General features: G+C 53.9%; 105 protein-coding genes (2 of these 105 running past the window's edge). 42 read left to right on the plus strand and 63 right to left on the minus strand.

Annotation, left to right across the window (positions count from 1 at the left end):
* The 21 genes from K0I63_RS02870 to K0I63_RS02970 all read left to right on the plus strand — a co-directional run.
* Positions 1 to 1470: the 3' portion of an NAD(P)H-hydrate dehydratase gene (locus K0I63_RS02870; RefSeq protein ID WP_220082462.1), read on the plus strand. Its footprint begins 9 nt before the window's first position; the window shows 1470 of its 1479 coding nt (coding positions 10-1479); the start codon falls outside the window, past its left edge; its stop codon occupies positions 1468 to 1470.
* Between the two features lie 100 nt (positions 1471 to 1570).
* Positions 1571 to 2044 carry a tRNA (adenosine(37)-N6)-threonylcarbamoyltransferase complex ATPase subunit type 1 TsaE gene (gene tsaE / locus K0I63_RS02875; protein WP_011864368.1) on the plus strand — a complete coding sequence of 158 codons (474 nt, stop codon included), beginning with the start codon at positions 1571 to 1573 and terminating at the stop codon, positions 2042 to 2044.
* A complete protein-coding gene (locus tag K0I63_RS02880) occupies positions 2031 to 3350 on the plus strand; it encodes an N-acetylmuramoyl-L-alanine amidase (RefSeq protein WP_220079833.1) in 1320 nt (439 codons plus the stop codon). The genes tsaE and K0I63_RS02880 overlap by 14 nt, the downstream gene beginning before the upstream one ends.
* A gap of 9 nt (positions 3351 to 3359) precedes the next feature.
* Positions 3360 to 5255 carry a DNA mismatch repair endonuclease MutL gene (gene mutL, locus K0I63_RS02885; protein WP_220082463.1) on the plus strand — a complete coding sequence of 632 codons (1896 nt, stop codon included), beginning with the start codon at positions 3360 to 3362 and terminating at the stop codon, positions 5253 to 5255.
* Entirely contained in the window at positions 5248 to 6174 is a 927-nt protein-coding gene (gene miaA / locus K0I63_RS02890) for a tRNA (adenosine(37)-N6)-dimethylallyltransferase MiaA (RefSeq protein ID WP_220082464.1), read from the plus strand. The genes mutL and miaA overlap by 8 nt, the downstream gene beginning before the upstream one ends.
* A gap of 92 nt (positions 6175 to 6266) precedes the next feature.
* A complete protein-coding gene (hfq, locus tag K0I63_RS02895) occupies positions 6267 to 6545 on the plus strand; it encodes an RNA chaperone Hfq (RefSeq protein WP_011864372.1) in 279 nt (92 codons plus the stop codon).
* A 20-nt stretch (positions 6546 to 6565) separates the two neighbouring features.
* Positions 6566 to 7864 (plus strand): ribosome rescue GTPase HflX, encoded by a 1299-nt coding sequence (hflX, locus tag K0I63_RS02900; protein ID WP_220082465.1) that lies wholly within the window; start codon positions 6566 to 6568, stop codon positions 7862 to 7864.
* Positions 7865 to 7907: 43 nt separating this feature from the next.
* Positions 7908 to 9050: an FtsH protease activity modulator HflK gene (hflK, locus tag K0I63_RS02905; RefSeq protein ID WP_220082466.1), complete on the plus strand. Its 1143-nt coding sequence runs from the start codon at positions 7908 to 7910 to the stop codon at positions 9048 to 9050.
* Positions 9051 to 9052: 2 nt separating this feature from the next.
* The gene (gene hflC, locus K0I63_RS02910; protein ID WP_011864375.1) at positions 9053 to 9931 is read left to right on the plus strand and encodes a protease modulator HflC; all 879 of its coding nucleotides are present in this window, start codon (positions 9053 to 9055) and stop codon (positions 9929 to 9931) included.
* Between the two features lie 334 nt (positions 9932 to 10265).
* Positions 10266 to 10856, plus strand: coding sequence for a ubiquinol-cytochrome c reductase iron-sulfur subunit (gene petA / locus K0I63_RS02915; RefSeq protein WP_011864376.1), 591 nt, complete (start codon positions 10266 to 10268; stop codon positions 10854 to 10856).
* Positions 10856 to 12070, plus strand: a complete 1215-nt coding sequence (locus K0I63_RS02920) for a cytochrome b (RefSeq protein WP_011864377.1) — start codon at positions 10856 to 10858, stop codon at positions 12068 to 12070. Before petA ends, K0I63_RS02920 begins: the two co-directional genes overlap by 1 nt.
* Complete coding sequence (locus K0I63_RS02925; protein ID WP_011864378.1) at positions 12070 to 12771, plus strand: cytochrome c1; 702 nt, start codon at positions 12070 to 12072, stop codon at positions 12769 to 12771. The genes K0I63_RS02920 and K0I63_RS02925 overlap by 1 nt, the downstream gene beginning before the upstream one ends.
* Positions 12772 to 12879: 108 nt before the next feature.
* Positions 12880 to 13509 (plus strand): stringent starvation protein SspA, encoded by a 630-nt coding sequence (gene sspA / locus K0I63_RS02930; protein ID WP_011864379.1) that lies wholly within the window; start codon positions 12880 to 12882, stop codon positions 13507 to 13509.
* A gap of 1 nt (position 13510) precedes the next feature.
* On the plus strand, positions 13511 to 13969 hold the full coding sequence (locus K0I63_RS02935; RefSeq protein WP_011864380.1) for a ClpXP protease specificity-enhancing factor: 459 nt from the start codon (positions 13511 to 13513) through the stop codon (positions 13967 to 13969).
* Between the two features lie 206 nt (positions 13970 to 14175).
* Positions 14176 to 14763: an anthranilate synthase component II gene (locus tag K0I63_RS02940; RefSeq protein WP_220082467.1), complete on the plus strand. Its 588-nt coding sequence runs from the start codon at positions 14176 to 14178 to the stop codon at positions 14761 to 14763.
* Positions 14764 to 14932: 169 nt separating this feature from the next.
* Positions 14933 to 17419 carry a S9 family peptidase gene (locus K0I63_RS02945; RefSeq protein ID WP_220082468.1) on the plus strand — a complete coding sequence of 829 codons (2487 nt, stop codon included), beginning with the start codon at positions 14933 to 14935 and terminating at the stop codon, positions 17417 to 17419.
* A 110-nt stretch (positions 17420 to 17529) separates the two neighbouring features.
* A complete protein-coding gene (locus K0I63_RS02950; RefSeq protein WP_220082469.1) occupies positions 17530 to 18675 on the plus strand; it encodes an HDOD domain-containing protein in 1146 nt (381 codons plus the stop codon).
* A gap of 614 nt (positions 18676 to 19289) precedes the next feature.
* Entirely contained in the window at positions 19290 to 20507 is a 1218-nt protein-coding gene (locus tag K0I63_RS02955; protein ID WP_011864384.1) for an aspartate aminotransferase family protein, read from the plus strand.
* A 136-nt stretch (positions 20508 to 20643) separates the two neighbouring features.
* The gene (gene astA / locus K0I63_RS02960; protein WP_011864385.1) at positions 20644 to 21663 is read left to right on the plus strand and encodes an arginine N-succinyltransferase; all 1020 of its coding nucleotides are present in this window, start codon (positions 20644 to 20646) and stop codon (positions 21661 to 21663) included.
* A 9-nt stretch (positions 21664 to 21672) separates the two neighbouring features.
* Complete coding sequence (gene astD / locus K0I63_RS02965; protein WP_220083361.1) at positions 21673 to 23133, plus strand: succinylglutamate-semialdehyde dehydrogenase; 1461 nt, start codon at positions 21673 to 21675, stop codon at positions 23131 to 23133.
* Positions 23134 to 23273: 140 nt separating this feature from the next.
* Positions 23274 to 24074 (plus strand): DUF1338 domain-containing protein, encoded by an 801-nt coding sequence (locus tag K0I63_RS02970; protein ID WP_220044176.1) that lies wholly within the window; start codon positions 23274 to 23276, stop codon positions 24072 to 24074.
* A gap of 153 nt (positions 24075 to 24227) precedes the next feature.
* On the opposite strand, the gene K0I63_RS02975 is transcribed toward K0I63_RS02970, so the two are convergent.
* From K0I63_RS02975 to crp, 4 genes are all read right to left on the minus strand, one after another.
* Positions 24228 to 25559 carry an ATP-binding protein gene (locus K0I63_RS02975; protein WP_220082470.1) on the minus strand — a complete coding sequence of 444 codons (1332 nt, stop codon included), beginning with the start codon at positions 25557 to 25559 and terminating at the stop codon, positions 24228 to 24230.
* Entirely contained in the window at positions 25556 to 26230 is a 675-nt protein-coding gene (locus K0I63_RS02980) for a response regulator (RefSeq protein WP_011864389.1), read from the minus strand. Before K0I63_RS02980 ends, K0I63_RS02975 begins: the two co-directional genes overlap by 4 nt.
* 110 nt (positions 26231 to 26340) lie before the next feature.
* Complete coding sequence (locus tag K0I63_RS02985; RefSeq protein ID WP_220044178.1) at positions 26341 to 26679, minus strand: PepSY domain-containing protein; 339 nt, start codon at positions 26677 to 26679, stop codon at positions 26341 to 26343.
* An 81-nt stretch (positions 26680 to 26760) separates the two neighbouring features.
* A complete protein-coding gene (crp, locus tag K0I63_RS02990) occupies positions 26761 to 27396 on the minus strand; it encodes a cAMP-activated global transcriptional regulator CRP (protein ID WP_011864391.1) in 636 nt (211 codons plus the stop codon).
* Between the two features lie 444 nt (positions 27397 to 27840).
* On the opposite strand from crp, the gene K0I63_RS02995 reads away from it, so the two are divergent.
* Positions 27841 to 28620, plus strand: a complete 780-nt coding sequence (locus K0I63_RS02995; protein ID WP_220059844.1) for a tetratricopeptide repeat protein — start codon at positions 27841 to 27843, stop codon at positions 28618 to 28620.
* Positions 28621 to 28986: 366 nt separating this feature from the next.
* Here the strand turns inward: K0I63_RS02995 and K0I63_RS03000 are convergent, their stop codons facing one another.
* From K0I63_RS03000 to K0I63_RS03010, 3 genes are all read right to left on the minus strand, one after another.
* Positions 28987 to 29874 (minus strand): phosphoribulokinase, encoded by an 888-nt coding sequence (locus K0I63_RS03000; RefSeq protein ID WP_220044180.1) that lies wholly within the window; start codon positions 29872 to 29874, stop codon positions 28987 to 28989.
* An 83-nt stretch (positions 29875 to 29957) separates the two neighbouring features.
* The gene (locus tag K0I63_RS03005) at positions 29958 to 30221 is read right to left on the minus strand and encodes a YheU family protein (RefSeq protein ID WP_220082471.1); all 264 of its coding nucleotides are present in this window, start codon (positions 30219 to 30221) and stop codon (positions 29958 to 29960) included.
* A gap of 2 nt (positions 30222 to 30223) precedes the next feature.
* Positions 30224 to 31222, minus strand: a complete 999-nt coding sequence (locus K0I63_RS03010; protein WP_220082472.1) for a hydrolase — start codon at positions 31220 to 31222, stop codon at positions 30224 to 30226.
* Positions 31223 to 31356: 134 nt separating this feature from the next.
* Here K0I63_RS03010 and K0I63_RS03015 point away from each other — a divergent pair, with 134 nt between their 5' ends.
* Both K0I63_RS03015 and K0I63_RS03020 read left to right on the plus strand, forming a co-directional pair.
* The gene (locus tag K0I63_RS03015; protein ID WP_220082473.1) at positions 31357 to 31863 is read left to right on the plus strand and encodes a twin-arginine translocation signal domain-containing protein; all 507 of its coding nucleotides are present in this window, start codon (positions 31357 to 31359) and stop codon (positions 31861 to 31863) included.
* A 135-nt stretch (positions 31864 to 31998) separates the two neighbouring features.
* Entirely contained in the window at positions 31999 to 33588 is a 1590-nt protein-coding gene (locus K0I63_RS03020; protein ID WP_220082474.1) for a GMC family oxidoreductase, read from the plus strand.
* An 18-nt stretch (positions 33589 to 33606) separates the two neighbouring features.
* On the opposite strand, the gene K0I63_RS03025 is transcribed toward K0I63_RS03020, so the two are convergent.
* Both K0I63_RS03025 and K0I63_RS03030 read right to left on the minus strand, forming a co-directional pair.
* Positions 33607 to 34062, minus strand: coding sequence for a TIGR02444 family protein (locus K0I63_RS03025; RefSeq protein WP_220082475.1), 456 nt, complete (start codon positions 34060 to 34062; stop codon positions 33607 to 33609).
* Between the two features lie 67 nt (positions 34063 to 34129).
* Positions 34130 to 36040, minus strand: coding sequence for an ABC transporter ATP-binding protein (locus K0I63_RS03030; protein WP_220082476.1), 1911 nt, complete (start codon positions 36038 to 36040; stop codon positions 34130 to 34132).
* Between the two features lie 174 nt (positions 36041 to 36214).
* Between K0I63_RS03030 and K0I63_RS03035 the strand changes: the two genes are divergently transcribed.
* Entirely contained in the window at positions 36215 to 36415 is a 201-nt protein-coding gene (locus tag K0I63_RS03035; protein ID WP_011864400.1) for a YheV family putative zinc ribbon protein, read from the plus strand.
* 35 nt (positions 36416 to 36450) lie between these two features.
* On the opposite strand, the gene K0I63_RS03040 is transcribed toward K0I63_RS03035, so the two are convergent.
* Both K0I63_RS03040 and K0I63_RS03045 read right to left on the minus strand, forming a co-directional pair.
* On the minus strand, positions 36451 to 36762 hold the full coding sequence (locus K0I63_RS03040; RefSeq protein ID WP_220082477.1) for a hypothetical protein: 312 nt from the start codon (positions 36760 to 36762) through the stop codon (positions 36451 to 36453).
* Positions 36763 to 36862: 100 nt separating this feature from the next.
* Positions 36863 to 38785 carry a methyl-accepting chemotaxis protein gene (locus tag K0I63_RS03045; RefSeq protein ID WP_220082478.1) on the minus strand — a complete coding sequence of 641 codons (1923 nt, stop codon included), beginning with the start codon at positions 38783 to 38785 and terminating at the stop codon, positions 36863 to 36865.
* A 274-nt stretch (positions 38786 to 39059) separates the two neighbouring features.
* Between K0I63_RS03045 and K0I63_RS03050 the strand changes: the two genes are divergently transcribed.
* From K0I63_RS03050 to K0I63_RS03090, 9 genes are all read left to right on the plus strand, one after another.
* On the plus strand, positions 39060 to 40469 hold the full coding sequence (locus tag K0I63_RS03050) for an MFS transporter (protein ID WP_220082479.1): 1410 nt from the start codon (positions 39060 to 39062) through the stop codon (positions 40467 to 40469).
* Between the two features lie 224 nt (positions 40470 to 40693).
* On the plus strand, positions 40694 to 42100 hold the full coding sequence (dbpA, locus tag K0I63_RS03055; protein ID WP_220082480.1) for an ATP-dependent RNA helicase DbpA: 1407 nt from the start codon (positions 40694 to 40696) through the stop codon (positions 42098 to 42100).
* A gap of 1161 nt (positions 42101 to 43261) precedes the next feature.
* Entirely contained in the window at positions 43262 to 43636 is a 375-nt protein-coding gene (locus tag K0I63_RS03060; protein ID WP_220082481.1) for a hypothetical protein, read from the plus strand.
* Between the two features lie 106 nt (positions 43637 to 43742).
* Complete coding sequence (locus tag K0I63_RS03065) at positions 43743 to 44222, plus strand: hypothetical protein (RefSeq protein ID WP_220082482.1); 480 nt, start codon at positions 43743 to 43745, stop codon at positions 44220 to 44222.
* Positions 44223 to 44299: 77 nt separating this feature from the next.
* Complete coding sequence (locus K0I63_RS03070; protein WP_220082483.1) at positions 44300 to 44677, plus strand: hypothetical protein; 378 nt, start codon at positions 44300 to 44302, stop codon at positions 44675 to 44677.
* A 103-nt stretch (positions 44678 to 44780) separates the two neighbouring features.
* Complete coding sequence (locus K0I63_RS03075; protein WP_220082484.1) at positions 44781 to 45164, plus strand: hypothetical protein; 384 nt, start codon at positions 44781 to 44783, stop codon at positions 45162 to 45164.
* A gap of 89 nt (positions 45165 to 45253) precedes the next feature.
* Positions 45254 to 45601, plus strand: a complete 348-nt coding sequence (locus tag K0I63_RS03080) for an Imm8 family immunity protein (protein ID WP_220082485.1) — start codon at positions 45254 to 45256, stop codon at positions 45599 to 45601.
* 573 nt (positions 45602 to 46174) lie between these two features.
* Entirely contained in the window at positions 46175 to 46324 is a 150-nt protein-coding gene (locus K0I63_RS03085; protein ID WP_220082486.1) for a hypothetical protein, read from the plus strand.
* A gap of 93 nt (positions 46325 to 46417) precedes the next feature.
* Complete coding sequence (locus tag K0I63_RS03090; RefSeq protein WP_220082487.1) at positions 46418 to 47071, plus strand: methyltransferase; 654 nt, start codon at positions 46418 to 46420, stop codon at positions 47069 to 47071.
* 24 nt (positions 47072 to 47095) lie between these two features.
* Here the strand turns inward: K0I63_RS03090 and K0I63_RS03095 are convergent, their stop codons facing one another.
* The 3 genes from K0I63_RS03095 to K0I63_RS03105 all read right to left on the minus strand — a co-directional run bounded on the left by K0I63_RS03095 (position 47096) and on the right by K0I63_RS03105 (position 49564).
* Positions 47096 to 47509 (minus strand): GFA family protein, encoded by a 414-nt coding sequence (locus tag K0I63_RS03095; RefSeq protein WP_220082488.1) that lies wholly within the window; start codon positions 47507 to 47509, stop codon positions 47096 to 47098.
* A 65-nt stretch (positions 47510 to 47574) separates the two neighbouring features.
* Entirely contained in the window at positions 47575 to 47973 is a 399-nt protein-coding gene (locus tag K0I63_RS03100) for a hypothetical protein (protein ID WP_220082489.1), read from the minus strand.
* Between the two features lie 121 nt (positions 47974 to 48094).
* On the minus strand, positions 48095 to 49564 hold the full coding sequence (locus K0I63_RS03105; RefSeq protein WP_220082490.1) for a DEAD/DEAH box helicase: 1470 nt from the start codon (positions 49562 to 49564) through the stop codon (positions 48095 to 48097).
* 272 nt (positions 49565 to 49836) lie between these two features.
* Between K0I63_RS03105 and K0I63_RS03110 the strand changes: the two genes are divergently transcribed.
* On the plus strand, positions 49837 to 50172 hold the full coding sequence (locus K0I63_RS03110; RefSeq protein WP_220082491.1) for a DUF3622 domain-containing protein: 336 nt from the start codon (positions 49837 to 49839) through the stop codon (positions 50170 to 50172).
* A 79-nt stretch (positions 50173 to 50251) separates the two neighbouring features.
* On the opposite strand, the gene nrfD is transcribed toward K0I63_RS03110, so the two are convergent.
* The 4 genes from nrfD to K0I63_RS03130 form a co-directional block, all read right to left on the minus strand.
* Positions 50252 to 51193, minus strand: a complete 942-nt coding sequence (nrfD, locus tag K0I63_RS03115) for an NrfD/PsrC family molybdoenzyme membrane anchor subunit (RefSeq protein WP_220082492.1) — start codon at positions 51191 to 51193, stop codon at positions 50252 to 50254.
* Complete coding sequence (locus tag K0I63_RS03120) at positions 51190 to 51762, minus strand: 4Fe-4S dicluster domain-containing protein (RefSeq protein WP_011864413.1); 573 nt, start codon at positions 51760 to 51762, stop codon at positions 51190 to 51192. The genes nrfD and K0I63_RS03120 overlap by 4 nt, the downstream gene beginning before the upstream one ends.
* 12 nt (positions 51763 to 51774) lie before the next feature.
* A complete protein-coding gene (gene phsA / locus K0I63_RS03125; protein WP_220082493.1) occupies positions 51775 to 54057 on the minus strand; it encodes a thiosulfate reductase PhsA in 2283 nt (760 codons plus the stop codon).
* A gap of 303 nt (positions 54058 to 54360) precedes the next feature.
* Positions 54361 to 54960, minus strand: coding sequence for a response regulator transcription factor (locus K0I63_RS03130; RefSeq protein WP_220082494.1), 600 nt, complete (start codon positions 54958 to 54960; stop codon positions 54361 to 54363).
* A 356-nt stretch (positions 54961 to 55316) separates the two neighbouring features.
* On the opposite strand from K0I63_RS03130, the gene K0I63_RS03135 reads away from it, so the two are divergent.
* From K0I63_RS03135 to cydC, 4 genes are all read left to right on the plus strand, one after another.
* Positions 55317 to 57086, plus strand: a complete 1770-nt coding sequence (locus K0I63_RS03135; RefSeq protein ID WP_220083362.1) for a sensor histidine kinase — start codon at positions 55317 to 55319, stop codon at positions 57084 to 57086.
* Between the two features lie 1053 nt (positions 57087 to 58139).
* On the plus strand, positions 58140 to 58943 hold the full coding sequence (locus tag K0I63_RS03140) for a hypothetical protein (RefSeq protein WP_220082495.1): 804 nt from the start codon (positions 58140 to 58142) through the stop codon (positions 58941 to 58943).
* A 548-nt stretch (positions 58944 to 59491) separates the two neighbouring features.
* Positions 59492 to 61255: a heme ABC transporter permease/ATP-binding protein CydD gene (cydD, locus tag K0I63_RS03145; protein WP_220082496.1), complete on the plus strand. Its 1764-nt coding sequence runs from the start codon at positions 59492 to 59494 to the stop codon at positions 61253 to 61255.
* On the plus strand, positions 61255 to 63030 hold the full coding sequence (gene cydC / locus K0I63_RS03150) for a heme ABC transporter ATP-binding protein/permease CydC (protein ID WP_220082497.1): 1776 nt from the start codon (positions 61255 to 61257) through the stop codon (positions 63028 to 63030). Before cydD ends, cydC begins: the two co-directional genes overlap by 1 nt.
* Before the next feature lie 147 nt (positions 63031 to 63177).
* Here the strand turns inward: cydC and putA are convergent, their stop codons facing one another.
* The 4 genes from putA to K0I63_RS03170 all read right to left on the minus strand — a co-directional run bounded on the left by putA (position 63178) and on the right by K0I63_RS03170 (position 69466).
* Positions 63178 to 66357 (minus strand): bifunctional proline dehydrogenase/L-glutamate gamma-semialdehyde dehydrogenase PutA, encoded by a 3180-nt coding sequence (putA, locus tag K0I63_RS03155; RefSeq protein WP_220082498.1) that lies wholly within the window; start codon positions 66355 to 66357, stop codon positions 63178 to 63180.
* 330 nt (positions 66358 to 66687) lie between these two features.
* Positions 66688 to 67236: a TIGR04211 family SH3 domain-containing protein gene (locus K0I63_RS03160; protein ID WP_011864422.1), complete on the minus strand. Its 549-nt coding sequence runs from the start codon at positions 67234 to 67236 to the stop codon at positions 66688 to 66690.
* Between the two features lie 256 nt (positions 67237 to 67492).
* Positions 67493 to 68761 (minus strand): inorganic phosphate transporter, encoded by a 1269-nt coding sequence (locus K0I63_RS03165; RefSeq protein ID WP_220079867.1) that lies wholly within the window; start codon positions 68759 to 68761, stop codon positions 67493 to 67495.
* Between the two features lie 24 nt (positions 68762 to 68785).
* Positions 68786 to 69466: a TIGR00153 family protein gene (locus tag K0I63_RS03170; protein ID WP_011864424.1), complete on the minus strand. Its 681-nt coding sequence runs from the start codon at positions 69464 to 69466 to the stop codon at positions 68786 to 68788.
* A 253-nt stretch (positions 69467 to 69719) separates the two neighbouring features.
* On the opposite strand from K0I63_RS03170, the gene K0I63_RS03175 reads away from it, so the two are divergent.
* Positions 69720 to 71207 carry a CYTH domain-containing protein gene (locus K0I63_RS03175; RefSeq protein WP_220082499.1) on the plus strand — a complete coding sequence of 496 codons (1488 nt, stop codon included), beginning with the start codon at positions 69720 to 69722 and terminating at the stop codon, positions 71205 to 71207.
* 118 nt (positions 71208 to 71325) lie between these two features.
* Here the strand turns inward: K0I63_RS03175 and K0I63_RS03180 are convergent, their stop codons facing one another.
* The 8 genes from K0I63_RS03180 to K0I63_RS03215 form a co-directional block, all read right to left on the minus strand.
* Positions 71326 to 72129 (minus strand): ion transporter, encoded by an 804-nt coding sequence (locus K0I63_RS03180; protein WP_220082500.1) that lies wholly within the window; start codon positions 72127 to 72129, stop codon positions 71326 to 71328.
* Positions 72130 to 72209: 80 nt separating this feature from the next.
* Positions 72210 to 72542, minus strand: coding sequence for a hypothetical protein (locus tag K0I63_RS03185; RefSeq protein ID WP_144199654.1), 333 nt, complete (start codon positions 72540 to 72542; stop codon positions 72210 to 72212).
* A gap of 60 nt (positions 72543 to 72602) precedes the next feature.
* Positions 72603 to 73247 (minus strand): DUF4178 domain-containing protein, encoded by a 645-nt coding sequence (locus tag K0I63_RS03190; protein WP_220082501.1) that lies wholly within the window; start codon positions 73245 to 73247, stop codon positions 72603 to 72605.
* Between the two features lie 211 nt (positions 73248 to 73458).
* Complete coding sequence (locus tag K0I63_RS03195) at positions 73459 to 74145, minus strand: PspA/IM30 family protein (RefSeq protein ID WP_011864429.1); 687 nt, start codon at positions 74143 to 74145, stop codon at positions 73459 to 73461.
* A 70-nt stretch (positions 74146 to 74215) separates the two neighbouring features.
* Positions 74216 to 74629, minus strand: coding sequence for a YjfI family protein (locus K0I63_RS03200; protein WP_041508415.1), 414 nt, complete (start codon positions 74627 to 74629; stop codon positions 74216 to 74218).
* 89 nt (positions 74630 to 74718) lie between these two features.
* A complete protein-coding gene (locus K0I63_RS03205; protein WP_220082502.1) occupies positions 74719 to 76446 on the minus strand; it encodes a polyamine aminopropyltransferase in 1728 nt (575 codons plus the stop codon).
* A gap of 13 nt (positions 76447 to 76459) precedes the next feature.
* On the minus strand, positions 76460 to 77359 hold the full coding sequence (locus K0I63_RS03210) for a DUF350 domain-containing protein (RefSeq protein WP_220082503.1): 900 nt from the start codon (positions 77357 to 77359) through the stop codon (positions 76460 to 76462).
* Positions 77360 to 77370: 11 nt separating this feature from the next.
* The gene (locus K0I63_RS03215; protein ID WP_220082504.1) at positions 77371 to 78327 is read right to left on the minus strand and encodes a hypothetical protein; all 957 of its coding nucleotides are present in this window, start codon (positions 78325 to 78327) and stop codon (positions 77371 to 77373) included.
* 265 nt (positions 78328 to 78592) lie between these two features.
* Here K0I63_RS03215 and glnE point away from each other — a divergent pair, with 265 nt between their 5' ends.
* Together glnE and K0I63_RS03225 are read left to right on the plus strand one after the other, a co-directional pair.
* A complete protein-coding gene (gene glnE / locus K0I63_RS03220) occupies positions 78593 to 81463 on the plus strand; it encodes a bifunctional [glutamate--ammonia ligase]-adenylyl-L-tyrosine phosphorylase/[glutamate--ammonia-ligase] adenylyltransferase (RefSeq protein WP_434086786.1) in 2871 nt (956 codons plus the stop codon).
* Between the two features lie 110 nt (positions 81464 to 81573).
* Positions 81574 to 82284, plus strand: coding sequence for a substrate-binding periplasmic protein (locus K0I63_RS03225; protein ID WP_258406928.1), 711 nt, complete (start codon positions 81574 to 81576; stop codon positions 82282 to 82284).
* 8 nt (positions 82285 to 82292) lie between these two features.
* On the opposite strand, the gene K0I63_RS03230 is transcribed toward K0I63_RS03225, so the two are convergent.
* The 33 genes from K0I63_RS03230 to K0I63_RS03390 all read right to left on the minus strand — a co-directional run.
* The gene (locus K0I63_RS03230; RefSeq protein ID WP_258406929.1) at positions 82293 to 83099 is read right to left on the minus strand and encodes an ABC transporter permease; all 807 of its coding nucleotides are present in this window, start codon (positions 83097 to 83099) and stop codon (positions 82293 to 82295) included.
* A gap of 3 nt (positions 83100 to 83102) precedes the next feature.
* On the minus strand, positions 83103 to 84269 hold the full coding sequence (gene zapE, locus K0I63_RS03235; RefSeq protein WP_220082506.1) for a cell division protein ZapE: 1167 nt from the start codon (positions 84267 to 84269) through the stop codon (positions 83103 to 83105).
* Positions 84270 to 84355: 86 nt separating this feature from the next.
* On the minus strand, positions 84356 to 85801 hold the full coding sequence (locus tag K0I63_RS03240) for an OmpA family protein (RefSeq protein ID WP_220082507.1): 1446 nt from the start codon (positions 85799 to 85801) through the stop codon (positions 84356 to 84358).
* A 67-nt stretch (positions 85802 to 85868) separates the two neighbouring features.
* Positions 85869 to 87284: a hypothetical protein gene (locus tag K0I63_RS03245; RefSeq protein WP_220082508.1), complete on the minus strand. Its 1416-nt coding sequence runs from the start codon at positions 87282 to 87284 to the stop codon at positions 85869 to 85871.
* Between the two features lie 97 nt (positions 87285 to 87381).
* Positions 87382 to 87783 (minus strand): hypothetical protein, encoded by a 402-nt coding sequence (locus K0I63_RS03250; protein ID WP_011864440.1) that lies wholly within the window; start codon positions 87781 to 87783, stop codon positions 87382 to 87384.
* A 233-nt stretch (positions 87784 to 88016) separates the two neighbouring features.
* Positions 88017 to 88712 carry a hypothetical protein gene (locus K0I63_RS03255; protein WP_220082509.1) on the minus strand — a complete coding sequence of 232 codons (696 nt, stop codon included), beginning with the start codon at positions 88710 to 88712 and terminating at the stop codon, positions 88017 to 88019.
* Positions 88713 to 89056: 344 nt separating this feature from the next.
* Positions 89057 to 90088, minus strand: a complete 1032-nt coding sequence (locus K0I63_RS03260; protein WP_220082510.1) for a hypothetical protein — start codon at positions 90086 to 90088, stop codon at positions 89057 to 89059.
* A 69-nt stretch (positions 90089 to 90157) separates the two neighbouring features.
* A complete protein-coding gene (locus K0I63_RS03265; protein WP_220082511.1) occupies positions 90158 to 90601 on the minus strand; it encodes a hypothetical protein in 444 nt (147 codons plus the stop codon).
* Positions 90602 to 90762: 161 nt separating this feature from the next.
* Positions 90763 to 91263, minus strand: coding sequence for a hypothetical protein (locus K0I63_RS03270; RefSeq protein ID WP_220082512.1), 501 nt, complete (start codon positions 91261 to 91263; stop codon positions 90763 to 90765).
* A gap of 62 nt (positions 91264 to 91325) precedes the next feature.
* Positions 91326 to 91604 (minus strand): hypothetical protein, encoded by a 279-nt coding sequence (locus K0I63_RS03275; protein ID WP_220082513.1) that lies wholly within the window; start codon positions 91602 to 91604, stop codon positions 91326 to 91328.
* Positions 91605 to 91670: 66 nt separating this feature from the next.
* The gene (locus K0I63_RS03280) at positions 91671 to 92114 is read right to left on the minus strand and encodes a hypothetical protein (RefSeq protein ID WP_220082514.1); all 444 of its coding nucleotides are present in this window, start codon (positions 92112 to 92114) and stop codon (positions 91671 to 91673) included.
* A 128-nt stretch (positions 92115 to 92242) separates the two neighbouring features.
* Positions 92243 to 92920 (minus strand): hypothetical protein, encoded by a 678-nt coding sequence (locus K0I63_RS03285; RefSeq protein WP_220082515.1) that lies wholly within the window; start codon positions 92918 to 92920, stop codon positions 92243 to 92245.
* Positions 92921 to 93041: 121 nt separating this feature from the next.
* Complete coding sequence (locus tag K0I63_RS03290; protein ID WP_220082516.1) at positions 93042 to 93500, minus strand: hypothetical protein; 459 nt, start codon at positions 93498 to 93500, stop codon at positions 93042 to 93044.
* A 551-nt stretch (positions 93501 to 94051) separates the two neighbouring features.
* The gene (locus K0I63_RS03295) at positions 94052 to 98050 is read right to left on the minus strand and encodes an IPT/TIG domain-containing protein (RefSeq protein WP_220082517.1); all 3999 of its coding nucleotides are present in this window, start codon (positions 98048 to 98050) and stop codon (positions 94052 to 94054) included.
* Between the two features lie 78 nt (positions 98051 to 98128).
* The gene (locus K0I63_RS03300) at positions 98129 to 98776 is read right to left on the minus strand and encodes a pilus assembly protein (RefSeq protein WP_011864445.1); all 648 of its coding nucleotides are present in this window, start codon (positions 98774 to 98776) and stop codon (positions 98129 to 98131) included.
* Positions 98777 to 98808: 32 nt separating this feature from the next.
* On the minus strand, positions 98809 to 99291 hold the full coding sequence (locus K0I63_RS03305; RefSeq protein ID WP_220082518.1) for a tetratricopeptide repeat protein: 483 nt from the start codon (positions 99289 to 99291) through the stop codon (positions 98809 to 98811).
* Positions 99279 to 99623 (minus strand): DUF192 domain-containing protein, encoded by a 345-nt coding sequence (locus tag K0I63_RS03310; RefSeq protein WP_220082519.1) that lies wholly within the window; start codon positions 99621 to 99623, stop codon positions 99279 to 99281. The genes K0I63_RS03305 and K0I63_RS03310 overlap by 13 nt, the downstream gene beginning before the upstream one ends.
* A 1-nt stretch (position 99624) precedes the next feature.
* A complete protein-coding gene (locus K0I63_RS03315; RefSeq protein WP_011864448.1) occupies positions 99625 to 100488 on the minus strand; it encodes a type II secretion system F family protein in 864 nt (287 codons plus the stop codon).
* A gap of 8 nt (positions 100489 to 100496) precedes the next feature.
* Complete coding sequence (locus K0I63_RS03320; RefSeq protein WP_220059882.1) at positions 100497 to 101348, minus strand: type II secretion system F family protein; 852 nt, start codon at positions 101346 to 101348, stop codon at positions 100497 to 100499.
* Complete coding sequence (locus tag K0I63_RS03325) at positions 101341 to 103050, minus strand: TadA family conjugal transfer-associated ATPase (protein WP_220082520.1); 1710 nt, start codon at positions 103048 to 103050, stop codon at positions 101341 to 101343. Before K0I63_RS03325 ends, K0I63_RS03320 begins: the two co-directional genes overlap by 8 nt.
* 9 nt (positions 103051 to 103059) lie before the next feature.
* Entirely contained in the window at positions 103060 to 104310 is a 1251-nt protein-coding gene (locus K0I63_RS03330) for a type II and III secretion system protein family protein (protein WP_258406563.1), read from the minus strand.
* A 56-nt stretch (positions 104311 to 104366) separates the two neighbouring features.
* On the minus strand, positions 104367 to 105263 hold the full coding sequence (cpaB, locus tag K0I63_RS03335) for a Flp pilus assembly protein CpaB (protein WP_220082521.1): 897 nt from the start codon (positions 105261 to 105263) through the stop codon (positions 104367 to 104369).
* A gap of 14 nt (positions 105264 to 105277) precedes the next feature.
* Positions 105278 to 105469 carry a hypothetical protein gene (locus tag K0I63_RS03340; protein ID WP_011864453.1) on the minus strand — a complete coding sequence of 64 codons (192 nt, stop codon included), beginning with the start codon at positions 105467 to 105469 and terminating at the stop codon, positions 105278 to 105280.
* 7 nt (positions 105470 to 105476) lie between these two features.
* Entirely contained in the window at positions 105477 to 106148 is a 672-nt protein-coding gene (locus tag K0I63_RS03345; RefSeq protein WP_220082522.1) for a hypothetical protein, read from the minus strand.
* Between the two features lie 4 nt (positions 106149 to 106152).
* Entirely contained in the window at positions 106153 to 107013 is an 861-nt protein-coding gene (locus K0I63_RS03350; protein ID WP_220082523.1) for a hypothetical protein, read from the minus strand.
* Positions 107013 to 108413, minus strand: coding sequence for a hypothetical protein (locus K0I63_RS03355; protein ID WP_258406756.1), 1401 nt, complete (start codon positions 108411 to 108413; stop codon positions 107013 to 107015). The genes K0I63_RS03350 and K0I63_RS03355 overlap by 1 nt, the downstream gene beginning before the upstream one ends.
* Before the next feature lie 32 nt (positions 108414 to 108445).
* Complete coding sequence (locus K0I63_RS03360) at positions 108446 to 108754, minus strand: Flp family type IVb pilin (protein ID WP_220044236.1); 309 nt, start codon at positions 108752 to 108754, stop codon at positions 108446 to 108448.
* Between the two features lie 85 nt (positions 108755 to 108839).
* On the minus strand, positions 108840 to 109115 hold the full coding sequence (locus tag K0I63_RS03365; protein ID WP_011864458.1) for a Flp family type IVb pilin: 276 nt from the start codon (positions 109113 to 109115) through the stop codon (positions 108840 to 108842).
* Positions 109116 to 109238: 123 nt separating this feature from the next.
* Positions 109239 to 109859, minus strand: a complete 621-nt coding sequence (locus K0I63_RS03370) for a helix-turn-helix transcriptional regulator (RefSeq protein WP_220082524.1) — start codon at positions 109857 to 109859, stop codon at positions 109239 to 109241.
* A gap of 361 nt (positions 109860 to 110220) precedes the next feature.
* A complete protein-coding gene (locus tag K0I63_RS03375) occupies positions 110221 to 111663 on the minus strand; it encodes a M16 family metallopeptidase (RefSeq protein ID WP_220082525.1) in 1443 nt (480 codons plus the stop codon).
* Complete coding sequence (locus K0I63_RS03380) at positions 111660 to 113090, minus strand: M16 family metallopeptidase (RefSeq protein WP_220082526.1); 1431 nt, start codon at positions 113088 to 113090, stop codon at positions 111660 to 111662. The genes K0I63_RS03375 and K0I63_RS03380 overlap by 4 nt, the downstream gene beginning before the upstream one ends.
* A 24-nt stretch (positions 113091 to 113114) precedes the next feature.
* Positions 113115 to 114650, minus strand: coding sequence for a nitric oxide reductase transcriptional regulator NorR (norR, locus tag K0I63_RS03385; protein ID WP_220082527.1), 1536 nt, complete (start codon positions 114648 to 114650; stop codon positions 113115 to 113117).
* A gap of 174 nt (positions 114651 to 114824) precedes the next feature.
* Positions 114825 to 115343 carry the 3' end of a nitric-oxide reductase large subunit gene (locus K0I63_RS03390; RefSeq protein ID WP_220082528.1) on the minus strand. 1773 nt of this gene lie beyond the right edge of the window, so only the last 519 of its 2292 coding nucleotides appear in the window; the start codon falls outside the window, past its right edge; its stop codon occupies positions 114825 to 114827.

Consider the following 115343-nt stretch of genomic DNA (forward strand, 5'->3'; position numbering starts at 1 on the left):
AGTGACGGGCAGCTACCATCGGCCTTATATACGGCGCAGATGATTCGTGATGCCGAAGCGCGCTTGATCGCGTCCGGTGAGGCTAACTTGTGCCAATTGATCGACAGCGCCGGACAGTCGGCCTTCGAGTTGCTGCAACGAGAGGGTAAGCTCAATAGTAAAATTCTGGTGTTGGCGGGTTATGGCAACAATGGCGCCGATGCCTATATCTGCGCCACCCTGCTGCTCGAATCTGGCTGTGATGTCGCCCTCTATGCGGTGGAGCGTTCTGAGGCGGGCGAGGGGATCAGCTACGCCAAGGCGGCCTTTCTCGCCGCGGGCGGGCATCAGTTATCTGACTATGAAGAGGCGCTTAAGGAGGCCGAGGTCATCGTCGATGGCCTGTTAGGCACGGGGGTCAAGGGTGAGCTACGTGCCCCCTTTGCCGAGATGATAGTGGCGATCAATCGTTATTCGCCCTGGATCTTATCCTTAGATGTGCCATCGGGTATCGATGTGGATACCGGCGCTGGTCAGCTAGCGGTTAAGGCCGATGTAACCCTGACCTTCGGCGCGCCGAAACAGGGACTGATCACGGGTAAGGCCAGGGACTGTGTTGGCAGGCTCTGGTTTGCCGATATCGGTCTGCAGGATTATCTGCCAGAGTCCAAGGTGCTTAACATTGCCCACAGGCTGACCGACCTTGGATTGCCTGCCAGGGCGCAGAACAGCCACAAGGGGGCCTGCGGTAAGGTGACCGTTATTGGTGGCGATATCGGCATGGCCGGGGCGCCGCGTCTGGCCGCCGAGAGCTGTCTGCGGGCGGGCGCCGGACTGGTGGCGGTGATTTCAAGACCCGAGCATCTGACCGTGGTGAACTCGGGGCGACCGGAAATTATGTTCTGGGGCTGCGAGCTGGTGGATATGGAAGTGTATCAACGCTTGGGCTGGGCGGATATTCTGCTGATTGGTCCAGGACTGGGTAAACACGACTGGGGCTACAACCTGCTTAAGGCGACAGGCCTGAGCGACAAGCCCTGTGTGATGGACGCCGATGCACTTAATCTGCTGGCGCTCGAGCCTTCACGCCAGAGCAATTGGGTGTTGACCCCTCACAGCGGTGAGGCCGCCAGGTTGTTGGGGATTAGCATCGCCGAGGTGGAGGCGGATCGCTTCGCCGCCGTCTATGCCTTGCAGGCTAAATATGGCGGCGTGGTGGTGCTCAAGGGCGCAGGCACACTTATCTATGACGGTAAGGTGTGTCATGTGGCGCCGGTGGGAAATCCTGGTCTCGCCAGCGGCGGCAGCGGTGATGTCCTAGGTGGCATCATAGCGGCCTTGATGGCCCAGGGAATGGCTAAGATGGAGGCGGCGAGCGCCGGAGTGGTGGTGCATGGGGCCGCAGCGGATCTGGCTGCGAAAGAGGGCGAGCGAGGAATGCTGGCCTGCGATCTGTTCGCCCACATACGCGCCCTGGTCGATAAGATTTAGCCTCAGCATTAAAATACAGTAATGTCTGTTTAGATAAACGCCGGTTTAGGTTAAAGTATCTGGCTCAAAAAAGGATTGTCCTTAATTAGCGATAGATACGATGACACCAGTAAAAGTTTATCTTGAAAATGAAGCAGAAACCGTTAGCTTAGGTCAAAGGCTAGCCAGTGCGATCAAGCCGCCATTGACCCTCTATTTGAGTGGTGAACTGGGGGCGGGAAAAACAACCTTTAGTCGTGGCCTCATTCAGAGCCTGGGACATAAGGGGGCGGTGAAGAGTCCGACCTACACGCTGGTTGAGCCCTATGAGCTAGGTGATATTGATGTGTATCATTTTGACCTATATAGACTAAGTGATCCAGAAGAGCTCGAGTTTATGGGGATTCGAGACTACTTTACCGAGTCGAGCCTGTGTATTGTCGAGTGGCCCGATAAGGGCGTCGGCCTACTGCCCGAGGCGGATCTGGCGATCCATATTCAGTATCATCAACAGGGCCGAGAGGTCATGCTAACGGCGCACTCGCGCGCCGGAGAGATTTTGTTAGATAGTTTACATAATAATGATAAGAACTGAGTCACTAATAAAACGCCTATTATTGATTGTCTTGCTATGCACTCCTTCCATTGCCTACAGCGCAAATAAATTGGAAGGTGTGCGTATCTGGGCGGCACCAGAATCGACGCGGGTGGTGTTTGACCTGCGCGAGCCGCCAAAATATTCCCACTTCACCCTCACCAGTCCCTACCGCCTGGTGGTGGATCTGACGACCACGGCTACCGGGCTGGATCTTAATAAGATCGAGAACAACAGTAAGCTGGTTAAGCGGGTGCGCATTAGCAAACCGCCCAAGAAGGGCACCCTTAGGCTAGTGATCGATCTGGTTAAGCCTGCCAAGGCTAACCTCTTTGCCCTGTCGCCCACGGCGCCCTACGGCAATCGCCTGGTGGTGGATCTCGAAGGGGGCAACCAGAGTCCTAAGACGGTAAAAGTCGAGCCTGAGCAGAAGCTTAGGGACATCATAGTAGCCATCGATGCCGGCCATGGCGGCGACGATCCCGGTTCCATCGGCCCCTCTGGCACCTATGAGAAGAAGGTGGCGCTACAGATAGCCAAGAAAGTGGAGGCCAAGATCAACGCCACGCCGGGCATGCGCGCCATCATGACACGTTCCGGTGACTACTTTGTCAATCTGAACAAACGCTCCGAGATCGCCCGTAACAGTAAGGCCGACCTGCTGGTGTCGATTCACGCCGACGCCTTTACCTCACCGCAACCTCAAGGGGCCTCTGTGTGGGTGCTGTCGATGCGCCGCGCCAACAGTGAGATCGGTCGTTGGTTAGAGCAGAAAGAGAAGCACTCTGAGCTGCTGGGCGGTGCCGGTGAGATTATCCAGAACGCAGATAACGAACAGTATCTGGCCATGACGCTACTCGACATGTCGATGGACAGATCTATGGCGATCAGCCATAACATCGCCGGAGATGTGCTGGCTAATCTGGGCAAGGTGACTCGCCTGCACAAGCACAAGCCTGAGGCGGCCAGCCTGGCAGTACTCAAGTCGCCGGATATTCCCTCTATCCTGGTGGAGACAGGCTTTATCTCGAACCACAAAGAGGAGCGCCTGCTGACCCAGAGGGATCACCAGAACAATATCGCCAACGCCGTCCACAAAGGCGTGGTGCGCTATTTCGAGAATAATCCTCCGGCCAATACCATGATGGCCAGTAAGAGCGGCATCAAACATAAGGTGACCGCAGGTGAATCATTGTCTGTCATCGCCCACCGTTACCAGGTGTCGGTCGATAGCATCAAGAAGGCCAACAAGCTCAAGTCCAACACCCTCTACATCGGTCAGAAGCTGATCATTCCCCGGGCCTAAGGAGCCAAGATGACCATACGTATTTTGCCTCCTCAACTGGCTAACCAGATTGCCGCCGGGGAGGTGGTAGAGCGTCCTGCTTCTGTGATCAAGGAGCTGGTCGAGAACAGCCTGGATGCCGGTGCGACCCGGGTCGATATCGAGATCGACAAGGGCGGCAGCAAGCTGATTAAGATCACCGACAACGGCTCTGGCATCCCCAAGGAGGAGCTGAGCCTGGCGCTGTCCCGTCATGCCACCTCTAAGCTCGCCTCGTTAGACGATCTTGATGCCATCTTAAGCTTTGGTTTTCGCGGCGAGGCACTGGCCAGTATCAGCTCGGTTTCCCGCCTGACGTTGACCTCCCGCACTCAGGAGCAGAGCGAGGCCTGGCAGGCCTATGCCGAGGGCTCCGAGATGGCGGTTCGGGTGATCCCGGCGGCGCACCCTGTCGGTTCGACGGTCGAGGCGGCGGATCTCTTCTTCAATACCCCGGCCAGACGTCGCTTCTTAAAGAGCGATAAGACAGAATTTACCCATATCGATGAGTGGCTTAAACGTATCGCTCTGGTGCGTAGCGAGATTCATTTTACCCTTAAGCACAACGGCAAGCAGGTGCGTAATTACCGCCCGGCCAAGACAGAGGCGCAGTATCTGCAGCGCCTGGTACAGGTCAGTGGCAAGGCCTTCGCCGATAATGCCCTCAGGGTCGATTGTAATCATAATGGCCTTAGCCTTAGCGGTTACATTCAGTCGCCATTTAGCGAGATGGCGGTTGGCGATACCCAATATTTCTATGTAAACGGCCGCCTGGTGCGTGACCGCCTAGTCAATCATGCGGTGCGTCAGGCCTTTGCCCAGCAGTTGCAGGGGGAGCAGGTCGCCTTCGTGCTCATGCTGAACCTGGATCCCCATCAGGTGGATGTTAACGTGCATCCCGCCAAGCATGAGGTGCGCTTCCACGAGAGCCGATATGTGCATGACTTTATCCTGCAGGCGCTGGAATCGGCGCTGCGTCAGTCGAGCGAGTTAGCCTTTGAGGCAGCACTCGACAATCAGGTCACTGACCAGAATAGATCCGCCTCCTATATTCGTCCGCTACAGACGCAGCAAAGTGACACAGGCTCCAATCAGATTGCCCATGGCGATACCGAAGAAAACGCAATAGGGATCGCGAATGAACGCCCAGCCTATGGCGAGCGCGAAGCCAGTCGCCAAGCAGGTGGTCAGAGAGTGCAAGAGGCACAGATGAGCAGCTATGGTGGCGGCCAGTCTGGTGGGCGAGGGCGCAGCTATGCAAGTACCGAGCTTCCCAGCCAGGCGGCGGTCGATAGTTATGCCCAGCTGATGACCACGCCAGGCGTGTCGAGTCAGGCAAACCAAGCAGATGGCAGCCATCTTCCGCCCATGCCTCAGGTCCTCGACGGTCAATATTGGCTCTTAGTCAGGGGAAGTGAGCTGGCACTAATGAGCCTTAGTTGTGCGGCGCGCGAAGTGGCCCGCCGCGAGATTGAAGCCAAGCTGGATGCGGGGCTGATTGGTCAGCCTCTGTTGATGCCTGTGTCGGTCAAGGTGGATGAAGATTGGCAGCAAACCTTGGTCGAAAGAGAGCTTTTGGTTAGAAAATTGGGTTTAGAGCTAACTATTCGCCTCGGCCAGTTGATAATTAAAAAAGTGCCCCCATATCTAAGGCAGAGTCAGCTGGCGAGCGTGATCCCTGAGTTTCTCCAGTGGATTCGCTTCGAAGAGCCGACAACGGAAGCCCTAGTTAACTGGTTGGTGAATCAGTCGGGTGAACAGTTTAATTCGGCGAGTCGACTCTGGGCCGACCTCATGGGGTTACCCGAGTCGCAGCAGCAAGAAATTTTATCTTTGGCCAAGGTAATGCCTTGGCAAACATGGTTAGGTGAGCAAACGAGTGAATAGCGAGAGTCAGCCGACAATTATTACCCTGATGGGGCCGACGGCGTCGGGTAAGACAGCGCTCGCGATGGCATTGGCCGAGCAGCATAACTGCGAGATCATCTCGGTCGACTCGGCGCTCATCTATCGGGACATGGATATTGGTAGCGCCAAGCCGACCCAGGAAGAGCTTAGCCGGGCGCCCCATCGCTTGATCGATATTCGCGATCCCAGTGAGAGCTATTCGGCGGCGGATTTTCGTAGCGACGCCATCGCCAATATCGAAGCGATCCTCGCTGCGGGCAAGACCCCCCTGCTGGTGGGCGGCACCATGCTCTACTTCAAGGCGCTACTCGAAGGCTTGTCGCCTTTACCATCTGCAGATGAGGCGATTCGGGCCGAGATAGCCAAAGAGGTCGAAGCCAAGGGTTGGCAGGCGCTACATGACGAGCTGCGTCAGATTGACCCTGTATCGGCAGAGCGGATCCACCCTAACGATCCCCAGCGTCTGTCGCGGGCGATCGAGGTGTACCGGATTAGCGGCAAGAGTCTGACCGAGTTGACCCAGGTGAAGGCCGACGCCTTGCCCTATAAGGTGGTGCAATTTGGCATAGCGCCGAAAGATCGCAAAGTGCTACACCTTGCTATAGCAGAAAGATTCAAATTGATGTTAAATCAAGGTTTCGTCGAAGAGGTGCAGCGGCTCAAGGCGCGAGAGGATCTGCATCTAGACCTACCTTCGATGAGATGTGTCGGATATCGCCAGGTGTGGCAATATCTCGATGGGGAATATGACTATGATACTATGGTCGAAAAATCCATAGTTGCGACTAGGCAATTGGCCAAGCGTCAATTAACATGGTTGCGAGGATGGGCTGATCTAAATTGGCTGGAGAGTGGGGATGAATCTAATCTGGCGCGACTATTAGAGCATTGTCGCTAGCTAATTCATTCACTCTATATAATACTAAAACCAAACCAGAAATTGATGCTGTATTAGGTTTTAATTAATTTTAATAAAAAGGAAATTACATAATGGCAAAGGGGCAATCTTTACAAGACCCATTTTTGAACGCATTACGACGTGAACGCGTTCCGGTATCTATCTACCTAGTTAACGGTATCAAGCTTCAGGGACAAGTTGAGTCATTCGATCAGTTTGTTATTTTATTGAAGAACACTGTCAGCCAGATGGTTTATAAGCACGCTATCTCTACCGTGGTGCCTGCGCGTCCATTTAACGTGAGCAGCCATCACAACACGCCTAACCAGGCGGCGGGTTACAATGCATCACATGACGATAGCGCTGAGTAATTTCCTGAGGAGTTCGATTTTTGTTTGAACGCTATGAGGCGGGAGAAGCTGCAGTACTTGTCCATATCGACTTTTCAGATGAAGACAGTAGGGAAGATATTACCGAACTGCGTTTATTGGTCGAATCGGCAGGCGCTGAAACCGTTGGCGTGATCACGGGAAGTCGTCGTTCTCCAGATAGAAAGTATTTTGTTGGTACAGGTAAAGCGGAAGAGTTGGCAGCCATGGTTGCCGCCACAGACGCCAATGTGGTGATTTTTAACCACGCCTTGAGTCCTGCACAAGAGCGTAATCTTGAGCTGATCTGTCAGTGTCGGGTCTTAGACCGTACGACGCTGATTTTGGATATTTTTGCTCAGCGCGCCAGGACCTATGAGGGTAAGTTGCAGGTGGAGCTAGCGCAATTGCGCCACATGTCGACGCGCCTGATTCGTGGTTGGACTCACCTTGAACGGCAAAAAGGTGGTATCGGCCTGCGGGGACCGGGTGAAACCCAGCTGGAAACCGACAGACGTCTGCTGCGTGGTCGCATTAAGACCATCAACAAGCGGCTGGAAAAGGTCGATAAACAGCGTGAACAGAGTCGCCGGGCGAGGCAGCGAAGCGAGCTCGCCACCGTGTCTTTGGTGGGTTACACCAACGCCGGTAAGTCGACCCTATTTAACGCCTTGACCGTCTCCGAGGTCTATGCCGCCGACCAGCTTTTTGCGACACTCGATCCGACCCTGCGTAAGTTAGACTTACAAGACGGTTCGGTCATTTTGGCCGATACGGTCGGTTTCATCAGACATCTTCCCCATGATCTCGTGGCGGCGTTTAAGGCCACCCTGCAGGAAACCCGCGAAGCGGATCTTCTGCTGCATGTGGTCGACAGTGCTGATGAAAACATGGGTGACAATTTTGAACAGGTACAGCTGGTACTCAAAGAGATTGGCGCCGAAGAGATTCCACAGTTGATCGTCTGTAACAAGATAGATCTCTTGGAAGATGTGGGACCTAAAATCGACTATGACGGCGATGGGGTCCCTATACGTGTTTGGGTTTCGGCCCAGCAGAGTCTAGGCTTGGATTTGCTCGAAAAAGCCATCAACCAGTTGGTTGGACGGGCCATATTGGAGCTTACCTTGCGAATTCCGGCGATGGCCGGGCATTATCTTGGTCAGTTTTATCGACTGGATGTGATACAGCAGAAAGAGTATGACGATCTGGGGAACTGTATCTTGTCTGTTCGTTTGTTGGAGGCCGACTGGCACCGATTAGCGAAGCAGAGCCAAGGGGAGTTGGAAACCTTTATTGTTGAAACCGCAGCAATAGAGTAGTTTTTAGTAATCTCGTTTATTTCATACACCTATGGAGTGCTAAATGGCTTGGAACGAGCCCGGTAACAAGGGTCAAGACCCTTGGGGAAACAAGAACGGCAATGACAAGGGGCCGCCAGATCTCGACGAAGTATTTAAGAATATTTCGAAGCGTTTTGGGGGTAAAGGAAATGGCGCTGGCGGTGGATTCAGCGCGCTAGGTTTTATCATTGTATTAGGCATCGCCGTTGTCGTATGGGGCCTGTCAGGTTTCTATACGGTGAAAGAAGCCGAAAAGGGTGTGGCGCTACGCTTTGGCAAGTATATTGGCCAAGTGGAGCCGGGCCTACAGTGGAAGGCGACCTTCATCGATGAAGTCTTCCCGGTGAACGTGAGCAACGTTCGCTCAATTCCAGCCTCGGGCAGCATGCTCACCGCCGACGAGAACGTCGTCCTGGTGGAGCTGGATGTACAGTATATTGTGGTCGATGCCTATCGTTACCTGTTTAGCGCGGTCGATGCCAATTCGAGCCTGCGTGAGGCTACCGATAGCGCGCTGCGTTATGTGGTGGGCCACAACAAGATGGACGATATCTTGACCACAGGTCGTGATCAGATCCGTCGTGACACTTGGGAAGAGGTCGAGCGCATCATCAAGCCTTATAACCTGGGCATAGAGATCCGCGACGTGAACTTCTTGCCGGCTCGTCCGCCGGAAGAGGTGAAAGACGCCTTCGATGACGCCATCGCCGCACAGGAAGATGAGCAGCGTTTCATTCGTGAAGCCGAAGCTTATTCTCGTGAAGTCGAGCCTAAGGCTCGCGGTACGGTGCAGCGCATGGAGCAGCAGGCGAACGCCTACAAAGAGCGTGAGATCCTAGAGGCTCGCGGTAAGGTGGCTCGCTTCGAGAAGCTGCTGCCTGAATATAAGGCGGCGCCAGAAGTGACACGTGATCGTCTCTACATCGATGCCATGTCTAACGTCCTCTCGGGTACCAATAAGGTGCTGGTGGATTCGAAGGCGGGCAACAACATGATGTATCTGCCACTGGATAAGTTAATGGAGCAGCGTCCACAGACCAAGACCAGCAAGCCTGTCGAGGCGGACTCGGTCAATGACTCAGTTAACAGCATAGTAAATAGTGTTGGCATGCCGTTAGATGGAAGGCCTTCTCGTAGCGACCGCACTCGCCAGGGGAGAAACTAATCATGGGTAGATTATCAGTTATTATTGCGGCCATCTTAGTCGCTATGGGTCTATCGTCCCTGATGGTGGTCAACGAGGGTGAACGCGCTATCGTGTCGCGCTTTGGTAAGATCATCAAAGATGAGGGGGTAACCCGCATCTATAAGCCGGGTCTGCATATCAAGCTGCCGGTGATCGATAAGATCAAGTATCTCGACTCTCGCATCCAGACCATGGATGGCGCGGCTGATCGCTTCGTGACCTCAGAGAAGAAAGACTTGATGGTCGACTCTTACGTGAAGTGGCGCATCAAAGATCACGAGAAGTACTATCTCGCGACCAATGGTGGTAATAAGGTTCAGGCTGAGTCTCTGCTTCAGCGTAAGATCAACAACGACCTGCGTACCGAGTTTGGTCGTCGCACCATTAAGGATATCGTCTCGGGTAGCCGCGATGAACTGCAACAGGATGCGCTTCGAAACGCCTCTGATAGCGCTCAGGATCTGGGTATCGAGGTGGTCGACGTGCGTGTTAAGCAGATCAACCTGCCAGCCAACGTGAGCTCAAGCATCTATCAGCGTATGCGCGCCGAGCGTACCGCTGTGGCGAAAGAGCACCGCGCTCAGGGTAAAGAGCAGTCTGAGATCATTCGTGCCAAGACAGACGCCAGCGTGACCATTCAGATCGCAGAAGCAGAACGTAAGGCGTTGCAGGTGCGTGGTGAGGGTGATGCCATCGCCGCTAAGATCTACGCCGATGCCTATAAGAAGGACCCTGAGTTCTTCTCTTTCCTGCGTAGCCTAGAGGCTTATCAGGCGAGTTTCGGTAACGGCTCTAACGTTATGGTGCTCGAGCCGGAAGGTGATTTCTTCAAGTATATGAAGAGCGCCGACGCGAAATAGTTCTCATTGAGGATTATTGAGATTAAAGCCCGACGAGTTCGGGCTTTTTTATCGCTTATTTCTGCAAGTTACTAATTTAGTTTTGATTGTTATTCTCGTTTACCATTTTATCAGGTAAAATCCTGACAGTTTTATCCCGCTCTTGCTGCACATTTTCTTCTAGAATGAGCAATTTCCTAACATAGTTAACTTTGTGCTTTGTTTTACTATGATCTGCTTCTAATTTTTGGCTATAATGAGCCCCGCCTCAAATTTGATTTTTGCGCTTTGGGGTAAAACCCCAATTTCAAAAATTTTTAAAACAAAAATTCCAACACTCTCTGGAGATAAGTGGATGAGCAATGCGCCAGTCGATACCGGACGTCGCAGATTCCTGACCGCAGCAACCGCCGTAGTGGGTGGTGCTGGTGCCGTCGCTGTAGCGGTTCCTTTTATAAAGTCGTGGAATCCGAGTGCCAAAGCGAAAGCTGCAGGTGCGCCGGTAGAAGTAAATATTAGTAAGTTAGAGCCGGGTCAGCTGATCCGTGTTGAATGGCGTGGAAAGCCTGTATGGGTTGTCCGCCGCACTGAAGAGATCTTAAAGGGTCTTGCTACTCACGATGATAAGTTGCGCGATCCAGCGTCTAACGAAGAGCAACAACCTGCCTACGCGCAGAACGCCGTTCGCTCAATCAAGCCTGAGTACTTTATTGCCGTTGGTCTATGTACGCACTTAGGTTGTTCTCCAACGTATCTGCCTGATACATTCGGTGAACAGGTTGAAGGCGTCGCTTCTGGTTTCTTCTGCCCATGTCATGGCTCTAAGTTTGATATGGCTGGTCGTGTATTCCAGGGTGTTCCAGCGCCGTTGAACCTAGTTGTTCCACCTCATCAATACATTGATGACGGCAACGTGATCATCGGTGTCGACCAGGGGGCTGCATAATGGTTAAGAATATTATCGATTGGATTGATGCGCGCATCCCTATGACGGCGACCTACAACCGTCACGTAGGTCAATATGCGACGCCGACCAACTTCAACTTCTGGTACTTCTTTGGCTCGCTGGCCATGCTAGTACTGGTTAACCAGCTGCTGACCGGTATCTGGTTGACCATGAACTATGTACCAACCGCAGAAGGTGCCTTCGCCTCTATCGAATACATCATGCGTGATGTTGAGTACGGCTGGTTGCTGCGTTACATGCACTCAACCGGTGCTTCGGCCTTCTTCGTGGTGGTTTATCTGCACATGTTCCGTGGTCTGATCTACGGTTCTTATCAGAAGCCTCGTGAGCTGCTGTGGCTGTTCGGTATGTTGATCTTCCTCGTACTGATGGCTGAAGCTTTCATGGGTTACCTGCTTCCTTGGGGACAGATGTCTTACTGGGGCGCACAGGTAATTATCTCTCTGTTTGGTGCTATCCCTGTTATCGGTGACGACCTGACACTATGGATTCGTGGTGACTTCGTTGTTTCTGGTGCGACACTGAACCGCTTCTTCGCGCTACACGTTATCGCGCTGCCATTGGTGCTTGTGGTTCTGGTGTTCTTACACCTGATCGCTCTGCACGAAGTGGGTTCTAACAACCCAGACGGTATCGAGATCAAGAAGAACAAAGATGAGAATGGCTGGCCGAAAGACGGTATCCCATTCCACCCTTACTACACAGTAAAAGATATCATGGGCGTCGCTGGCTTCCTGATCGTCTTCTGCTACGTATTGTTCTTCATGCCTGAAGGCGGTGGATACTTCCTCGAGAAGCCAAACTTTGAAGCGGCTAACCCGATGAAGACACCTGAGCACATTGCGCCAGTTTGGTACTTCACACCATTCTACGCCATCCTACGTGCGATTCCTGACAAGCTGTTAGGGGTTGTGGGTATGGGTCTAGCGATTGCCGTACTCTTCGTTCTACCTTGGTTAGATCGTTGTAAGGTTAAGTCAATCCGCTACCGTAGCATGATTCATAAGCTGAACATTGGTCAGTTTGCCGTATCTTTCGTTATCTTAGGCTACCTGGGTGCCGTACCTGCGACGCCAACGCTGACAATCGCTGCGCGCGTCTTCACTCTGACATACTTCGGTTTCTTCTTAGCGCTGTGGTTATACAGTAAGAATGAGAAAACTAAGCCTGTACCAGAGAGGTTGACCCACTAATGAAAAAATTACTGATTGCATTAGTTACATTAGTACCATCTCTTGCGTTTGCTGCAGGTGGTGCCCATGTTCATCTAGAAAGTGCTAACGTCGACCTGAAAGACAAAGAGTCACTGCAACGTGGTCTGGATACTTTCCAGCACTACTGTTCAGGCTGTCACAGCACTCAGTATCAGCGTTACAACCGTGTAGCCGAAGACCTGGGTATCTCAGTTGACGATATGCGTAACAAGTATATGCTCAACGGCGATGCCAAAGTCGGCGACCTGATGGAAAATGCCATTCCTGAAGTCGACGCGGCGAAATGGTTCGGTGCAGCGCCACCGGATCTGACTCTGGTTGCACGTGTACGTGGCGAAGACTGGATCTACACCTACCTGAAGAGTTTCTACAAAGATGAGACTCGTCCATTTGGTGTAAACAACACTGTCTTCCCGTCAGTGGCTATGCCGCACGTACTGCAAGAGCTGCAAGGTCTGCAGGTTAAGCAAGAAGACGGTAGCTTCGTTGCTACTGGTGGAAAGCTGACTGCCGAAGAATATGATCAAGTCGTTCGTGACATCACAGGCTTCCTGGTTTACTCAGGCGAGCCGGTAAAACTTGAGCGTGAAAGCTTAGGTTGGTGGGTAATGGGCTTCCTGTTTATTTTCTTTATTGTGGCCTACCTCTTGAAGAAAGAGTACTGGAAAGATGTACACTAACCCCCAATAGAGGTTAGAATATATTATCCGCATATTATAAACGGGGGGCTTTGCCCCTCGTTTGTTTTTGCTTTTTTAGCTTTCATATTTAAATCTTGGAGGGTATCAATGGCTGTTGCTGCCAATAAACGCTCAATCATGACCCTGTTTTCAGGCGCCGACGATCTCTATAGCCATCAAGTCCGTATCGTCTTGGCGGAAAAGGGAGTGACTGTCGATGTTCTGCAGGTGGATCCTAGCGATATGCCTGAAGATCTTATTGAGCTAAACCCATACAACACAGTGCCAACTTTGGTTGACCGTGAGTTGGTGCTTTATAACTCACGCATCATCATGGAATACCTGGATGAGCGTTTCCCGCATCCACCTCTGATGCCTGTCTACCCGGTTTCCCGTGGCCAGACGCGTCTGATGATGCACCGTATCGAAAACGACTGGTATAGCCTGGTCGATCGCATTCGTAAGGGTGACCGTGCCGATGAGGCGCGTAAAGAGCTTCAGGAGAGCCTGACCTCTATTGCCCCTATCTTTAACGAGATGCCTTACTTCATGGCCGAAGAGTTTGGTCTGGCCGACTGCTACCTGGGCCCACTGCTGTGGCGTCTGCCTGTACTGGGCATCGAGCTGGACAGCCGTACCGCCAAGGAAGTTAAAGCCTACATGACACGTCTATTTGACCGTGACTCATTCAAGGCGTCTTTGACCGAGGCTGAGCGCGAAATGCGCATGGGTATCTAAGATGAAACCTATGACCCCTAACCGTCCTTACCTGTTACAGGCCTATTACGACTGGCTCATGGATAACGAGCTGACCCCTCATGTGGTGGTCGACGCTTATGTGCCCGGTACTCAAGTACCGCAGCAGTATGTGAAAGATGGACAGATAGTGCTTAATATTACCGCCAGTGCCGTGGGTAATTTGCAGATAGGTCATGACTTCATCGAGTTTAATGCCCGCTTCGGCGGCGTACCGCAACAGGTGGTACTGCCTATGGCCTCGATTGTCGCCATCTACGCCAGAGAAAATGGCGCAGGAACCGTGTTCGATCAGGAAGAAGCCTATCAGCTCGAGGCCGATGCCCGCGATCTGGGCCTCTCTGTGGTCGATGAGCCCAAGACAGATGAGCCGGCTGTGGCCGAGGCTTCTGCCGAGAATGATAAGCCGAAACGTCGCGGTCATCTCACCCTGGTGAAATAACCGGCGCGAACGAGAAAAAACCAGTTTAGGCTGGTTTTTTTGTGCCTGAGAAAAGGCATGCATGGGTGGGGGCATAGCGGGAGGTATGCCCATGGCGTCAGTAGAATGGATGATCCCGCCTGGACTCTGTGTTAGCATCTGCGCCAGAAAAATGCGGCGTAACTCACACCCGCAACTCACACCCAATTCACACGAGCACTCTATTCATGATCCTGATGATCGACAATTATGACTCCTTTACCTTCAACCTGGTGCAGTATTTTCAGCAGCTGGGGGAGGAGATTGTCGTCAGGCGCAACGATGAGCTTAGCCTCGCCGACATCCAGGCTTTAGCGCCGAGCAGGCTGGTGATCTCACCGGGTCCCTGTTCGCCTAATGAGGCCGGTATCTCCCTTGAGGCCATTAAGGCCTTCGCCGGTAAGCTGCCCATATTGGGGGTCTGTCTCGGCCACCAGGCGATCGCCCAGGCCTTCGGGGCTCAGGTGGTGCGTGCCAAGCGGGTGATGCATGGCAAGACCAGCGCTATCGCTCATACTGGCAAAGGCCTGTTTGCTGGGCTGAATCAGCCGCTCACCGTCACCCGTTATCACTCCCTCTTGGTCGAGCAGCTGCCCAAGGACTTTACCCTGGATGCCTGGTTCGACGACCCGGTTCACGGCCGGGAGATCATGGCCATGAGTCGGCCCGAGCTAGGCTTGTATGGCGTACAGTTTCATCCCGAATCTATCCTCACCGAGCAGGGACTCGAACTGCTGGCAAATTTCGTTAAGCAGAGCATTCCTTCCAGTAACTAAAAGGGGGCTCGAGCCTAGTGCCACGAGCGAATTAGGCCAATTCTTTTTCAAACTGTTACAAGTTTTATCCCGCCCACATCCTCGTCCCACTCCCATTTTGTGATATAAAAGGCAGCAAAATAACAAGGCTGGGCCTTTATCCCGGCGACATAAATAATAAGGAAGGACGATGACGGGCGCGTTTCGTGGATTTGGTCTCAGCATTTTGACCCTCACCATCTTGGGGGGCTGTGCTGCCACCCCTTCAAGCGATACTCAACAGACTCAGGTAACGACTCAGGCAAGCACTCAGGTGGCGTTAGCCACGCCGCCAAGCGTGGATCAGCCGCTGACCCTCAAACAGATCATGGCAAATCCAGATTGGATGGGGATCCTGGCTAAGGGCGAATATTGGAGTGACGACAGCCAGTCGGTCTACTTTGCCCGTCAGGCCCATCAATCGCCGCTACTGGACTACTATCAACAGCCACTCGTCTCGGGTGAGGCCGCTAAGCTAGCCCTAGATGCCCTGCATCAGGCGGATCAGCAGTATGGCGTGATGGACGAGGCCCGCAGCCGCAAGGCCTATATTTATCAGGGCAACCTGTTCGTTAAAGATCTGCTCAGCGGCAAGGTGTCGCAGCTGACCCGTCAAAACACTAAGGTGGATGGGGTGCGTTTCCTCACCAATGGCGATATCGCCTACTGGCAGGGTGAGCAGGTGTTCCGCATTCACGGCGACAGTGGCCTGTATGAACAGATCGCCAATATCAAGATGGCCAAGCAGCCTAAAGGGGTTGAGGCGCCTAGCAGCTATATCGCCAAGCAGCAGCATAGACTGATTGAATATGTCGCCCTCAAGCAGAACCAGGCGCAAGAGAAAGAGCAGTATCAGGCGGAGTTGGCCAAGCAAGATCCTACCATGACGGCTAAGACATGGTATCTGGGCGAGGAGGAGACAGTTTCACAGATGAGCCTGTCACCGGATGGTCGCTACCTGCTGCTGTCACTGGTGGATAAGAACTACAGCTGGCGCGCCGAGCATGACATCATGCCTAACTATCTGGGCAGCCAAGGTTATGTGGATGCCGTACCTGCAAGGGCGCGTGTGGCCGAAGATAAGTATCCCGGCGAGCGTCTGGTGCTTTTGGATCTCGAGCAGCATGAGAAGCGTGACATCACCATCGAAGGCCTGACAGGCTTCGATGAAGACGTGCTGGCCTCGGTAAAGGCTGAAAATGCCAAAGCCAAGGGCGAGACCTATAAGAGCGAGAAGTCGCCGCGTAAGGTGCAGCTGATGCAGGACTGGGGCTGGACTCAGAGCGCCATGCAGTGGCAGGCCAAGGACAACAAGGTCGCCATCATGCTCGAGGCTGTGGACAACAAAGACAGATGGATTGCCACCCTCAACCTCAAGTCGGGCTCACTGAAGACAGAGCACAGGCTGCATGACGATGCCTGGGTTAACTACAACTTCAACCAGTTCGGCTGGTTGCCACAGAGCGATACCCTCTATTACCTCTCGGAAGAGACCGGCTATTCCCACCTCTACCTCAAGGCGAGCGGCGCCAAGCCAAAGGCCCTGACCCAGGGTAAGTATGTGGTCAGCGATATCACCCTAGGCCCCAAGGCCGAGTATATCTACTACAAGGCCAACAAGGACCATCCAGGTATCGACAACGTCTATCGCGTCAACATTGCCGATGGCCAGAGCGAGCAACTCACCCAGTGGGATGGTCAGCTGGATTACAGCCTGAGCCCAGATGGCAGCAAGCTGCTGCTCAAGGCCTCTCGTCGTACTCAGCCGAGCGAACTCTACGTGCAGGCGATCGGTGGTGAGCTCAAGCAGCTGACCCACTACACCTCGGATGCCTTCAAGCAATATGCTTGGCAGGCCCCGGAGGTGGTTAAGGTGCCATCTACCCATGGCGCCGGCGATGTTTATGCCAGAGTCTATCTGCCACAGGGCTTCGATAAGGCGCGGGCCGAGAAATACCCTGCGGTGATCTTCAATCATGGCGCCGGTTATCTGCAAAATGCCCACTATGGTTTCTCCGGCTACTTCCGCGAGTTCATGTTCCACAATTTGCTGACTCAGCAGGGTTATGTGGTCATGGACATGGACTATCGTGGCTCTAAAGGTTATGGCCGCGACTGGCGCACGGCGATCTATCGCAACATGGGTCATCCAGAGGTGGAAGATCTGAAGGACGGCGTTAACTGGATGGTGGCCAATACTCATGTGGATCTTAAGCGTGTCGGTACCTATGGTGGCTCTTACGGTGGCTTCCTCACCTTCATGGCACTGTTTACCGAGCCCGAGCTGTTCCAGGCCGGTGCGGCGCTACGCCCCGTGAGCGACTGGGCGCACTACAATGCGCCATACACCTCTAACATTCTCAACACGCCGGATGTGGATGCTATCGCCTATGAGCGCAGCTCGCCTATCGAGCACGCACAGGGACTGCAGAAGCCGCTGTTGGTGATGAGTGGTGTGCTGGACGATAACGTCTTCTTCCAGGACAGCGTGCGTTTGGTGCAGCGACTGATCGAGCTGGAGAAGCCTATGTTCGAGACCGCCATCTATCCGGTCGAGCCCCACGGCTTCCGTCAGCCTTCGAGCTGGTTAGATGAGTACCGCCGCATCTTCAAGTTGTTCGAGCAAGAGCTTAAATAACCGACCAGGGCCTCATTCGAGGCCCTTTTTATTGCTTGGGGATCTGCCAAGTGCGTGATTTGGTGTAATATAAGCCTAATGCGCGCAATTAGCTGAGGAGAACGGCTTAGGTGGCAAAGTCCATTGCCGGTGGTGTCCGTCCGGGCATCATCATAGATATCGAACACAGGCTTCTGAAACAGATCATCGTGGGTAAGCAGAAGGCCGCGGCCTCCATGTTTGATGACTTAGACCGTGAACTGGAAAACGATGCCAATAAGCTCGCCATCGAGCGCGACGCCGTGTTCGAACGCCTCTCCAAGCAGATCCAGGCACGGCAGGTGTACGAGGCGGTCTCTAAGCAGCTGATCACTACGGTCAACAGCACCCTGGACAATCAACTGGCCTCGCCAGAGCTGCTGATACAGCACTCGGGCATCAACGCCAGTCAGATGTTGATGCTGGAGCTGCTGCAGCAGAAGAACCTGGATCTGAGCCGGTTGCGCCTGCTTATAGCCGATCTGCCCTGGCTGGCACGGGATCTCACCAACATGGTCAACAGTCCTTCGTTTCGTCATAAGCGACAGCAGCGCTCGGATGTGAAGGTTACCGAGATAAAGCTGGTGCTCAACTTCATCGGTGTCGAAAACCTCAGGCTGCTGATCCCCTATTACTGCTTGCGCAACTGGCTGCCAACCGGGCACGCCAATCAGCTTTGGACCACACGTAAGCTGTGGCGTTACGCCATGGTTACCGGCATCGCCGCCAAGGCACTGGCGCAGCTCAATGAGCAGGACATGGCCACCGCCTACACAAGTAGCCTGCTCTATCAGCTAGGGGTCTCAGTGGTGCTCAAGAATGGTGCCAAGGTCTACGAGAGCATCTGGGGTAACTGGCTCAGGGAGGCCAGTGCCAGTCGTGACAAGGAGCTGCATGACGCCGTGCTGGCCACCGAGTTTCCCGCCGAGGATATCTACCAGCAGGTGCTGCAACATGCCCATACTCTTAACTGGCGCCTGCCTGAGCTGCTGGACTTCTCCGCCAGCGGACTGACCCAGACCCAGAGGGAGCTGGACACCTGTCTTAGCTATAGCGAGTTGTCAACTGAGGCGGCTCTGGTCGCTCGGGCCAGCTGTTATGCCAAGGTGCTGATGCTCGATGAGATGCGGCTGATCTCGCCCAAAGAGAAGCAGATGATGTTCGACTATTATCAGCTCTCGGAGCAGGAGCAGATCCGTCTCAAGGGACAGAACTACCGCAAGCTAGACCTTTATTAGAGCTTTGCTAGCGCGTCGCGTGCTGGCCTTTAGCGCTTCGCGTTAGCCCTTAGCCCGTAAAACGCGGCTTCTCCCAGGGCGCCCAAAACTCAGCTTAACAGTGGCGCCTTCTTCTTACCCTTCGCTACGCATCCCATTGATAGTGATGACATCATTCACCTTGCTGGCCACGTCTGTCAGGTCACTCGCATCCAACTAATGAAGAGTGGAAACGGCGGTGTACAACAGGGCAGTGAGAATGAACTGTTTTACTGATGCTTTTTAGTGTTATTTGCTGTGGAAATGTTTTACTATCCACGCCACGTCGAAATGTGACTATATATTCATAAAAATCACATTATTAGTTGAATTTTGGGTCGATAAACTTTTTTCTGACTATTTATGCTCAAGCCTAGGTTATAAACGCTTGTATAACCTTTAAGCTCAAATCTTTATGCATTTGTTATGCACATGCTAAGAAGGCTCGACTGGAGGAACTGGTATTTTGATCACGTTTTCGCTATTAATGTCCCCCTAGATAACAAAATAACCGTCACCGATAGGCGTCGCTTTTTGGAAAAAGACGGGTACGACAGGCGATTGAAGCCTTCGGCAACATTGAAAGGATGAGTAGAATGAGCGTGAACCATAAGCTAACCCGAGCCCAGTTTGATGAAGTAATGGTGCCTAATTATGCACCTTCGGCTGTGATCCCTGTCCGTGGTGAGGGTAGCCGTGTTTGGGACCAGGAAGGCAACGAGTTTGTCGACTTCGCCGGCGGTATCGCGGTGAACTGTCTTGGTCATTGTCATCCTGCGCTAGTGGGCGCACTGAAAGAGCAGGGCGAGAAGATCTGGCACCTGGCCAACGTGATGACCAACGAGCCTGCACTGGCACTGGCTACCAAGCTGGTTGAGGCCACTTTCGCCGAGAAGGTTTATTTCGCGAACTCAGGTGCAGAAGCCAACGAAGCGGCCCTTAAGCTGGCCCGTCGTTACGCCCTGGACAAGTTTGGCGCCGAGAAGGATCAGATCATCGCCTTCGACAAGGCTTTCCACGGTCGTACCTTCTTCACCGTGAGCGTGGGTGGCCAGGCGGCCTATTCAGACGGTTTTGGTCCTAAGCCACAGTCTATTACGCACCTACCATTTAACGACATCGCGGCGCTGGAAGCCGAAGTGTCTGACAAGACCTGTGCCATCATGCTCGAGCCACTACAGGGCGAAGGCGGTATCATAGACGCCGATCCTGAGTTCCTGCGCGCCGTGCGTGCCCTGGCCGACAAGCACAACGCCCTGGTGATCTTCGATGAAGTTCAGACTGGTGTGGGCCGTCTTGGTGAGCTTTATGCCTACATGCGCACCGAAGTGACGCCAGACATCCTCACCACAGCCAAGGCGCTGGGTGGTGGTTTCCCTATCGCGGCCATGCTGACCACTACTGAGATCGCCTCTCACCTCAAGATTGGTACCCATGGTTCAACCTACGGCGGTAACCCATTAGCCTGTGCAATCGGTAACGCGGTACTGGATGTCGTGAACACGCCAGAGGTACTCGATGGTGTTAAACGTCGCGAGCAGCTGCTACGTGATGGTCTGAACCAGATCAACGAAAAGTACCATGTGTTCACCGAGGTTCGCGGTCAAGGCCTGCTGCTGGGCGCCGTGCTCAACGAGCAGTACCAGGGTCGTTCGAAAGATTTCTTGGTTGCCGGTACCAGCGAAGGCCTGATGTGCCTGATAGCCGGTCCAAACGTGATCCGCTTTACTCCTTCTCTTGTTATTCCTGAGGCCGATATCGCCGAGGGTCTTGCTCGTTTCGAACGTGCAGTAGCCAAGGTTGTAGCTGGCTAAGCGACAGCATAAGCGCGGCATAACAACCGCGCTTTTTTGTCTGAGAGAAAACCTTGAACCTCAAGCGTGGCATATAGGTCTTAATTGTTAAGGCTGTCTGCGTTTGAACGACAAGGACAAGTGAGGAGACCCGAAGATGTTAATTATCCGCCCCATACGATCGAGCGATTTCGATGCCTTGTATCAAATCGCCATCGAGTCAGGTCATGGATTCACGTCTTTACCCGTCAATGAAGAACTATTAAGAAATAAGATTGCCCGCGTCGAGGCCTCGTTCGTTAAAGAGATCGAGAAGCCGTTCGACGAAGGCTATCTTATGGTGCTGGAAGACACAGAGACTGGCGAAGTGGTCGGTACCTGTGGGCTCGAGGCCGCGGTCGGCATGGTCGATGCGTTTTATCACTACCGTTTGGGCACAGAGGTCTACTACTCAGAGCAGATCGATGTGCGCAACGAGGTGGAAACCCTGACCCTGTGTCACGACTACACGGGCGCCGCCGAGCTATGTACCCTGTTTCTGCGTGACACCTACCGTAAGAACAACAACGGACGCATGCTGTCTCGTAGCCGTTTCCTGTTCCTGGCGCAGCACGCCGAACGCTTCGGCGACACAGTGATCGCCGAGATGCGTGGCGAGAGCGACGCCGAGGGCAACTCGCCTTTCTACGGCTGGCTGCAGAAGAACTTCCTCGGCATCGACTTCGTGCAGGCTGATTACCTGTCGGGCCTGGGGCAGAAGGCCTTCATGGCCGAGATGATGCCGAAAAACAGCGTCTATGTCTGTCTGCTGCCCGAAGAGGCACAGAAGGTGATCGGCGAGGTGCACACCAACACTCGTCCTGCGCTTAACCTGCTGCAGGCAGAGGGCTTTAGATGCCGTGGCTATGTGGATATCTTCGACGGCGGTCCAACGGTCGAGTGCAATCTTAACGATATTCGTTCGGTGAGAGAGAGCCGTCTGCTGACGGTCAAGGTGGGCGAGATGCCTGTCTCGAGCAGCAGTTTTATTATCTCAAATACTTTGTTAGCGGGTTACCGCGCCACCTCGGCCAACTTGATGGTCAGCGATGAAACCGACGAGGTGATCCTGTCACCCGAGCTTGCCGGTGCGCTGCTGGTGGCAGAAGGTGAACAGATCCGTGTCTTGGCAATGTAGGAATATATGATGAGTCAATTTATTAACGGCCAGTGGGTTGCCGGTCTGGGCCACGACGTGGTCTCGAAGAACCCAGCAAATCAAGAAGTGATCTGGGAAAGCAAGACGGCGACACCAGAGCAGGTTAACGCAGCAGTAGAGGCGGCGCGCGCCGCTCAGTTCGACTGGTTCATGCTGGGCTTCGATGCCCGTCTGGCGATTGTCGAAGCCTACCGTGACCAGCTCGAGGCTCACAAGGGCGATATCGCCGAGGTGATCGCTCAGGAAACCGGTAAGCCACAGTGGGAAACCGCCACCGAAGCAGGGGCCATGATCGGCAAGATCGGCCTGTCGGTAGCTGCCTACCACAAGCGTACCGGCACCTCAGAAAACGACACCCCAGCCGGCCGCGCCGTGCTGCGTCACAAGCCACACGGCGTGGTGGCGGTATTTGGTCCCTACAACTTCCCGGGCCACCTGCCGAACGGTCATATCGTCCCAGCACTGCTTGCGGGTAACACAGTCGTGTTCAAGCCATCTGAACTCACCCCTAAGACGGCCGAGCTGATGCTCAAGCTGTGGGAGAAGGCGGGTCTGCCGGCTGGCGTGATCAACCTGGTTCAAGGCGAAGTGGAAACCGGCAAGGCGCTGGCGTCACATCCACAGATCGACGGCCTCTTCTTCACCGGTAGCTCTCGCACCGGCCACATCCTGCACCAGCAATACGCGGGTCATCCGGGTAAGATCCTGGCGCTGGAGATGGGCGGCAACAACCCGCTGATCATCAAGGGCGTCAAAGACACCCTAGCGGCGGTTCACGACATCATTCAGTCGGCCTATATCTCGTCGGGTCAACGCTGCACCTGCGCCCGTCGTCTCTATGTGGAGAAGGGCGCCGAGGGCGATGCCCTGCTGGCTAAGCTGGCCGAGGCGGTTAAGCAGATCAAGGTGGGGCCTTGGAATGCGCAGCCACAGCCATTCATGGGTTCTATGATCTCTGAGGCGGCGGCAAAAGGCATGGTGGAAGCTCAGCGTAACCTGATTAACCTGGGCGGTACACCGCTGGTTGAGCTTAAGCATCTGGAAGCCGGTACCGGCCTGGTATCACCCGGTCTTATCGATGTGACTCAGGTGATCGAGCTGCCCGACGAAGAGTACTTCGGTCCACTGCTACAGGTGGTTCGTTACACAGACTTCGACGAGGCGATCAAGCTTGCGAACGACACTCGCTATGGTCTCTCTGCCGGTATCCTGGCGGACAGCCGCGAAGACTATGACTACTTCCTGGCGCGTATCCGTGCGGGTATCGTCAACTGGAACAAGCAGATCACAGGCGCATCAGGTTCGGCACCTTTTGGTGGCGTTGGCGCCTCGGGTAATCACAGGGCGAGCGCCTTCTATGCCGCCGACTACTGTGCCTACCCAGTGGCTTCGGTCGAGGCCGATGCCCTGGCCATGCCTGTTAGCCTGAGTCCGGGTCTGACCCTTTAGTAAACAAGCATGGGAGTGGGCGTCTTGTCTGCTCCCATTTTTATAGGCGTACACGAAAAATCTCGTTGTACTTATATCGTGAAAACAAACAAACCGGCGCGATAACGACCGGTAACACGATGATGTTAAGGAAGAAATTGATGCATACCGATGTAAACCAGCTATTTGCCGCCCTATGGGACGACTATGTTGAAATGACCCCCTCAGCCGCCAAGGTACACCAGCTATTGGCCAAGGGTGAGACCATCATCAACGATCATATCGCCCTACGCACCTTCAACATTGCCAAGGTGAACCTGAGCGTTCTGGCGAAGCATTTCGAGTCTCTGGGCTATGTGGCCTGTGGCGACTACGACTTCGAAGCCAAGAAGCTTAAGGCCAAGCACTTCGAACATCCGGATCCGACTCAGCCTAAGGTGTTTATCTCTGAGCTGATGGTCGAAGCCTTCAGCCCTGAGCTACAAGCCATAGTTCATGGTCTGGTAGAGCAGGTGGATGAAGCCGCGACTACCGCGGATAACTTCCTCTACTCTGGCCGTCACTGGGAACTGGATTACGCGACCTACGAGCAGCTACTGGCCGAGAGCGAGTACGCGGCATGGGTGGCGGCGTTCGGTTACCGCGCGAACCACTTTACCGTGTCGATCAACCACCTGCCTGGATACAACACTATCCTTGAGGTGAATGACACCCTGAAGCAGGGCGATTTCGTGCTCAACAGCGTCGGCGGTGAGGTTAAGGGTTCGGCGGACGTACTGCTCGAGCAGTCATCGACCATGGCCGACAAGGTCAATGTGGCCTTTAAAGACGTCCAGAAGACGATTCCAAGCTGTTTCTACGAGTTTGCCTTGCGCTACCCTAAGGCAGACGGCGAGCTTTACACAGGCTTCGTGGCAGCTTCTGCGGATAAGATCTTCGAGAGCACCAACAACGCAGGTTAATCCTGGGGTGAATCTCTGACAGCAAAAAGCCGATGCACTGCATCGGCTTTTTTGTGGGCGTAAGTTAGCCTATCGTATTTGCTATGGTTTGAAAGCAATTGCCCTTAAAACCTATTCCTTAAAACTTATCCTTTAAAGGCTATTCCTTAAAATCTATCCCTTAAAGCCAAGGGTGATCTTCAGTCCGCCCAGCTGCTGGCTGTGCTCGAAGGCTAGGCTTATCTCATATTGCTCGGCAATATCCTTGACGATGGAGAGCCCAAGGCCATGGCCCATGATCGCCTCATCCAAGCGTTTACCCCTCTGGGTCAGCTGACTGAGGGCCTCGTCGGCGACGCCCGGACCATCATCTTCTATGGTCAGCAAGATCTGCTCATCGGCTTGCGTCGTCGACACCGCCACTTTGCTGTCAGCCCACTTGAAGGCATTATCCAGCAGGTTACCGATAAGCTCCATGCCATCTTCTCGGTGAATAGGCAGGCGGCTTAAGCGCTCGTCCAGGCTAAATTCGCAGGCGATCGCCTTGTGGCCGTGCACCTTGGTGAGGGTCTGGGCCAGATCTTGTAGATCTTTGGGTAGCTGCATCTGCGCCGCGGGCAGCATGTCGCCTGTGATCCGCGCCGCCGCCAGCTTGCGCTCTATCATCTTGTGGATCTGATCCAGCTGGCTCTGCATTGCGTTGGCGGCCTCGGGATCTTTCAGTCCCAGCACCTCTACCTGCTGCTGCATCACCGCCAGCGGTGTCTTGAGGCCATGGCTGAGGTTGCCCAGGTTGTTGCGGCTGCGCTCCATCTGCTTGCTCGAGTATTGCAGCAGCTCGTTGTAGGTCTGTGCCAAGGGCGCCAGCTCTGGTGGGATCTTGCTGGTGTCCAGCGCGGTGATCTCCCCCTCTCTGAGCTTCATCAGCGCCCGCTGCATGTCGTTGATCGGCTTGAAGGATTGCCGTAGCAGAATGAAGATCCCCGCAACCATGGTAAGCAGCATGGCCAGGTTGACCGACAGCTTAGTGCCATAGACCTGGGAGAATACTTGGCGGCCGATACTGAGATCCTGGGCGACCGTGAGCGTCGCCTGCACCTTGGCATCGGCGCTGCTAAGTCCCAGGGAGAGCAGCTGAATATCGTGATTCTGCGGCCCCTTGGTTTGCCACACCCGGGTCTGGCCCTTGGAGAGGGGCTCTATCTCTAGGCGTTGATCCCACAGGGAGCGGGATCTCAGCTCGATATCTTTGAGGTTGAGTTGGTAGTAGCGCCCGGAATAGACGGGCTTGTAGAAGTTAGAGACCTGGTTGGGGTCTATGCTGATGTCGCCGTTGTCGAACTGAATCGCCAGTAACACCTGCTCTAAATCTTCTTCGAGGCGGTCGATAATCGAGTCGTGAAACGCCTGACGCAACATGGACTCGAAGATGACGATCGCCACGAAGGTGGAGATGATGACTAAGGCCGACAGCCAGAGGCTGAGCTTAGTGCGGATCGATATCATGGCTTGAGGCCGTGGAAGATGTAGCCCTGTCCCCTGCGGGTCTCGATGGCCGTCTTACCCAGCTTCTTACGCAGGTGGGTCACATAGACCTCCACCACGTTACTCTCCTTCTCGTCGTCAAACTGATACAGCTTGTCTGTCAGCTGCGCCTTGGAGAGCAGTTTCTTGGGCGACATGAGGAAGATCTTCAGCAGGCGAAACTCCATGGCGGTGAGTTCGAACTGCTGCTCGCCGACGGTGACGCTCTGCTGGCTCTCGTCCAGGGTGACCCCCTCGAAGCTCAGCTCCTTGGTGGGGCTGTTGGTCTTGCCGTGGGCACGATTGATCAGGGCGTGAATACGCGCCAGCAGCTCCTGGCTGTGGAAGGGTTTACCCAGGTAATCGTCGGCGCCGGCGTTGAAGCCTTCTACTTTCTCGTGCCACTGGCTGCGGGCGGTGAGCATGATCACCGGCGTGTCTATGCCCTGGTTGCGCCAGGTCTCCAGCAGCTGCAGGCCGTTGCCGTCGGGCAGGCCGATATCCAGAATGACACAATCATAATGGGTTTCTTTGATCAGGTAGTCGGCCTCGGCGGCTCTGTCGGTGACATCTGTGACATAGCCGGCCTGTTTCAGCTGTTTGGCAAGCTCATCGACCAGTAGGGTGTTGTCTTCAACCAGCAGCAATTTCATCGTTTTTCTCTACCTTAGCGCGGCAGGCGCTTCTGTCTACATGGAGGCGGCCGAGTCGCATCGACCTGAATTGATAATACACTTTTTCACCCTAAGCGGATATTTCGGCGCTAGTTTTTGTGCGGTACGCAGGCCTGGGGCAGGGGCTTGTTGGCGCTGTGACGGCCGGTGGTGGCGTCGATATCCAGGGAGATCAGCTCGCCATTGGCCGATTTGATCTGCAGATCGTAACGCCAGTGGCCCTGGGCATGAAACAGGTGAGCGTCCACCAGTTTGCCATCGCAGTAGGCCTGTACCTGGCTGAGGGTGAGATCGAGAGAGAGGATTTTGCCTTCGCTGACCAGCTCTTGGGCCTGGTTGTGTTCCAGTTCGATAACGGCGGTCGCGGCAGGACTGAGCAGTGAGCAGACACTAAGCAGTAAGGTGCTGATAACGGCGGTCGGTTTCACTGAGGCTGTCCTAAAAAAATGGCCTGACTAAGGAGTCAGGCCACTTTAACTAAGATCTATTAAATCTAACTTAATGTTAGCTTAGCGGGTACCGTAAACCACGATAGTTTTGCCGTGTGCTTGGATCAGATTCTGCTCTTCAAGCATCTTGAGGATACGGCCAACGGTTTCGCGAGAACAACCCACGATCTGACCAATCTCTTGGCGAGTGATCTTGATCTGCATACCGTCTGGATGGGTCATGGCATCTGGTTGCTTAGCCAGGTGCAGTAGCGTCTGCGCGATGCGACCGGCAACGTCCAGGAAGGCAAGGTCGCCCACTTTCTGGCTGGTGCTTTGCAGGCGGTAAGCCATCTGAGAAGAGAGCTTCATCAGGATCTCAGGGTTAACCTGGATCAGCTGCTTAAATTTCTTGTAAGAGATCTCAGCGATTTCACAGGCTTGCTTGGCACGAACCCAAGCGGTACGCTCGGCTTGCTCTTCAAACAGACCCAATTCACCGATGAAGTCACCTTGGTTCAGGTAAGAGAGGATCATCTCTTTGCCTTCTTCATCTTTAATCAAGACGGCAACAGAACCCTTCACTATGTAGTACAGCGTGTCAGAGTCTTCACCCGCATGGATCAGAGTGCTTTTGGCTGGGTACTTATGAATGTGACAGTGTGATAAAAACCATTCCAACGTTGGATCAGGTTTAGGCTTACCAATCAGAGCCATGCCTATGTTCCTCGACTGATTAATGTAAATACAAGAATATGCTAAATAAGCAGATTACGTCAATTAAGGCCAAAAAACCTCGTCAGAGATCAAATTATTGCAATAAGTATGCAGCCGGTAACGTAATTTACTTTGCTGTCAATAGTGGGAGTTCATTTTGATACATTAGTAATATATGTCAACTAATACCGTAATCGGGCCAGTTTATTTGGCCGACAATGTTGCCCATATCACATCTGCCTAGGTGCTTATTGTCCGCCCAGGAGATAACACCTGTGATTTTCATGCAGTAAAACACGGTTTTTACTCGACTTGACTGGGGGATTATTGATAGTGTTAGTCTCTGCGCCGCCGAATATTATTCGGGCCTGGGCAGCTCAAAGTTGTGGCTATTTCGTGTCGTCTCCCTAGATGACACGAACTGGTGAAGGAGAGTTCTGAATCGTGACAAAGCATGTTTGGAAATTGGCCGCAGGCCTATTGGCCCTGTTTGCCGTGCAGCAGCCTGCGCTGGCATTTTCTGTGCCCGCCACCGAAGCGGCGGCGCCTGCCAGTAAGTTGGCCCATATTCAGCTAAAAGCCAGCCAAGGTGAGTCTGAGGCGCAATTTCTTCTCGGTTTGATGTATCTCTCCGGCCGTTTCGTTAGCCCGGATCCTCAGTTGGGTGCCAGCTGGGTCGAACGCGCCGCCGAGACGGGCCACAAGAAGGCGGCCCAGACCATAGCGGATTTGGCCTTCGACGGTAAGATCATTCCTCGCGATCTGGCCCTGGCCGAGCGTTGGTATCTGAGCCTGGCGAGCGAGCAGGACAAGTGGGCCCAGTTCCGTTTAGGCTTCATCTATGCCGCCGGCGGTAATGGTGTGGCGCGCAACTGTGGTAAGGCGGTCGATAACTTCATGGCGGTGGGCGATGAGATCTCCCTGGGCAATGTGGTGTGGATCCTCTCTACCTGTCCCGAGGCCAAGTATCGTGACGGCGGTAAGGCCCTGGCCATAGGCAAGGGGCTGGTCGAGGCCAACAAGCAAGACCCGACCAATCTGGATAACCTGGCGGCGGCCTATGCCGAGATTGGCGATTACAGCTCGGCGGTGGATCTGCAGAAGCAGGCGATCAAGGCGCTCAAGCAGACGGCAGAGTTCGATAAGTCAGATGAATTTGAATTAAGGCTGGAAAACTATCGCCAGCAGAAGCCATACCGTGAAGTGGTGCCGCTGTCACAGTAGCTCTTAAGCCAGTAAATATTGGTTTCCTCATGATTAAGACGTCGACTCGGTCGGCGTTTTTTTATGCCTGAAAGCCCTATGCTTTAAAACTTTGGCCTTGAAGCATTAGTCTTGAAATCTTTAAGCTTGAAATGGTTAGGAAGGTAACGCAGGGAAATTAATGCAGAGTGGCGTGCAAGAGGAGGTGTCGGGACGCTAGCATACTCGAGGAAGCAAACAGATCAAGATGGGGGAATTCACTCCCAAGAGTATACTAACTATCAGTCTTTCGCCTGAAATCCCGATAGCCAGCATTGTATGTGAGCAGACTTAAATAAAGCTTAAGCGAATCTATCTCTGACTGAAGCCGGCGCGAGCGGTGAAAATTTATTCGCTATCCAGATCCAACAGGTGCTGACGCTTCTCCAGTAGATCCCGAATCAGCGGCGTGAGGATCAGCTCCATTGCCAGCGACATCTTGCCGCCGGGTACTACCAGGGTGTTGATGCGCGACATGAAGGAGCCGTCGATCATCTTCAGATAATAGGGGAAGTCGACGTTCTTGATGCCGCGAAAACGAATCACCACGAAGCTCTCATCCAGGCTGGGGATGGTCTTGGCGCTGAAGGGGTTAGAGGTGTCTACCGTAGGGACCCGCTGGAAGTTGATATGGGTGCGGGAGAACTGCGGCGTCATATGGTTGATATAGTCTTCCATGCTGCGCACGATTGAGCCCATCACCTTCTCGCGGCTGTGGCCTCTGTCTGAGGTATCGCGGATGATCTTCTGGATCCACTCTAGGTTAACTATGGGCACCATGCCGATCAGCAGATCCACGTGCTGGGCCACGTCGCAGTCGTCGGTCACCACGCCGCCATGCAAGCCTTCGTAATAGAGCATGTCGGTGTTTTCCGGCAGCGGTCGCCACTGGGTAAAGGTGCCGGGCATCTGGTTGAAGGGGACTGCCTCGTCGAAGGTGTGCAGGTAGGAGCGGGTCTCGCCCTGACCGGTGGAGCTGTAGTCGCTAAAGCACTGCTCCAGCTTGCCAAAATCGTTGGCCTCTGGGCCGAAATAACTGATGTTGCGGTTCTCGTTCTGGGCCTGACGGATCTTTAGTTCCATCTCGGGACGCGTGTAGTGGTGAAAGCTGTCGCCCTCGATCATCGCGGCATTGATCCCCAACTGACGGAAGATATGGCTAAATGCTGTCGTGGTCGTCGTGGTGCCCGCTCCAGAGGAGCCGGTTACGGCAATAATGGGGTGTTTAGCAGACATTCTTTTACCTAAATAGCGCTAAGCTGATGCCCGATAACGGGCAATTGTGAACCAATAGTTATACGGCACGGATAACCTAAAGGTCAACAGGGCTCGTCATCTTGGAGCTGTTGTGTCAGGGTATCTTGCCGGTGGCGAATGGCGATAGATTCCTCTTCTTCGCTGTATTCGACCACAAGTTCGCTGCGGGCCAACGCCTGGCGGCACTGCTTGATAGCGCGGGCCAAGGCCTCGCCATCCAGGCTGGCGAAGCTGCCATCTTCGGTCTGGGTGAAGAGAAACTCCTTGATCAGATTATCCAGGGTCTCGGCCGGCAGTTGCAGCAGGGATTGATAGGGGACCAGCATGGTTATGCCTCCAGCAGAAAATGGACGATGCGCTGCTCCAGATAATATCTGGGCTTGAGAGGATGGCCGCCGTCGATAAAGCCGACGTGACCGCCCTGTGGGTGCAGCTCATAGGTGACCAAGGGCGAGAGCGCCTCCTGAGTCGGGATCACCTCATCTGTCATGAAGGGATCGTCCTTGGCGTGGATCACCAGGGTCGGCTTAGCCACCTGGCTCAGGTAGGGCAGACCACTGGCGCGCCGGTAATAGTCTTCGACGCTATCGAAGCCGTGCAGCGGCGCGGTGACCCTGTCGTCGAACAGATGAAAGGTGGTCAGGCTCTCCACCTCGGCCTGGGTCACCGGCATCTGTGCTCTCAGCTCTGGCATGGCCAGCTTGTCGCGCACCTTCTGTTGTAGCTGCTTGATGAGATAACTTTGGTAGACCTTGGAGAAGCCGTGTCTGAGGCGCTTGGCGCAGGCGCCCAGCTGCAGCGGCGCCGAGATCACCACGGCGCGATCCACCAGGCTGTCACTGCCATGCTCGCCCATATATTTGGTCAGCACATTCCCGCCCAGGCTGTAACCCACCGCCAGCAGCGGCGAGTCGGGATAGTCCCTTCGCAGCAGGCTTAGTGTGGTGTGCAGGTCCTGGGTATCGCCGCTGTGATAGCTGCGGGCGAGACGATTGGTCACGCCGGAGCAGCTGCGATGATGATGCACCAGGGCGGCAACCTTGTGCTCGCCCAGCAGAGTCAGCAGACGCCTGGCATAATGAGAGTCGGCGCTGCCTTCCAGCCCATGCACCAGCACGACTATGGGCTCAATTTGTGTGGACTCAGCCTGTGTGTGTTCGGTCTGTGTGGGTTTGGCCAGCCAGTCGAGATCGATAAAGTCGCCGTCATCCAGCTCCAGGCGTTGGCGGGTCAGGGCGGGCTTGTTCACCTTGGTCAGCACCGGCAGGATAGTTTGCACATGGGGATTTCTTGCCCACCAGGGGGGCGTGAAGGTACGCTGGGTCATAAATCGCTGTTGCCGAAAATTAAAACATGTGTTTAATTGTTAGTTATCTAGCTAGTGTAACATAGATTCGAGTCGCTCCTTGTTTTCGAAGGGAGCTCATGGAATATCGCTAATCACAGAGCACAGGGAATAAGATGAATCGACGCACCTTTTTGACCACGGCCCTGGTGGGGACCGGCGCCCTGGCACTGGGGGTAAACCTGTATCACCCGCCGCAGGTGAGGGTGAGTGCTTCCCTGGATCAGTCCCATCGTCTGCTGTTTAGCATACTGGTGCCCGTGTTTCTCGACGGCGCCTTACCCCATACCCAGTCGCTGCGCGTGGCGGCGCAAAACCGCACCTTAGATGCCATAGTGGCGACCATGGATCTGCTACCCGAGGAGTCCCGCGACGAGCTCGAGCAGCTGCTGGAGCTGCTTGAGTCGCGCCTGGGACTGCTACTGCTTACCGGCAACATGACCCCCTTGCTGATGCGACAACCCCAGGAGCTGGTGGCCATGCTGGAAGCCTGGCGAACGAGTTTTCTCGACCTTATGGTCACTGCCTACCAAGGGCTGCGGGAGCTGGTGCTGGCAAGCTATTACAGCTGCCCCGAGCATTGGACACGATTAAATTACGAGAAGCCGCGGCTGTTTAATTAAGACCTTAAATTGTTGAGAGCTTGAGAGCCTAAGTCCTTGAGGGCTTAAGTCCTGAGATCTTGAGCCTAAGAGAAGCCGAGCGACTAGCCTCGGATAGATAAATACAGACCCCGATAACGGGGCAAAGGAGCGCCATTGGCCATCGAAGATCCCATAGTGACCGGCCTTGCAAACGGCTGGAAACATATAGATGCCAGTCAACTGACCCAAGACCAAACCCTTGAGGCCGACGTGGTGATCGTCGGCAGCGGCGCCGGTGGTGGCGTGGCGGCCGAGATCATGACCGAGGCGGGGCTGTCTGTGATTATCGTCGAAGGTGGGCCACTGAAATCGTCCGAGAGCTTCAACATGGAGGAAAGGCGCGCCTATCCCAACCTCTATCAGCAAGCTGCCTCGATGAAGACCAAGGACAAGGCGATCGGCATCTTTCAGGGACGCGCCGTGGGTGGCTCCACCACCATCAACTGGACTACCTCTATCCGCACCCCGGAAAACGCCCTGGCGTTCTGGGCCGAACACAAGTCGGTCGAAGGCCTCTCCAGGGAGGCGCTAACGCCCTGGTTCGAGAAGATGGAGCAGCGGCTGAGCATTACAGAGTGGCCCTTCGAGCCCAACCGCAACAACATGGCACTCAAGCAGGGCTGCGAGGCGCTGGGCTGGGACTATACCGTCATCAAGCGCAACGTGGCCGGCTGCTGGAACACTGGCTACTGCGGCATGGGCTGTCCGGTCAACGCCAAGCAGTCTATGCTGGTCACCACGATACCGGCGGCGCTGGATCGCGGCGCGACCCTGGTGAGCCGCGCCAAGGTGAGCAAGATAGAACACCATAACGATAAGGTGTACGCCCTCAAGGCCCAGGCGTTAACCGAGTCGCTGCGCCCCAGTGGTGTGCAGCTGATGTTAAAGGCCAAGCACTATATTCTCAGTGCTGGCGCCATACATACGCCGGCCCTGATGATGCGCTCCCGCCTGCCGGATCCGCAAAAGCTGCTGGGTAAGCGCACTTTCCTGCACCCGACCGTACTCAGTGGCGCCCTGTTTAACGACGCCATCAATGGCCATAGCGGCGCGCCGCAATCCATCTATTCTGATCAGTTTGTCTGGCAAGATGGCGCCGACGGCGAGCTGGGCTATAAGCTGGAAGTGCCGCCCATCCATCCCGTGTTGATCGCCTCTAAATCCCTGGGATATGGTCAGAGTCACGCCGAGCTGATGGCCCAGTTTAATCAGTTGCAGGTGACCATAGCCCTGATGCGAGATGGCTATCATGCCGACAGCCCGGGTGGTCAGGTGCAGCTGACAGATAAGGGCTATACCCTGGATTATCCGCTGACCGACGCCTTCTGGCGAGCCGCGCGGCGCGCCTTTGCCAGCATGGCCGAGTTGCAGTTTGCCGCCGGTGCTCAGAAGGTGTTGCCCATGAGCGAGGGGATGCCCTATCTGCCGAGCTGGCAGGCGGCCAAGGAGGCTATCGCCGATATGACCCTGGCACCCTTCAAGACAGTGGTGGCCTCGGCCCATGTGATGGGCGGCTGCCCGCTGGGCGAAGATAAGCAGATGGCCATGGTGGATAGCCGGGGCCGCAGCCATTATCTGGAGAATCTGTCTGTGATGGACGGCTCGCTGTTCCCCACCAGTCTTGGGGCCAACCCTCAGCTCTCCATCTATGGCATTACCGCCCGCAATGCCAGTCTGCTGGCCGAAGAGCTGAGCGGCATTTAAATAGTAAGAGTTGAGCCTTTAGGCCTGGCGGATCAGTGTCTGTGCCAGCTGGTGGTATTGGTCTATCTCTATCTGAAACAGGCCGAGATAGCGGGGCAGGTTAGCCTGGCCCTGCTCATTGGGAAGCTGTCTGAGTTGGCGCAGTATCATCCCCTGGGACTTGCGCTCCAGCATGAGTTCTACCTCTAGCATCTGGCGATACTCGGCTTCGGCCAGGTTGTGTTTGCTCAGCTTTCTCAGCCTGCGGTAGGGCTTGAGCACCTTCTGCTCCCAGGCCTTGACCTGCTCGCTGAGCTGGCGCCAATCCTGGTCACTCAGGTAGTAGTGCTGCTCGTCGAGCCACTGGGCCAGCAGCAGGAGATTGACGTTGAGCCCGTAGTCATCTTGCAGCTTGAGGTAGAGCAGCTTCCCCTTCTCGTAGAGGCTGTCGCAGGTCTGCCACAGGTTGGCGTCAAAATGATTTACATGGCTCATACTTCATCCTTGTATCGCTTAGGTTTTCCCTTTGGTGCTGGGTTGGCTTGAGTGAAAGCTTCGCGCGTTAGCTCTGCAGCTTGGCCTCTTGCTCTATGGCCTCTATGTTCTCTTGCAGCTCGAGCCACTCCATCTCGCTCTCTTCAAGCTGTTGAGTATGCTGGGTCCGCTCGGCCAGGATCTGGGTGAGTTTGGCCTTGTTGTCGGCCTCATACAGGCTGGTGTCGGCCAGCAGGTTTTCCAGCTCGGCCAGCTTGTCGCTGCAATCTTGTTGGATCTTCTCCAGCTTGGCCTGTGCCTTCTTCAGCGGTGACAGCTTCTGTCTCAGCTCCGCTTCCAATCGTTTCTGCAGCTTCTTATCCTGGGCTGGTGTCGCATCATCCTGGGCGGCAGGCTTGTTGGCCTCCTTGGCGGCGTCCAGCAGCCACTGATGATAGTCGTCGAGATCGCCGTCGAAGCTCTTCACCTCGCCGCCATCCACCAGGTAGTAGTCGCTACAGCTCAGGCGCAGCAGGTGTCTATCGTGAGATACGATGATCATGGCGCCCTCGAAGTCCTGCAGCGCCATGGTCAGGGCGTGACGCATCTCGAGATCCAGGTGGTTGGTGGGCTCATCGAGCAGCAAGAGGTTAGGGCGTTGCCACACCAGCAGCGCCAGCACCAGACGGGCCTTTTCGCCGCCGGAGAAGGGGCGAACCGGAGACAGGGCCATGTCGCCGTTAAAGCCGTAGCCGCCGAGGAAGTCTCTCAGCTCCTGCTCCCTGTTGTTTGGCGCGAGTCGCGTCAGGTGCTGTAGCGGCGACTCATCCAGGCGCAGAAACTCCAGCTGATGCTGGGCGAAGTAACCTATGTTGAGGCCGGGATTTGGCTCATACAGGCCGCTCATGGGCTTGAGTTGTTCGGCCAGCAACTTGATTAGGGTCGACTTACCCGCGCCGTTACGACCCAGCAGGCCGATGCGGGCACCTGGCACCAGGTTCAGGTGCACATGGTTGAGGATCGCCTTGTCGCCATAGCCGACTGAGACCTGCTCCATCTTCACCAACGGGTTGGGCAGGGCCTCGGGGGCGCGAAACGCCATGTAGAAGGGGCTGTCGGCCTTGGAGGGCAGCAGCTCAGTCATCCGCTCCAGCGCCTTGAGGCGGCTCTGGGCCTGCTTGGCCTTGCTGGCCTTGTAGCGGAAACGGTCGACGAAAGATTGCATATGGGCGCGCTCTTTCTGTTGGCGCTCATAGGCCACCTGTTGCTGGGCCATACGCTCGGCGCGGATGCGTTCGAAGGCGGTGTAGTTGCCCTTGTAGTAGTTGAGCTTATGGTGCTCGACATGCACTATCTCGTCGACGATGGCGTCGATAAAGTCCCTGTCGTGGCTGATGAGGATTAGCGTGCCTTGGTAGGCCTTGATCCAGCTCTCTAGCCAGTACATGGTGTCCAAGTCGAGGTGGTTGGTGGGTTCGTCCAGCAGCAGGAGTTCGGAGCGGCACAGCAGCGCCTGGGCTAGGTTGAGACGCATGCGCCATCCCCCCGAGAAGCTCTTCACTGGATTTTGCTGCTCGGCCTCGCTAAAGCCCAGACCTGCCAACAGGCTGGCGGCACGGGCACGGATGCTGTAGCCGCCGATGGCGTCTATCTTGCCGTGTAGCAGGGCGATCTGATGGCCGTTATCCTCCAGCTGTGCCTTGTGCAGCGCTTCTTCCAGCTCGCGATATTCGCGGTCGCCGTCGATCACATATTCCAGCGCGCTCACCTCCAGCGCCGGGGTCTCCTGGGCGACTGTGGCGATCTGCCAGCCCGTGGGCACGCTGATCTCGCCCTTATCCAGGCTGAGGTGTCCCATGATCAACGCAAGCAGAGATGACTTGCCCGTGCCGTTGGCACCCACCAGGCCCACCTTGTGGCCGGGGTAGACAGTCAGAGAGGCTTCATCCAATAGAGTCTTGGAGCCGCGAATAAGTTGCGCTTGGGTAATGGTGATCATTGAGGTCGACTTGATGCATAGCTAAGGATTAATAGGCTTGGGATGATAGCCCAGTTGGGGGGCCGCTTGCCACTCTTTAGCCGGGACATTTTGAATCCGATAGGGTGTTTTGCCGCGCCTTGTGGCAAAATGGCCCCATCGACAGAGTTTTTATCCCAACAGGTTGAGTCAAGCGTGAGTAGAGTCAGAGTCAAGAAGCGTTTCGTTGCCGGTGCCAAGTGCCCCAAGTGTCATGCCCAGGACAGCATAGTGCTGTTTAAGGAGCAGGGAGTCGAGACGGTCGAGTGCGTCGAGTGCGATTATCGTGAGCAGCAGGCCGAGGCCGAGGTGGCCAAGCAGGCCACTGGCGCAGTGATCGGGGTGTTTAAGCCCTAACGCTTTTAGGCGTGAAAAGCCTAGTCGCGAAAAACTTAGTCGTGAAAACCCTGTTGTAGAAACAGGTGGCGCGTCTGATTGAAGCGCGCCTCGTCGGCGAGGATGAAGTCGATCGCTAGCTGGGCATTTTCCTGCCTGAATTTCTCCGTCTTGGCGATCTCATATTCGTTCATCACTATGTTCATCGCCTCCACAGTCCATTCGCATTCACCCTGGCCTATGCTGACCTCGTCGGGATCATAATGGGTCACCATCCAGTCCTGTAACTCTTCATTGTCAATCTTGCCCTGCAGCCAGGCGGTGAGCTGGTCGATGAGTTGCTGTTTGCTGATGTTGGCTTGGCTCATTTTCTGTGTGTCTATTGTTTGGGGGATAAGTGGCACACATGATAGCGATAAAAGCGCTTTTATACGACGGCGCCGAGGTTATTGTTCGGCGCCTTCGAGATTAAAACTTAAAGCGAGATACCAGTTCGTTGAGTTGTACCGCCATTTCTCTCAGATCGCTACAATCGAGCGAAGTCTGGCGAACCACGTCACTGCTGCTGCGTGAGATATCGGCAATAGCTGTGACATGAGGATTGATTTCACCAACAACGTTGGACTGCTCTTCCGTTGCCGTGGCGATCTGCATACTCATCTCGCTCATGGCCTGAATGTTTTCGGCGATGCTGTGTAGGTGTTCGCCTGAGAGGCTGGCTTCCTGTTGGCTCTGTTGACTCTGGTTTGTACTCTGGCCGATGGCGTTGACCACTTCGGTCGTTTTCGCCTGTAGTTTCTCTATGATGTGACGAATATCCTCGGTAGAGGCATGGCTGCGGGAAGCCAGTGTGCGGACTTCATCAGCCACTACCGCAAAGCCGCGGCCCTGTTCGCCTGCCCGTGCAGCCTCGATTGCTGCGTTCAGTGCCAGCAAGTTAGTCTGTTCCGATACGCCGCGGATCACCTCAAGCACAGTGTCGATGGAGCTGGCATCTTCTGCAAGTTGCGATACCGTCTCACTGGTGGTCAGTAGCTGCTCACTCATGTTTGCTACTGAGGCTATGGTATTTTGTACCGACTGATTGCCCTGATTAACCGATTGGTCGGCGACCTGGGCATTCTCGGCGGCATTGTTGGCGCTGCTGGCGATCTCTTGGGCTGTCATGCCCATCTCGTGAATGGCGGTTGCCACTTGCTCTATCTTGCTGACCTGATCGTTGATCTCATGCTCCATATGTTTAGCTTGATTGTCGATCCGCTCGACCGCCTGAAACAGATCGTTGGCTGTTGCCGATACGCTTTGCAGTGTCTTACTGAGATAGGTGACAAACTGGTTATAGCTGGCAGCCATGCTGCCCGTCTCATCCTGACGACTGTCGTCCAGTCGCAGCGAGAGGTCGCCCTCTCCCTCACCAATGCTTTTCAGCATGTCTGCAAGCTCGCCAAAGGGAGAGATAAGGCGGTTGATCAGCCAGGCGCTGGTGAACATGATAATGGCGGCCAGTATCAGACCCATCAGTGCCAGTTGCCAACTGGCTTTATTGATGGCGCCAAATAGCTCGTCTTGTGGGACCTCGGCGATAAGATACCAGCCGATTGAGGGAATGTAGCGACTGGCGACTAGGGTGTCGACACCATTGTTATCATATTCCGAGGTGGCAAAGCTCTGCTGAGACAGCAATGCTTGCGGATCTTTGATGCCCAAGGCACTCAGTTGCTTGCCGGCAAACTGGCTTTGGCCGTGGATCTTTATCTGGCCATTGCCGTCGGTAAGATAGACGCGCCCCTGTTCACCAATCTTATATTGTTTGATGTTGTCGGCCAGACTGTTGAGTGACAGTCCGACACCCGCTACACCGCTCGGCTTTCCCTCTATCTGAACTAGATAGTTGATAAATAGGGTGGGCGTTTGGTTGAGATCGTCGACATCGATACTCAAATCGTAATCTTTACCGCTACCTAAGAAGCGATAAAACCAGGCATCTCTATCGTCACTTGGAGAGACAGTTTTAAAGAGTCCTTCATGGGTGAAGTAGCGTCCCGTGGTATTAGAGACCAGAAAGGCGGTAATGGCGCCAAATCGCTGCCGAATATTGGCGAGGGAAGCGATAAGTGTCGCCTGGCTAGCTTCGGGTTCACCTTGACGTATCATGGCCTGATATTCGAGGTTATTGGCCATCACCTTGGAAACTGTAATCGGCATCAATAACTGGGCGTCAATATCGTTGGCGACCTCACCTAAAACCGCTGGTAATTCTCGGTTTAGGGTGCTGTCGAGAATGATCTCCCGACTATTGGACATTGCATAGAGGCTGATCAAAAAGATGGATAACACGACAGAGGCCAGGGTGGCGAGTACGACTTTACGACGGATGTTGAGTTTTAACATTAGCATCTCTCCTAATCTGACCTAAGTATAGGAGACTATGATGAATCTGCAGGTGAGAAATACATTTAGAAGTTGCTGATATTTAATGGCTAATCGATAGATTTCAGTATGGAGAACTAGGCTCGTCCTGTAGAGGAGTGCATTTAGTTGTTACGGTCTTTCAGTGAGTTTGTCGCCCACTTTTGCCAAAAATTGATCCCCATCATGACGCTAAGGTTGCGTCTGGGCGCGGCTCGGGGTAGTTTGAGGTGTTTTTTTGCCTGGAAGACTAAAAATGAATAATAACTCTAAGTCCACAGAGGCGCCGCGCTTCCCCAGAATCTTCTGGATCGCCAACGGCGTCGAGCTGCTCGAACGAGCGGCCTATTACGGTGTGTTCATCGTTATCACCCTCTACCTGTCACGTATTCTCGGTTTTAGCGACGTCGAAGCCGCCTGGCTGGCGGGCTCTTTCTCGGCCGGTCTCTACTTTTTACCTACTTTCAGCGGCGCCCTGGCCGACAAGATAGGCTTTCGCGGCGCCCTGTTGCTGGCGTTTGGCCTGTTAACCATAGGCTATGCGTCCTTGGCGATATTCCCTGCGCTTATTGAATCTCAGGGGCTGGTGGAATATGGCAAGGAGACCATATATCACGGCCTTAAGGAGGCGGATATTCGCTGGGCGATCGTGCCTATTCTGGTCGTCATCATGATAGGTGGCTCCTTCATCAAGGCGGTGATCACAGGAACTGTGGCGCTATCGACCACGGCCGAGACCCGCGCCAAGGGTTTCTCTATCTTCTACATGATGGTCAACATAGGCGCCTTCTCGGGTAAGACAGTGGTGAAGCCGCTGCGTGAATCCATGGGCGACTTGGGTCTAATTAACCTTAACTACTTCGCCGCCACCATGACGCTGATCGCCTTCTTCAGCATCATGCTCTTCTTCAAGAGCACGGAGGAGAACCGCTCCGGCAAGAGCCTGGGCGAGATCTGGCAGGCGCTGCTTAAGGTGCTGTCTAATGGTCGATTGATAGCCCTGATCTTAATCATCACGGGCTTCTGGATGGTACAGCATCAGCTCTACGCCACCATGCCAAAATATGTGCTGCGTATGGCCGGTGAGGGCTCATCACCGTCTTGGTACGCCAACGTCAACCCTCTGGTGGTCTTCCTCTGCGTCAGCTTCGTTACAGGTATGATGGCCAAGCGCAGCGCGCTGACCTCTATGACTGTGGGCATGTTTATCATGCCGGTATCGGCGCTGCTGATGGCCTCGGGCAACATGTTTGCCGGCAGTGAGACTATCTTAGGCATGCATCCCATCGCCGCCATGATGATCATAGGCATCGTATTCCAGGGCCTGGCCGAGTGTTTCATCTCGCCGCGTTTCCTGGAGTATTTCTCGCTACAGGCGCCCAAGGGCGAAGAGGGTCTCTACCTGGGCTTCTCGCACCTGCACTCTTTCATCAGTTCATTGCTGGGCTTCGGTCTGTCGGGTTACCTGCTGGAGGCCTACTGTCCGGATCCGCGTGTCTATAACGACCACGCCGCCTGGGTCGAGGCTTCGGCACATGCTCACTATATCTGGTATGTGTTTGCCGCTATCGCTAGCGTGTCGGCGGTATCGCTCATCATCTATGGCGCCGTGATCAAGCGTATCGATGCCAAGAATGATACCGACGCCGAACTGGCAACCGCCTAACTGTTTGACTCAGTTTTGGTTGGTTTAACCCTGAATGCCGTCGCGATCCCTCGCGGCGGCTTTTATTTAATCCTCGTCTAATTGGCGCATTGCCGCCTGATTGCTGCTATAATCGCCGCCATATCCACGCACGCCCTTGAAGATTCATCGGCTGCTGCCATCACATAGCTTTATTTGTGCCTGATCTAACTCAGTTTTTCTCGGCACAGCATTAGGAAATTACCGTGAGTCAATCTGACGCTACTACGCCAAGCGGGGCTTTTGACAGCCTGCCGCTTAAACCCGCTTTGCTCGATACCCTGAAATCTATCGGCTTTCACCAGATGACGCCTATTCAGGCCCAGAGTCTGCCAGCCATCCTCAATGGGCAGGACGTCATAGGTCAGGGCAAGACGGGCTCGGGCAAGACGGCCGCCTTCGGTTTAGGCCTGCTCAACAAGCTGGATGTGAAGCGTTTTCGTATCCAGACGTTAGTGCTTTGTCCTACCCGTGAGCTGGCGGATCAGGTGGCGGCGGAGCTGCGCACCCTGGCGCGCGGTATCCATAACATCAAGATCCTCACCCTGTGTGGCGGCGTGCCCATGGGGCCGCAGATAGGCTCGTTGGAACACGGTGCCCACATTATCGTCGGTACGCCGGGTCGCATCATAGATCACCTGGACAGAGGCCGCTTGGATCTCGACAACGTCGATACGTTGGTGCTGGATGAGGCGGATCGTATGCTCGAGATGGGCTTTCAGCGTGAGCTGGACGCCATCATGCAAGAGGTGCCCCGTGAGCGACAAACTCTGCTGTTTAGTGCCACCTTCCCGGAGCAGATCCAAGGGCTTAGCGAGCAGTTCATGATCGATCCCCTCATGGTGAAGGTCGAGGTACAGCACGGCGGTGAGAGTATAGAGCAGCACTTCTACGAGTGCGGTAACAATAACGATCGTATGAAGGCGCTGCAGCTTCTGCTGCTTAAACATCAGCCCGAGAGCGCCGTGGTTTTCTGTAACACCAAGCGTGAGACCAAGGATGTGGCGGCTAAGCTGACCAATGCCGGTTTCAGCGTGGTGGCCCTGCATGGGGATCTGGAGCAGCGGGATCGCGACCAGATGCTGCTAAAGTTTGCCAACAAGAGCGCCAGCGTCATGGTGGCCACAGACGTGGCGGCCCGCGGCCTGGATATCGACGCCCTGGATATGGTGGTCAACTACCATATGGCCTATGACACTGAGGTGCACATTCACCGCATCGGCCGTACCGGCCGCGCTGGCAGCAAGGGCGCCGCCCATACCCTCTTCAACCATGAAGATGGCTACAAATTATCCCTGCTGGCAGATGCACTTGGCCGCGAGATAGACGGCGAGGCGCTGCCAGGTGAAGCCCTGCTGGACACCATGCCGCCGCAACCCAGAATGGTCACCATTCAGATCGACGGCGGTAAGAAGCAGAAGGTGCGCCCTGGGGATATCCTCGGCTGTCTTACCGGTGACAATGGCATTGAGGGTAGTGAAGTCGGCAAGATCAAGATCACCGAGTTCCGCTCCTATGTGGCGGTGGATCGCAAGGTGCTGCGCAAGGCCCTTAACAAGATCGTCAAAGGTAAGCTTAAGGGTAAGAGTTACCGTGCGTGGGAGTTAAAATAATTAATCGCGTAATCTAGCGCGGTGATTGGAAAAGGAGCTGACTGAGGTTAGCTCCTTTTTTGTTGCCTGGGGTTTGATGGGGGGGATTGGTTGAGTTTGTTTGAGTAGCTTTTGGCTGCATGTTTATTTGTTGAGTGAGTTTGAAGGTCGACCCTTCATAGCAATCTAACGCCTGCCCGGCGGGGGACGTGCAAGCACTCTTTTGGCACGCCGAGATTCCGTCCATGGAGGCTTCACGGCGGCGTCCATGCCGCCGAGAGTCAAAAGCGTGCTTACACCCGTATCTAAACGTCTCTTCGATTTGGCGGTATTGGCGTGTCTAAAGCGTGAGAACTAACTGATTTTTGCACCAAAGAGTGCTGCCCTTAGAATGAAGGTTTGGCATTTCTATAGTTTGCTTGGTTGGCATTTGGCGACATGCTCATTTATTAAGTGAGTTGAAGGTCGTACCTTCATCGCTATCTAACGCCTACCCGGCGAGGGATGTGTAGATACGCCCGTGACACGCTGTGCGCCATCTGACCTCCAAGGATGGAGGGAATGCCGAGAATGTCGGGAACATTTTTGGCCCTGGCCGCTCTGCGGTTTCATCTGACCTACATGGATGTAGGAAATGCCGAAAATGTCGGGAACATTTTTTGGCCATGAAACCGAAGGTCACTGGCGTATCTACACTCGGTATCTAACGTCTCTTCGATTTAGCCGTGTTTGGTGTGAAGAGGGAAGGCGAAAAGCTAACTTGGTTTTGCCCCAAAATGAGTTAACACTTTGTCGGTGGATCAGTACCTAACGGACTTTCTGGCCTGGCAATTTGTTATCGCTACATCAGCGTGAGCTAATTCACTACTCCCAAACCCAAAAAACTGGATAACTATACAGTCATATTCAAATCACAAGGATTTTGAACGATTTTTATCCTGCACTTGTGCGCGTTTTCTCATTTAGGCATAAATAAATGGCTTTAAAATTAGCTGCTTATAACATTCGTTAAGTAGATGATAGGTTTGGAAAACGCGCATGCGCGTTTTTCCAGATGGTATATTTGGCAAAATGCTGATAAGTTCATTACATACAGATAGTTAGCTATGCGCGTATTCACTGGTCCAACGAGGTAAACGCGCATGCGCACTAATAAAATGTTATGTGTGAGTGAGCCTCGGCATGGAATGGTCTAAATCCGAAATTTTCAAAGGTATAGATCTCAACGATTCATTCGTTTTGGATTGGTGTTGCGAAGTTAATCGCTTGTCTTTCGAATTAGAGGCAAGCATTTGGCCTGAGTCGGAACATTACTCAAAGCCAGCGGGAAATGAGTATACATGCTACAAGAGAGCAACACTTCGGTTTGTGAACGTAAATGATGTGCAAGGGCTGAAGCTAAAGGAATTGGTCCGTACAACTACAGACCCTGATGGGACGGTAGATTACGGAAACATTGATGTACTCAATATCGAGGAAGGGTCATTTTATTTGGTAGGTGACTTTGGTTCAGTCAATATTCAAGGTGGAAAGCTAGAGTTTGAAATACACACATAACAAGCGGCAGCAGTCGGACTCGGCAAAAGCTGTCGCCAAATTTGCTGGCGCAAATTTAGCGCCAGTTTTACCTCGCCGCTGTGCCGGGCGTTAGGCATCAAATTAAATGAGCATCATCGAAGAGTTTGAATCCAACGGAATAGAGTGCAATCTCGGCGCTAGTAACTGGCACGTAGATCACGGCACTGCCGCAATCTATCCTCCGGCCACCGATGAAATGATCGAGTGGGCTTGCCTCGAAGCTAAAGCGGAGTTTCCCCCCGCACTTGTTTCCCTTCTGAAAAGCACAAACGGATGCTTCTTCAAGAAGCTTACGCTATTTGGCATTCCCGTGAGTTTGTTCGAAGGTAAAGGGCTATCTAGAGGGCAGCTTCAGCCTCAGTCGATTACGACAGCGAATCGAGCATGGCGAGTCAACTTCAAAGCACCGAATGAGGCCGTAATGGTTGGCTCCATACAGGGATGGTCAGAGAACACAGGGGTGTTCATGCTGCCTTCTGGGCAATGCGTGAAAATCAATAGTTCAGGTATTAGTGAACCATTTCAGCTCACTGAAAAATGGCGTGCGTTGGCGGAAAATGCCTAACAAGGCAAACAAGAATGCGGCCTTCGGCGGCTGGACTCGCTACGCTCGCCTCTTTTTGCGGCGTTAGGTAACTAAGGATGGTCAATCTTCTAAATCCAGCATTGCGAAGTCGTGATATTAGAAAATTAGTAGAGCCTCATTTACACGAAGTTTTTTGGGACTCAGGTGTAGATGAAACGAGTGAATGGGTCATGGCTTCATTTGAAGATGATGCACATACCCAAAAGCTTTCTAATTGGCTAAATAGCAAAGGTGTTACAGGCTCTACTAAAGTGATTATTACAGATACAGCATGGTCAGAACTCAGGCAATCAACTTGGTCTTCTTTGCTCAATCATGCTGCGGATTACTTTAATCAAAACCATTTATTAATTGTTGCAGAAGATCGTTCTTGGGTAATGGAGTATGCTTCTCAACAAATAATTAGGTTCGGACGTTGGGTAAACATTACCTAACAAACCAATTAAGTGCGGGACTGCTAAAGCTTGGCTCAGTTCCGCTCCGCTACACAGGCTAGCCAAGCATTTATCAGCCCCTTATTGGGGCTTTACGTGCTCAATGAGAAATATCACCTTATTACTAATTTGTGTATTGTTTAGTGCTATTTCGATAGCTGTGCCTACAAGCGGATTCTATGCTACGGAAGCATCCGCCACTGCTGAAATAGCTGGCTTAGGAAGGATTGAGTGTGTTCGTTTGATATTTAAGCCAAACAGTCCGGACTACGCAGATGAAATGCCTACTTATAGTCATTATTTGGTTCTATATCTAGGTGAACCCGTGATCATTGACCGTATAGATGGGCACACGATTACGATTCAGGTTCAAGATGATTTGGTAACAGTGTTTTATCATTCTGGTGCAAATGCTTACCTCTATAAAAAATATAAAATTTATGATAATACATTGTTTTTATTGGAGGAAGGCAATGCTAGCACCTAACCAGTTGCTCAAGCTTACTTTGCCAGCCAAGGCTGGCTCCGTGGGACTGGCGAGTGGCGCCAGCCCCTTAGCAAAGCGTTATACACCAAATGAATAATTTCGTTCCCGTCATCAGAAGTTTTGACTGTTCAGACTTTGATCCTATTGATAAATGGATATTTGAAGATCCAGCGGAAGTAGATTTCTGGTTAAATATTTCTGTTGGAACAGAAGGAATGAAGGGAACCAATGACTTTCAGGTCCATGTGATAACACAAAAATCTCTGTCTCAATCGACCGATAAAGATCATCTCCTTGTATTGCCTTATTATTCTTGGGATGAGACTTTAAAGGAATTAAATAAAGTTCTTTCCAATTGCGCTGACGTTAGTTGGGAAGGAATGTTTAGGCAAATCTCCAAACACTATTGTTGGGAATACGAATGGACGCATCGGTAAATGGTGTATAACAAGTTGCGTAAGTTTGCCCAAACAGAGGGCGAGACAAATACTCGCGAGGCTCGCATTTGCCCCTTCGCAAAGCGTTAGTACATAAAAACATTTATCTGAAGCTCACATATATAGCTCTATAGTTCTAACTCATTTTTGTCCAAAAATATTTCAGCTTGTGCTAGACACACAATTAACGCTCAATCGAAGAGACGATAGATATCGGTGTAAACACGTTTTTGGCCTTCGAAATCAGGGATGATTTCGTAGAGCCCACAGGGAAGTGCTAGTGGCGTGCCAAAAACGTGTTTGCACATAAAGCCTGCGGCAAGCAATTGATACACTATGAAGCCTTGGTTCGACATCCCCATTTCAAATGGCAAAGTCCGTTAAGTTCTACCAGCTGAAAGCTGCTAGACAATATCTAACTTCAATAACATTAATTCGAAGAGACAATAAGCCCCTAGTGTAGATACGCTAGTGAACTGTCCGTGACAGGGCCGCGTTATGACATCCATGTCATTGCAGCATTCGTGAATCCATTCACATCAGATGTCACGGCATAGTCTACAGGGAACGTACTTGCGGCGTCTCACAAGCGTATCTGCACATGAGCCCTGTGCAGGTGATAAGTACACCATGACGTCATGGCTCAACATTCCCAGCTGTATTCGCGCTAAGGGGCTTAGAAAACGTGTGAAGCTGGATGTGACTGGCAGCAGTCAGGGTTAACCTTAGTAAGGTAATTTGTCTAAGGTTATTTTGCCTTGCCGGGCGTTTTAGTATAGATTCCGCCCTCGTTAATCTATTGGTATGTAAGAAAAAATGAATAAAGAGGCCGTTGTCGCGGGTCAGGCGATCTACTCCAAGAGTGTGCTCGCCATCTATGATCTCTGGGTGCTGGGATTTTCCAATCACTATCTGTGGAAGTGTCCTACAAAGCTGATCGCCGAGCAGTTTGCCGCCCTGACCTCGGCCAATCACCTGGATGTCGGCGTCGGCACAGGCTACTACCTCAAGCATCATCTGCCCGCGCATACCCGGCGCATCGCCTTGATAGATCTTAATGAGAACAGCCTGGCATCGGCCTCGGCCGTGGTGCGTCATCTTTCCCCTGAGATTTATTGCCGTAACGTCCTGGCGCCGCTTGAGCTAACATGCGATGGCTTCGATTCGATCAGCGTGAACTATCTGCTGCACTGCCTGCCGGGCACCATGGCAGAGAAATGCGTGCTCTTCACCCATCTCGAATCTGTGATGAAGCCGGGTGCCGTGCTGTTTGGCAGCACAATTCTGGGTACTGGTATCAAGCCCAATGCCTTCGCGGGCAGGCTGATGGCTATCTATAACAAGAAGGGGATCTTCTGTAATCAGGCTGACGATATCGACACGCTGACCCAAGCGTTAAGCGCCAGGTTCGATCGGGTCAGTATCAAACAGGTGGGCTGCGTCGCCCTGTTTAGCGCCGTGAAGCGCTAGAGGTCGTTTCTTTCTAAACCCGCCTCAGCCTTCACTGCGGCTCTGGCGGTATCTGGGTAGGTCATCGGCAATCTTAAGCCAGTCTGGCTGATTGCCCGTGTAGATGTGATATCTGGGGGCGACGGCGTTGGCATCGTCCAGGCTGGCGATGCTCAGGGTGTAGTAATCTGGGTAGTCGGTACTGCGATAGGTGATGCTGGTGCCGCAGTGCTGGCAAAAGCCGCGACGTATGGTGTCTGAGGAGGCATATTCCTTGGGCGAACCTTGGAGCCAAGTGACCTGGTCGGCCTTAAAATCCATCCAGCAGGCGGCCATGGCGCCAGTGCTCTTCTGGCATTGGCTGCAGTGGCAGTAATCGCTATCAAACGGCTGCGCCGACACCTTGTAACGCAGCGCGCCGCACAGGCAGCCGCCTTGTAACTGTTCTGCTGTTTTCATCTGTATTGCCGCCTAACTTTAGAGTTCATCCTTAAGATCGATACCTTAACATTAACTGTGAGTCTTTAGTTTCGTTGATAGATCTCGAGAATAGGAAACTTGTGCTCACCAAAAGCTAAGGTAATCGAGAGTATCTCGTTGGCGGAAAATCTTGTTTTAAAGATGTGAGGCGTTAATCTCTCACCATTAGCAAACAGTGCCATTAGCTGGTTCTGGTTTAACGTACGTTGGCCAGATGCTAAGTTTTCAACGGTTATTACCGCCCAGCGCTCACCTGCTTCATTACTCATCAGCACGCTATTGAGCACCTTAAAATCACTGATATCAGGTTGAATGTTATTTTCGTTGGGAAATGAGGATTGGAAGCTACCGGAGACGTTGCGATCGACGGTTAACACATCGTCTACCGCCATTGCCATGCCTGAACTTAACAGGCCGATTGCGAGCATAATAAATTTCAACATAGTGTCCTTACTTATTTTCCATGATGTCCTTATTTAATCTGCATATTGTTTTATTCTACTTCGAGATTGAAATCAACCGTGATAGGGGCGCAGATATTTCTGGCCCCAGATGACTCTTCAACTAGTGATTTGCAGGTGCGCTCTGGCTCGGACGACGACGTCTGCGACGGCGTGCTGGGGCGTTACCGTCCCTGTGCTCCGACTTGCCTTGGTTTTGCGCTTGTTGACCTTCGCTCGCAGGCTTGCTGGTACCAGTACTTGCGCCTGTTCGGCGACGGCCCTGACCCTCTTTGTTGCCCTGAGCTTGATTGCCGCGGCTAGGCTGTCCAGCCTTGTTTGAGCCCTGGCCGTTGCTTGAGCGATTGCTGCTGCGTTGGCTGTTGCTTTTAGGCTTAGGATTACGCGGTCCCTTGTGCTGGCCGTGGCGCTTTGGCGTCAGGTTGGTCTCGGGCAGGGTGTGGGTCGGCTCGAAGCCCTCTACTTCAGCACGCGGCAGTAGCTTGCCGATCAGGCGCTCGATATCCGCCAGCAGCTTGGCCTCTTCGTCGCTCACCAGGGAGACCGCTTTGCCATCGGCGCCGGCGCGGCCGGTACGACCGATGCGGTGCACATAGTCTTCGGGCACGTTAGGCAGGTCGAAGTTGACCACTTGAGGCAGCTGGTCGATATCCAGACCACGGGCGGCGATATCTGTGGCTACGAGCACGCGCACGTCGCCCGACTTGAAGTTAGCCAGCGCCTTGGTGCGGGCACCCTGGCTCTTGTTACCGTGGATGGCCGCGGCGGTGATCCCCTTGGCCTCGAGATGCTTAGCCAGACGGTTGGCGCCATGCTTGGTACGGCTAAATACCAGCACCTGTTGCCAGTCACCTTGCTGGATAAGCTTGACCAAGGCTGCGGATTTCTTGTTTTTGTCTACCGGGCAGATCAGCTGCTGTACCGTGTTGGCTGTGCTGTTGCGCGGGGTGACCGAGATCTCCACCGGATTGTTCACCAGCCCCTTGGCCAGGGTGCGGATCTCATCGGAGAAGGTGGCGGAAAACATCAGGTTCTGCCGCTTGGGCGGTAAGATGGCGAGGATCTTCTTGATGTCGTGAATAAAGCCCATGTCCAGCATGCGGTCGGCCTCATCCAGCACCAGTGTCTCCAGCTGAGAGAAGCTCACGGCATCTTGCTGATAGAGATCCAACAGGCGGCCCGGTGTGGCCACCAGGATATCGACGCCGCGCTTAAGTTGACTGATCTGTGGGCTGATGCCGACACCGCCGAACACCACTGCGCTGCGAAGCGGCAGATGCTGACCATAGGTGGTGACGCTTTCGGCGATCTGGGCCGCCAGTTCGCGGGTTGGCGTCAAGACCAGGGCGCGCACCTGTTTGCTGCGGGCGCGAGGGCCCTGACTGAGTAGTTCCAGTAGTGGCAGAGTAAAGCCGGCTGTCTTGCCCGTCCCTGTCTGCGCCGCCGCCATCACATCTTTACCCGACAATACTGCTGGGATAGCCTGGGCCTGAATAGGCGAGGGGGTTTGATAACCTTTGTCGGCTATGGCTTTGAGTATGGGAGCGGATAGCCCCAGGGTGGTAAAACTCATAGATGGATCTCTTGGGCGACGGGGCCGGATAATTGGAAGCCAGCGTGCTGGCGGGCGTGCAGCTTACATTAAGCGATAGCAAAGTGCTATCGAATTCGCCAGTTCTGCCTAGCTGAAAGGGCTAACTTTTTCGTATTTTGTGCGCGCTAATGATTGAGTTTTATCCAGAGGAGACTACAATAGCCGCCTTTCTGACGACAGTGGTATATTAGACCGCTGTTTCCCTCAATGAGCGCGACGTTTGCACTCGAAGATCGAATTAGGAAATTAACATGACACAAAACAAGAAATACGGTCTTCGCGTGAGCGAAGCCGAAGGTAGCTGGACTGCCGAAGTTACCCGTCGCATGACGGCGCGCAAGACAGTGGTAACTAAGGCGCAAACTGGTTTTGCTAGCGAAGCCGAGGCGACCGCCTGGGGCGAAGAGACCCTCAAGGGCATAGTCGATAACCTGATGCTGCGTAACGAGCGCCGCGCCAAGCAGCGTGTCGAGCGTAACGAAGCCGCTGCCGCCAAAGAGGCCGCCGCCGAGAAATGGCGCGCCGAGCGTGACGCCGCCGGTGATAACGAGCTGGATGACGACTTCTTCGACGAAGACGACGAGTAGTCGGACGAAGACGAGTAGTCGCCTGTTAAGATAAAAAAGCCCAGCAGATGCTGGGCTTTTTGCGTTTGTGGAGATGAGATTAGCTGATGTAGCTTTGACCTGCGTAGATCACGAAGTGTCTCAGGGCCAGCACGCCGGTGAGGCTGCAGCAGGCCACGGCTATCATCACGCCCTTGCTGTGACGTGTCTGCGACGGCATCAACATGGTGAGCAGCGGGATGGCAAAGCCGATACCGACCACACCGACCCAGAATACACTTGCCCAGACACCTGTGGTGAGTGACGCCAGCGCGGCCGCAGCCGCTCCACCCTTGAAGTAGAGGGCGCAGAACAGCATGAAGAGGAACATGATCTCGCTCAGCATCACGGGCAGTTCCAGGCCATGCATCTTACTTAGGTTGGTATCATGGCAGTGGGTGTTAAACATCAGCAGCGCGCCGATAGCATTAGCCGCCGCGCCGGCTGACAGGCCAGACACCAAGAAGAGCGCAGGTAGCACAGCCGTGTTCAGCAGTGGGTAGGCGTTCATCGCCGAGATGAGGAAGCCGGTATAGGCGCCCACACCTATGGCTAGCACAAACAGCACTACCTCAATTGCCTTGCGCATCGGCATTAGTGCTTCTGCCACAGGTACCAGGAAGCCCAGCTTCCACTTGGCCAGCTCGTCCCTTAGTACTATCAACGAGTAGGCTATGCCGATTGGTGAGTAGAGCAGCAGCGCCAGCACCCCGATAGACATGACGGAGCTGAAGTTGTAGTTGACCAAGATCAGCCAGAAATCAAATGGCTTGGTCAAGTCAAACACCAGACAGGCCAGGCCTAAGCTGATGGCCAGCGGACTGATGATGGCCGCGGCTTTTAAAATCGCGCTTTCCATCGCCTTTTCTTTGCTGTACCAGCGCAGGCCGATACCGATCAGGATAGAGCCCGCCGAGAGGCCCGCCATAAACAGGTAGACTGCGATAACCCAGTTCCAGGTGACTGGATCATATTGCGCCATATCGCCCCAGGTATTGTTCATGACTGTATCCCCCCACGTTTAGTTGGAATGCGATAGACCCTAGGCTTGGTTCCCAGATGGGTCTTCTCCTGATAGGTCGCTTTGGTGTTGATGAGTTTGGCTACCTCGCTGCTCGGATCGTTGGCATCGCCAAAGGTCAGTGCATCTGTGGGACACACGGTCACACAGGCGGGCAGCTCGCCGCGGGCTAGGCGGGTGTCCTTACAGAAGTTACACTTGTCGGCCGCCTTGGTTTCAGGGTTGATGAAACGCACCTTGTAGGGGCAGGCCGCCACACAGTACATACAGCCGACGCACTTATCTTCCTTGATAGAGACCAGGCCATCGTCGCCCACATAGGCCGCGCCAGTCGGACAGACGGTGACACAGGGGGCGTTCTCACACTGCTGGCAGGAGACGCGGTTATATTTAAAGTGCAGGTGCGGCGCGTCGCCAAAGGGGCCTTCTACGCGCACTTGCAAGCGGGTGACTCCCTCGGGGACGCCATTTTCGCTGCGACAGGCGACGCTACAGGCCTGACAGCCGATGCAGCGATTCTCGTCGTGCACCATTACATATCTTTTACTCATACTGGACTCCTATTAGATCTTGGCTAGCGTGATGCCAGTAGTGTGGATATTCATGCCGCACACGGCCGCGGTTTTGTTGGGTAGCAGGTTGCCGCAGTGAACCCCCTTGCCGGTCGCCCTAGCGAGCTCTTTGTTTTTAGAGCCAAAGCCCATGTAGGCGAACACGGTATCCTGACGAATACCCGGGGTGACCAGGGCCGTACCCTCTTCGCTGCCGACGCTGCTGGTGAGGCGGATCTTATCGCCGCTGGAAATGCCTAAGCGTCCAGCTGTGATGGGGTGGATCCACACGCCGTTGTCAGACATCAGGTTGGCCAGCATGGGCACGTTGTGGGTGGCACCATTGGTGTGCACCGCTACCTTGCCCTGGATGAAATAGAGCTCGTTGTCCTGTTTGAGTTTGACCTCGCGGTACTTGATCACCCCGCGTCCGGCGGCCATCTTCTCCACCTTGTCTGAGCTGAGTTCAATCTTGCCGCTTGGGGTCTTGAAGCTCATGGCGCTGGCATAGGTGCCGTCATCATCTGTGGGCTTGGCATTGGGGTATTGCTTGACGAATGCCGCCACCATAGACGGTTCGCGTAGCATCAGCGGTTTGCCGTAGCTGACATAACCCTTCTGCTTGATCTCGTTGAAGCGGGCCATGTCGCGATCGACTTGCAGCAGTTGCAGGCTCTCCATGTTCTCCCAAGGGAAGTATTGGCCCAGGCCCATCTCGTGGCCTAATTCTTTAAAGATCTGCCAGCTTGGCTTAGTGTCGCCTATGGTCTCGACCACACGTTGGCGCACATAGTAGGCTGGGCTCTTGCTCGACTTGTCGGCGATCTCTTCGTCCCGCTCCAGATAGGTGGACTCAGGCAAGATGATGTCGGCGTAGGCGGCGGTCTCGCTGATGTAGACGTCGCAGCTGACCACAAACTCGAGTTTCTTCAGGGTCTCGACCACCAGGGCCCTGTCTGTCATGGTCTGCATCGGGTTGGTGCGGCTCATCACCCAGGCCCTGAGCTGATAGGGCTGGGCCTTGAGGGTGGCATCGAGAATGGTCTGATAGATACCGCCCGATGACCACATCATGGCGTACTGCTCATCCACCTGGTCGATACGCTTAGCCGCAGGCTTAGGCATGCCCTCGACGCCTGGTTTCCCCAGACCAGGAGCGACCTTGTCACCGGCAAACTTGTTATAGGTCTTGGCCTTCTTACCCAGGTAGAGGCCGCCCTTACGCTCAATGTTGCCGATCAACACGTTGGCGGCAAACAGGGCGCGGCGCATCTCGAACTCTTCTGGGGTGAAGGTGGCGCGGTGACCGAAGTCCACCACGGCGTGAGGCGCCTTGGCGGCAAACTCGTGGGCGATGCGGCGGATGTCCTTGGCGGGCACGTCGCTGATCCCCTCGGCCCACTCTGGAGTATAGGCTTTGACCTCCTTGGCGAAGGCATCGAAACCTTCGACATGGCGCTCGATGAAAGCCTGGTCGTAGAGGTTGTCGTAGATCAGCACATGACACAGGGCCAGGGCGACGGTGACATCTGTACCCGGACGTATGGCAAACCATTCGTCGGCCTTGTCGGCCACAATTGAGAAGCGTGGCTCGAATACCACCAACTTGGCGCCCTTGCTCATCTGCGCCTTCATCAGGCTGCGGGTTTCGGACATGTTGATCCCTTCATAGAGATTGTGGCCGAAGTTGATGATGTACTTGGAGTTACTTAAGTCACGCTTCACCTTAGTGCCAAACATTGCCTTGGCGGCGATCACATAGCCACCGGGGCAGGTGGAGGCGTGGGTGAAGGTGTTGGGTGAGCCGAAGGCCTTGCCCAGGTGGAACAGGTGTCCCGACAATGAGCCGGACTTGGAGGAGAAGGCAACGGCCTCTGGGCCATGTTGCTGCTTGATGTCGTTAAGCTTGTGGGCGATCGTCTTGTAGGCCTCTTGCCAGCTGATCTCTTCCCACTTGCCTTCGCCGCGCTCGCCCACCCGGCGTAGCGGTTTCACGATACGCTGTGGATCGTACAGCAGGCTGTGACCGGCGCCGCCACGGGCGCACACCTTGCCGCCGAAGGATTTTGCGGCGCTATTGCCCTGGATAAACACATTCTTGCCATCTACGACCCGCGCCGAGATGGGGCAACGTGTCGAGCACATCTCACAGATGCTGGCGACTTCCTTGCCCATACCCTGTAGGGGTTTCTGTTCCAGCGCAGCCAGCGAACCGGGTAATAATGTTGCCAGCGCACAGCTTGCACCCCCTGCACCGGCACCCTTAATAAACGTTCGTCTATCAAGCTCTATCATGGTTTCCTCCTTCATCTGCAAGGGCAGATGAAATCACACACTGTTATTGGTTTTTGTTCCCTCCCGCAGGAGGTCTGAGTCCATTGTTATCCCCTATAAAAATCAGGGGTATTGTGGTAAACCACATAGGCGGGGGGCGCGTGATCTGGCGCAGCGATTTTTAGCCAGAATGTGAAAAAAGTGTGACCTTTATTCACACAGGGTGGTAGGAATCGAGCGTAATAAGAAAGGCTTACGACTGGGGCTTACGACTGGGGATAAGGAAAGAGGGGGAATAGAAAACTCGGACGCTACTTATGAGTCTCAGATCTGGCTGTACTTGGCTAACTCGGCCAGGTTGTGCACCTTGAGCTTCTTCATCACGTTGGATCTGTGTACCTCTATGGTGCGCAGGGACAAGAACAGCGCCTCGGAGAGCTGCTTGTTGGTCTTGCCCTGGATCAGCAGCTCAAGCACCTGATGTTCGCGATCGCTCAGGGTGGCCAGGTTGTGACTCAGCTGCAGTGCCTCGAAGGCCTTCTGGCTATGGAGCATGCTCTTGTCGATGGCGGCCGCCAACGCCTGGCCCGATACCGGCTTCTGAAAGAAGTCGCAGGCGCCCTGACGAAAGGCATTGACCGCCATGGGTAGGTCGCCATGGCCGGTGAGGAAGATGATCCCAAGGGGGCTCTGTTTAGCTAGCAGCTCTTGCTGCAGCGCCTGACCGCTGATGGCCGGCATACGGCTGTCGAGGATGACGCAGCCTGGCTGGCTCAGCTCTACCTCTTCCAGGAAGTGCAGGCCAGAGACGAAGGTGGTCATCTCATAGCCGAACTGACGCAGCATGAAGCTGAGGGAGTCGAGGACGGCTTCGTCATCGTCCACCAGATAGAGGGGCATAGGTTGCGGCGTGGCTTGCGGCATAGCTTCAGTCGGTCGTTAGCCTTGGGTTACACCTAGCCTAGCGCCTCTATTTGAGGCTGGCAAAAGGGGCATTTGGGCCTTTGAGACAGATCACTAAATGATAATTTTCTGATGGAGACACAAGGGGATGTTTGCACCGCCTCACATCAAATCGCCGCTTTCTTGCCTAGAGTAGTAGGCTTAACTCAGTGATCGGGCGGGCGATGAAAGGGCGATTGGGATTTGCACTCATAAGGTGTTGGAAGGGGGGCTTAGGGCGGCTCAAAGGTGCGCTGATCTGCCTCTTATTGCCTTTCAGTCTGCTTCAAGTCGGCAATGTCTTGGCTAGTGAGAGCGCCAATGAGATAGGCGATGCGATGGTCGATGCCTCGATTAGCGACAAGGCGAACCTAGTGCATCTCAGGGTCGGGGTGCTGGCCAATCACGGGGTGCAGAAGGGAATAGAGCGCTGGCAGCCCATGATGGACTATCTGTCGCAGGAGGTGCCGGGCACACATTTCGAGGTGGTGCCGGTGGATTTCGATGAGATGAGCCGCCAGCTGCTGGAACACGAGCTGCAGTTTATCGTCACCAACCCGGGGCAATACTTTAACCTCAGCAGCAACTTCCCCCTCTCTTGGCTGGCGACCATGAAGAGCCATATGCATGGCGGCGCCACCTTTGCCATCGGCTCCACCATCATAGTGCGCGCCGACAGCCAGATCTACACCCTCAAGGATCTCGAAGGCAAACATCTGGTGGCCAGCGATCCCCAGGCCTTGGGGGGCTATCAGGCCGCCATCGGCCTGCTGCATAAGATGGGTTACAACCCGGAGAACTACTTCGGCTCGCTACGCTTTCTGGGCTTTCCCCTGGAGCCTATCGTCTATCAGGTGCGTGACGGCACGGTCGATGCGGCCATCACCCCCTTTTGTACCCTGGAGGAGATGATTCAGGACGGTCTGGTGAAGAAGGAGGATTTCAGGGTGATCCATCCCACCATGCCGGCGGGCTACGAGTGTCTGGTGAGTACTCAGCTCTATCCCAACTGGTCCTTTGCCGCCGCCGATACCGTGCCGCCGGCCATCACCCAGAAGATCACCCAGGCCCTCTATGCCCTGGGGCCAGATCATCCCGCCGCCATTCAGGCCAAGACCCTGGGCTGGACGGCGCCCATCAGTCAGCTCAAGGTGATTAAGTTGTTTAAGGAGCTGCAACTCAAGGCGCCACCGCCGCCGCTGCACTACACGGTATTGAAGTGGATGGAGAAGAACAAGGAGTGGGGCCTGGCGCTGCTGTTGCTGTTTCTGGTGTCCACCGTCTATCACCTCTGGCTTGAGTATAAGTTCAGGCAGAAGAGCGACTTTCTGATCGACACAGAGCGGCAGCTCAAGGATAAGGCGCTGCAGGTGGAGCGGATGAAGAGTGCGGCGATCCTCGGTGAGATAGGCTCGGGCCTGGCCCATGAGCTGAATCAGCCCATCGCCGCCATCACCCAATACAGCGAGGGGGGCATGATGCAGCTCAACAGCCGCGGCGATGCCGACTCAGATCTGTATGAGCTGCTGGCCAAGATCAACGCCCAGTCTGCACGGGCCGGCGCCGTGGTGCACCGCATCCGTGGCCTGCTCAAGCGGCGCAAGTCCCAATATGAAGCCCTCTCCTTAGACGAGGTGGTCACCAACACACTGGCGCTGTTTCGCCGCGAGTTTCAGCAGCAGGGCATCGTCCTCACCCAGGAGGTGCGGGGCGAGCCCTACAGCCTGTTTGGCGACGCAGTCGGCCTGAGTCAGGTGCTGGTGAATCTTATCAAGAACAGCCTGGATGCCATGGCCGAGATGAAACCCGACAGGGAGAAGCGACTGCTGCTGAGCCTGGAATATGGCGCCCAGCAGGCGACCCTTAAGCTGGTGGACAATGGCCCCGGCCTCAAGGGCAAGGCCCAGGATCTTATGGCATCCTTCTACTCCACCAAGGACGACGGCCTGGGGCTGGGTCTGGCCATCTGCTGCGACGTGATGCGTCAGCATAAGGGACAGTTCACCATAGATAACTGCGCCAATCATGCCGATCTTCCCTGGCGGGAGGGATGCGTGGTGAGTTTGAGTTTGCCAAGAAACTCGGGGACTTGTGAGAGGGGAAGTTAGCCGGTTTGGGCTAATCGGCAAATTAGCCTTTTTGCTGGCTGCATCGGGATCTAGCTACTTTGTTGTAGCGTTAACCTCATCTGTCTTCAACAGCCTGCGGCTCGCTTATGTGCAGATACATCTGCTACACGCCGTGAATCCATCCGTGGAGGCTCGACGATGGCATCCCTGCCATCGACGTCCGCAGATGCATCTACACCCGGTTATTTCATCTCTTCGATTTGGCGGTATTTAGTGTGAGTAGCGTTTGGCGGCATGTTTATTTGTTGAGTGGATTTGAAGGTCGTACCTTCGCTGTTATCTAACGCCTGCCCGGCGGGTGCTGTACATGGAAGTACCAATGTCGTGATCACAAGCATGTGAAGGAGCGACGTATGTGCAGATTCTTAGAGGTTATAACGTTAACCTGAAGACTATGTTTGGTAGGTTGTCGATGGTCAATCCATCACTGTTGCCAATAGCCTGCGGCTCGCTTATGTATAGATACGCCTGTGACACGCTGTGTGCCATCCCTGGCCGCTCTACGGTTTCATCCCTGAAATCGAAGGTCACAGGCGTATCTACACTGGGTATCTAACGTCTCTTCGATTTGGCGGTATTGGGTGCGAGTTGCGAATCTAAAGGCTGGGTTATTTTTGCCGCAAAGTGAGTTTACACGTTGTTGGTGGATCATTAACGAGCAGATTTTCTGGCCTAGAAGTTTTCATCGCTACACCAGCGTGATGTAATTCACTACTCCCCAACCAAAAAAACTGGATAAGGATACAGTCATATTAAAATCATAAGGATTTTGAACGACTTTTATCCTGTATTTGTGCGCGCTTTCTCATTTCGGAATAAATAAATGGGCTTAAAATTAACTACTTATAATATTCGTTAAGTAGATAATAGGTTTGGAAAACGCGCATGCGCGTTTTTCCAGATGGTATATTGGGAAAATGCTGATAAGTTCATTACATACAGATAGTTAGCTGTGCGCGCATTCACTGGTCCAACGAGGTAAACGCGCATGTGCACTAATAAAATGTTAGGGCTACAGAATAAAGGAGCACCATGAAAACACTATTAACCATCTTTTTTGCAGTATTGCTCTCCGGTTGTGCTCAGCTTGGACATCGGGAATTTTATACTCAAGTTGCGCCAAGCAAATACCCGCCCACATCAAATGTCATGATTTTCAAATATAGCAATGTCGACTTAGATGAGATCTATGAACTTCTCTTTTCTGATTATTTGATCATCGGTAAGTCTGGATTTAATGGCCCGTATGAAAATCCAGATCAGGCTAGAAGCTATGCCAAATCAATTGGTGCCGATATTCTGATTACTAGCTCTCAGTTTAAAGAAACTAGAACATCATTTATGAATCTTTCAACGCCTACAACTAGCACGACATATATCAGCGGATATAGTGGTAGCGGTCCCGTTTATGGCACAGCAACAACTTATGGCACTCAGACAACAACAATTCCTCTACGAGTAAACCGCTATGATCAAGATGGCATTTATTTGAAAAACATAAATAACGCCAACCCTTTATGGGAGCGAACCAGATCGCAATATCAAGTAACAGGCACAAACAACCTGTCTGGCATTTGGAAAAATGAGAGCTATGAAATAGACATAATCCAATCAGGCGAGCAAATGGTTGCCTTTATCAAGACAGTTATTGATGGCGACAAGTCATGGTCTAAAGATCAGCTAAAAATGGTTTTCGGAATTGAGAGCGGAGTCGGCATCTATCTCATGGGAAATAAAACGCCTATGCCATCGAAATTCTCTATAAACAAGTTTGGCTTCCTCGAAGTCCAATTACTCTCAAACGCGGAAGTATTTTCTTTTGCCAAAATGCCCTAACAAGTTGCTGCTAGGGACAAACCTACGCTGCGCTTCGGTTTGCCCCAGAGCAAAGCGTTACTGATCAAATACTCTAACACGTTTCTGTCCAAAAATGACTTGGCTCTAGACAGTCCGATAAGGTCAAATCGAAGAGACGATAGATACTGGTGTAAACACGTTTTTGGCCCTCGGCGACAGGACGTCGCCGTGGAGCGTATAGGGATATATTCACAGCATGCCAAAAACGTGTTTGCACGTCCCCCGCCGGGCAGGCGTTAGGTCGCTATGAAGGTGCGACCTTCAAGACCTCCTCAAATACAAACCCAGGTAGTGGCTACACTCATTAACCTAGTCACATGAAGACTGCATGAAATCCATCAAAACCCAACAAACCTGACACCTCCAAAACTAAACTCGATAAAAACTGAGTTCCCAGTTTTTTTGATCTAGCTCAATTTTTGTGAGCCTACTAACAATTCCCCACCCGCTGGTTTATTCCTGTGCGCGAGCCTGCGATACTCTTGCCATCGAACTTAGTGTCCCTGCCTGATAACGCGCGGAGCTCAATGGATAAGACCCTCGAAAAAGTCCTCGGCCGCTGGCTTAAGCAGCAAAAATCGGCCTGTGGCGCCTACCTCAATCTGACCGTGTTGTTTGGTGTGCTTACTGGCTTCGCCCTGGTGGCCCAGGCCTACCTGCTGGCGACCATGCTCCACGGTTTAATCATCGAAAACCTGCCTCGTGAGGCCTTTACCTGCGAGTTCATCGCCCTGATAGCCGTGATAGTGCTGCGCGCCGCGCTAGCCTATGGCCGCGAGCGCATCAGCTTCAAGGCGGGCATGTTGCTACGCAGTCAGATTCGGCAGAGTGTGCTGGATAAGCTGGTGGAGCTGGGGCCTGTGTTTATCAAGGGGCGTCCGGCGGGCAGCTGGGCCAGCATAGTGCTAGAGCAGGTGGAGGACCTTCACGATTTCTACGCTAAATATCTGCCGCAGATGATGCTGGCGGGCTTCATCCCCTTGACCATATTGGCCGTGGTGTTTCCCATCAACTGGGCGGCAGGGATCATTCTGCTGGCAACGGCGCCGCTGATCCCTCTGTTTATGATCTTGGTGGGCATGGGCGCCGCCGATGCTAACCGTAAAAACTTTGGCGCCTTGTCGCGCCTCAGTGGTCACTTCATGGATAGGCTGAGAGGGCTTGGTACCCTGCGTCTGTTCCACGCGGGTGAGCGGGAGCAGCAGGCGATCGAGAGCGCCTCGGAGGAGTTTCGCAGCCGTACCATGGCGGTGCTGCGCATGGCATTTCTTAGCTCGGCGGTGCTGGAGTTCTTCGCCGCCGTCTCCATCGCCGTGCTGGCTGTCTATTTCGGTTTTAGCTTCTTAGATCATCTCGACTTTGGTCACTACGGCGCCGGTATGACGCTGTTTATCGGCCTGTTTGTGCTGATTCTGGCGCCTGAGTTTTATCAGCCCCTGCGGGATATGGGCACTCACTACCATGCCAAGGCCCAGGCCATAGGCGCCGCCGAGGCGCTGATGGAGCTGCTGAATCATCAAGGGGATGAGGCTGATGATGCGCCGCGCACGACCTTTGCCAGCGAAACGCCTTTGAGCATTAAGCTGCAAGGGGCCGAGGTGTTAAGCCCGGATGGCCAGGTGTTGCTGGGGCCGATAACGGCGGAGATCACCGGCGGCGAGCAGCTTGCCATAGTCGGGCCGAGCGGGGCGGGCAAGACCAGCCTGCTCAACATGCTATTGGGCTTCTTATCCTATCGCGGCAGCGTCCTGATAAATGGTATGGAGCTGAGCAGCTTAGACAGGGAGAGCTACCGCCATTACCTCGCCTGGCTGGGGCAGGAGCCGCAGCTGTTTCACGGTACCATTGGCGACAACGTCACCATGGGTAAGGCGATGACGGAAGAGGCTATCTATACATTGCTGGACAGCGCCCGTATCGGCGATTTTGTGCGGGCACAACCTCTTGGGCTCGCTCACCCCATAGGGGAGCAGAGCGCCGGGGTGTCCGTGGGGCAGGCCCAGCGCCTCTGCCTAGCAAGGGCCCTAGGCCAGTCGGCCAAGTTGTTTGTGCTTGATGAGCCGACCGCCAGCCTGGATAGCCACAGCGAGGCGGCGGTGATGCAGGCGCTTATTGATGCGCGCCAGGGCGCTACCAGTCTGTTGGTTACCCATCGCCTCGATGCCCTCATCGATATGGACAGGATCTGGGTGCTGGATGGTGGCAAGCTGGTGCAGCAGGGGGATTATCACACCCTGATGGCCGACCCCGGACTGTTTAGCGACCTGTGCCATCGACAGGAGGAGGCGTAATGAAACACCTGCTGCCATTAATAAAGCTGTTTAAGCGCCAGTGGCTGATGATGTTGCTGGGCCTGCTGCTGAGCCTGACTACCCTGATGGCGGGCATTGGTCTACTGTCACTGTCGGGCTGGTTCCTGTCGGCCACTGCGGTAGCCGGACTGAGTGTGGCGACCGCCCAGGCCTTTAACTATTTCACCCCGGCCGGCGGGGTGCGTTTCCTCTCCATCGCCCGCACCGCCAGCCGCTATGGCGAGCGTCTGGCGACCCACGAGGCCACCTTCCGCCTGCTGACCGAGCTGCGTACCTGGGCCTGGGGCAAGTTGATGCCATTGAGCGCCAAGGATCTCAGTCACCTGCGCGGCGGCGATCTGCTCAATCGTCTGGTAGCTGACATAGACACCCTAGATCATCTCTATCTGCGGCTGATAACGCCGCTGCTCGCCTCGCTCTTGATGATCGCCGCCCTGTATGGCTTTCTCGCCTGGTTCGATAGTGAGTTGGCGCTGACCCTGTGCGGCGTGTTGCTAAGCCTATGGTTCCTGCTGCCCCTGGTCTTCTATCGCCTGGGCCACAGGCCGGGCATCGCCCAGCTGGAGAGCCGCCGTCAGTATCGGGTGCTGCTGCTGGAATACCTGCAAGGCCAGGCGGAGCTGACCCTGTTTGGCGCCGAGAAGCGCTTCAGGGCCGAGCTGGACAGCGCTCAGGGCAAGCTGTTTACTAGCCAGTCCACCATGACGGCGGTGACCGCCCTGAGTCAGGCGCTGTTGATCCTAAGCCATGGCCTGGCGCTGGTGCTTCTTTGTTATCTCGCCGCCGATGGGGTGGGGGATAAGGTGCCGCCTGGGCCGCTGCTGGCGCTGGTGGTGTTTATGACCATGGCCTGTATCGAGATGTTGATGCCGCTGGCTGGCGCCTTTCAGCATCTGTCGGCCTGCGTGCAGGCGGCCGAGCGGGTGAGTGAGATCACCGAGCGTCGCCCCAGCATCGGCTATGGCGAAGAGGCTAGCCTGATGGTGAGTCGCGGCGCCCTGTCTATCGCGGGTGTCAGCTTCGGCTATCAGCAGGGCCAGTGGGTATTGGACGATTTGAGCTTGGAGGTGAAGCCGGGCGAGAAGGTAGCCCTGCTGGGGCAAACTGGCTGCGGCAAGTCGAGCCTGCTGTCCCTCATCACCCGGGAGTGGACACCCGATGCGGGCACTCTCTTGCTCGACGGCCGCCCGGTCGAGGCCTATAGCGAGCAGGCGCTGCGCCAAGCCATGACGGTCGTGAGTCAGCGTATCTATCTGTTTGCCGGCACCTTGCGCGATAACCTGACTCTGGCGCAGTTTGAGCAGGCGCCCTCAGGCAGCCGCGCCGAGCGTAAGGCTTGGCGTGAGGCCAACGATGCCAAGTTGATTGAGGTACTCCAGCGTGTCGGCCTGGGTGCGCTCACTCAGGGCGACAAGCCGCTGGATAACTGGATAGGCGAGGGCGGCAGACAGCTCTCAGGCGGTGAGCGTCGTCGTATCGGTGTGGCCAGGGCACTGCTGCGTGATGCGCCATTATTGCTGCTGGACGAGCCTACCGAGGGGCTGGATCAACGCACCGAGCGGGAGATCATGGCGCTGTTGCTCGATTTTGCTAAGGATAAGACCATGGTGATGATAAGCCACAGACTGACGGCCATGGACAAGATGGATAGCATCCACCTGATGGAGGCGGGCAAGATCCGCATCAGCGGTACTCACCAAAGTCTGCTGGCACAGGATGCCCACTACGCCAGCCTGAACCGCGTGCTAAGTTAAGGCGTTTTCTTCGCCTTGAGTGCTTAGTCCTTAGCTCTTAGTCCTTTTAGCCCTAGTGACGGGTAATAAAAAAGCCAGTGGCAATCCACTGGCTTTTTTGTTTGTCGCTTAACGAGAGCGCTTAATTAAAACGCTTAGCGAGCAAGATTACTCCTCGCTGTCACCCAGAGAAAGCAGGGTGGCGTTACCGCCGATGGCGGTGATGTTGTTGGTGCGCGTCTTCTCGGTGACGAAACGGGTCAGGTAGTGTGGACCACCCGCCTTAGGACCCGTGCCCGACAGGCCTTGGCCGCCGAACGGCTGCACGCCAACTACGGCGCCGATCTGGTTACGGTTGATGTAGACGTTACCCACGTTGACCTTGTCGGCCACTTCCAGGGCATGGCCCTCGTTGCGGCTGTGGATGCCCAGGGTCAGACCGAAACCGGTTGAGTTGATGTCGTCGATCACCTTAGGCAGGTCGGCTGCCTTGTAGCGGATCACGTGCAGGATAGGACCGAAGTGTTCCTTCTCCAGCACCTTGATAGAGTCGATCTCTACCGCAGTCGGCGCCACGAAGTGACCATTCTCGGTGCCTGCTGGCAGCTCCAGCTGGTTGATCAGACGACCTACCTGCTTGATATGGTCGATGTGGGCGTTGAGGTTCGCCTTGGCGGTAGCGTCGATAACCGGGCCAACATCTGTCTTCACCGAACCTGGGTTGCCTATGGTCAGCTCGTTCATGGCGCCCTTCATCACGTCGATCACGCGATCGGCGATATCTTCCTGTAGATAGAGTACGCGCAGGGCGGAACAACGCTGACCTGCGCTGGTGAACGAAGAGGAAACCACGTCGTTAACCACCTGCTCTGGCTGTGAAGTCGAGTCCACCACCATGGCGTTTTGACCACCCGTCTCGGCGATCAGCGGGATGATGGCGCCGTCACGCTGGGCCAGTGTCAGGTTGATGCGCTTAGCGGTCACGGTAGAGCCGGTAAAGCAGACGCCGCCGATACGCTCATCGGCTGTGATGGTCGCGCCGACGGTCGCACCCGTACCTGGTAGGAACTGCAGGGCTTCCTTCGGAATACCGGCTTCATGGGCCAGCTGCACCGCGCGGTAACCTACGATAGAGGTCTGCTCGGCAGGCTTAGCAACCACAGTGTTACCCGCCGCAAGGGCTGCGGTGACCTGACCTAGGAAGATCGCCAGTGGGAAGTTCCATGGGCTGATACAGACGAATACGCCACGACCCTGCAGGAACAGCTCGTTCAGCTCACCCGTTGGGCCAGGCAGCAGCTCAGGCTTGCCCATCATCTTCTTGGCTTGTACCGCGTAGTAGCGACAGAAGTCGACCGCCTCGCGCACCTCGTCGATGCCGTCTTGAATGCTCTTACCCGCTTCACGGGTACAGAGGGCGATCAGCTCTTCGCGGTTCTCTTCAAGCAGATCCGCCAGCTTCTGTAGTGCGTTGGCGCGCACTTCAACCGGGGTTGAGCACCAGCTGCCGAAGGCGTTGTGGGCGCTGGCCAGAGCCTGCTCGATCGCCTGATTGTTGGCGAAGGCAACCTTGCCGACGATCTGTGTGGTGTCGTACGGGCTCTTCACCTCAATGGTTTCACCGCTGAGGGTTTCGCCATTGACGATAGGGCCGGCAGACCATTGCTGGTCTTTGAACTTGTCCAGCGCGGCGAAGAAAGGCTCAGATTCTGAGATGATGTTCATGTTGATTCCCTTGGAGTTTTTACGCTCGGCGCCGAAGATGTCGATCGGCTGAACGATTTTATTGTTGGCTAGGGTTTTATAGCTTTGTAGGGTCGTCAATGGGTGGACAACCAAAGATTCGATCGGTGTCTTAGGGTCGACCAGCTTGTGTACGAACGAGGTGTTGGCGCCGTTTTCCAGCAGGCGACGCACCAGGTAAGGCAGCAGATCTTTGTGGGCACCCACAGGGGCGTAGATACGAACCGTGCTTACGCCGCTCTCGGCCAGCAAGGTGTCGTACAGCTCTTCGCCCATGCCGTGTAGGCGCTGGAACTCATACAGACGGTCGCCGGCCATGTCGGTGATGGCGGCCACTGTCTGGGCGTTGTGGCTGGCAAACTGCGGATAGATGGCGCCGCGGGTGGCGTCAGACAGCAGGTAGCGTGCACAGGCCAGGTAAGAGACGTCGGTACCCGCCTTGCGGGTGAACAGCGGGTATCCGCCTTCGCCGGCGACCTGAGCCCATTTGAGCTCGCTGTCCCAGTAGGCGCCTTTCACCAGGCGTACAGGGATCTCATCGCCCTGATCTTTGGCCAGACGGGTGATCCAGCACAATACGGGGAGGGCGCGCTTAGAGTAAGCTTGTACCACCAGACCCAGCAGGCCCCAGCCCTTGGCGGCGTCTGAGTTATACAGCTTCTGGAAGAGTTTCAGTGACAGCTCGAGACGGTCAACCTCTTCGGCATCGATAGAGACGCCCACGTTGAGGCTGCGCGCCTGAGACACCAATTTGACGAGCGTGTCATACAGCTCTGTCATGGTTCTGTCTTCGTTGGCCACCTCATAGCGAGGGTGCAGCGCCGATAGCTTGATAGAGATGGTCGGGCGTGGCGCCTCGCTCTCATCGTATTGCTGGGCGCCCAGTGCCGCGATGGCATTGGAGTAATCTTGGTAGTACTTCTGCGCGTCTTTCATGGTCAGGGCGGCTTCGCCCAGCATGTCGTAGCTGTGGGTGTAGCCCAGCTTGCGCTTGTCAGTGCTGTTCTTCAGTGCCTCTTGTACCGTACGGCCAAGTACGAACTGTTTACCCATGATCTTCATTGCCGCCAGCATGGCTTGGCGGATCACAGGCTCACCCAGGCGGTTGACCAGACGATTCAGCAGGCTGCTTGGCTTGCCGTCTATGCTCTTGTCCAGGGAGATGATCTTACCGGTGAGCATCAGGCCCCAGGTTGAGGCGTTGACCAGGGTAGAGTCACTCTTGCTCAGGTGCTCATCCCACTTGGCGCCCGAGAGTTTGTCGTCGATCAGGGCGTCGGCGGTGGCCGCATCGGGGATACGCAGCAGGGCCTCGGCCAGACACATGAGGATGATCCCCTCTTGGGTCTCCAGGCTGTACTGTTGTAGGAAGGCGTCGATACCGACCATGAGTCCTTTCTTGTCGTATTGACGCACCTTGTGCACCAGGTCGTGGGCACGCTTGGTAATACGTTGAATCTCGTCGTCGCTCGAGGGAACAAGCTTAATCAGTTCAGAGAGGTACTGCTCTTCGTCGACAATATAGTTGTTGGTGATCGCTGTAAATAGCTCATCTAGGGTAGCTGAGTCGTAACGACCAGTCAGAACTTCACTTGCTTTGAACATAGTAATCACTTCCACCTGGACCTAAATAGGGACAGTTTTGGCTTGAACAAAAGGTAAGTTTTCAGGCGTTTAGTATTATTTTTGTATACAATCTGGCGCCATTTGCGCGCCGATTATACCTCCAAAATGTGACGAGGGACACTCTTGTGTGGGTGAATGTGACCTTTGTTTGATCTCGTCCGGCCAGAAGGCGGTTAAGGCCACTGTTTATGGGGGTTGTGGCGGCGCGCTATGAATAAAATTCAGGGTGTTTTATGGCTATTTTAGCCATAAAAAAAGCCAGGGACTCAGCCCTGGCTCATTATGCTCGCTCGCGGTAATGCTAGATGATTACCAGCGGTTCTTCTGGCGACGACGTGGACGCGGCAGGTAGACCAGAATCACACCGATCAGTACGCCGATACCGGCGATCATGCCGCCTTGCTTCATCAGCTCGAAGCGCTCGTCGTTTTTCAGCTTAGTCAGCTCGCGGGTGGCGCTGTCGCGCTCGCTCGAGGCCTTGGCCAGGGCTTCTTCGGCATTGGCCAGTTGCGAACGTAGCTGGCGGATCACCTGAGTGCTGCTGTCGCTCTCGTTGGTGATGTTCTCAAGCTCGGCCTTGACTCTGTCGAGTTCGGCCTGAACCTCTGGCAGCTGCACACGGAAGCTCTTGCCTGAGTCCAGCATCTTGCTGTCGACCCAGCCTTCGCGGCCCTTGTGGTCGACGACCTTGGCGTAGTCGTTTTGCATCTCACCCAGGTAGGTGACCGGTTGACCGGCTTCGACGCTGCCCAGAATACGGTATTGGGTGCCAGGACCACCGTGAATGAAGGTGTAGACGTTATCTGAGATATAACGGGTCTGCTCTGCCGCCATCAGGGTCGATGATATTAGCATCATGGCGAGAATAGATAGGAGTCTTAACACTTTGAGTTCTCTTCAGCGAAATATTGGCACATGCTAGGGATTTAGCCACCTATTTGCAAGTGCAACATGGGAAGTGTTACCAGGAATTAATCTTTGTAGCTGCCTAGTTTGGCAAACAAGTTGCGCAGAAAAGATAAGCCCAAACCGCATGGCTAAAAGTCAGGATAAATGGAAACAAAAAAGGAAGCCCTGAGGCTTCCTTTTAAATCTCTCATGAATAGGGCTTAGCTTAGCTAAAGATCCCCTTGATCATGAAGAAGAAGATGATCGATAGACCCGCACCCGCAGGCAGTGTCACTACCCAAGAGACCACGATGTTACGTACCACGCCGATGTTGATGGCGGCGATACCACGTGCCATACCCACACCCAACACGGCACCAACCAGTGTCTGAGTGGTCGAGATAGGCAGACCCGTACCCGAGGCGATAACCACGGTAGAGGCGGCAGCCAGCTCGGCGGCAAAACCGCGGCTAGGTGTCAGGTGAGTGATGTTCTTACCGATAGTCTGCATCACACGCTTACCGAAGATAGCCAGACCCATAACGATACCGAAGGCACCCAGTGGTAGGATCCACCACACTAATTCAGCCTTGCTGGCGATCTCGCCACCGCTATTTACCACGGATACCACGGCGGCCAGAGGGCCAATAGCGTTGGCGACATCGTTAGAACCGTGGGCGAACGCCATACAACAAGCGGTCACAACCATCAGAATAGCGAATACCTTCTCCACGTTACCAAACTGCGTCTGACGATCGGCGCTCTGGCTCATCTTTAGACGTCTGATGGCAATCATACCGCCAATACCGACTAGGATCGCGATAACGACAGCCAGTGAGTAGGCTTCGACGTTGGTGAAGTGCAGACCTACGTGCTTCAGACCCTTCTTGATGGTCACCAGCGACATGACGAAACCGGCCAGTGCCATGTAGAAAGGCACGTAACGCTTGGCGTTTTCCAGCGGGTTGTCAGTGTTGAAGATCAGCTTCTGTACGCTTTGGAAGATGGTAAAGGCGATAAAGCCTGAGATCGCCGGGGTGATGATCCATGACCCCACGATACCCAATACCTTGCTCCAGGCAACAGAATCGGCGCTCACACCAACGGCGGCGAAACCTACTATAGCGCCGACGATAGAGTGAGTGGTCGATACCGGCCAGCCCAGGGCTGACGCGACAACCAACCAGATACCGGCAGCCAGTAGCGCCGAGATCATGCCGTATACCAGCAGCTCAGGCGAGTCGACAAAATAGGCCGAATCTATGATCCCTTTACGGATCGTGCTGGTTACTTCACCGCCTGCGAGGTACGCGCCGGCAAATTCGAAGATCATCGCGATGATGATCGCTTGTTTAATGGTGATCGCGTTTGAACCTACTGAGGTTCCCATAGCATTAGCGACATCGTTTGCGCCAATACCCCACGCCATTAAAAATCCAAATGCAGCCGCAATGGCGATTAGCCACGGGCCATTGGTGATTAATACATCAACCATGTTGATACCTTGATAACTTTGTTTTTAGACGCGAGCTAACATTAGCTCTAGGCGGGAACCGACACGCTCGGCAAGGTCTGCCAAGTCTCCAACCCACTCAATTATCTTATAGAGGAACATCACATCCACAGGGTTTAGCTGATTCTCGATGCTAAACAACTGACGACGGATTTTGATTTGTAGATCGTCGGTGTCCTCTTCAATTTTGTCGAGTTCCACGATCATTTTAGCGACAAGATCGACCTCACGGCCTCTGAAACCTGTTTCTAGCAGGTCGTCGAGTTCGTTGATGGCTTGCTTAGCCTGAGCCACTGCATCGAGGCAGCGTGCCAGGTAGGCATTAAAGGTATCTTGAATTGCTTCTGGGACAAGTAGCTGACGGCCGATAACGCGACCTGAAATGTCTTTCGCCTTGTTGGCGATTTTATCTTGCTGGGTAAGTAGCTCCAGTAAGTCAGTTCTTTCAACTGGCATAAACAGGCCGCCGGGAAGCGTTAAGCGGATTTCACGCTTGAGTTCGTCTGCTTCACGTTCTGATTGGCTGATTTGCTTACGGAGTTGAACCGCTTTGTCCCAGTCACCTGCGACAGTAGCGTCAAAAAATGGTACAAGGATCGAGGCACAGTCGTGCACCTTGTCGATATGATCTTGTAATGGTTTAATTGGCGATTTTGCAAACACGCCCAAAATAGAGTTTACTGGCATTGCCGTGTACCTATTTAGGTTATTCCACTGTTGGAAAATGCGGGCGCATGTTAACCCAAGCGTCCGCGTATTGAAACTGTGTTTTTATATAAAAACCCACAGTTTTTATTCTAACGAGTTATATATAAACTGCAATGCGAGATACTAATGGCCGATTATGACATTAATATGACATTGTGAAATTTTCATTAAAGTATAATGACACATTCATTACAGTTCCGAGTCCTAGATTAAAAAAGTGAGCAGCTGGCGAATGGAAGCCGAGATAGAGCTAAAACTATTTTTCCCCGAAAACAAACGCGAAGCCTTGGTATCACTGCTTAACAGTCTACCCCATAGCGATGCAAAAGGCGCGATTCATCTGACCAACAGTTACTACGATACCCCAGATCTTCAGCTCAGACGCTGGGACATGGGACTGCGTATTCGTGGCCGAGACGGTCAATTTGAGCAGACGATCAAGACCGCCGGCACTGTGGTAGGTGGGGTGCACTCCCGCCCCGAGTACAATATTGATATCGATCAAGCAAAGGTCAATTTGTCGCTTTTCCCCACTGAGATCTGGCCAGAGGGCGCCGAAATCGACCCGGTACAGGATGCGTTGGTCTCGCTGTTCGACACAGATTTTACCCGCATGAGCTGGCATATCTATCTCGATGAGAGCCTGGTAGAGGTGGCGCTGGATATCGGCAGCATCAGTGCCAATGGCCAGTGCGAGCCTATCTGTGAGCTGGAATTTGAGTTGCTGGCGGGCGACGCCCAGGCGCTATTGGCGCTGGCCGAGAGGGTGACAGAGCAGATCCCGGCGAGACTTGGGCGTGCCAGCAAGGCCCAGCGAGGGTATCGCCTGGCGGCCATGGCCAGCCCACTGCAGCTAGATACCTTGGCCTTTATCGCCCTGCCAAAGAAGGGCACTACGAAACAGGCCCTGGTGACCCTACTGGAAACCGGTCTTGATCGCTGGCAGCTGCTGGAAGAGATGCTGCTGGAATCCCGTCAGGCGGCGCGCCAACTGCCGTTGCTTGGCTATCGTCTGCGCGCCTGCATTCGCCTGCTGCGTTGCACCCTGGCGCAGTTTTCCCTGCTGGATGACAAATTGCTGCAGGCCTTCGATGCCATAGAGTCGCAGCTGAGCTTCGTCGACAAGGGGCTGAGTCTGTGTGAGCTGCTGGATGGTGACGGTGCCCTGTTGAGTAATCTGAGTGAGCCCGAAGGCTTGCTGGATGCGGTGCGCCATGAGCTGGCTGCCCTGGAGATGCCACAAAAGATAGATGCCATGCTTAACCATGTGACCTATGGTCAGTTGCAGGTACGTCTGGTGAGCCTCTTGATGGCGGTGAATGCCGGGCAGGTATATATCAGTGAGCAGCAGAGCCTGCAAGCCTTTGCCGATCGGCTACAGGAAGCCTCCTGGCAGCAGATTGTCGATTTAATGCCCTCCAATGCCGAGCTGAGCAGCGAAGATTATCAATCTTTCGCTAAGGCGCTGGATGAGAGCATCTTGGTCGGTTTCGCCTATGGTGAGCTGTATAAGCATAAGTCGCGGGATCAGTTCCGCGCCCCCTGGCAGGATCTGGTATTAGGCATACGCACCCTGGGCGCCTACCACAGTCTGAGGCAAACCGCCGCCACGCAGGGGCGGGATATCGATGATTGGCTGGATAGCAAGGAGCAGAGTCTGCTGTTTGCCATGGAGCATTCGCGCCGCTCGGCTCTCAAGGTGCAGCCCTATTGGCGTTAAGGCTTTTAGCTTTTTAGCGGTTAGTGGGCAGGTTGGTTAAGGTGTTAGTGCACGCTAACAGCTATACACTCCCACTCAACCTCACATTCACCCACACACTCGACGCCTAGGTGCCGAGTTAGTCTTTGGCCTCTTTCTTTTCATCCAGCTGGTGCTTGAGGGTTGCTATCTCCGCCAGCAGGGTCTCCTGATTCTTCTCCATCCGCTGCAGCACTATCTGTAGCTCGTCACGCATCTGTTGGCTCTGGGCCTCCTGATGCTGCTTGCTGTCTGGCGCGATGAAGATAGAGGCCATGTAACCCGAGATCACCCCGAAGAAGCTCACCCCACAGACGATCACCAGGCCGCCGATGAAATGGCCGATTGTGGTGACAGGATAATAGTCGCCGTAACCCACGGTAGAGATGGTCACCAGCGCCCACCAGATGGCGTTTTCTGCGGTGTGGATATTGGCATTGGGATCGCCGCTCTCCACTAACAGAATCATTACCGAGGCGAGGGTGAGTATGGTCACCATGGCCACCAACAGGCTGGCGAGGGTGGTCTCCTGACGCTGGCGCATTAGGGGGATAAGAATAGAACGGGTCATGCGGATCAGGCGGATCACCCGCAAGATCTGGAAGAAACGGGCCAGCCTCAAGGCTTCGATGGCGGGGATACTTGCCACCAGATCGATCCAGTGGTGCCTGAAGTAGTCACGCTTATCTTCGGCGCGAAACAGGTTGATAAAGAAATAGCTGATGAAGATGACGCAGATGCTGGTGTCGATGAAGAAGAGCAGGCGGCGGGTCTCGCCATCCAGCTTGGCGAAGGTCAACATGAGTACCACGATGACAGAGATCAAGGAGAGCAGCATCATCGCCAGCTCGAAGGGAGTGGGGTTCTGGTTGATGGGCAGAAGCCAGCGCTTTCTATCGATCATGATATCGATTCCTTTTTGGCGGCGGCGCTCAAGCCGAATTTCCCTGTGAGTCGCCCTAAAATAGTATACAGCCCATGATCTTATTCGTTTTTGTCGACAAAATGAACCAGGTCATCCAATACGCGGCGTTTTATTTCCAATTGCTCATCGGCGGCCAGGCCATATTTTTCCGCCAGTTGTTGATAATCTTCCGGGCTGAGGGAGACAGTGAGCCGCGGACGCTTGGGCCGCTTGGTGGTGGCCAGCCCTAGTATGCTGCGGATCTGATCCGAGGGGCTGACACCGGCATCTAGTGCGGCCTTGCGGATAGAGTATTGAAACTTCTCGTCCAGATCGAATGCGACCTGGGTGGCCTTGGCGGCTTTCTGATTCTGCTGCCACTGTTCGGGAAGCAGCTTCTTATTCTTGGTCATTAGCTTGCCTTAAGGTGCTGTGAATCTTGCAAAGTGGGCGGCATGACCGCCCTGTGTTGTTTATAGCTGTGCTGGCCAATATTGGCGAATATCGCTCAAGGGACGGTAAATAGTGAGGCTGACATCTGTGTCGCCCCCTTCGTACACCTCGACCTCGACGGCGCGATTTTCCTCTTCATCCAGCAGCAGATAACTCTCGAACGGCTCGCCCGAGTTCATCCCTTCGTCTTGAGGCGGACGCATGCCGCGATAATCGACGCGGTGGAAATAGCCAAACTGGGCGAAGTTTACCTGATGATAGTGCTCACCCAGCCATCCCGTGAGGGCGGCAGGGGTCTCTTTGACCTCAAGTTCGGCGTGCGAGTCTTCTTCGAAGATCTCGCTGAAGGCGTCGAGATCGAACAGCTGCTCCACCTGGCTGCGGGGGATCTTGATGGAGAAGGCCAGGTAGGTTTCGTCGTCTTCATCCAGAGAGAGGCAGAGGCTGTCGTTGCCGTGGCCCTTGAGCACCCATTCGCAGAGCTGTTTGCGCTGGTATTCGTAGGTGTTGATCCCTTCAACTCTCAGCTGTTGGCCTCGCAGTTGCTCGGGCAGGGCAAAGCTGTCATCCAGGCTGATAATATCGCCTTTTTGCAAATGATTAGGATGGTTGAGTTGGCGTTTGGGCGCCTCTTTCTTACCAAACAATCCTTTTAAGAATCCCATGAACTACCCTCGAGAAGAATAATGGTTGATACCAATCCTAGTAAATCACTGCTCATGCAGGCTTGTTAAAACCTTCGATAACTGCTTATCGAAAAATCCTGCCTTGTTAGCAAGCGTTTTCTTGCGTCATTGCAGAACGCTTACCGTGATGGGCACAAAAGCACCTTGGGCTGGGCCGCAAGGTGCTTTGATTTCGCTAGTCGCCTATGACTTACTTACGGGCTTTGAGGCGATCCAATACCGCGTTGGCATTGGACTTCTGCTCGCCGATACCCGCCTCGGCCAGCTTGGCCTGAAGCGACTTGTCGCTGTTCTCGTCGGCCAGGGTCTCGGCGGCCTTGAGACGGTCGTCGAACTGCTGCTGACGCGCCTTGATGCGCTCCAACGAATCCTTGGCGTTCAGCAGTTTAGAGTTGCTGCTAGCGAAGGAATCGGTAATGGTCGCCGTGGCCTTCTGCACGCTTTCCGTGGTCTTGACCATGCTGAGCTGACGTTGGTAGTCGGCCAGCTGGCGCTCTGTCTTGCGCACCAGGTCTTTCAGACGGGCGGCGTGGGCGCTAAAGCTGTCGTTGGCGCTCTGGTGTTCAGAAAGCTCTTGCTCAAGCTGAGCGATCTTCTCGGCCACTTCCAGGGCCAAGGCTTCGTTTTCTTTCTCCAGCGCCTGAGTCGCATAGCCTTCGTGCTCGGCGATGGCGCGCTTTAGGCGATCCACTTCGCGGCTGGCTTGCATCTCTTTGGCCATGACGTCGGTCAGCTCGCGCTTGGCCTTGGTCAGGTGTTTCTCTGCGTCACGGATCTCTTGTTCGAAGATGCGTGTCGAGTTGGCGTCGACGATACTCTGGCCAACTTCGGTGGCGCCACCGCGAAATGCGGTGAGGATCTTGTTCAGTATGCCCATAATATGACTCCTCTTGGGGTAATGGCGTCGCCTTATGCGTAAACCATCACATGACTAAATTGGTTAGCGGTTACTTTAAGAAATCGGCCAGCTCGTCGATCACTTCCAGACAGTTGTCGGACAGGACTGACAGCTCTTGCTCTATCTCTAACATGCTCGATTGCACAGACAGGGCTCCATAGACCACGTACTTGTCGTCGACCTTAGCGAAGGAGGACAGTGGCATAGGGATGTTGAGTTCGAGCATGGTTTCAAACATCTCGCTGCGACGTTCTTGCTTAACTTCGTCTTCGCCCCATAGGTAGCTGATGCACAGGATTTGGTTGTCCGTTACCGATACAAACACAGGGATCTCTTCGCGTCCCACAACGTTGACTTGCAGGACTTCGACGTCGCCATCTATGGGATAACAGTCGAATTGAAAGCCGGTGTGGCTGTTGTCGCCAAGTGCATTGAGGTGGTTGGCAATGTTGTGAATGTTCATATTTATCCTCTTTGACATATTATGTCTGCGATTAAAGATAGCACTGCGACATAATATGTCAAGCGCTATTTTTGTGTTCCATTTTACCGTCAGTCGAGCGTCAGGTTCTCATCCTCTGACCAGGCGCGCTGATGGTAGCGATACAGATGCATTGAGCCTATATCGTTGACCTTCACCTGGTCTGCATGTTCATAATAATTTTTAGGAAATTCAAAAGCCGCCCTGATAAGTCCAGGCGTGAGCCAAGGGTCATCGACCGGCAACTCTGTCATACTCGACAGTCGCTGCTTGGCGTTTTGGCCCCTTAGGGTGCCTATGCTCCAGCCCCATTCGCCGAAACTGGGCACATTGTGGTGATACTGCTCTACTTGAAAGCCTGCGGCTTGCAGCGTCTTACCGACCGAGATGAAGGCCTTGGCGGCGTGATAGGGGGAGGTCGACTGCACCGAGATCGCCCCGTCGCTGCTCAGTAGTTCCTTGAGCTTGCGATAGAAGAGATCCGAATAGAGCTTGTTGAGATCCGGATGGCTGGGGTCAGGCAGATCCACGATAATGGCGTCAAACTTCTCGCCGCGTCTTATAAGCTTGTCGGCGCCGTTAAAGGCATCGTCTATCAGCAGCTCGACCCGCGCATCGTTAAAGGCATCGCCATTAAGCTTTAGCAGCGCGTCGGCAAGCCGCTGCGGCATCTCTGGGTCGCCCTCCTTGAACAGCCTCACCAGATCCGCGTCCAGATCCATCAGGGTGACCTGCTTGGGCTGCCATTTGAGCACCTGCCTCAGGCCCAGACCGTCGCCGCCGCCTATGATTAACACCTTGTCGTGACGGGCACTGGCAGCCAGCGTCGGATGTACCAAAAAGGCATGATAGATATGCTCATCCTGGCTGGAGAACTGCAGGCGGCCATTGATATACAGAGAGTAGACAGGCGCCAGGTGATTGCCCCGCAGACGCTCGGTAAAGGTGAGCTGCTGAAAACGGGTCGCCTTGGCGTAGACCACCTTGTCCTTGTAGAGCAGATTATTGAAGGCCTGATCCCACTTGGGGCCATGAATAGCCAGCACCAGCAATATACCAGTGGTGAGCAGATGGCCTGCCAACAACAGTCGGTTAAAGCGGATCTTGGACCAGAAACGCCAGATAAACAGGAAGCCGGCCAGCAGGTTGAAGCTGGCGGTGAGCGCCGCGGCCAGCTGGATATCCAGCGCCAGCATGAAGATCACCCAGATGGCGGCGCCGACGCCGGCACCTATATAGTCGGCGCCATAGATGGTGCCTGCGTTATGCATTAGGTGCTCGTCACAAAGTGACTGACGCACCCGGGCGATCAGGGGGATCTCCATGCCGATCATCAGGCCAAGCAAGACGCCCCAGGCATAGGGCAGGTATTCGCTCAGCTTCTGCAGCGTGCCGATAAAGCCGCCCTGGGGCAGCTGATCCGGCGGCAAGCCTATGGTGCTGGCGATGATGATGGGCAGTTGCTGGCCGAAGCCGATCACGGCGGCGGTGATCAGAATCGCCAGGGCGCCACAGAGGGCGACGCACAGCTCCAGCATGGCGAAGCCGGTGAAGGCGCAGCGGATCTTGCGCGCCGCAAAGGCGCCGACGCCCATGGAGACGATCATCAAGCCGATCATAGTGTAGATGGCGGCTTCCAGGGCCCCCAGGATACGCCCCGCATAGTGGGACAGCAGGTATTCGTAGATGAGGCCACAGGCGGCCAGTACCGCCATGATCCCCAGCAGCAGGAGATCGTCGAGCCAGCTTAATGATTTAACGCCTGCAGGAGCAGGCGTTGTGGTGTGTGTCGATTGCATTCAGGGTAGCGTCTTAGGCCATCAGGCTGGTGAGGATCAGGGCGATGGCCACGCTGATGGCCAGCTCGACGGTGGCGATACCTATGTTGTGCTGCTCTTCGACCTCTGCTTTCAGGTTGATATTGGCCAGCACCAGTTTCTTCACCAGGGCCAGTAGCAGTGAGAGGGCGAGCAGCATGATCACCGAGAAGATCAGCCAGCCGAGTATGTTGGTGACATAGGCGGTCGGCATGAAGACGATGAAGTGGCTGGCGGCGTTGAAGCTCAGTGCCATGGCGAGCATATAGCCGCTGTGACGAATCGCCACCGCGATATGCCCCTTGGCCAGCGCCTCTTGCATCGAGCTGTCGTTGTGGCGCTTGGCATAGCTGCGCTCGCGTAGACGTGTCAGCAGCACCAACATCAGCTGTGAGATGGCAAAGGCGCTGAAGATGGCGATAAAGGTATCCAGGGTCAGATCTTCGGCCCAAAGCAGTACGGAACGTATGATGATGGCGGTGGCGATGGCGGCTGTGGCATCCACTATGGCTACTGAGATATTGCCCTTTAAGATCATGGCGTTTTTATCTATCTCGTTCAGCGCCACCTTGTCATGCAGGAAGCGACCGAGTTTGATCAGAATCAGGCCGAAGATGCCGTAGGCGCTCATGCCGATAGCCTCGACGAGATAAGACTGGGCCGCCTCGCCCGTGATGGCGCCGGTAAGTACGATACCAAGGCCTGCTATGGCGCCAGCGGTGCTGATGCCGAAGGCGAAGTTGTCCCGCTCGGATAACTCATGGGTGCTGTTGACCTTAACGGTCCAGCCCTGCAGGTAACGCATGGCCGTGAGCAAGACGATGGCGATAGTCAGATCTATGGCCAAGATGATCGCCAGTTCCTGGGTCAGACCGTAGTGTTGAAAAAATGTCATCTTAATATCCTTTATTTGCCCCGACGAACACTGCGCGTCGTACGACTGCTAGAGTTTCTGAAGTTACTGTTCTTAGAGTAGTTTGAGCGGAATTTGCTGCCGCCGGTCGCCCGTCCTGTGGTGCTGGCCTTAGGCGTCGATGCGCTTTGACGCGATAGGCTGGTGGAGCCAGAGCGAGACTTGGCGTAGGGGCTGTCGAATTGCTTACCCTGACGGTTGAACTGCTTCTTGGTGCGCTCGAAGGTCTGGTTCTGGGCGCGGGCCTGTTTGGGCGAGGTGTAGCGATAGCGGCCCACGTCGTTGTAGTAGCTGTAGTTGCGGCGGCTCGACCATCTGTCGTAGTAGATGGGGCCGCGTACCAGGTTGGAGAACATGGAATACATGCCATACCAGGCCCAGAAAGACATGCCGTTGCTGCCGGCCTGCCAACTGCCGTAGGCCGGGTTGCCCACAAGTTGGCTGCCTGCGCCAAAGTCTTCGCCGCCATTGGCGAGAATATCAGCCTCGCGGCTGATGGCATTTACCCTGGCGAGCGCGCCACCTGACATGTCGGCGACCACGTTCACCGGGTCCGACAGCATGTCGTTATACAGGCTGGGATCGGCCGCCTGGTAGAGGTTTTCCGCCTCGTCGAGCTGCTGGTCTAGATCGACGAAATTGCTCTCGTTGCCCAGCTCCTGTAGACGCCGCTTGAGCGAAGCATACATGGGGCCCTGGCTACTGGCGTCTTTAGACAGCTCCTGCAACAGGGGGGCGACGTCTGGCTTGGTTGATGCGAGGATGTCGGCATATTGCTTGAGTAGGTTGGCGTTGCGCACCTCACCGTTATCCAGCATCTGGCCTAGGGTGTCGACCCTGGCCTGGGCCAGCTGTTGAAACTTGGCGATCTTCTCTGGCCTGTCGTCGCCGCATCCCGCCAGGGCGAAGACCAGGGTCAGCGCGAGAACACGCATTAGCATCACTGCCATGTTTTCTCCATAAATTTAGTTGAGATTGAGACCGATAAATGAGTGATCAGTCTGCGACTTCTTTGCATAATATAGCGATAAGCTGGGTTATAGTAACCTGTAGTGCAGGATAAAAAGCCATCTTTACTCCCTCTGATAATATGGATGAGTAATTTGGGTGACAATTTTATGCCAAGATGATTACCGCTTGGTTGCATTAACAGCTTATCTATAGCATTGATGACATAATATGTCGACCGTTTAAGGCTGAAGGATTTTTCTGGCGATGGAAAACATGAGCGAGCAAGCGTTACCCCATGAAGTCAATCAGGTTGCCGAGCAGCATTGGCAACGCCTCGCCGAGGCCTGGCCGGATATCTCCGAACAGCTCACCCCGGAGCAGACCAAAGAGCTGAAAACCATCTTCGGCCTCAGCGACTTTGTCGCCGAGCAGCTGTGCCGCCATCCTAACTGGATAGTCTCTCTGTTCGAGGGGCAACTGAGTATGCTGGCTCGCGACAGTTTCAGTGCTGAGCTGCACTCCATTCTGGCCGGCGCCAACGACGAGGAGCAGGTCAAGGCGATACTGCGCCGCTACCGCAATCGTCAGATGGTGCGCCTCGCCTGGCGGGATTTCTTAGGCTACGCCGAGCTGAACGACTCCCTGCTGGACCTCTCGGCCCTGGCCGAGGCGCTGATCATCGCCGCCCGCGACTGGCTCTATGGCCAGATGTGCCAGCAGTATGGCACCCCCTGCGACAGCGAGGGCAATCCTCAGCCCTTGATGATCTTAGGCATGGGCAAGCTGGGTGGCCGCGAGCTCAACTTCTCTTCCGATATCGACCTTATCTTTACCTTCCCCGAGCATGGCGAGACCCAAGGCGGTCGTCGCAGTCAGGACAACCAGCAGTTCTTTATTCGCATGGGTCAGCGTCTGGTCAACCTGCTCAATCAGGTGACGGTCGATGGCTTCGTCTACCGGGTCGACATGCGCCTGCGCCCCTACGGCGAGAGTGGCCCGCTGGTGGTCAGCTTCAGCGGCCTTGAAGACTATTATCAGGAGCAGGGCAGGGACTGGGAGCGCTACGCCATGGTCAAGGCTCGTGCCCTGGGACCCTGGAGCGCCTACAGCGACGAGCTACACGACATGCTGCGCCCCTTCGTCTATCGCCGCTATATCGATTTCTCGGCCATCGAATCCCTGCGCAAGATGAAGCAGTTGATCACCCAGGAGGTGAGACGCCGCCGATTGACCGACAACATCAAGCTGGGGGCCGGTGGCATCCGCGAGGTCGAGTTCGTGGTGCAGAGTTTTCAGCTGATCCGTGGCGGGCGAGAGCCGGCGCTGCGTCAGCAGAGCCTGTTTGGCGCAATAGACACCCTCTATAAGCTGGGGCAGTTGGAATACCTGGCGGTGGATGAGCTCAAACAGAGCTACCTCATGCTGCGCCGGGTGGAAAACCTGCTGCAGGCCATCGGCGATCAGCAGACTCAGACCCTGCCGCAACACCTGCTGGATTGGCAGCGTCTCTGTTTCGCCTTGGGCATGGCGGGCGAGGCCGAGCTGCGTACCCATATCGAATCGGCGATGGCCAAGATCCATCGCTACTTTAAGGAGACGGTGGGCGGTCAGGAGAGCGACGAGGTGGCCGAGCAGTGGACCGCCCAGCTGTGGAGCCTGGTTGAGGATGAAGACGCCGAGGCCCTGCTCAGGGAGCATGGCGTCGAGGAGAGTGAACTCTGGCCCGCCCTGAAGAGCTGGCGTGGCACAGTCGCTAAACGCACCATAGGCCCGCGCGGTCGAGAAACACTCGATAAATTAATGCCCTGGCTGCTGCAGGAGTTTATTCAGCTGCCGACGCCCACCAAGGCCTTCCTGCCGGTGAGTAAGGTGCTGGATCAGATCCTCACCCGTACCACTTACCTCGAGCTGCTGTTCGAAAATCCTGGTGCCCGTCAGCAGCTGGTGAGCCTGTGCATGGCCAGTCCCTGGATCGGCGAGCAGCTGGCCAAGTTCCCTATGCTGCTGGACGAGTTGATCGATCCGGCTCAGCTCTATGACACTACATCCTTGGATGACTACCCCAGCGAGCTGCGCCAATACCTGCTGCGGGTGCCCGAGGAGGATATGGAACAGCAGATGGAGGCCCTGCGTCAGTTTAAGCTGTCGCAGCAGCTGAAGATCGCCGCCGCCGACGTGACCGGCGTGCTGCCTGTGATGCAGGTGAGCGACCATCTGACCTTCCTTGCCGAGGCGATCATAGAGCAGGTGGTGTTGCAGGCCTGGCAACAGGTGAGCAAGCGCCATGGCGTGCCGCCTTATCTTGCAGCTGAGGAGATGGGCTTTGCGGTGATAGGCTACGGCAAGGCGGGTGGGCTGGAGCTGGGTTACGGCTCAGATCTGGACCTGGTTTTTCTGCACAACTATACCCGCGACAAGTATCCTGAGGCGCAGCAGACCAACGGCGATCGCCCCATCGACATTGGCCACTTCTATCTCAAGCTGGCCCAGCGGATCTTGCATCTCTTCTCCACCCGCACCACCTCGGGAGAACTCTACGAGGTAGATATGCGTTTGCGCCCCTCGGGCGCCTCTGGCCTGTTGGTGAGTGAGATCGAATATTTCGGTAGCTATCAGCGTGAAGAAGCCTGGACCTGGGAGCATCAGGCGTTGGTGCGGGCCCGCTTCCTGTTTGGCGATAATCGCCTGGCCGCCCGTTTCAGCGAGCTGAGGGCCGACGTGCTCGCCATGGAGCGGGACAAGGCTGAGCTGGCTAAGGAGGTGCGTGAGATGCGCCAGAAGATGCGCACTCATCTGCTTAAGGTCGATGAGGGCTGCTTCGATCTCAAACAGAGCCCAGGCGGGATCGCCGACATCGAATTTATCGCCCAGTATCTGGTGCTGGCCAACACCCATGACCATCCAGAGCTGGCGATCTGGTCCGATAATGTGCGCATCTTCGAAGTGCTGTCTGAGCTGGAGCTTTTGCCTCACCTGAGCGCCCAACACCTGACCCAGGCCTATTGCTACCTGCGCGACGAGAGTCACCGCCTGACGCTGCAACAGGCGCCGGGACAGCTGCCTCAGGAGAGTGTGGATCTGCATGTGCAGCGGGTGCTGGCCATCTACGAGCAGGTGCTCAATAGCGGCCAATAGCCTTTCTGCTACACTCAAATTAGGTCTGTGACTGATGGGGTGGGCATGTGGCTATATGTCGGGCGTTGATCCTCGCTGTTGTGGCATTTTTTAGCTGCAATGGCGAGCTATTGGCCCTGAACAAGCTGTCGCAGCTCAGCTATTACACCGAATCCTACCCGCCCTATAATTACCGTGAATCCCATCAGCTTAAGGGGATCGCCGTGGATCTGCTGGCCGCGGCGGCCCGCAGGGTCGACGGTCGTTTCGACGTTCACAGCATACAGCTGGTGCCCTGGGCCAGGGGCTATAAGCTGACCCGCACCGGCAAGAATACCGTGCTCTTCTCCACCACCCGCACTCCCTATCGTGAGCCGTTGTTCGACTGGGTCGGCCCCATCTCGGCGACCCGTATCGTGATCTTCGCTCGCGCCGATCGCGATATCCATATCACGGATGTGGAGCAGCTCAATCAATACAGCATAGGGGTGATCGCCCAGGATATCGGCGAGCAGGCATTGCTGGCAGCCGGCATCGCCCGTGAGCAGTTGCGCCGCGCCCATGAGGCCACTTCCTTGGTGCACATGCTCAGGCGTGAACGGGTCGATCTCTGGGCCTATGAGGAGGTGGTGGGTCGCTACCTGATGAAACAGGAGGGGATTGACACCGACGAGTTTGAGGTGGTCTTTACCCTCAAGGTGAGCGAGCTTTATTACGCCTTCAGCCGGGATAGCGATCCCGAGCTGCGTCGTCGTCTGCAGCAGGGGATAGATAAGGTGAAGGCCACCATAGAGGCCAACGGCAAGACCCAATACGAGAACATTCTGGCCAAGTATCGTTAGTGCTAGTTTTAGATTGATTCGACGCGTTTTATCAGCAGCTTACCGCTGTGATTCAGGCATTGACGCACCGCCAGACTGAGGACGCTGGCGACGCTCATACTCAGCATCACCAAGATGGCTAGCATGATCACCACCTGATATTTCACCGCGACTAAGGGATCGCTGCCGCCGAGGATCTGTCCCGTCATCATGCCGGGCAGGGTCACCAGTCCCATGGTGCTCATGGCGGCGATACTGGGGGCGAGGGCCTGTTGCAGCGCGCCTTGTATGAATGGAAAGGCCGCCTGCCAGGGTGTTGCGCCCAGGGCGAGTCGCCCCTGATACTCCTCCTGTTTCTCCTCGAAGGCGTTAAACAGACGCTGTAGCGCCAGAATATTCCCCGAGAGGCTGTTACCCAGTAGCATGCCTGCCAGGGGGATCATGTATTGTGACTGATAGACAGGCGAGGGTTGCAGCAGCGCCAATAGCAGCAGTGCCAGCAGGGGCAGCAAACTGACGCTTAGGCTAAAGAGTAGTGGTAGCATTAGCCTGGCCTTAGGTAGCCGGGCACCGCCCAAGATGGCGCTAGCGCCTACTAGCAGCATGACACTCAGCCAGAGCAGATTGACCCAGAGACTCTCCAGGCTAAAGAGAAACTTGAGGTAGAAGCCGACTAACAATAGCTGAGCCGTCATCCGCGCGGCGGCCAGCAGCATCTCGCCACCCAGTTTTAGGTTAAACAGTCTGCCTATTCCCAGGGGCACAAGCAGCACCAGCATGAAGAGCGCAAGCGCTAGCCAGCCAATATCTAGACTCGCCTGCATCTGGGTATTCATGGCTTAGGCCTCGCCCACCGTGCGGTTTGTGTTCAGATATTGGCGCGACTGCATCTCAATGAGGCGACTCATGGTGCGTCTGAATTCGAAGGCCAGGGCGCCCGGGGTGTAGAGCTGCTCCAGTGGCAGACTGGCCTCTAGGTAAAGTTTGACCCCTTGATCGTAGAGCTCGTCCACCAGGGCGATGAAGCGCCGGGCCGGATCATCGTTGGGCGCGTAGTTGAGCTGGCGGTCCCCAGCGGCCACAGCGGCGGCGCCATCTTCTGTGCCCCTGGCGCGGATCCAGCTGCGCGGCGTGCCCCCAAGGGGCGGTACTTGGCTCAGGAGCAGGGTATCGAACTGGCTGGCGATGGCGATATAGTCGAGCTGTGAGCGTGGGCCGCCGCACAGGGCGTCGAAGTCGAGCCAGAGGGTCGAGGTGCCGCGGCGAATAACGGCTATTTCCCTGCCTAAGACAGTCAGCGGTGTGTCGCTGCCACCGCCAGGCTCCAGGGTATCGAAACGCTTGGCAAACTCCCCCTCATCTTGCCAAAAATAGGTCTGTACCTTGTCGAGGTGGCGCAGGCGGTGATCCATGCCGCCATCCAGGTGCAGGGCATCCGTGTGGGCTTCTAACAGGGCGATGCAGGGTAGAAACCTGTCTCTTGCCAGCCCATTCTCATAGAGGCGCTCTATGGGGGTATTGGAGGTGGCGATCAGAGTGATCCCGTGATCAAACAGGGCCTCAAACAGGCCCGACAGTATCATGGCATCGCCTATGTCGCTGACGAAAAACTCATCGAAGCAGATCACCCGATAACTCTGAGCGAGTCTGCCGGCGATGCGCCTTAGGGGATCGCGCTTGCCGCTCTCGGCCTTGAGATCATTATGAGCCCGCTCCATGAAGCGATGAAAATGCAGCCTGAGAGCCATCCCATCGGGCAGGCTCTGACAGAAGAGATCCATCAGCATTGTCTTGCCGCGACCGACGTCGCCCCATAAATAGAGCCCCTTAGTCGGCGCCTGATTACTTGGATGTAGAGTGCCGGGCTTATGAGCGCTAGAAGGCGTTGCTTGCAAAGCCTGATAGAGGGCTTCCAGGCGCAATATGGCCTGCTGCTGAGCCGGGTCGTCGACAAAGTTCTCCTGGGTGAGTTGATGTTGAAAACCTTGGAGGGGAGAGCGCGACATGAGATGACCCAGGTAGTGAGCGGACGATCATTATATCAAGATGTTATGAATTAAACAGCGCCCACAGGGGGCGCCGTTTTGATGGACTATTGCATGTCTGAGCGCAGTACCAGTTCCACGCGGCGATTGCGCTGTCTGCCTGCCTCATCCAGGTTGTTGGCTACAGGCACATATTCGCCCACGCCCATGGGGCTGAGCTGAGCCTTGTTGATGCCATGAGATTGGGTGAGGGTGGCGACCACCGCCTTGGCCCGCTGCTCCGACAGCCCCTTGTTGTAGCCCTGTTTGCCTTGGTCATCCGTGTGACCCACCACATAGAAGTGCTGCTTGGGATGGCTCTTGAGGTAGGTGGCCAGGGTGGTGATCACTTCGTCTGCCTCGGGCAGCATCTGAGCGCTGTCGAACTTGAACAGCAGACCATCCAGCGCCACGTGGCCTTGTTGGGCGATCTTATCCTTGAGCCCCTCGAGATCTATGACCACTCTATCGTCGACGAGTTTGGTCTCCTCCACCACCTTTATCTCGCCCCACAGGCCACCATGATAACCTGTGATAAAGACCATGGCGTGCACAGCGCCCTCGGGGCGATCGAGTCGATACAGGCTGTAATATTGGTTTTCATCGAAACCTATGCTGATCAGTGTCTTGATGCGACGTTCGATGAGATCTGTCTTACCACAGGCTAAGCCCTGGCAGTGAAAGCCCCGGACAAAGCCAAGCTTTTCCAGCGCCGCCTTATAGTTAGCGTCAACCTCATACTCCGAGTAGCCCCTTGGGAGTTTATAGCCGATGTCGGTGACCTTACCCTCTAATGTCTTAATCTTGTGCTGGCCCTGTTCGACACCGTCAAATACCAAGGTCTGGGCATAGCCCTGCTGCTGATATTTTTGGATGAAGGCGCCGGGCAGCCTGGCGATCATAGGGTGGTCTTTTGAGCCTTGGGTATCCTTGTTGCCTCTGTCCTTAAATTCGCTCTGGCTGACCTCGCTTGTCAGGTAGGCCTGGTTGGTGGCAAGCAGATCCAAGGGCTCGTCAATCACCTCGACGATATCCAGCTGCAGGCCTGCGCCGTTGTGCCAATTAGCGCCATAGACGGAAAGGTAGAGCTGTTTCTTGGCAAGCGTTAGCTTGGTGGTTAGTAGTGCGGGTGTCTTCTTGGGGATGTCGCTGAGCGGCGCTATCTGTCTTGAGAGTTTGAGATCATCGCCGCAGGCCTTCTCCTGACACTCGAACAGTATTGTGCCGCCGAGTTTTTCGATCTGTGCCTTATAGTTGTTGACGGCGTGGGAGGCCAGATAGCTGCTTGGCAACTTGTAATAGACCCGTTTCAGCTGACCGGCAACCGTCTGCGTCTGATAACTGCTCTTGTCGACGCCAATCACCAAGTCGAAGGGAGTGTAGTGGCGATCTTCTTGCTTATAAAGTTTACCTTCTGGCAGGGGCTGAAAGGGGAGGTCATTGGCCAGTGCCAGGCCGCTAAGGCCTAAGCCGCCACATAAGGCGAGTGTGCAGGCGAGAGTTTGGGGTTTCATCTTAATTCCCTTTAAGTTTTTGAAAGTCGTTTTATCAATATCTGCTTGGTCATATTGCGTACACCAGCTAAGGCGTGGGGCAATCCGTCATTATGGTAGGCCCCTGCATAGATGCCTGGCGTTGCATCAGGTCGGCCATGGCCTGCGGCGATAGGCCTTTGTAGAGCAAGGCAACATTAGGCTGATTTGCTAATGGTTTTAAGGCGTCGCAGCGCGTCGGCGACATGATGGCGATCGACTCGGCCTGAGCGTTTGCCAGTGCCTGCCAGTCTTGGCTATCCACCTCGCTGAAGCTGAGGTTGCCCTTAAGCGCCTTGAGGTCACCAAAGGTGATGATTTGACTCTGTTCAATGTTCAGCAGACTGAGATGGCTAAGGCCAGCCAGTGGCGACAGGTCGGTCAGCACGCCGCCCTGAAGGCTCAGCATCTCCAGGTTAGACAGCTTGCTCAGGGCTTTTAGGCTGACCGAGTCGCTGGATAGGCGGCAGCTCAATACAGTGAGTGCCTGTGCCGATGTCAGCCCCAGTTGCGAGACCTGCAGCTCGATACAGGCTTCGAGCGTGTTACCTTGCAGACCGGACTGCTTAGGCGTCGTATTCTCTTCTCGTTGGTTAAATGCTTCACTGTCTACAGGATTTGAGCCATTAGTATTTGAATCAGCAAGGATTGTACTTGCTGCATTGGCGTCTGAACGGCTTGCATCAGTGCTTTTAGGTTCGGACCCTTTTAGCTCTGGTTCGTTAAGGCTAGGTTCGGTAAGGCTTAGCCCTTCAGGCTTTGGTGCCGACAGATCGGCCGCCTCTACTATTTCTGGGAGCCGCTCGGCCATGAGTCCTTCGAGCAATAAGATATCCTGGGCAACCGCCGGCATGGCCTGGGTAACATAGCAAAGCTTGCTGGTCTCCAGCAGGTTGACCAGCACGGCCGCGCGGCTCTGGCCGATATTTATCGCCATCAGTGCCGCGTAAGCCTCTCCCTGATCCTGGGTTTGAGTCAGGCCTTGCAGCTGGTTGAGATAGTCTTGTACCTCGTCTCTGGTCTGCTGAAATTGTTCGAGTCGCTTGGGCTGATAACAGCTGGAGTTTTTGTCGATTCGGGTGAGGAAGGCGCGATAGCGAGGCAGATACTCATTGGTCAGGGTTAACATCTTGTCCGCGGTGAGTGCCATCTCACCGATTAAGGCATCTTGCAGTAGTGGCCTGGCATCCTGGTATTGGTCAAGCTTGTTAGAGAAAGTCTCCATCTGCTCTTTGTGTTTGCGACTCAGCTGACGGGCACGCTCGGTCAGTGGCGTCGTTTCGAGTTGAAACTGTTTGATGGCTTCTCTGTCGGTATCTTTGTCGGTTCCTGTGCCGGTATCGGCAGAGGCTAGGCCGCTAATCGATACTAAGCTCAGCGCCGAGGTCAGCGCCAGTGCGCGCAGCACCTTGCTGCTGAAATTGGAGATGCTTTGGGGGATTCTAAGGTCTTGATCAAATAACACGACTTAGCCTTATCAGATGGCGAGCGTTGAGGGGGCGTTAATCTTGCGATTGAGCCGCCATGGCATAGAGGCTCGTGCCTATGCCATGGCGATTAATTTAGAAGTAGAGGTTGTCTACTAGCTTTTCGTTGACATAGAGCTCGCACTTATCTGCGGTGCTGCTCTTAGAGGATTGAACTATACCCGCGATGGCGCCGAAGGCACCGCCTTGCTTACCCAGCACAGACCCGAAGTAGCAGTGGCTTTTAACGGCAAAGTCTTTGTAGTTAGCCTTAAGGTTTTGGGTTGGGGTGTAAGGGGGGAATCGGCCCTGCATGATAGGATCGCCGTTGACGCTAAGGATCAAGATGTTCTTCTTGTCGTGGTAGCTGCCGTTAAATTTAAGCACTGTGCCATCGACTTCGACTGTCTTTTCCAGTGCCATGCGCGGGCCGGGATCTGAGGCGCAGGCGGTCAATAACAGGGCTAGGGTCAGGGCAGAGAGTGAAGCAATTTTCATTGATATAGTCCTTTATATGGGAAGAAATAGTCCTGAGTGGTTGAATGGTTTTGAGGATGAAATGCCTCTCAATATGCTTTATTCACAACCACTTAAAATAAGCCTTTAGGTTTATTCGTAGCGATCCTATCGCAAAATATCGGCCGGAAACATTATTCTTTAGGGTGTATTTTGGCGGTTTAATCGGCAAAAAAATCATCGTTATGCATCGCCTAAGCGCTTTCAGCGTCAAGTTAAGGGCTGATGAAAATCATCCATAGATTCAGCAGCAAGACGCTCGCCCCCAGGACGAGGAGAAAGCTACCCAGTCGCTCCTTGGGTGGCGTGCTTTCCTCCATGATGATAGGGTAATCGAAGAAGATGGCCAGATAGAGCAGGCTTCTGAGGGGATAGGCCATGCTGGATAAGCTATAGCTTTGCCCCCGTTTCAGCTTGATGACGAGCCTGTGGGCGCGCTTACACTCTATCTGGTTACTGTTTTGGTAGCTGTGCCAGTCGAACTGCAGCTGGGCTATCTCTTCTCGGCCTATGCTTTGCGACGACCCAGAGTTGCTGGTGAGAAAGGGGGGCAAGGTGATGCCAGATTGGCTAATGATGATCTGCTGATTGGCCTGGCTATCGGCCTCTATCCCCAGGTGTGTTTTAACCTGGCGTCTACGGATAATGGCGTAAACCAGCAGGCCTATTACGGTCAATATCGGGAAGCGCAAAAAATCGAACCTGGGGTCGACTGAAGGAATGAACAGCGCCAATAGAATGAACGGGAGCAGACTTGTGGCGAGCAGGAATTCTTTCTTAAGCGGCAGGGCAAAGAAGTTAAACGAGATGGGAAGCTTTTTCGTACTCTGCTTGTCGAGACCTAGGTATTGGCTCAAGAAGACGGTATCGAACCATTTCAGATTTTCCAGTAGGTGATTGAGTGAGTTCATCTCGATGAAAAGTCCCTTTTTCTTACATTTGTGTCGAGCATCAATGCTCTGATTACCGCCTAATACACCAAAAAGGGCAATCAATTTGCCCAAGAAGATGCTGAAAATATCTCAGATAATCGCTGTTGGTTCAAGGCTATAGCCGTAACGAGCGGAAATACCAGCTGTCACCTATGCGTAGGTATTTGCAAGCCGTCGCGCTACTGTTGCCTTTGTCACTGGCGATATAGAGGTTGATCTCCTAGGCCTCTAGCGCACCTAACTTCTCTTGCTCGATTTGGTAACTTTGGTTGGAAATCTTTTAAAATTACCCGATTTACTATTTTTGCTATGACTATCCAAAGCTAAGGTTTCAGGTAGGGTGCTAACCAGCTGTGGATGGCATAGCTGTGTTTTGTCGGTAACTTAAAAGCCAAACATTCAGCACCAAGTCGGGTAACTAGATAGGTATTTCTAGTCATGTTGACTACGCCAATTACATCTGAAAGTTTATATGTTTTTCTTGTAAATACACCGTGCTTAACGATCAGTTTGTCATTGTAAATCTTGAGTTTAACGCCCGATGAACGGTAAAAAAATATCCAAGAAAAAAAGCCAATCAGTAATACTGATAAGGCGTATTGAATAGGCATGGATACATAAGGTGTAAAAATTGACTCAGAAAAAAATAATACAAATATCACAATGAAAAATGCTATGCCTATAGTATTCGCCGCAAATAACCAGAATTTTAATGATGAAGCTGGCATGCCGCCAAGCGTCAATTGCTGAAAACTAGACTCTCGCACTAAATCATCATTTGGAAGCGCGGTCGGCTTATGGTCTCTTAATAACCCCTTAGTACTAAATTTATGCCTTCTATCCTGAATGACTAGCGCCAAATCGGTATCGAAGTGTTTTTCAAAAAACATCACGACATTGATCATAGTTGAGAGATTTCTGATAGTCAGATGCCATTCGGGGTGGCAATAGAACTTCAGCGCATAGTGATGCAGGATCGCTTCTTTATTATCAAAAAATGCCGCAAATTTACCGCTAGTAAATCCAGACATTTCCAGTAGAGATAAGTTGTTATTAGTCACAATCTCTTTTTCAGCAGTAATGCCGAACCAAGATTTTGTTTTTACAACCTCTTTACGGACCGCATCAATCGTTAACCGGTTACGCTTAAACACAGGGAAGAATAAACAACTACCGACTAGGGTAACGATGAGTGGCATGAATATTTCGCCCGTATCTTGGTAGCCAAACCAACCTAAATAGATGATACCAGCACCTATGGCGGCTAAAACAGCACCAAAAACAAAGTCTATAACGCCGCCTGTGTCCTGTAGCACGATCTGTTCATCGGTCTGCTTGTATATTTTATAGCTCATAAATCCCTTTAGTTTTTGCGTGATATAAAAATAAAATCCATATTGTAATAAGAATAGGGCTTTAGAGTACTAAGGTTTTTGGCTAAAGTACCAACGTTGATCATTATCTTGTTTAAAAGAGCAAGCGCTTCTTCGATATCGCTCCATAGTGCCTGCCTTGTATTTAAATCTGATCCGCTTGATTTTATGGCCTTTATACTCTGTATTTTCAATTTCATCTTTAATTTCAAAGATTTCATATTCAGATAGAGGTTCGTTCCCAAAGCGTTTTAGGTGTCCTTCAGGCCAATCTTTTTCAAGCATAGTCTCCATTCTTTTCATCGATTTAGGTAGTAAATGAAAGAATAGGTCTGGATCATTCTTTAAGAAACTGTTGATCATATAATCTTTACAGACTGCTTTTAGGTTGGCATCGGAACCATCTTCAATGCCTGCGAAGCGCTCCAGGGCATTTGCTGAGGCACCCACTAGCATCATGATAGATACTATGATAAGGCTTGCTACTAATCTCATATTAATCTCCATTAAATGCGCTTACGCGTGACATAGAGCTTATGGGGGCGTTGTTACATGATGCTATATTCTCACCATTACCATCTTTAACCATGATGACCAGCTAATGGGTAAAAAGGTTCTCATGGGTTCCTCTAAACTGTGTTATTTAAATTGAGAATTTAGAAAGGTAAATCATCTTCGAAATACCATTGGCCATTTTCTTCAAATAGCACACATCTTGCTCCACCCATTCTGTATTGGCCATTCTGTTTTTTAAATTTAAAGCTGTAGTTAATGCTCAAGACACGCTTAGCGTTGGGATAGTTTCCTTTTAAATTTGTACTCATTTCAAGAAAGCCAGAGCTTTCAGGTTTGAATACGAGAAAATCTAATAACTCGACACCGTCAGCTTTTCTTTTATAGCCATTTATGCTGAGACTAATCAATTTTCTCGCTCTTTTTCCATCCTGCCACTGTTGCATCATGGGGTGATAGCCCTTAATGATGTCATCGACTTTTTCATCACGTATATCGCGCATCATCTGCTCACAACGTGGTTTTAACTCGTAAACTTCTTTAGGTAAGTTTGTTTGAGCTGCAGTAACTGACGTTCCGAGCGTTAGGCAACACAAAATCGGTAATTGCCAGTAAGTAAATCTGTTTCCTTTATACAATGCCATTTAGTGACCTCTATCCTTGTCTAAATGTAAATGAAGGCAGCTTTGCTGTCTTCATAGTAACTTTACTCTTTTCGTAATACTGGAGCGATAATGCTAGTATTTGCTCTATGGATAATGTAGTAACATTTGCTGACTACTTTCCCCTTACCTCTGAGTCTTTCTTTGATGGGTTTTGTTTTTACCGCCTCTTTACGAATCGCATCAATCGTTAACCGGTTACGCTTAAATACAGGGAAGAATAAACAACTATCGACTAGAACAACTATGAGTGGCATGAATATTTCGCCGGTATCTTGCAGCACGATCTGTTCATCGGTCTGCCTGTAAATTTTATAGCTCATAAATCCCTTTGGTAAGCTTTAGACATTAAAAGTAAAGCCTTGTTAATAACCAGGGCTTTTATTTGATTAAGGTTTTTTACCAAAATACCAACGACCATCATCATGACGTTTGAAATAACAGGAAGTCCCCCTGTCATAAGCCATGATCCCAGCTTTATATCTTAATCTAATGCTTTTTGTTTGAAGTCCTTTGTATTCAGATTTCTCTATTTTATCTTTCATTTCAAACAGTTCGTATTCCGTTAAAGGTTCAGGACCAAATCGTTTTAAATGACCTTCATACCACTTTTTTTCGAGCCTTTCAGCGCGGCTTACCATTGATTTAGGCAATAAATGGAAAAAAAGCTCAGGATCATTTTTTAAATAACTGTTGACCATATAATCCTTACAAACCGCCTTTAGGTTGGCATCGGAACCATCTTCAATGCCTGCGAAGCGCTCCAGGGCGCTCGCTGAAATACTGAACAGCATTATGCTACTTATCGTTATAAGGCTCGCTGCTAATCTCATATTAATCTCCTTTTAATACCTTGATGCCTGGATTTTTGGGGCGACTATGGTTCCTGCTAATGTTCCCATTAATCTAATTACCATCCATGGTTTGTTCATTGGTTAAGTTCCTTTTTAAGCTGATGGGCTTACAGAAAATACTCTTTAAACAGCAAGCCAGTTACCGCCACAAGCGCAACGATAGGAAAGGCGACAAACAGGCTACGAGCGACTATGGTCAAAGAGTGTCGACGTTTTTGCGTTGCGATGGGGTAGTCGAAATAGACCAGCAGGTAGAGTAGCGGCTTAATCGGGAAGTAGAGGCTCTTCAAACAGATTGATTTACCCGATTGCACCGTGATGATGAGTTCGCTGACATCGTAGGTGGTGCGCAGGTCGCGCGTGCTGGGCCAATAACGCACGCCTATCTCCTTTATGTCTCGTCGCTGCATTTCCAAAGGGCCCGCTTTGATATCGATAAGGGGACTGCCGGGAATACAGACCCTTTCAGCGTTAATCTGGCAAACATGGGCTTTCGCCCGACCATAAATACTATTGATAAACAGTTTCTTGAGAAGCAGATAACTTATGATGGCGCCGATATTTAGCATCAGCCAGGCCTCTGGAAGCATAAGGCTAGGATTGATAAAGGGCAGAATGGCCAATGTCAGTGGGCCAATGAAAAAGAGTATTTCTAACGGCAAGGGCAGCGGGTAGAGCAACCTGGATGACTTGAGGCGAACGTCGCTGTCGCTAGTTAGTTGGTTCTTCCCCTTGAAATTTGTGGTACCAAACCAGGGAGTGTCGTCAAGGGGTAGCTTTTCCATACCAGTAGAATCCTTTCAAGCCGGTTGGGTTTGTGATTACCTGCTAAGATGTCAAAAAAGGGCAGTCAAGTTGCCCTGATTCTTGTTAAGAATGTCTCGGCTAATAGGTGTTAACTAAAGGCTATAGCCGTAACGAGCGGAAATACCAGCTGTCACCTATGCGTAGGTATTTGCAAGCCGTCGCACTACTGTTGCCTTTGTTACTGGCGATATAAAGGTCGATCTCCTTGGCCTCTAGCGCACCTAACTTGTCTTGCTCTATTTTGGCAACCTTGGCTGGCGTTACTGCCTTAATTTTTATGGTGTCAGGCTTAGCTTGGTATTCTTTAACATATTTACCATGGCGATCGGCGAGCTGTTTCCTCAAGGTTTTTTCACCGAAGATGCCTAGCCAGGGCTCGGGAAATTCTGCCACATAGGCGTCGAAGTCCTCTGTGGCGTAGATATCCAGCATCTTGATGCAGCGCTTAGCCAAGGGGTCATCACTGAAATTTTGCTCGGTCGATGCCTGGAGGTTGGTTGATATTAGCGTTCCCGCTAATGTTCCCATTAATATTAATGCCATCCATGGTTTGTTCATCTGGTTAAATCCTTGTTGAGTTGGTGGGCATTGCCTAGAAAGGGCTTGATTCTAGCCTTTAGACAATATTAAGGACGATGCCTTTGCTCCAAATTGTTGCGAAGAATATCCCAGATAAGAGGCTGGAATTCAAGGTTATAGACGGCGCTAACTGAAATAGCGACTGCCAATAACCCGTCAGCACTTACTCGGTTTGGTCGAACTTCGCAGCAGTTGAAATTGGCCCGTTATGGTTGTGAAGATTAAAACCAACCGTTGCTATATTTTAAATAATGGCCACTCACGCGAGGCAAATTGAATGCCGTACCAACAATTGGCATTGTGATTTTAGTGAGTGCGGTCGCACCAAATGCTTCCTGTTTATCAACACTAGCGTCGATATCGGGGACACCTTAACGAGTAAGCATTCATGTCGAGCATAAAGGCAGCTTTCGCAGCCTTTATGCTCATTTTTATTGTGACTTTACGTTTTCCATAGATTTGGAGTGGTAATAGGAGCCTTTATTTTTCATATTAAGGTCAATGTTACCAAAAGCTGTGTCACCCATGATCTATTCTTCTTGTAAAATCCTTACCTTGTTGGTTGCCGAGTTGATATAGGCACAGTTAGAGATCTTCGGATTGGTGCTCTTAGCTACCTTGATCTTAAAGGACTTGGTTGCATCTCGAACTAAGTCTCGACCAGACAAGGCATGGCTACCTGCTTCGATGGTGACATTGTCAGAGAAACAGATGTAGTAGGTACCAACATCGTCAGGAGCCTCGATACCTTTGAGTTCGGCCGTATAGTTGCCAGGTTGAAGTTGTGAGCTAATGTCGACCATTCTTGCCCCTGTGGTCATTAGGCCTGCCTGCTTATTGTCTAGCCAGAGTGCGTATTTGTCGTCGGCGAGGTTACCGTTGTCGCCGAAGCGCACCAGCATCCTGTTTTCGAGCAGAGTGAAGGGGGTATACAGAGTTTCTGATTCCCTCTTGACCGAGACGCTGCCTGTGAGGGCGTGTTCGGGCACTATGATTTTAAGCTCATTGTCTTTAACTTGAGTGATGACGGCTTTTTCCTGTCCGCTGCTGGCGGTAAACCAAACTTCGACTTTGTCGTCAAAACCGATTCCCTTGAGTGTCAGCACATCTTGTGGATAGCCTTCATCGGGATAGAGTTTATCGAGGGCGAAGCCAGTGCCAATTTTTATGGTCTTAGGGTCGCTGTAATCGGTCGATTTAGTGATCTGCTCTCTATGTTCGACTTCGACTCGTAGATCGCCCTTGGCGTCTTTGAGGTACTCTCCTGGAATGGTGACGATAAGTTCAGTGCCTGAGTCATTGACCTGGTATTTTGATATTTCGGTTTTGTGATCATTGTTGCCTTGATCATAGATAACCACCAGCGGATGCTCGTCTGGCCAAGGCCACCAGTTGTCAATCGGCTTGAAACCGGCACCACGTATGGTCAGTTCGACGCCTTTGTCTTCGGCGCTCACGATACCTGGGTTTAAGGTGATTATCTTCATTCCCCAGTTGACGTAGAAATCATATTGCGCGCCGACTTTATTTAAATCCCACCAAAACTTCGCAATATCGGCGCCGGAATCGACCCCTTTTAAGATATCCCATACGATGGCGACTTCACCTATGACGGGAATAACCCTCACGGCGATTTTCTTAAGTACCGCTTCGCCAATGTTGATCGGGCTTATCGACATCTCTTCAAGCAATGCGGTGAGGATTGGGCCAGATTTACCATTGGCCAAGGCATCCTTTTCCGTATCCAACATGAGCTTGATACGTCCCCAGATAAGCGCCTCGACGGCCTGGCTCCATTGACCATCCTTTTGAGCTTTTTCTATGGTATCTCTAATAAAATCAATATCATTGAACCCATGGGAAAGAATGATTTCGATGATATTCTTACCTCTTTTAAGCTTGGTCATTGGCCCTTGGGGAACCTTACCTGAAAGCCCGGCTACGTCTAGCATCAACTTGATCGATGGCCATATGCCGCGTTCGACCAGAGATCTCAGGTAGAGCTGAGAGCGAATCCTGACTTGATCGTTTTCCGTGGCAAAAGGTTGTGAATAACCGGGACTCAATACCGTGTAGACACAGTCGGTATAAGGGCACGCCTTAGAGGTCACATCCTGTGACCAGAGATCGACACCAAATAGCTGCAGATACTGGGCACCTATGATGTCGCGGTCAAACATGTCTTGGATATGCTCATGAGTCTTACCGGTTTTATCCGTGACATAGCCTTCCCCCTTCTCAAGATCTTTGTTCATGGGATGAACCCCAAGGCTGAGCAGGAGCTGAGAACGGTTCTGTACCTCCATGAAACCATCGTATTCCAGCGCCTTGTACCATTCCTCTTGAAAGGCTTTTCTGGTTGGGCTGATGGATATCTCATCCCAATAGGAGGCGCCGGGCGTGACTGTTGGTTTAATAGAGCCGTTGCTGGCTGCTTTTTGTACCATGCTCTTCTGATTGATGTGCTGGTCTTGAGTCTCATAGCCGTTCATTAGGTCTATGGCTATGGCGGTTGAGGCTTTTGCCAAGCCACTCATATTTGGAATTTTATTGAGATTCGGGTCTTGTTTTAGCTGTTCAAGGAACCTTTTGTCGTGGGAGGCAATGCGATTAACTGAGGGCATTAGCAGTATGTTGGAAAGTGCCAACCTGCCAGTATTGACCTCAACGGTTTGTTCGTCACTCATAACGGCCAAAGAGGTATAGGGAGTGAAATCTCCATCGATATGCTGATAGAGCTCGATAAAGCCGATAGCCTCGCGGATGACTCCTACCTGCACGCCCTTATCGCTAAGCGCCGTAAACTCGTTAGTATAGGCGTCTTTGGCGTAGAGGGCGGGCAGATCTGTGGCCGTTGCCTGGCTATTTAGCGTGACGGTTACGCTTGCCTCGAGGTTTAGGTAGACCTTATTGCTTAGCAGCTGCAAGGATTCCACATAGATGAATCCCGAAGTTGTTTCAGCCGGCAGGGTGATGATTGCCTGGTTATCGACCACAGAATCAGGACTCACGGTCAGGGTGCCGATATGAACCGACATGCTTGGTTGCAGGTTGCGCCCCCTGATAGTGATTTTATCTCCTGCCTGATATTGTCCCGCGCTTAACTCTTCAATGATAGGTGTTAGTGGTGAGGAAACTCTGAAGTATTTAGAGAGGCTTCTTTGATTCCCATCTGTCAGGTAATATTCGAAATCTTGCTCATCTGAGATGGATTCGGGTAGATAGAAGTAAAAGCCGTCATTCTCGAAGTCGGTCAGTTTGATGTTATAGATTTCGCTGCCGTTAATTAGTACCAGAGTGGCATTGGCGACAGGGATATCTTGTCCTTGGACGAAGACTCTTTCTCCTGGAAAGCTTCTATCGGTCAAGCTAATGCCTAGGCTGTCTTGGTATCTGACGGCAAACACCTGAAATGCCTCGGTGAGAGCGATCTTAGTTAGTCTGTCATTGTCATTGATATCAAACAGACCGTCAGAATCATCATCTCTGTCTAAGAAATCATAGACACCGTCATGATCGGTATCGAGTGGCTTATCGAGCTCCACGGCTTCGACATTATCGGCAATGGTATTGCCGTCTGAATCTGTATCGACAAATGCACCCATGCCATCACCATCGACATCGGCGAGTAGCTCTAGGCTGTCAGGTAGGCCATCGTTGTCGGCATCCGTGTCCAGCCAGTTGGGGATACCATCATTATCTAAATCCAGTTGTAGGCTGCCAAAGGCTTTGACATAGACTTCATTGGCGTCGTATACCCCATCACCATCGGTATCAGGATTGGCATCATTGATTGCCAGGGCTCTCTCCATATCTTGGGGGAGGCCATCGTAATCAGTATCGACAAATGCCTTCAGGGTATAGTTGGCGTTAGCATCACCAGCCAGATCCTGTTCGGCGATCGCTACGTAATAGGTTCCAGCGGTTTGGAACTTCACGCTGGCGAGTGTACCTATCATGCCGATTGGTTCGGCATTGTTTTTAATTTCAAAAATTGCCCTACCGGTTTCGTCCAGAATACTTATCGTCGGCTTGTAGGAGAAGTCATCCATGAGTAACAGGAAGGTAATGGGATTGTCCGCGTCGATGACTGCCTGGTCGACCTTGATGCGGTAGACATCACCGTCACCGCGCTCTTCAAAGGCCCCCTTTAAGGTAAAAGGGAAGCTACCTGGTACTAAGGTCGCGACCGCTGGATTGTCATTGAAGCTGGACTCAGTCGTTGTCGGATAGCTTTGCTTGCTGGCATCAAACGGATAGTCATCCAATTCATCTACCACGCCGTCGCTATCTTCATCCCTGTTTTCCCAGGTGCCCACCTGAGGGGGATCTGTGGGATCGGTAGGATCCGTAGGTTCGGTCGGCTCAGTGGGATTGGTGGGATCAACAGGGTCCACAGGATCTGTCGGCACCTGAGAGTTAGGGCCTTCTCCCTCTTTGAGTTCGCCGTTACACCCCGTTATTGCCAGGGTCGAGGTCAGCATGAGTGCCAGCCAATGTTGCTTGGTCAGGCGAGACGTGTGTTTCATTTTATATATCCCTATGATTTTACAAGGTCCAGAATTCTTGTTTGGTATTGAATATTGGGTTTAGCTGTTTCGCTGAGCTTACATTCGAAATGGTGTCTGCATACGCATCAGTCCCTGAGCCGTGATTGCCAAATACGTATCACCTGTTGCCAATCCCAGCACGTTGCAGGCCAGCTGTTCCCGGCTTGGGTTATAGAAGGGGGAGGTGACTATCTCCTTAATGAGGTAGTTGGCAAAGGGGACGATCAGCTTTTGGCACCAGCGCACCTCTATCTGCAGCAGGTTGGCGTCCTGCACATTCAGTTGTCGGTTATTGCCCACGTTCTTGGGGGCTGGGTCACGAAACATCAGGTTGTTGTTGGGGATCTCATAGCGAGAGCCTGTGTCATATCGACTTCGCACCTTGAAGCGGTCGAAGGTTTCCCTGTCAGGGCTGAGTATGGTTATTTGACTTTGTACCAAGGTGGCGAGTCTTGCCTTGGCGAAGGCCTGTACCGTGTCACTCGTGCCCGTGCCGTGGGCAAATAGCGGCATCATTCCCTGGGCCAGCCCTTTGCGCATCTCGTCAATATTGCCATGGTGTAGGGTGCCGGCCCGAACGGCGGCAACCGTGGCCGCATCCAGGGTGCTCTTGCTGGTATAGATAAAGGCCCACTGCACGATCAACATCATGGCAACCAGAATGATGGGAATAAGAAACGGCAGGGCAAGGCTGAACTCAAACATACTCTGCCCTCGCTGTTTCGAGCGTGCCGCTATCATAGCCCCGCCTGCGCCGTCGTTTGTGGCTGGCTCTGCAGCTGATTGAGGGCGTCGAGCAGCGCCTTGATTTGACGGCCAACGGCAGAGTCGGCATCGCCCTGGTTGCTGGCGGTATTGAGCAGATTGGTGGACTGCTTGATACGCACCAATCCCATGTTGTACCAGGCCTTCTGGTTATTTGGCTCTAGCTCGATGCAGCGTCGATAGGCGGCAATGGCCGCCTCATGACGGTTGGTACGGGTATAGATGTTACCCAGGCGAAACCAGGCGGGCGCATAGTTAGGTACGCTCTTTAGCACCTCGAGATAGAGGCTCTCCGCCTGGTCCAACATGGCCAGTTTGTAGGCATGCTCCGCCTGAGACTGAATCGCCATGATCTGCTCATTGCCCTCGTGCTCAGGCTTCTGAGGCGTAGCCGAACAGGCGCCGAGTAAAGCAGTCACGGCGACGAATAGCGAGAGGCGTATTAGTTTGCCCATGTCAAAATATCTCCGGTTTTTATCTGTTTGTGGGTGGAGTTGCCTGCGGCCAACTCCAAAACCTGAGTGGCACCTCGACAAGCACTGCTGCGCCAGGGCTTAAGATTTCGGGTGATCTTAAGCACCTTGTTGTTTTTATTGAGGTAGACGATATCCAGCGCATAGCGCATCCCTAAGGTATGCACCGAGCTGCAGGGAGCGATAAGCATCCCTTGCTCGTGAGAGAGGGGGCGACGACCTAACAGTCCCCTGAGTCTGAGCCAGGGAGTATCGGCCACGAAGACTTCGGTGATCGCCTGTCCGTTTGGGGTTTTCAGTGTGGTTTTCTTCATGTTAGAGCTCATACATAAACTTCATGGCAATCGGGAAGGCCAAGATCATAAAGGTCACGGGAAAGATGAAGACGATTAGCGGGAAGACCAGCTTGACCGGTGCCTCCAGGGCCTTCTTCTCGGCGCGCTGAAAACGCTCTATTCGGCGTTGATCAGACTGGATCCTCAGTGTCTGGCCCAGGCTGGCACCGGTTCTTTCCGCCTGTGCCAGGGCACTGACCAGGCTGTTGACCTCGGTCACCTGTACCCTATCGGCCATGTTACGAAACGCCTGGGCACGTGACATACCGGCGCGCATGTCGCGAATTACCTTCTCAAATTCGATGCGCAGTGGTCCGGCTGGGCCGCGCTCGACCGCCTGACTGAGGGCGCCCGTCATGTTCAGGCCCGCCTCGATCGACATGGTGAGGTAGTCCAGATACACGGGCAGGCTCTTGACGATCAGCCCCTGGCGTTTCTTACGCAGATCGTTGAGGGTCATCACAGGCAGAAAGTAACCGAACACGGCGGCCAGCAGCAGATATTGAGGCACATAGGCGTCGAGCATGGCGCTACATATGAGCGTCAGCCCCAGGCTAAACAGGGTGCTCAGGATGCGGATGGCAAAGTATTGCTCGGCGGTCATTATGTAAGATAACCCTGAGACCTGGAGCTTCTTGGAGACCCGCTCCAGATAATCGACGCTGAGGTTCTCACTGACATAGAAGGCCAGCAGGCGCACCAGGGGCCAGATAAGCTTGAGACCCGGCGATAGTGGGTCCATAAATTCACGGTTTTCCTTCGGTACTCTGTGGTAGATGCGGGCGCAGCTTACGGTCAGGAAAACAAAGGAGATCACGAAGCAGGCGACAATAAGATTGACCATGATTTTCCCTATACGTCTATCGCGACGATCTTACGGATCGACAGATAGCCACTGGTGAGCATGATGATGACCAGGGCAATCAGGGCCCAACCCATAGGCTCGGTGAGAATACGGCCCATGGCGGAGGGCTCCATGTGATAGAGCACTACGCCGATAAAGACGGGCAGCAGGGTCATTACTATGCCCTGCATCTTGCCCTGGGAGGTCAGGGCATCTATCTTGCCTTCCATCTCTATCTTGCGTCGCAAGGTGGCGGATAGGCGTTGTAGCACCTCCGCCAGGTTGCCCCCTACCTCACGGGAGATCTGCATGCCGGCGGTCACCAGCTGAAACTCCTCTTCGGGGATACGCTTAAACATGTTGTCCAGCGCCGTGTTGAACTCCACCCCCAGGCGCTGCTCGCGCAGGAAGAGCTGAAACTCCTGCTTGATCGGCGCTTCCATCTCTTCGGCCATAAACTCGATGGCGTTGCTGACGTTGGCCCCCGACTGCATCGAAGAGGCGATCATGTTGAGTGCATCGGGCAGCTGGTGGACAAACTTGCGGCGACGGCGCTTATGCAGGAACTGATAGGCGAAGCGCGGTAGCAGCGCCAGTGCGATACTCAGTAAAATCCCCAGCACCCAGGAGCCGAAGAAGAGCCGCACCAGGAAAGGCACCGCCAACAGAGTCAGCATGTTGATGACAAACAGCTGCCTAGGTTCGATAAACAGGAACATATCGAACAGGTTGGTGCGGGCCGAGCTGGTAAAGGTTTCCTGATAGCGTTTGGCGAAGCGTGTCGACAGATGCTTAAGCGCCCACACCAGTATGGTGACCGAGGCGAACGCCAGCATGGCGGCGATTAACGGACTACTCATAGCGGCTATCCTTGTCGAAGATATCCAAACGTACGGCGATCCCTTGTTTTCTCAGCTGTTCGTAAAACTCGGGCAGAGTGCCGGTTGCGGTGTAATAGCCCTGTACCTTGCCCTGCTCGTCGAAGCCGGTCTGCTGGAATTTGAAGATCTCCGACAGTTGCACCACAGTGCCTTCGATGCCAGTAACTTCACAGATGCTGGTAACCCGGCGCGAGCCGTCACAGAAGCGCGACTGCTGCACTATGATGTTGACCGCCGAGGTGATCTGCTCGCGGATCGCTGTGACAGGTAGATCCATTCCCGCCATCATCACCATCACCTCGAGACGTGAGATACAGTCTCTTGGCGAGTTGGAGTGTGCCGTGGTAAGTGAGCCGTCGTGACCCGTGTTCATCGCCTGCAGCATGTCGAGCGCCTCACCGCCACGACACTCACCGATCACCACGCGATCGGGACGCATCCGCAGACAGTTCTTCACCAGATCGCGGATCTCTATGGCACCTTTGCCCTCCTGGTTAGGGGGACGGGCCTCGAGGGAGACCAGGTTAGGCTGATAGAGTTGCAGTTCGGCGGCATCTTCCACCGTAACGATACGCTCGTTGTCTGGGATGAAGTTAGACAGTACGTTCAGCAGAGTAGTCTTACCCGAGCCAGTCCCCCCGGAGATGACGACGTTGCGCTTCTGCTTCACGGCAATTTCAAGAAACTCCGCCATGGCCTGGCTCATGGAGCCAAAGGCCACCAGATCGTTGCAGCTCAGGCGTCGCTGCATGAATTTACGTATGGTGATGCAGGGTCCCTTGAGTGCCAGCGGGGGGATCACCGCATTCACGCGGGAACCATCCTTGAGGCGCGCATCCACCATGGGGGAGCTCTCGTCGATACGTCTGCCTATGGGGGTCACGATACGTTCGATGGCGCCGAGTACCGCTTGATCGTCGGAGAAGGCGATATCCGACAGGTAGAGATTACCCGCCTTCTCATAGAAGATCTGATCATGGCTGTTGACCATGATCTCAGTGACATCCGGGTCGGCAATCAGCCCCTCGAGCGGGCCCAGGCCTATGGTCTCGTCCAAGACCTCTTTGGTCAGCGCGGAGATCTCGATATCGTCGGGTAACTTAAAGTTGTCGATGATCTGCTTGAGCAGCACCTCACTCTGTGCGCGCAGCTCGGTATCACTCATCTCGTTAACGTTAACCCGGCGCAGATCCATCTGCTTGAGTAGCTCGGTATGTACCTTGCGGCGCCACTCGTTGCGTCTCTGAATCTGGGCGCTCTGCTCCGTCACTATTGGAGGCTGCGCCTCGACAGAGGTTACAGCAGCTGCCACGGGAGCGACTGGTGCCACGACGGGCGCTGCAGGTGGCGGTGGCGTCTCGGCGGGGGCACTTGCCTGAAATTGCGGATCGCTGCTCTGTACCCTGAGCTGGTAATCGCCCACCTGAATCTTATCGTTGAGGGTGAGGGGACCGAACTCCTGATGTTTCTCGTCGTTCACGCGTACGCCGGTTCGGCTCTTGTTGTCGACGATGAAGATCCCCTCCTCATTTTGCCGCAAGGTGGCGTGATGCTTGGAGATCTTAAAGCCCCGAAGGACGATCAGCTGATCGGGATCTTTACCCACACGGCATTCGCGGTGGATACATTGAAACTCGCCGACCTTGGTGCCCTTGGTGGTGCTGACTAAGATGTTAAACATGAGCTGCTCCTAGTCCAAGATATAGAAAGCTTCGAGCTTGGTGGCTTCTTCCGCCATCTCCAGGCCGCGATTGAGTTGAGTGTCATGCTCCTCCTGCCCGGGATAGACCACCACAGGGGTGACGAAGATGACCAACTCTGTCTTGTCGTCTTTAAAGTCGCGAGACTTGAAGAGTTCACCCAGGATGGGGATATCGCCAAGCAGAGGGAACTTGTTGACTATCTTGGACATTTCACTGTTGACCAGGCCAGAGATCACTATGGTCTCGTTGTTCTTCACGTTGATCACAGACTCGGTGCGGCGGGTCAGCATGCCTGGCACACCATCGACGGCCACAGAAGGATCGATTGAGCTGACCTCGGCCATGACCCGGCTGACGATGTTTTGTTGCTCGTCTACCACGGGCTCGATGTCCAGCTTGATGCCGTACTCTTTATATTCGACATCCACGGCGCCCAGGCCGCTGACGCTGCGGATGGGGAATTCGCCACCAGCCAGGAAGCTGGCCGACTCGCCGCTGCGGGTGGTCAGGTTGGGCTGGGCCAGCAGGCGGGCATCGCCCTTTTCAGATAGCAATTGGATCTGGCTGCCGATACCCGAGACGATACCTAGCGAGCTCCAGCCACGGGTATCTAAGACGCCTATGTTCTCGGTAATGGATTTGGTGATCGCCTCTGTGTATTGGCCGGGTGAGGCGACGTTGAAGATAGGGTTGGCAGTAAAGCCCTTAGCTACCCCATATGCCGGACCAGCCATGGAGGTTTCCCACTTGATGCCGACGTTGTTGAGGGTCGACTTGTTGAACTCGACTATCTTGACCTGCATCTTCACCATGGGTGACATTGTCTTGGCAAACTTGAGGTATTTCACCAGGGAGACGACGTTAGGATCGCCTTCGAGGATCTTCTCCAGCTGCTCCTTCTGGGCAAGGTCGGCTTCGCCCTGAACTATGATCAGGCCATCGCTCTCTGAGACAGTGAGCGACGGGAAGGCGGCGAGCATCTTCTTGACCATGGTCGTGGTACGCAGGCTGTTGTCTGGGGTGACGGTGAGGCTGAGCTTGATCAGCTTGCCATCTTTTTGCCATAGCTGCAGGTCGGTATTGCCCGGAGCCTCGCCGATCAGCAAGACGCCCTTGTTATCGACGACCTTGGCGCTGAGCACCTTGCCGTTACCCACGACGATACGCTCGACGTTGGCGGCCTTATAGAGTTCGACTGCACCGACATAGAGCTTCATGGGGCGATTGTTGTGTGCCATGCTGGATGCGGGCAGCAGTAGGCATATCCAAAAAAATGCGACAATTTTCAATGTTTTCATAGTACGGCTTTATCTTTTTGTTGGCTGAGTTGCTCTAGCATCTCTTTGGGAAGCGGGTAGGTTTGGGTACTGGTCTTGATGCCACTGCCACCGGTGATCACCTCTACGGCAAGCTCGTGGTTTTCCTCTTCGCGATTAAACAGCTGGCCTTCATGCATAGAGATAAACTCCAGAGCGCTAGACTCCTTCTGGTTTCTCAGCAGGGTGACAAAATCACCTTTCTGTTTTGCCAGTGAGACGCGCGCCGCATCGTTGACCGATAGCGCCAGAGTGACTGTGTTATAGGCGTTCGGGTTATCGTATAGGGTGTCGACCAACTCGGGATTGACATCTATGCTGCGTCTGCCTGTGGCTAGCACAGTGACATCCTCTAGCAGCAGCTGGAGTCGTTTTCGCTCGCCATCGCGCCCCTCTTCTTTGAAGGAGAGCAGCAGATCGATATGATCCGAGGGCACCAGCATGCCGGCACTCGAGTTAATCTCATCGATATCTATGGTGACGGCACGTTGGCCCTCTTTAAGAATGTCGGAGAACTGCGCCACGCGCATGCCGGGCAGATAGGTCTCGATCAGCGGGCGACCCGGTGCCATGGGTTGTAGCAACATCTGACCTGAGACCTCGCCGAAGCGGCTGGGATGTATGGCGTCCAGGGGCAGGGTATCGGCGCGGATTTGACGCACAGACATGTTGGCCTGGGAGATTATGTCGCCCTTTTTCAGAGGCTGGGTGGCGACGATCACATCGGCCATGGCAATGTTGTCCTTGGTTAACTCATCTCTGAGTTCCTGCTCTTTGGCTATGAAGTAGTTCTTGGTCGCCCAGGCCGAAATACCACCTAAGATCAAGGCAATAACTAGCAGCACCCAATTGAAGTCAATTGATTTTAATTTCATCGTTAAACCTGAAGTTAGTTGGGGAGTATCGAGAGCGATTTCGTGTAGGCAAACGCCGTATACCACTCGGTGAGGGCATCGGCGCAGAGGTCTAGCACATTGTCATCATTGCTGACGGGGGTGAGCAGGGCGGCGACTAAGGCGCCGCATACCACCAGGTATTCGACGCTGGCCTGGCCCCGACAGCGGGTGTTGCTTAACTGCATGGGTTCATCATCCTTGTTTCACTTGATTGGCAACTATGTAAACTTGCGAATTACGGGTGTCGAAACTGATGTCGACGCTGTTGGTTCCCTGGCTCATCTGAAGGGCGGCCTTTCCCGATTGGGTATCGAGTATGGCGGTCTCTTCCACCCAGCCTCGTTGCTGATAGTGGCGGCGGTAGTAGTGATAGTTACTGGCCAGGCTACGAGTGCTGCTCAGTACGATAGTGCGCCCCTGCTTGTAGAGGTCGGTGGAGGCGATATCTGACAGCACGGTCGCGCCGCTGGGCTGGGGGAAGGTGTTGCGTCTAACCTTAGCCAGTTCATTTTCTTCCATGTTCTTAGTGATGCCGACAAAGGCGGTGACGCCATCAAACTGCTGGCTGATGCGGGCGGTCAGCAGATAAGGGGGTTGCAGACTATTGATCACTAAGTCGCCATTAAAGGGGCGTGAGTCGAAGCGTTCGCTATCTTTCTGCCAGGCTTTAGTAAAGAAGGCTGCCAGCTGAGCCTGGCTCTGGGTGTCTTTGACCACCCAAGTCTTCATGGGGTAGCCGTTGTAGCGCATCTCATCGGCGACTATCTCTACCTTGGCGGTGTCGGGAAAATTTACTTCAGGCCAGTCGCTTGCCTGTGTAAGGCCGGTGAATAGGACGAGAATAAGGGGGAAAAGCGATTTCATGGGGTCAGCCTCCACAGTTCTTGGTGCCATAGGTACATAGGCGGTTGGCGGGCAGCACATCGGGCTCGACGAAACCTAGCTTCAGCGAGTTGGACTTGATCTCCTTGCCGAAGGGGATAATGCCAATAAGGTTCTGGGCGGTGCGGATCACGCCAACGTCCATATAGTTGGTCAGCACCAATCGTCTTACCCGGTTCTTCACATGGTAGGGGCCGGCGGCGTTCCAGCCTGAGGCTAGCAGGGCGCTTTGACCTTCGATGCTCAGGTTTAGTTGGTCGAATGGACTCATTTCGAGGTTTTCCAGATCTGTCTTGACCTGGGTGCGATAGAACTGATCTCTGGGCAGTTTAAAGCCGGTAAAAGAGAGCATGCCGACGGCTCGCTCGACACTTGCGCCATAGGTCCCAGGTGTTCCAGAACCTTGCTGACTGCCGCTAATTCTGGCCAGTTCCTGTTCATCCTTGGCCGACTCCTGCAGGTTCTTTAACAGCAGGCTATTTGTGCCGTCGCGCTTGAGGGGATACTTGAGGAGCGGGTGGACGTTGTTGTCCCAGCTCCATTGATCCTTTTGTCGGGTCGCTATCTTGCGGCCATCTTGCTGATAGAAGCGCCAGGGCAGGTATTGCATCTGCTCTTCATCTGAGCGAATGGCCACATAGAGGCCGCTACGGCTTGGCATTCTGTCGGGGCGACTCTCTTTCCAAACGGTGCGTTCCCAGGCGTTATAGTGCGCGGCCTGATCTGCCCTGTGCTGGGCGCTAGAGACCTTAGCCAGTAAGGGGAAGATGATCAGCAGGGGGACAATCACAAAGCTGAGCCCTACGACACTCTCGACCAACGCCTGGCCCTGTTGTTTCTTGGCCATTAGAGCATCCTCGTTAAGGCCAGCACTGTGCTGCGCTCGCCGTTGGTGGAGTCGGTCAGACGGGTCTGCCAGAAAGGGTTATAGAGGTTGCCATATTCGTGGCGGCCATCTCGTCTAGCCCAGGAAGAGGTGATTTGCATCAGATCTCTTGGGCGTGAGTAGTAGGCCTGCGCTGTCGCCAGGGCCGTCATGCGATTGCCGAGCATCTCTTCGTCTTTTGCCGGGTTAAGGCCATCGCCCACCAGTTGCACACTGCTTGATGTGCCGACATTGTTGCGTTTTTTAGAGACCACAATGGCGATGTTATCCGTCTGACTCTTCTTGTTGGCGCTGCTTGAGAGACCGAAGAAGGGGCGGACACCATTGTAATCGCCACGGGTTTCCTGGGCGTAACCTGCGTATCGGGATGCAGTACGGTTGATGCGGCGACTGCTGCCCCAGGTTTGGCGATCACCTTCGCGGGGAATATCGGCGCGATCATCCGAGCTGGTCGAGCCCCAGCCGAGCGGGATCTCTCTGTATCCGCGCCAACGGCAACCGGACCAACTACAACGAAACTTGGAGAGGTGGAAGCTGATGGTATCCATAGAGGTCCAGGATTCAGCCTGCCTATCGTCGTAGGCTATCAGATCGCTACCACCGGTTTTCTGGGTCTTCCAACGTATAGGGAAGACGGTCATCGACCAGATCCCCCCAAGTTTATAGGTTCTGTTTTTACTGAAGGGATCGCGTGACGCCAGAGTCACACCGATGAAATCTTTAAACTGGGTCTCTTTGCTATTGGGGTTGCGGCTATGGCGCTTCTGGAACGATATCCAGGTATCTTTCACATCGACAAACAGTAGTGGATTTTGCGCCAGATCCAGCCTGGCATCGCTATCATTGGCTTTGACCACCTTGCCGGCCGATTCGATGCTAGAGGCCATGCCAGCGTAGTGGATAACCTGTTGTGAGCTGCTCAAGGTCCAGAGAATGGCGTCTTCGGCGTAGATCAAGCCTTCAAATACGGGTTGCGCCACCTGATTGATGGTACCGACAGCCTTCTCGATACCAGCAAGCACCTGGCCAAGATAAGGTACCCAGCAGAGGGTTGTGCAGGCATTTTGCGCGAATTGGTCTGTCATGTTGAACCAGGAGGAGAGCCCGACCATCTGGGCGATGGCGACTTGATTCGCGACAGATGCACGGTTGGTATAGGCCTTGAAGTTGAAATCTCGGGCGGCAAAGGTCGCGACGCTGTAGGCCGTGTTGTCGGCAGTATTCTGCAGCTTGGTTGCGTTGAGATTGACCTTGGTTGTATTAAAACTGTAGAGCACAGACATGAGTGCGAGCGACATCAGCATTAAAGACAATGCCATGGCCTGCCCTCGCTGTTTGGAGCGCATGGTATTTGGTTTCATAGGAGTCTCTTGGCTAGTCGAAAAGGCTGGGGTTAATCTACGCCGCTACCTGAGCCACTACCTGAGCCAGTACCACCACTGGCACTATTCGCCCCTTGGTCATAGTTACCTAGGTTGTAATCCTGGTTGGCAACACCATTTGCTGCGGTGGCTGCGCCTTGTGCTTGACCAATTTGACCGTTAGCACTCTGCCCTGAGACCTCGGCGGAAAGGCCGGCGACTTGGTTGCGCACCGTCTTGCCGAAGAAGCTGTAGACGCCAATTGCCGAAACGGCGATTAAGGCGACTATGATGATATATTCGGTCATGCCCTGACCTTGTATGTGTATCTTTTTCACCATAAGTTCCTTTTATGATTTATGGAAAGGCAAGTGCCTTGGCACTTGCCTTAGTCTTGACCCCAAAACAGGTTTAACGCTTATAGGGTTAGTTAGTACCACCAGCGCTGCTGTTTGCAGCTTGGTCGTATGTACCTAGGTTGTAATCCTGGTTGGCAACACCATTTGCTGCGGTGGCAGCGCCTTGTGCTTGACCAATTTGACCGTCGGCGCTTTGACCTGACATTTCGGCAGACAGACCGGCAACCTGGTTACGGATCGTCTTACCGAAGAAGCTGTATACCCCGATGGCTGATACGGCAATCAGTGCGACAATGATGATATATTCGGTCATACCTTGACCACGTTGCTTTTTCTTTAACATCTCTTTTCTCCTTGAGAATATATAATTAAGACTCGGTTATTTTATCGTCATACCTTAGTCTCTCAATTATCCCTAGGAATAATATTGCCTCGCTGAACCTACCCGTTGTTATTATTTTCCTACCTATAACTGATTATATTTAACCAGGAGTTGTCCTCGGCTCTTACAATCGGTTTTTTTGTAAATGTTTTGTAAATGCATCTTGATGGTATTTATTGAAACGTTCATTTTATTTGCGGCTTCTAAGTTGCTCAGGCCTTTACAGATAAAAGAGAGCACCTCTTTCTCTTTCTTGGTGATCCCTTGAAACAGTGCATGTTGCTCTGAGGCTTTAGCCGGTTTTTGCTGTGTCTGAATATAGTGCGACAGGGCGCTCAGGCTAAAAAACAGGTTGCCCTCGAGCACATTGTCGAGCATCTGCATGATGGCGTGTGCCGGGCTGCAGGCCTTGGTTGCACCACTAAACCCATGTTTTATTAGGGTTAACTCATCATCCATCGAGAGGTTTTCGCAGATGGCGATATGTTTGCCTGCCGACAGAAGCTCAGGATCTATCTGACCGAGTTCGCCGTGAACGTCTTTGAGGAAATGAAACAGAATCTTGGGGGCTTTCTGTGGGTTGTGCCAGGCCGCTAGCGGCGTAATACTGGCATTAACCTTTAAATTGAGTAGCCCAGAAATATTCTTTAACAGCTGAATATTTTTCGGCGACCGGCTTAGGGTAAATAATTCACCATTATACATTTCACGTCCTTATGAGATTTATAATGTACTACTTTGTTACTAATAGGGTTTGTTTATTTTTTCGAGCGTAAGACTTTATTATGACTAAATTATTAAACGCTCGTTTATTTGTTCATATTCTATATAAGAAGGATTTAATATCAAGAGGCGATAACTTATGACTTATATCCTTTCGGGCAGGCATCAGGCCCCCTGCACTCGTGATCAGGCATAGCTTGTCCTGTGTCTTTGGATCAGACGACAGCTGATGGGGGATGAAGTTGTGGGGAGAAGATGTTGGTAGAAGATGAGCAGCACAGAGGCGACGGCTTGTCGCCTCATTTTAGCGCCCTCTCTTTAGCACCTAATTATTGAAATGAGATTAGTCTACCGAGGTGACCTTGAGCTGCCACTCGGGTAGCTTCTCTTCGAGATCCGGCCTGATACGTGCTAGATCGCCGCGGATGACGATTACAGGCTCTTGGCCAAAGTGCGCTTGTGCCAAGGCTTGCAGCACCTCTGGGGTTAACGTTTGCCAGCGTTTGAGTCGCGCTGCCATAGCGTCGCTGCCTGCTTGGCGTGCAATGGCCTGGCTGTAATCTTCTATGCGATGGCCAGGATCGTCTTGGCGCAGGGCGATCTGGCTAAACTGCGAGGTCTTCAGCGCGGCGAGCTCGGCCTCTGTAGGCGGGGCTTCTGCCGCTAGTTTTAGGTGATCTAAGATGCCACGAATAAAGGCGCCAGTATGTTGCTGTTGGGTGGCGCCGTAGTATTTGAGGATTCGCGCCATAGGATTGTTGAAGCAGCGGCCATAGATGCCATAGGTAAGACCTCGTTGCTCCCTGAGATCGAAGTAGAGGCGCCCAGAGAAGCTACGTCCGAGCCAGCGACTGAGGGCTTCGCAGGCAAACGCCGAATCCTCTTGGTCATCTAGTCCCATAGGCAGGTGGTAGCCGATCCGCACCTGAGTCTGTACCGTGCCCGGCGCATCGATAACAAACAGCTGCTTGCCATAGGGACTAAAGGTATCGACGAAGCGCTCTTCCTGCCTCTGCTGAGCACCCAGTTGGCTCAGGCTCGCGGTAAGTTGCTCCCTTAAGCTGTCATCCACCTGAGGGACGCCCTCCAATAACAGATGCCATTGGCTCTGTGCCTTGGTTTGTTTGAGTAGGGCCAGCAGCTGAGGCTTATCCAGGCTTTGCTGTAGCTCCCTGTTATTCAGGGCCTTATTGTAGGGATGAGCGCTGCCGAGGATCTTGTCGGCCCAGACCTCTTCTATCTCGCTGCCATTAAAGGCTCTGATATGTTTATCCAGGGCCAGCTGGCGTTTGAGTCTCGGCAGATCAAGCTTGCCGTAGGCGTCTGACGACCAGCTCTGGGCCAAGACATCGACCGCCTGCGCCAATTCTGATGCCGGGCATTTGAGGCTGAGCCTTAGACCATGGATGCTGGGGTGTATGGTCAGTCCTTCGATACAGGGCAGGTCGTGCTGGTTGGCCAGTTTGACGCTAAGCTGCTGCAGCGCCGTATGCATAATATCGAGATTTTCATAGGGGGCATCCGGGCTCACGGCTAGCAGGTGTATGCCCACCAACCGGGAGGGCGTGCCGGGGAGTAGATGCAGGCTTAGCTCGTCTGACAGCGAGATAACCTCAGGCGGCGCCAAAGGCGTAAACTCTTTTTTCGCCAGCGTCGGCGCATTGGTCGGCGCGGTAAAACTCGGCACCTTAGGCGCTTCAACCTGGGTGAAGCTTAGCCGGGTCTGCTGACAGCCACCACTCCAGAGGCAGCCAATGAGGATGAGGAGTAAACTTATGGGTCTCATAGCACCTTCTCCTCCAGTGAATCGGACAGGCCGTCGGGCAGCCACTCTAATATCGTCTTGCCCCAACGAATATACCAGGGCGGCAACAGGTCGAGGCGAACATACCCTGGGCTTAGATATTGCTGGGTGACCCGTTTGATATCCTCTTGAGTCACCGCCGCAATGCGCTCCCAGGGGGCGGTGAGGGGATGTTCTCTATCCCTTCGTTGGCTGGCGCTGAGCAGATTGGCCAGGCTGACATCATTGTCCAGCTTGCTCAGCTGGGTGAGTAGCCAACGGCGTTTGAGTTGATCGAGTTCGAGCGTCGTTATCCCCTGGCTTGCCAGAGTATCCACCATGCCAGAGATGCGCTGGCTGAGAGCGTCTAGGGAGATCTTGGCTCTGGGCACCAGGATCAGGTTCATCACGCCAAGATGCTCCATGGAGAGGGGGACTGAGTAATGCAGCAGGGTGTCGGGCGCCTTGAGGTTCATCTGCTCCAGCATGCTGGTGCGGTTTTGCAGCAGATAGTCTTCGACCAGGGTGATGGCGGCGGCATCCGGATGCAGGGCGCCGACCGTGTGCCAGGCCAACATCAGCCCGGGCCAAGGGCCGCGGCTATCGACTATCTCGCCTCGCACCGGCTGTCGCTCGACGGCTAGCGGTGAGAAGTGCGCCAGGGGACGCTTGGGTTTCTGCCAACTGCCGAAGTACTTATCTACCCAAGATAGAGCTTGCGGCGGCAAGTCGCCGACGATGGCCAGCTGCATGGCATCTGGACGGTAGAAGTCACGGTGAAACCGATTCAGGCTGGCGGGCGTGGCCGCCGACACATCGTCAACTGAGCCGATCACCGCATGGCCATAGGGGCTGCCTTTTACCTGATTGAGCAGAAAGTTCATGGCTGGGCGGATATAGGGCTGATTGTCTATGGTGGTGGCCATCTCCTCGAGTACCGTCCGCTGTTGATTGCGCACCGTCTCTTCGCTGAGCTGGGGGCGGATGAAGCGGTCGGATTCGAGCCAGAGTGCCAGCTCTAACGCCTGACTGGGGAGGTTGACATAGTAGTTGGTGGCATCGAAGAAGGTGCTGGCGTTGAAATAGCCGCTGTTGGCGCTCATGGTCTGGCCATAGCTGTCACCCGGGGCATTTTCGCTGCCCTTGAATAGCATATGTTCGAACAGGTGGGCGTAGCCCGACTCACCCTCGAGCTCGTTGCGCGAGCCTACCGCAAACTGGCTGGAGAGGGCGACGCTTTGCTTGTTGGGCAGTGGCAGCAGATAGAGGCTCAGGCCGTTATCCAATTCGTGCCGGCTAAGTTGCTGCTCCAGCTGATAGAGGGGCGCGGCCAGTGTCTCCAGGCTGGGCTCGCTGGCCATGGCACTCACGCTCACGCCTATGAGGCTGAGCAGGGAGGCGAGCAGGGAATAGCGTGTCGGGCTTGGCATCTTATTGTATTTTTTGAAATTGACTTACTTTAACCCTATCCGTTTTGCCAGGCGGTGTAAATTACCCGAATCGACCTCGAGATCCCTGGCGGTGGCGGCCCAGTTATTATCGTGCTGGCTCAGGGTTTGGCGTATGTAGTCGGCCTGAAAGGCTTCGGTCGCCTGCTTGAGGCTGCCGCTAAATTGCGGCGCCAGGGTTTTGCCGCTGCTCTGGACGGCGCGTGGTGCCTGGTTGGCGAACTCGAAATGCTCGGGGTTGATGACGCCGTTACTGCCGGACGACTGGGCCCTCGCCAGAATGGCCGCTCGGTAGATGCTGTGCTCCAGTTCCCTGACGTTGCCGGGCCATTGGTAGCACTCCAGCATGGCAAGACTGGTCGGGCTGAGCCTAAGGGTCTGTAGCCCAAGTTGCTGGCGGCAGCGCTCGACGAAGAAGCCGCTCAGGAGGGTAATGTCCTGCTCACGCTCTCTCAGTGGCGGCGCGATCAGCGGGAAGACGCTGAGCCTGTGATAGAGGTCGGCGCGAAAACGTCCCGCCAGCACCTCGTTCTTCAAATTCTTGTTGGTGGCGGCGATGATCCTCACGTCCACCTTGAGGCTGCGATCGTCGCCGACTCTTTGCAGATCGCCATATTGCAGTACCCTCAGCAGTTTAGCCTGTAGGGTCAGCGGCAGCTCGCCTATCTCATCGAGAAACAGCGAGCCCTTATCGGCCATCTCGAACTTACCGCTGCGGTTGCTGACGGCGCCGGTAAAGGCCCCTTTGACATGACCGAACAGCTCGCTCTCGGCCACAGATTCGGGCAGGGCGGCGCAGTTGAGGTAGACCAGCGGCTGGCTGGCGCGCATTGAGCCCTGGTGGATCTCATGGGCGATCAACTCCTTACCTGTGCCCGTCTCGCCCATGATGAGTACGTTGAGATCCGTCGGCGCCACCACGGCGATCTCCTGCTTGAGATTGTTCATCACCTGTGACTGGCCGATGATCTCCTTGGTGCCTTCCTTACTCTGGCTGGTGCTTTCGCCCTTGTCCCATTGGGCCTGCAGCGCCTGCTTCTCCAGCTTATCGATCAGCAGGGCGTTGTTGAGCGACGCCGAGGCGATGGCGCTGATCCCCCGCAGCTGCTCGTTGGTGAAAGACTTAAACTGATCCGGATCGAAGCCGTCTATGGTGACGGCGCCTATCAGGCTGCCATCGGCCAGCAGTGGTAGGCCGATACAGGCGTGTACCGTGAGGTTGTCCCCCTGATTGGGGATCAGGCCGTCGTAAGGATCGGGCAGATCGCTGTCGGCGGGAAAGCGCACCACATCACCGGCGCGGGCGATGGCCTCTAGCCTTGGGTGTTCGTGGAGCACGAAGCGGCGGCCAAGCACATCTGGGCTCAGGCCATTGATGGCCAATGGGGTAAACTGCTGACCCTTAAACTCCAGCAGCGCGGCGGCGTCGCACTGCATGCTTTCCCTGATGGTGTCGAGCAGGCGTGAGAACCTGTCATGATTGGACAATCCCGAGGTGATATCTAACGCCATCCGCGTTAATTGGGTTTGACTTAATGCCATGGGGTCTCCGAAATATCGCGCCAGTGCCAAGGGACATCCTTCTTCATTGGCAGGCAGGGGCTGTACTAGGAATTAGTATATGTCAATTTAACAGTAAAGTTTATTGTCATTTTTACACTTGCTTTGAGGGTAAAAAGGGGTCGATATGACCCCTTTGTCGAGTGATGTCAGGTGTTATGCGTTGGCCGACAGTGGCGCATCGGCAATGGCTTGAGTGCCTTTGGCGCCAATGGCTTTTCTGATGATGTCGAACAGGAAGGCGCCGAGGAACAGGCCGCCTGCACCGAAGATGACGTCACCAGGGACACGCATCCATACCAGAGTTTCAACCAGTGGGCTGTGGATCACCTCTGGTGAGCGGGCGAACCAGTAGCCATTTTCGATGACGGCGAAGAACTGGGTCAGGCCCACAGGCAGCAGTGACATGAAGACCATGGCCGCCAGACCGATATTCAGGCTCCAGAAGGCACCCTTAAGCAGCTTGTCGCTCCACTGGATCTGACCTGTGAGGCCGCGCAGACAGAAGAGCATCAGGCCTACACCCAGCATGCCGTACACACCCATGAAGGCGGCGTGGCCGTGGGTCGCAGTGGTGTTCAGACCCTGGATGAAGTAGAGCGAGATAGGTGGGTTGATCAGGAAGCCCAGCACGCCCGCACCCACTAAGTTCCAGAAGGCTGTTGCGACGAAGAA

Source organism: Shewanella rhizosphaerae (genome assembly GCF_019457655.1).
GTDB classification, from domain to species: Bacteria; Pseudomonadota; Gammaproteobacteria; order Enterobacterales; family Shewanellaceae; genus Shewanella; species Shewanella loihica.

Bases quoted from the DNA above. Each gene is read 5' to 3' on its own strand.
- tsaE (WP_011864368.1), top strand. From the start codon at position 1,571: ATGACACCAGTAAAAGTTTATCTTGAAAATGAAGCAGAAACCGTTAGC.
- K0I63_RS02880 (WP_220079833.1), top strand. From the start codon at position 2,031: ATGATAAGAACTGAGTCACTAATAAAACGCCTATTATTGATTGTCTTG.
- mutL (WP_220082463.1), top strand. From the start codon at position 3,360: ATGACCATACGTATTTTGCCTCCTCAACTGGCTAACCAGATTGCCGCC.
- hfq (WP_011864372.1), top strand. From the start codon at position 6,267: ATGGCAAAGGGGCAATCTTTACAAGACCCATTTTTGAACGCATTACGA.
- hflK (WP_220082466.1), top strand. From the start codon at position 7,908: ATGGCTTGGAACGAGCCCGGTAACAAGGGTCAAGACCCTTGGGGAAAC.
- hflC (WP_011864375.1), top strand. From the start codon at position 9,053: ATGGGTAGATTATCAGTTATTATTGCGGCCATCTTAGTCGCTATGGGT.
- petA (WP_011864376.1), top strand. From the start codon at position 10,266: ATGAGCAATGCGCCAGTCGATACCGGACGTCGCAGATTCCTGACCGCA.
- K0I63_RS02920 (WP_011864377.1), top strand. From the start codon at position 10,856: ATGGTTAAGAATATTATCGATTGGATTGATGCGCGCATCCCTATGACG.
- K0I63_RS02925 (WP_011864378.1), top strand. From the start codon at position 12,070: ATGAAAAAATTACTGATTGCATTAGTTACATTAGTACCATCTCTTGCG.
- sspA (WP_011864379.1), top strand. From the start codon at position 12,880: ATGGCTGTTGCTGCCAATAAACGCTCAATCATGACCCTGTTTTCAGGC.
- K0I63_RS02935 (WP_011864380.1), top strand. From the start codon at position 13,511: ATGAAACCTATGACCCCTAACCGTCCTTACCTGTTACAGGCCTATTAC.
- K0I63_RS02940 (WP_220082467.1), top strand. From the start codon at position 14,176: ATGATCCTGATGATCGACAATTATGACTCCTTTACCTTCAACCTGGTG.
- K0I63_RS02945 (WP_220082468.1), top strand. From the start codon at position 14,933: ATGACGGGCGCGTTTCGTGGATTTGGTCTCAGCATTTTGACCCTCACC.
- K0I63_RS02955 (WP_011864384.1), top strand. From the start codon at position 19,290: ATGAGCGTGAACCATAAGCTAACCCGAGCCCAGTTTGATGAAGTAATG.
- astA (WP_011864385.1), top strand. From the start codon at position 20,644: ATGTTAATTATCCGCCCCATACGATCGAGCGATTTCGATGCCTTGTAT.
- astD (WP_220083361.1), top strand. From the start codon at position 21,673: ATGAGTCAATTTATTAACGGCCAGTGGGTTGCCGGTCTGGGCCACGAC.
- K0I63_RS02970 (WP_220044176.1), top strand. From the start codon at position 23,274: ATGCATACCGATGTAAACCAGCTATTTGCCGCCCTATGGGACGACTAT.
- K0I63_RS02975 (WP_220082470.1), bottom strand. From the start codon at position 25,559: ATGATATCGATCCGCACTAAGCTCAGCCTCTGGCTGTCGGCCTTAGTC.
- K0I63_RS02980 (WP_011864389.1), bottom strand. From the start codon at position 26,230: ATGAAATTGCTGCTGGTTGAAGACAACACCCTACTGGTCGATGAGCTT.
- crp (WP_011864391.1), bottom strand. From the start codon at position 27,396: ATGGCTCTGATTGGTAAGCCTAAACCTGATCCAACGTTGGAATGGTTT.
- K0I63_RS03000 (WP_220044180.1), bottom strand. From the start codon at position 29,874: ATGTCTGCTAAACACCCCATTATTGCCGTAACCGGCTCCTCTGGAGCG.
- K0I63_RS03005 (WP_220082471.1), bottom strand. From the start codon at position 30,221: ATGCTGGTCCCCTATCAATCCCTGCTGCAACTGCCGGCCGAGACCCTG.
- K0I63_RS03010 (WP_220082472.1), bottom strand. From the start codon at position 31,222: ATGACCCAGCGTACCTTCACGCCCCCCTGGTGGGCAAGAAATCCCCAT.
- K0I63_RS03015 (WP_220082473.1), top strand. From the start codon at position 31,357: ATGAATCGACGCACCTTTTTGACCACGGCCCTGGTGGGGACCGGCGCC.
- K0I63_RS03025 (WP_220082475.1), bottom strand. From the start codon at position 34,062: ATGAGCCATGTAAATCATTTTGACGCCAACCTGTGGCAGACCTGCGAC.
- K0I63_RS03030 (WP_220082476.1), bottom strand. From the start codon at position 36,040: ATGATCACCATTACCCAAGCGCAACTTATTCGCGGCTCCAAGACTCTA.
- K0I63_RS03040 (WP_220082477.1), bottom strand. From the start codon at position 36,762: ATGAGCCAAGCCAACATCAGCAAACAGCAACTCATCGACCAGCTCACC.
- K0I63_RS03045 (WP_220082478.1), bottom strand. From the start codon at position 38,785: ATGTTAAAACTCAACATCCGTCGTAAAGTCGTACTCGCCACCCTGGCC.
- K0I63_RS03050 (WP_220082479.1), top strand. From the start codon at position 39,060: ATGAATAATAACTCTAAGTCCACAGAGGCGCCGCGCTTCCCCAGAATC.
- K0I63_RS03060 (WP_220082481.1), top strand. From the start codon at position 43,262: ATGGAATGGTCTAAATCCGAAATTTTCAAAGGTATAGATCTCAACGAT.
- K0I63_RS03065 (WP_220082482.1), top strand. From the start codon at position 43,743: ATGAGCATCATCGAAGAGTTTGAATCCAACGGAATAGAGTGCAATCTC.
- K0I63_RS03070 (WP_220082483.1), top strand. From the start codon at position 44,300: ATGGTCAATCTTCTAAATCCAGCATTGCGAAGTCGTGATATTAGAAAA.
- K0I63_RS03075 (WP_220082484.1), top strand. From the start codon at position 44,781: ATGAGAAATATCACCTTATTACTAATTTGTGTATTGTTTAGTGCTATT.
- K0I63_RS03080 (WP_220082485.1), top strand. From the start codon at position 45,254: ATGAATAATTTCGTTCCCGTCATCAGAAGTTTTGACTGTTCAGACTTT.
- K0I63_RS03090 (WP_220082487.1), top strand. From the start codon at position 46,418: ATGAATAAAGAGGCCGTTGTCGCGGGTCAGGCGATCTACTCCAAGAGT.
- K0I63_RS03095 (WP_220082488.1), bottom strand. From the start codon at position 47,509: ATGAAAACAGCAGAACAGTTACAAGGCGGCTGCCTGTGCGGCGCGCTG.
- K0I63_RS03100 (WP_220082489.1), bottom strand. From the start codon at position 47,973: ATGTTGAAATTTATTATGCTCGCAATCGGCCTGTTAAGTTCAGGCATG.
- K0I63_RS03105 (WP_220082490.1), bottom strand. From the start codon at position 49,564: ATGAGTTTTACCACCCTGGGGCTATCCGCTCCCATACTCAAAGCCATA.
- K0I63_RS03110 (WP_220082491.1), top strand. From the start codon at position 49,837: ATGACACAAAACAAGAAATACGGTCTTCGCGTGAGCGAAGCCGAAGGT.
- nrfD (WP_220082492.1), bottom strand. From the start codon at position 51,193: ATGAACAATACCTGGGGCGATATGGCGCAATATGATCCAGTCACCTGG.
- K0I63_RS03120 (WP_011864413.1), bottom strand. From the start codon at position 51,762: ATGAGTAAAAGATATGTAATGGTGCACGACGAGAATCGCTGCATCGGC.
- phsA (WP_220082493.1), bottom strand. From the start codon at position 54,057: ATGATAGAGCTTGATAGACGAACGTTTATTAAGGGTGCCGGTGCAGGG.
- K0I63_RS03130 (WP_220082494.1), bottom strand. From the start codon at position 54,960: ATGCCGCAAGCCACGCCGCAACCTATGCCCCTCTATCTGGTGGACGAT.
- K0I63_RS03135 (WP_220083362.1), top strand. From the start codon at position 55,317: ATGGTCGATGCCTCGATTAGCGACAAGGCGAACCTAGTGCATCTCAGG.
- K0I63_RS03140 (WP_220082495.1), top strand. From the start codon at position 58,140: ATGAAAACACTATTAACCATCTTTTTTGCAGTATTGCTCTCCGGTTGT.
- cydD (WP_220082496.1), top strand. From the start codon at position 59,492: ATGGATAAGACCCTCGAAAAAGTCCTCGGCCGCTGGCTTAAGCAGCAA.
- cydC (WP_220082497.1), top strand. From the start codon at position 61,255: ATGAAACACCTGCTGCCATTAATAAAGCTGTTTAAGCGCCAGTGGCTG.
- putA (WP_220082498.1), bottom strand. From the start codon at position 66,357: ATGTTCAAAGCAAGTGAAGTTCTGACTGGTCGTTACGACTCAGCTACC.
- K0I63_RS03160 (WP_011864422.1), bottom strand. From the start codon at position 67,236: ATGATGCTAATATCATCGACCCTGATGGCGGCAGAGCAGACCCGTTAT.
- K0I63_RS03165 (WP_220079867.1), bottom strand. From the start codon at position 68,761: ATGGTTGATGTATTAATCACCAATGGCCCGTGGCTAATCGCCATTGCG.
- K0I63_RS03170 (WP_011864424.1), bottom strand. From the start codon at position 69,466: ATGCCAGTAAACTCTATTTTGGGCGTGTTTGCAAAATCGCCAATTAAA.
- K0I63_RS03175 (WP_220082499.1), top strand. From the start codon at position 69,720: ATGGAAGCCGAGATAGAGCTAAAACTATTTTTCCCCGAAAACAAACGC.
- K0I63_RS03180 (WP_220082500.1), bottom strand. From the start codon at position 72,129: ATGATCGATAGAAAGCGCTGGCTTCTGCCCATCAACCAGAACCCCACT.
- K0I63_RS03185 (WP_144199654.1), bottom strand. From the start codon at position 72,542: ATGACCAAGAATAAGAAGCTGCTTCCCGAACAGTGGCAGCAGAATCAG.
- K0I63_RS03190 (WP_220082501.1), bottom strand. From the start codon at position 73,247: ATGGGATTCTTAAAAGGATTGTTTGGTAAGAAAGAGGCGCCCAAACGC.
- K0I63_RS03195 (WP_011864429.1), bottom strand. From the start codon at position 74,145: ATGGGCATACTGAACAAGATCCTCACCGCATTTCGCGGTGGCGCCACC.
- K0I63_RS03200 (WP_041508415.1), bottom strand. From the start codon at position 74,629: ATGAACATTCACAACATTGCCAACCACCTCAATGCACTTGGCGACAAC.
- K0I63_RS03205 (WP_220082502.1), bottom strand. From the start codon at position 76,446: ATGCAATCGACACACACCACAACGCCTGCTCCTGCAGGCGTTAAATCA.
- K0I63_RS03210 (WP_220082503.1), bottom strand. From the start codon at position 77,359: ATGACATTTTTTCAACACTACGGTCTGACCCAGGAACTGGCGATCATC.
- K0I63_RS03215 (WP_220082504.1), bottom strand. From the start codon at position 78,327: ATGGCAGTGATGCTAATGCGTGTTCTCGCGCTGACCCTGGTCTTCGCC.
- glnE (WP_434086786.1), top strand. From the start codon at position 78,593: ATGGAAAACATGAGCGAGCAAGCGTTACCCCATGAAGTCAATCAGGTT.
- K0I63_RS03230 (WP_258406929.1), bottom strand. From the start codon at position 83,099: ATGAATACCCAGATGCAGGCGAGTCTAGATATTGGCTGGCTAGCGCTT.
- zapE (WP_220082506.1), bottom strand. From the start codon at position 84,269: ATGTCGCGCTCTCCCCTCCAAGGTTTTCAACATCAACTCACCCAGGAG.
- K0I63_RS03240 (WP_220082507.1), bottom strand. From the start codon at position 85,801: ATGAAACCCCAAACTCTCGCCTGCACACTCGCCTTATGTGGCGGCTTA.
- K0I63_RS03250 (WP_011864440.1), bottom strand. From the start codon at position 87,783: ATGAAAATTGCTTCACTCTCTGCCCTGACCCTAGCCCTGTTATTGACC.
- K0I63_RS03255 (WP_220082509.1), bottom strand. From the start codon at position 88,712: ATGAACTCACTCAATCACCTACTGGAAAATCTGAAATGGTTCGATACC.
- K0I63_RS03260 (WP_220082510.1), bottom strand. From the start codon at position 90,088: ATGAGCTATAAAATATACAAGCAGACCGATGAACAGATCGTGCTACAG.
- K0I63_RS03265 (WP_220082511.1), bottom strand. From the start codon at position 90,601: ATGAGATTAGTAGCAAGCCTTATCATAGTATCTATCATGATGCTAGTG.
- K0I63_RS03270 (WP_220082512.1), bottom strand. From the start codon at position 91,263: ATGGCATTGTATAAAGGAAACAGATTTACTTACTGGCAATTACCGATT.
- K0I63_RS03275 (WP_220082513.1), bottom strand. From the start codon at position 91,604: ATGAGCTATAAAATTTACAGGCAGACCGATGAACAGATCGTGCTGCAA.
- K0I63_RS03280 (WP_220082514.1), bottom strand. From the start codon at position 92,114: ATGAGATTAGCAGCGAGCCTTATAACGATAAGTAGCATAATGCTGTTC.
- K0I63_RS03285 (WP_220082515.1), bottom strand. From the start codon at position 92,920: ATGGAAAAGCTACCCCTTGACGACACTCCCTGGTTTGGTACCACAAAT.
- K0I63_RS03290 (WP_220082516.1), bottom strand. From the start codon at position 93,500: ATGAACAAACCATGGATGGCATTAATATTAATGGGAACATTAGCGGGA.
- K0I63_RS03295 (WP_220082517.1), bottom strand. From the start codon at position 98,050: ATGAAACACACGTCTCGCCTGACCAAGCAACATTGGCTGGCACTCATG.
- K0I63_RS03300 (WP_011864445.1), bottom strand. From the start codon at position 98,776: ATGTTTGAGTTCAGCCTTGCCCTGCCGTTTCTTATTCCCATCATTCTG.
- K0I63_RS03305 (WP_220082518.1), bottom strand. From the start codon at position 99,291: ATGGGCAAACTAATACGCCTCTCGCTATTCGTCGCCGTGACTGCTTTA.
- K0I63_RS03310 (WP_220082519.1), bottom strand. From the start codon at position 99,623: ATGAAGAAAACCACACTGAAAACCCCAAACGGACAGGCGATCACCGAA.
- K0I63_RS03315 (WP_011864448.1), bottom strand. From the start codon at position 100,488: ATGGTCAATCTTATTGTCGCCTGCTTCGTGATCTCCTTTGTTTTCCTG.
- K0I63_RS03320 (WP_220059882.1), bottom strand. From the start codon at position 101,348: ATGAGTAGTCCGTTAATCGCCGCCATGCTGGCGTTCGCCTCGGTCACC.
- K0I63_RS03325 (WP_220082520.1), bottom strand. From the start codon at position 103,050: ATGTTTAACATCTTAGTCAGCACCACCAAGGGCACCAAGGTCGGCGAG.
- K0I63_RS03330 (WP_258406563.1), bottom strand. From the start codon at position 104,310: ATGGCACACAACAATCGCCCCATGAAGCTCTATGTCGGTGCAGTCGAA.
- cpaB (WP_220082521.1), bottom strand. From the start codon at position 105,263: ATGAAATTAAAATCAATTGACTTCAATTGGGTGCTGCTAGTTATTGCC.
- K0I63_RS03340 (WP_011864453.1), bottom strand. From the start codon at position 105,469: ATGCAGTTAAGCAACACCCGCTGTCGGGGCCAGGCCAGCGTCGAATAC.
- K0I63_RS03345 (WP_220082522.1), bottom strand. From the start codon at position 106,148: ATGAAATCGCTTTTCCCCCTTATTCTCGTCCTATTCACCGGCCTTACA.
- K0I63_RS03350 (WP_220082523.1), bottom strand. From the start codon at position 107,013: ATGGCCAAGAAACAACAGGGCCAGGCGTTGGTCGAGAGTGTCGTAGGG.
- K0I63_RS03355 (WP_258406756.1), bottom strand. From the start codon at position 108,413: ATGAAACCAAATACCATGCGCTCCAAACAGCGAGGGCAGGCCATGGCA.
- K0I63_RS03360 (WP_220044236.1), bottom strand. From the start codon at position 108,754: ATGGTGAAAAAGATACACATACAAGGTCAGGGCATGACCGAATATATC.
- K0I63_RS03365 (WP_011864458.1), bottom strand. From the start codon at position 109,115: ATGTTAAAGAAAAAGCAACGTGGTCAAGGTATGACCGAATATATCATC.
- K0I63_RS03370 (WP_220082524.1), bottom strand. From the start codon at position 109,859: ATGTATAATGGTGAATTATTTACCCTAAGCCGGTCGCCGAAAAATATT.
- K0I63_RS03375 (WP_220082525.1), bottom strand. From the start codon at position 111,663: ATGAGACCCATAAGTTTACTCCTCATCCTCATTGGCTGCCTCTGGAGT.
- K0I63_RS03380 (WP_220082526.1), bottom strand. From the start codon at position 113,090: ATGCCAAGCCCGACACGCTATTCCCTGCTCGCCTCCCTGCTCAGCCTC.
- norR (WP_220082527.1), bottom strand. From the start codon at position 114,650: ATGGCATTAAGTCAAACCCAATTAACGCGGATGGCGTTAGATATCACC.